The sequence below is a fragment of the Sphingomonadaceae bacterium OTU29LAMAA1 genome, from assembly GCA_024072375.1.
In the GTDB taxonomy this organism is placed as follows: domain Bacteria; phylum Pseudomonadota; class Alphaproteobacteria; order Sphingomonadales; family Sphingomonadaceae; genus Sphingomonas.
The window spans coordinates 1,277,672-1,393,014 of sequence record CP099617.1; the positions used below are offsets into that span (position 1 = coordinate 1,277,672).

Annotated in this window: 103 protein-coding genes, 2 tRNA genes, 1 pseudogene and 1 other annotated feature (2 of these 107 running past the window's edge); of the genes and pseudogenes, 46 read left to right on the plus strand and 60 right to left on the minus strand. The window is 66.4% G+C overall.

The features are described 5' to 3' along the window. From NF699_06385 to NF699_06520, 28 genes are all read right to left on the minus strand, one after another. Positions 1 to 189 carry the beginning of a hypothetical protein gene (locus NF699_06385; GenBank protein USU06284.1) on the minus strand. It extends 1,668 nt beyond the left edge of the window, so the window shows 189 of its 1,857 coding nt (coding positions 1-189); the start codon lies at positions 187 to 189; its stop codon lies beyond the left edge, outside the window. 38 nt (positions 190 to 227) lie between these two features. Further along, entirely contained in the window at positions 228 to 5,153 is a 4,926-nt protein-coding gene (locus NF699_06390; protein ID USU06285.1) for a hypothetical protein, read from the minus strand. After that, positions 5,150 to 10,279: a phage tail length tape measure family protein gene (locus NF699_06395; protein USU06286.1), complete on the minus strand. Its 5,130-nt coding sequence runs from the start codon at positions 10,277 to 10,279 to the stop codon at positions 5,150 to 5,152. Before NF699_06395 ends, NF699_06390 begins: the two co-directional genes overlap by 4 nt. A gap of 42 nt (positions 10,280 to 10,321) precedes the next feature. Beyond that, positions 10,322 to 10,744, minus strand: a complete 423-nt coding sequence (locus NF699_06400; protein USU06287.1) for a hypothetical protein — start codon at positions 10,742 to 10,744, stop codon at positions 10,322 to 10,324. Between the two features lie 8 nt (positions 10,745 to 10,752). Next, positions 10,753 to 11,199, minus strand: a complete 447-nt coding sequence (locus NF699_06405) for a hypothetical protein (protein ID USU06288.1) — start codon at positions 11,197 to 11,199, stop codon at positions 10,753 to 10,755. 110 nt (positions 11,200 to 11,309) lie between these two features. Continuing rightward, positions 11,310 to 11,759 carry a hypothetical protein gene (locus NF699_06410; protein USU06289.1) on the minus strand — a complete coding sequence of 150 codons (450 nt, stop codon included), beginning with the start codon at positions 11,757 to 11,759 and terminating at the stop codon, positions 11,310 to 11,312. A gap of 69 nt (positions 11,760 to 11,828) precedes the next feature. Then, the gene (locus NF699_06415) at positions 11,829 to 12,032 is read right to left on the minus strand and encodes a hypothetical protein (protein ID USU06290.1); all 204 of its coding nucleotides are present in this window, start codon (positions 12,030 to 12,032) and stop codon (positions 11,829 to 11,831) included. A gap of 11 nt (positions 12,033 to 12,043) precedes the next feature. After that, positions 12,044 to 12,445 carry a hypothetical protein gene (locus NF699_06420; protein ID USU06291.1) on the minus strand — a complete coding sequence of 134 codons (402 nt, stop codon included), beginning with the start codon at positions 12,443 to 12,445 and terminating at the stop codon, positions 12,044 to 12,046. Further along, positions 12,442 to 13,014 carry an HK97 gp10 family phage protein gene (locus tag NF699_06425; GenBank protein USU06292.1) on the minus strand — a complete coding sequence of 191 codons (573 nt, stop codon included), beginning with the start codon at positions 13,012 to 13,014 and terminating at the stop codon, positions 12,442 to 12,444. Before NF699_06425 ends, NF699_06420 begins: the two co-directional genes overlap by 4 nt. Beyond that, positions 13,014 to 13,364, minus strand: a complete 351-nt coding sequence (locus NF699_06430; GenBank protein USU06293.1) for a head-tail adaptor protein — start codon at positions 13,362 to 13,364, stop codon at positions 13,014 to 13,016. Before NF699_06430 ends, NF699_06425 begins: the two co-directional genes overlap by 1 nt. Beyond that, positions 13,364 to 13,912 (minus strand): hypothetical protein, encoded by a 549-nt coding sequence (locus NF699_06435; protein ID USU06294.1) that lies wholly within the window; start codon positions 13,910 to 13,912, stop codon positions 13,364 to 13,366. Before NF699_06435 ends, NF699_06430 begins: the two co-directional genes overlap by 1 nt. 4 nt (positions 13,913 to 13,916) lie before the next feature. Beyond that, the gene (locus NF699_06440) at positions 13,917 to 14,441 is read right to left on the minus strand and encodes a hypothetical protein (GenBank protein ID USU06295.1); all 525 of its coding nucleotides are present in this window, start codon (positions 14,439 to 14,441) and stop codon (positions 13,917 to 13,919) included. Between the two features lie 75 nt (positions 14,442 to 14,516). Continuing rightward, positions 14,517 to 14,942, minus strand: coding sequence for a hypothetical protein (locus tag NF699_06445; GenBank protein ID USU06296.1), 426 nt, complete (start codon positions 14,940 to 14,942; stop codon positions 14,517 to 14,519). A gap of 73 nt (positions 14,943 to 15,015) precedes the next feature. Continuing rightward, positions 15,016 to 16,455, minus strand: a complete 1,440-nt coding sequence (locus NF699_06450) for a phage major capsid protein (GenBank protein ID USU06297.1) — start codon at positions 16,453 to 16,455, stop codon at positions 15,016 to 15,018. 98 nt (positions 16,456 to 16,553) lie between these two features. Continuing rightward, positions 16,554 to 17,456: a S49 family peptidase gene (locus NF699_06455; protein ID USU06298.1), complete on the minus strand. Its 903-nt coding sequence runs from the start codon at positions 17,454 to 17,456 to the stop codon at positions 16,554 to 16,556. After that, positions 17,453 to 18,715: a phage portal protein gene (locus NF699_06460; GenBank protein ID USU06299.1), complete on the minus strand. Its 1,263-nt coding sequence runs from the start codon at positions 18,713 to 18,715 to the stop codon at positions 17,453 to 17,455. Before NF699_06460 ends, NF699_06455 begins: the two co-directional genes overlap by 4 nt. 61 nt (positions 18,716 to 18,776) lie before the next feature. Continuing rightward, the gene (locus NF699_06465; protein USU06300.1) at positions 18,777 to 20,519 is read right to left on the minus strand and encodes a terminase large subunit; all 1,743 of its coding nucleotides are present in this window, start codon (positions 20,517 to 20,519) and stop codon (positions 18,777 to 18,779) included. Position 20,520: 1 nt separating this feature from the next. Then, positions 20,521 to 21,144, minus strand: a complete 624-nt coding sequence (locus tag NF699_06470; GenBank protein USU06301.1) for a P27 family phage terminase small subunit — start codon at positions 21,142 to 21,144, stop codon at positions 20,521 to 20,523. 112 nt (positions 21,145 to 21,256) lie between these two features. Then, complete coding sequence (locus tag NF699_06475) at positions 21,257 to 21,643, minus strand: hypothetical protein (GenBank protein ID USU06302.1); 387 nt, start codon at positions 21,641 to 21,643, stop codon at positions 21,257 to 21,259. Positions 21,644 to 21,794: 151 nt separating this feature from the next. Beyond that, positions 21,795 to 22,313, minus strand: coding sequence for a DUF6362 family protein (locus tag NF699_06480; GenBank protein ID USU06303.1), 519 nt, complete (start codon positions 22,311 to 22,313; stop codon positions 21,795 to 21,797). Between the two features lie 312 nt (positions 22,314 to 22,625). Then, on the minus strand, positions 22,626 to 24,212 hold the full coding sequence (locus NF699_06485; GenBank protein ID USU06304.1) for a phage/plasmid primase, P4 family: 1,587 nt from the start codon (positions 24,210 to 24,212) through the stop codon (positions 22,626 to 22,628). A gap of 24 nt (positions 24,213 to 24,236) precedes the next feature. Continuing rightward, the gene (locus NF699_06490; protein ID USU06305.1) at positions 24,237 to 25,097 is read right to left on the minus strand and encodes a DUF2312 domain-containing protein; all 861 of its coding nucleotides are present in this window, start codon (positions 25,095 to 25,097) and stop codon (positions 24,237 to 24,239) included. Then, positions 25,094 to 26,245: a hypothetical protein gene (locus NF699_06495; protein USU06306.1), complete on the minus strand. Its 1,152-nt coding sequence runs from the start codon at positions 26,243 to 26,245 to the stop codon at positions 25,094 to 25,096. The genes NF699_06490 and NF699_06495 overlap by 4 nt, the downstream gene beginning before the upstream one ends. Positions 26,246 to 26,251: 6 nt before the next feature. Continuing rightward, entirely contained in the window at positions 26,252 to 26,884 is a 633-nt protein-coding gene (locus tag NF699_06500; GenBank protein USU06307.1) for a hypothetical protein, read from the minus strand. Continuing rightward, complete coding sequence (locus NF699_06505; GenBank protein USU06308.1) at positions 26,881 to 27,405, minus strand: hypothetical protein; 525 nt, start codon at positions 27,403 to 27,405, stop codon at positions 26,881 to 26,883. Before NF699_06505 ends, NF699_06500 begins: the two co-directional genes overlap by 4 nt. 21 nt (positions 27,406 to 27,426) lie before the next feature. Further along, entirely contained in the window at positions 27,427 to 27,708 is a 282-nt protein-coding gene (locus NF699_06510; protein ID USU06309.1) for a hypothetical protein, read from the minus strand. Then, on the minus strand, positions 27,705 to 28,166 hold the full coding sequence (locus tag NF699_06515; protein USU06310.1) for a hypothetical protein: 462 nt from the start codon (positions 28,164 to 28,166) through the stop codon (positions 27,705 to 27,707). Before NF699_06515 ends, NF699_06510 begins: the two co-directional genes overlap by 4 nt. A gap of 13 nt (positions 28,167 to 28,179) precedes the next feature. Beyond that, positions 28,180 to 28,473 (minus strand): hypothetical protein, encoded by a 294-nt coding sequence (locus NF699_06520; protein USU06311.1) that lies wholly within the window; start codon positions 28,471 to 28,473, stop codon positions 28,180 to 28,182. Positions 28,474 to 28,566: 93 nt separating this feature from the next. Here NF699_06520 and NF699_06525 point away from each other — a divergent pair, with 93 nt between their 5' ends. From NF699_06525 to NF699_06560, 8 genes are all read left to right on the plus strand, one after another. Further along, on the plus strand, positions 28,567 to 29,142 hold the full coding sequence (locus NF699_06525) for an XRE family transcriptional regulator (protein ID USU06312.1): 576 nt from the start codon (positions 28,567 to 28,569) through the stop codon (positions 29,140 to 29,142). Positions 29,143 to 29,517: 375 nt separating this feature from the next. Further along, positions 29,518 to 29,844 (plus strand): hypothetical protein, encoded by a 327-nt coding sequence (locus NF699_06530; GenBank protein USU06313.1) that lies wholly within the window; start codon positions 29,518 to 29,520, stop codon positions 29,842 to 29,844. Further along, positions 29,841 to 30,077, plus strand: a complete 237-nt coding sequence (locus tag NF699_06535; GenBank protein USU06314.1) for a hypothetical protein — start codon at positions 29,841 to 29,843, stop codon at positions 30,075 to 30,077. Before NF699_06530 ends, NF699_06535 begins: the two co-directional genes overlap by 4 nt. Continuing rightward, positions 30,074 to 30,256 carry a hypothetical protein gene (locus NF699_06540; protein ID USU06315.1) on the plus strand — a complete coding sequence of 61 codons (183 nt, stop codon included), beginning with the start codon at positions 30,074 to 30,076 and terminating at the stop codon, positions 30,254 to 30,256. The genes NF699_06535 and NF699_06540 overlap by 4 nt, the downstream gene beginning before the upstream one ends. 20 nt (positions 30,257 to 30,276) lie before the next feature. Further along, positions 30,277 to 30,735: a hypothetical protein gene (locus NF699_06545; protein USU06316.1), complete on the plus strand. Its 459-nt coding sequence runs from the start codon at positions 30,277 to 30,279 to the stop codon at positions 30,733 to 30,735. 2 nt (positions 30,736 to 30,737) lie between these two features. Further along, entirely contained in the window at positions 30,738 to 31,250 is a 513-nt protein-coding gene (locus NF699_06550) for a hypothetical protein (protein USU06317.1), read from the plus strand. Further along, entirely contained in the window at positions 31,244 to 31,702 is a 459-nt protein-coding gene (locus NF699_06555) for a hypothetical protein (GenBank protein USU06318.1), read from the plus strand. Before NF699_06550 ends, NF699_06555 begins: the two co-directional genes overlap by 7 nt. A 93-nt stretch (positions 31,703 to 31,795) precedes the next feature. Continuing rightward, complete coding sequence (locus tag NF699_06560; GenBank protein ID USU06319.1) at positions 31,796 to 33,415, plus strand: recombinase family protein; 1,620 nt, start codon at positions 31,796 to 31,798, stop codon at positions 33,413 to 33,415. Here the strand turns inward: NF699_06560 and NF699_06565 are convergent. From NF699_06565 to NF699_06600, 8 genes are all read right to left on the minus strand, one after another. Next, a tRNA-Gly gene (locus NF699_06565) sits at positions 33,381 to 33,454 on the minus strand. The genes NF699_06560 and NF699_06565 overlap by 35 nt on opposite strands. 58 nt (positions 33,455 to 33,512) lie before the next feature. Continuing rightward, positions 33,513 to 35,219 carry an N-acetylglucosamine-specific PTS transporter subunit IIBC gene (nagE, locus tag NF699_06570; protein ID USU06320.1) on the minus strand — a complete coding sequence of 569 codons (1,707 nt, stop codon included), beginning with the start codon at positions 35,217 to 35,219 and terminating at the stop codon, positions 33,513 to 33,515. Further along, entirely contained in the window at positions 35,216 to 37,702 is a 2,487-nt protein-coding gene (gene ptsP, locus NF699_06575) for a phosphoenolpyruvate--protein phosphotransferase (protein ID USU06321.1), read from the minus strand. The genes nagE and ptsP overlap by 4 nt, the downstream gene beginning before the upstream one ends. Before the next feature lie 92 nt (positions 37,703 to 37,794). After that, the gene (locus tag NF699_06580; GenBank protein USU06322.1) at positions 37,795 to 40,689 is read right to left on the minus strand and encodes a DUF4982 domain-containing protein; all 2,895 of its coding nucleotides are present in this window, start codon (positions 40,687 to 40,689) and stop codon (positions 37,795 to 37,797) included. Beyond that, on the minus strand, positions 40,686 to 41,822 hold the full coding sequence (gene nagA / locus NF699_06585; protein ID USU06323.1) for an N-acetylglucosamine-6-phosphate deacetylase: 1,137 nt from the start codon (positions 41,820 to 41,822) through the stop codon (positions 40,686 to 40,688). The genes NF699_06580 and nagA overlap by 4 nt, the downstream gene beginning before the upstream one ends. Further along, positions 41,819 to 42,823 (minus strand): SIS domain-containing protein, encoded by a 1,005-nt coding sequence (locus NF699_06590; protein ID USU07020.1) that lies wholly within the window; start codon positions 42,821 to 42,823, stop codon positions 41,819 to 41,821. The genes nagA and NF699_06590 overlap by 4 nt, the downstream gene beginning before the upstream one ends. Before the next feature lie 49 nt (positions 42,824 to 42,872). Further along, entirely contained in the window at positions 42,873 to 43,610 is a 738-nt protein-coding gene (locus NF699_06595; GenBank protein ID USU06324.1) for a GntR family transcriptional regulator, read from the minus strand. Positions 43,611 to 43,707: 97 nt separating this feature from the next. Continuing rightward, positions 43,708 to 44,460, minus strand: a complete 753-nt coding sequence (locus NF699_06600; protein USU06325.1) for a hypothetical protein — start codon at positions 44,458 to 44,460, stop codon at positions 43,708 to 43,710. Between the two features lie 295 nt (positions 44,461 to 44,755). On the opposite strand from NF699_06600, the gene NF699_06605 reads away from it, so the two are divergent. The 16 genes from NF699_06605 (at position 44,756) to NF699_06680 (ending at position 67,627) form a co-directional block, all read left to right on the plus strand. Further along, positions 44,756 to 47,539: a TonB-dependent receptor gene (locus NF699_06605; GenBank protein ID USU06326.1), complete on the plus strand. Its 2,784-nt coding sequence runs from the start codon at positions 44,756 to 44,758 to the stop codon at positions 47,537 to 47,539. Between the two features lie 177 nt (positions 47,540 to 47,716). Continuing rightward, positions 47,717 to 50,089, plus strand: coding sequence for a family 20 glycosylhydrolase (locus NF699_06610; GenBank protein USU06327.1), 2,373 nt, complete (start codon positions 47,717 to 47,719; stop codon positions 50,087 to 50,089). After that, positions 50,086 to 50,475, plus strand: a complete 390-nt coding sequence (locus NF699_06615; protein ID USU06328.1) for a hypothetical protein — start codon at positions 50,086 to 50,088, stop codon at positions 50,473 to 50,475. The genes NF699_06610 and NF699_06615 overlap by 4 nt, the downstream gene beginning before the upstream one ends. Beyond that, entirely contained in the window at positions 50,472 to 53,018 is a 2,547-nt protein-coding gene (locus NF699_06620) for a glycoside hydrolase family 2 protein (protein USU06329.1), read from the plus strand. Before NF699_06615 ends, NF699_06620 begins: the two co-directional genes overlap by 4 nt. 205 nt (positions 53,019 to 53,223) lie before the next feature. Then, on the plus strand, positions 53,224 to 55,770 hold the full coding sequence (locus NF699_06625; protein USU06330.1) for a glycoside hydrolase family 3 C-terminal domain-containing protein: 2,547 nt from the start codon (positions 53,224 to 53,226) through the stop codon (positions 55,768 to 55,770). Next, a complete protein-coding gene (locus NF699_06630; protein USU06331.1) occupies positions 55,767 to 57,242 on the plus strand; it encodes a glycoside hydrolase family 125 protein in 1,476 nt (491 codons plus the stop codon). The genes NF699_06625 and NF699_06630 overlap by 4 nt, the downstream gene beginning before the upstream one ends. After that, positions 57,239 to 59,548, plus strand: coding sequence for a GH92 family glycosyl hydrolase (locus tag NF699_06635; protein ID USU06332.1), 2,310 nt, complete (start codon positions 57,239 to 57,241; stop codon positions 59,546 to 59,548). The genes NF699_06630 and NF699_06635 overlap by 4 nt, the downstream gene beginning before the upstream one ends. Before the next feature lie 184 nt (positions 59,549 to 59,732). Then, the gene (locus NF699_06640) at positions 59,733 to 61,646 is read left to right on the plus strand and encodes an alpha-L-fucosidase (GenBank protein USU06333.1); all 1,914 of its coding nucleotides are present in this window, start codon (positions 59,733 to 59,735) and stop codon (positions 61,644 to 61,646) included. Positions 61,647 to 61,706: 60 nt separating this feature from the next. Then, positions 61,707 to 62,810: a YjgN family protein gene (locus NF699_06645; GenBank protein ID USU06334.1), complete on the plus strand. Its 1,104-nt coding sequence runs from the start codon at positions 61,707 to 61,709 to the stop codon at positions 62,808 to 62,810. Then, positions 62,785 to 63,849 carry a M48 family metallopeptidase gene (locus NF699_06650; protein ID USU06335.1) on the plus strand — a complete coding sequence of 355 codons (1,065 nt, stop codon included), beginning with the start codon at positions 62,785 to 62,787 and terminating at the stop codon, positions 63,847 to 63,849. Before NF699_06645 ends, NF699_06650 begins: the two co-directional genes overlap by 26 nt. A gap of 51 nt (positions 63,850 to 63,900) precedes the next feature. Continuing rightward, positions 63,901 to 64,623, plus strand: a complete 723-nt coding sequence (locus tag NF699_06655; GenBank protein USU06336.1) for an alpha/beta hydrolase — start codon at positions 63,901 to 63,903, stop codon at positions 64,621 to 64,623. Further along, positions 64,620 to 65,408 (plus strand): hypothetical protein, encoded by a 789-nt coding sequence (locus NF699_06660; protein USU06337.1) that lies wholly within the window; start codon positions 64,620 to 64,622, stop codon positions 65,406 to 65,408. Before NF699_06655 ends, NF699_06660 begins: the two co-directional genes overlap by 4 nt. Before the next feature lie 241 nt (positions 65,409 to 65,649). Further along, the gene (locus tag NF699_06665; GenBank protein ID USU06338.1) at positions 65,650 to 66,084 is read left to right on the plus strand and encodes a VOC family protein; all 435 of its coding nucleotides are present in this window, start codon (positions 65,650 to 65,652) and stop codon (positions 66,082 to 66,084) included. Beyond that, entirely contained in the window at positions 66,051 to 66,812 is a 762-nt protein-coding gene (gene gloB / locus NF699_06670) for a hydroxyacylglutathione hydrolase (GenBank protein USU06339.1), read from the plus strand. The genes NF699_06665 and gloB overlap by 34 nt, the downstream gene beginning before the upstream one ends. Before the next feature lie 31 nt (positions 66,813 to 66,843). After that, on the plus strand, positions 66,844 to 67,260 hold the full coding sequence (locus NF699_06675) for a hypothetical protein (protein USU06340.1): 417 nt from the start codon (positions 66,844 to 66,846) through the stop codon (positions 67,258 to 67,260). Between the two features lie 4 nt (positions 67,261 to 67,264). Further along, entirely contained in the window at positions 67,265 to 67,627 is a 363-nt protein-coding gene (locus NF699_06680; GenBank protein USU06341.1) for a hypothetical protein, read from the plus strand. Between the two features lie 18 nt (positions 67,628 to 67,645). Here NF699_06680 and hslU read toward each other — a convergent pair whose 3' ends face one another. The 4 genes from hslU to NF699_06700 all read right to left on the minus strand — a co-directional run bounded on the left by hslU (position 67,646) and on the right by NF699_06700 (position 70,733). Next, positions 67,646 to 68,938, minus strand: coding sequence for an ATP-dependent protease ATPase subunit HslU (gene hslU / locus NF699_06685; GenBank protein USU06342.1), 1,293 nt, complete (start codon positions 68,936 to 68,938; stop codon positions 67,646 to 67,648). A gap of 120 nt (positions 68,939 to 69,058) precedes the next feature. Beyond that, a complete protein-coding gene (gene hslV / locus NF699_06690; protein ID USU06343.1) occupies positions 69,059 to 69,604 on the minus strand; it encodes an ATP-dependent protease subunit HslV in 546 nt (181 codons plus the stop codon). A gap of 341 nt (positions 69,605 to 69,945) precedes the next feature. Then, positions 69,946 to 70,197 (minus strand): holin family protein, encoded by a 252-nt coding sequence (locus NF699_06695; protein ID USU06344.1) that lies wholly within the window; start codon positions 70,195 to 70,197, stop codon positions 69,946 to 69,948. Beyond that, entirely contained in the window at positions 70,194 to 70,733 is a 540-nt protein-coding gene (locus NF699_06700) for an N-acetylmuramidase (GenBank protein ID USU06345.1), read from the minus strand. Before NF699_06700 ends, NF699_06695 begins: the two co-directional genes overlap by 4 nt. A 177-nt stretch (positions 70,734 to 70,910) precedes the next feature. Next, positions 70,911 to 70,966 (plus strand) — a sequence feature (sul1 is cis-regulatory element that is thought to sense ions involved in sulfur or methionine metabolism; They are found in Alphaproteobacteria). 72 nt (positions 70,967 to 71,038) lie between these two features. On the opposite strand from NF699_06700, the gene NF699_06705 reads away from it, so the two are divergent. Next, complete coding sequence (locus tag NF699_06705; protein USU06346.1) at positions 71,039 to 72,508, plus strand: SulP family inorganic anion transporter; 1,470 nt, start codon at positions 71,039 to 71,041, stop codon at positions 72,506 to 72,508. 124 nt (positions 72,509 to 72,632) lie between these two features. Here the strand turns inward: NF699_06705 and sdhA are convergent, their stop codons facing one another. Genes sdhA through sdhC form a run of 3 tightly spaced genes read right to left on the minus strand, consistent with a single transcriptional unit; the run spans position 72,633 to position 75,246 of the window. Further along, positions 72,633 to 74,438 carry a succinate dehydrogenase flavoprotein subunit gene (sdhA, locus tag NF699_06710; GenBank protein ID USU06347.1) on the minus strand — a complete coding sequence of 602 codons (1,806 nt, stop codon included), beginning with the start codon at positions 74,436 to 74,438 and terminating at the stop codon, positions 72,633 to 72,635. Beyond that, positions 74,435 to 74,818 (minus strand): succinate dehydrogenase, hydrophobic membrane anchor protein, encoded by a 384-nt coding sequence (gene sdhD, locus NF699_06715; protein ID USU06348.1) that lies wholly within the window; start codon positions 74,816 to 74,818, stop codon positions 74,435 to 74,437. The genes sdhA and sdhD overlap by 4 nt, the downstream gene beginning before the upstream one ends. Further along, entirely contained in the window at positions 74,818 to 75,246 is a 429-nt protein-coding gene (gene sdhC / locus NF699_06720; GenBank protein ID USU06349.1) for a succinate dehydrogenase, cytochrome b556 subunit, read from the minus strand. The genes sdhD and sdhC overlap by 1 nt, the downstream gene beginning before the upstream one ends. A gap of 159 nt (positions 75,247 to 75,405) precedes the next feature. On the opposite strand from sdhC, the gene NF699_06725 reads away from it, so the two are divergent. The 4 genes from NF699_06725 to NF699_06740 all read left to right on the plus strand — a co-directional run bounded on the left by NF699_06725 (position 75,406) and on the right by NF699_06740 (position 79,889). Continuing rightward, positions 75,406 to 76,752 carry a methyl-accepting chemotaxis protein gene (locus NF699_06725; protein ID USU07021.1) on the plus strand — a complete coding sequence of 449 codons (1,347 nt, stop codon included), beginning with the start codon at positions 75,406 to 75,408 and terminating at the stop codon, positions 76,750 to 76,752. A 724-nt stretch (positions 76,753 to 77,476) separates the two neighbouring features. Continuing rightward, the gene (locus tag NF699_06730; protein ID USU07022.1) at positions 77,477 to 78,136 is read left to right on the plus strand and encodes a methyl-accepting chemotaxis protein; all 660 of its coding nucleotides are present in this window, start codon (positions 77,477 to 77,479) and stop codon (positions 78,134 to 78,136) included. A gap of 123 nt (positions 78,137 to 78,259) precedes the next feature. Continuing rightward, positions 78,260 to 78,955 (plus strand): SDR family oxidoreductase, encoded by a 696-nt coding sequence (locus tag NF699_06735; protein ID USU06350.1) that lies wholly within the window; start codon positions 78,260 to 78,262, stop codon positions 78,953 to 78,955. Beyond that, the gene (locus tag NF699_06740; protein USU06351.1) at positions 78,945 to 79,889 is read left to right on the plus strand and encodes a 50S ribosomal protein L11 methyltransferase; all 945 of its coding nucleotides are present in this window, start codon (positions 78,945 to 78,947) and stop codon (positions 79,887 to 79,889) included. The genes NF699_06735 and NF699_06740 overlap by 11 nt, the downstream gene beginning before the upstream one ends. Positions 79,890 to 79,951: 62 nt before the next feature. Here NF699_06740 and phhA read toward each other — a convergent pair whose 3' ends face one another. Further along, a complete protein-coding gene (gene phhA, locus NF699_06745; GenBank protein USU06352.1) occupies positions 79,952 to 80,824 on the minus strand; it encodes a phenylalanine 4-monooxygenase in 873 nt (290 codons plus the stop codon). A gap of 50 nt (positions 80,825 to 80,874) precedes the next feature. Here phhA and NF699_06750 point away from each other — a divergent pair, with 50 nt between their 5' ends. Together NF699_06750 and NF699_06755 are read left to right on the plus strand one after the other, a co-directional pair. Further along, positions 80,875 to 81,528, plus strand: a complete 654-nt coding sequence (locus NF699_06750; protein USU06353.1) for a TIGR02117 family protein — start codon at positions 80,875 to 80,877, stop codon at positions 81,526 to 81,528. Further along, positions 81,519 to 82,307: an alpha/beta hydrolase gene (locus NF699_06755; protein USU06354.1), complete on the plus strand. Its 789-nt coding sequence runs from the start codon at positions 81,519 to 81,521 to the stop codon at positions 82,305 to 82,307. The genes NF699_06750 and NF699_06755 overlap by 10 nt, the downstream gene beginning before the upstream one ends. Before the next feature lie 34 nt (positions 82,308 to 82,341). Here NF699_06755 and NF699_06760 read toward each other — a convergent pair whose 3' ends face one another. Then, positions 82,342 to 82,620: a hypothetical protein gene (locus tag NF699_06760; GenBank protein USU06355.1), complete on the minus strand. Its 279-nt coding sequence runs from the start codon at positions 82,618 to 82,620 to the stop codon at positions 82,342 to 82,344. Next, a complete protein-coding gene (locus NF699_06765; protein USU06356.1) occupies positions 82,621 to 83,595 on the minus strand; it encodes a glycerophosphodiester phosphodiesterase in 975 nt (324 codons plus the stop codon). 141 nt (positions 83,596 to 83,736) lie between these two features. Here NF699_06765 and NF699_06770 point away from each other — a divergent pair, with 141 nt between their 5' ends. From NF699_06770 to NF699_06795, 6 genes are all read left to right on the plus strand, one after another. Beyond that, positions 83,737 to 84,276 carry a 2Fe-2S iron-sulfur cluster-binding protein gene (locus tag NF699_06770; GenBank protein USU06357.1) on the plus strand — a complete coding sequence of 180 codons (540 nt, stop codon included), beginning with the start codon at positions 83,737 to 83,739 and terminating at the stop codon, positions 84,274 to 84,276. Further along, positions 84,273 to 85,253 (plus strand): xanthine dehydrogenase family protein subunit M, encoded by a 981-nt coding sequence (locus NF699_06775; GenBank protein ID USU06358.1) that lies wholly within the window; start codon positions 84,273 to 84,275, stop codon positions 85,251 to 85,253. The genes NF699_06770 and NF699_06775 overlap by 4 nt, the downstream gene beginning before the upstream one ends. A 3-nt stretch (positions 85,254 to 85,256) precedes the next feature. Then, complete coding sequence (locus tag NF699_06780) at positions 85,257 to 87,491, plus strand: xanthine dehydrogenase family protein molybdopterin-binding subunit (GenBank protein USU06359.1); 2,235 nt, start codon at positions 85,257 to 85,259, stop codon at positions 87,489 to 87,491. A gap of 244 nt (positions 87,492 to 87,735) precedes the next feature. Continuing rightward, the gene (locus NF699_06785) at positions 87,736 to 89,928 is read left to right on the plus strand and encodes a xanthine dehydrogenase family protein molybdopterin-binding subunit (protein USU06360.1); all 2,193 of its coding nucleotides are present in this window, start codon (positions 87,736 to 87,738) and stop codon (positions 89,926 to 89,928) included. 128 nt (positions 89,929 to 90,056) lie between these two features. Beyond that, on the plus strand, positions 90,057 to 90,980 hold the full coding sequence (locus NF699_06790; GenBank protein ID USU06361.1) for an XdhC family protein: 924 nt from the start codon (positions 90,057 to 90,059) through the stop codon (positions 90,978 to 90,980). Then, positions 90,967 to 91,581, plus strand: a complete 615-nt coding sequence (locus NF699_06795; protein ID USU06362.1) for a nucleotidyltransferase family protein — start codon at positions 90,967 to 90,969, stop codon at positions 91,579 to 91,581. The genes NF699_06790 and NF699_06795 overlap by 14 nt, the downstream gene beginning before the upstream one ends. 10 nt (positions 91,582 to 91,591) lie before the next feature. On the opposite strand, the gene NF699_06800 is transcribed toward NF699_06795, so the two are convergent. The 8 genes and pseudogenes from NF699_06800 to dapB form a co-directional block, all read right to left on the minus strand. Further along, the gene (locus tag NF699_06800) at positions 91,592 to 92,797 is read right to left on the minus strand and encodes an ABC transporter permease (protein ID USU06363.1); all 1,206 of its coding nucleotides are present in this window, start codon (positions 92,795 to 92,797) and stop codon (positions 91,592 to 91,594) included. A 146-nt stretch (positions 92,798 to 92,943) separates the two neighbouring features. Next, a pseudogene (locus tag NF699_06805) lies at positions 92,944 to 93,624 on the minus strand (ABC transporter ATP-binding protein). 113 nt (positions 93,625 to 93,737) lie between these two features. Continuing rightward, positions 93,738 to 95,120 carry an efflux RND transporter periplasmic adaptor subunit gene (locus NF699_06810; GenBank protein ID USU06364.1) on the minus strand — a complete coding sequence of 461 codons (1,383 nt, stop codon included), beginning with the start codon at positions 95,118 to 95,120 and terminating at the stop codon, positions 93,738 to 93,740. Then, positions 95,120 to 96,598: an efflux transporter outer membrane subunit gene (locus NF699_06815; protein USU06365.1), complete on the minus strand. Its 1,479-nt coding sequence runs from the start codon at positions 96,596 to 96,598 to the stop codon at positions 95,120 to 95,122. Before NF699_06815 ends, NF699_06810 begins: the two co-directional genes overlap by 1 nt. A 92-nt stretch (positions 96,599 to 96,690) precedes the next feature. Further along, positions 96,691 to 97,473, minus strand: a complete 783-nt coding sequence (locus tag NF699_06820) for an enoyl-CoA hydratase-related protein (GenBank protein USU06366.1) — start codon at positions 97,471 to 97,473, stop codon at positions 96,691 to 96,693. Positions 97,474 to 97,524: 51 nt separating this feature from the next. Next, a tRNA-Arg gene (locus NF699_06825) sits at positions 97,525 to 97,601 on the minus strand. A 45-nt stretch (positions 97,602 to 97,646) separates the two neighbouring features. Beyond that, positions 97,647 to 98,312 carry an endonuclease III gene (gene nth, locus NF699_06830; GenBank protein USU06367.1) on the minus strand — a complete coding sequence of 222 codons (666 nt, stop codon included), beginning with the start codon at positions 98,310 to 98,312 and terminating at the stop codon, positions 97,647 to 97,649. Positions 98,313 to 98,325: 13 nt separating this feature from the next. After that, positions 98,326 to 99,054 (minus strand): 4-hydroxy-tetrahydrodipicolinate reductase, encoded by a 729-nt coding sequence (gene dapB, locus NF699_06835; protein ID USU06368.1) that lies wholly within the window; start codon positions 99,052 to 99,054, stop codon positions 98,326 to 98,328. A gap of 164 nt (positions 99,055 to 99,218) precedes the next feature. On the opposite strand from dapB, the gene NF699_06840 reads away from it, so the two are divergent. Then, positions 99,219 to 99,923 carry an NAD-dependent deacylase gene (locus NF699_06840; GenBank protein ID USU06369.1) on the plus strand — a complete coding sequence of 235 codons (705 nt, stop codon included), beginning with the start codon at positions 99,219 to 99,221 and terminating at the stop codon, positions 99,921 to 99,923. 3 nt (positions 99,924 to 99,926) lie between these two features. Here the strand turns inward: NF699_06840 and era are convergent, their stop codons facing one another. From era to lepB, 3 genes are read right to left on the minus strand one after another with little or no spacing between them, the layout of a single operon-like run. Beyond that, positions 99,927 to 100,826 (minus strand): GTPase Era, encoded by a 900-nt coding sequence (gene era, locus NF699_06845; protein USU06370.1) that lies wholly within the window; start codon positions 100,824 to 100,826, stop codon positions 99,927 to 99,929. Between the two features lie 50 nt (positions 100,827 to 100,876). Further along, positions 100,877 to 101,587, minus strand: a complete 711-nt coding sequence (gene rnc / locus NF699_06850) for a ribonuclease III (GenBank protein USU06371.1) — start codon at positions 101,585 to 101,587, stop codon at positions 100,877 to 100,879. After that, positions 101,542 to 102,369, minus strand: coding sequence for a signal peptidase I (lepB, locus tag NF699_06855; protein USU06372.1), 828 nt, complete (start codon positions 102,367 to 102,369; stop codon positions 101,542 to 101,544). Before lepB ends, rnc begins: the two co-directional genes overlap by 46 nt. 128 nt (positions 102,370 to 102,497) lie before the next feature. Between lepB and pgi the strand changes: the two genes are divergently transcribed. Genes pgi through gorA form a run of 4 tightly spaced genes read left to right on the plus strand, consistent with a single transcriptional unit; the run spans position 102,498 to position 106,031 of the window. Further along, positions 102,498 to 103,988: a glucose-6-phosphate isomerase gene (gene pgi / locus NF699_06860; protein USU06373.1), complete on the plus strand. Its 1,491-nt coding sequence runs from the start codon at positions 102,498 to 102,500 to the stop codon at positions 103,986 to 103,988. 35 nt (positions 103,989 to 104,023) lie between these two features. Continuing rightward, entirely contained in the window at positions 104,024 to 104,407 is a 384-nt protein-coding gene (locus tag NF699_06865) for a DUF4174 domain-containing protein (GenBank protein USU06374.1), read from the plus strand. A gap of 53 nt (positions 104,408 to 104,460) precedes the next feature. Beyond that, positions 104,461 to 104,685, plus strand: a complete 225-nt coding sequence (locus NF699_06870; protein ID USU06375.1) for a hypothetical protein — start codon at positions 104,461 to 104,463, stop codon at positions 104,683 to 104,685. Continuing rightward, complete coding sequence (gene gorA / locus NF699_06875; GenBank protein USU06376.1) at positions 104,685 to 106,031, plus strand: glutathione-disulfide reductase; 1,347 nt, start codon at positions 104,685 to 104,687, stop codon at positions 106,029 to 106,031. The genes NF699_06870 and gorA overlap by 1 nt, the downstream gene beginning before the upstream one ends. Before the next feature lie 114 nt (positions 106,032 to 106,145). Here gorA and NF699_06880 read toward each other — a convergent pair whose 3' ends face one another. Continuing rightward, on the minus strand, positions 106,146 to 106,940 hold the full coding sequence (locus NF699_06880) for an enoyl-CoA hydratase/isomerase family protein (GenBank protein USU06377.1): 795 nt from the start codon (positions 106,938 to 106,940) through the stop codon (positions 106,146 to 106,148). Positions 106,941 to 107,310: 370 nt separating this feature from the next. Between NF699_06880 and NF699_06885 the strand changes: the two genes are divergently transcribed. From NF699_06885 to NF699_06900, 4 genes are all read left to right on the plus strand, one after another. Further along, positions 107,311 to 110,268, plus strand: coding sequence for a TonB-dependent receptor (locus tag NF699_06885; GenBank protein USU06378.1), 2,958 nt, complete (start codon positions 107,311 to 107,313; stop codon positions 110,266 to 110,268). Between the two features lie 76 nt (positions 110,269 to 110,344). Then, positions 110,345 to 111,763 (plus strand): Tat pathway signal protein, encoded by a 1,419-nt coding sequence (locus tag NF699_06890; protein USU06379.1) that lies wholly within the window; start codon positions 110,345 to 110,347, stop codon positions 111,761 to 111,763. Positions 111,764 to 111,831: 68 nt separating this feature from the next. After that, positions 111,832 to 113,028, plus strand: a complete 1,197-nt coding sequence (locus NF699_06895; protein ID USU06380.1) for an acetyl-CoA C-acyltransferase — start codon at positions 111,832 to 111,834, stop codon at positions 113,026 to 113,028. A gap of 85 nt (positions 113,029 to 113,113) precedes the next feature. Further along, the gene (locus NF699_06900; protein ID USU06381.1) at positions 113,114 to 113,536 is read left to right on the plus strand and encodes a hypothetical protein; all 423 of its coding nucleotides are present in this window, start codon (positions 113,114 to 113,116) and stop codon (positions 113,534 to 113,536) included. On the opposite strand, the gene NF699_06905 is transcribed toward NF699_06900, so the two are convergent. Continuing rightward, a complete protein-coding gene (locus NF699_06905; GenBank protein USU06382.1) occupies positions 113,493 to 114,857 on the minus strand; it encodes a 2-oxo acid dehydrogenase subunit E2 in 1,365 nt (454 codons plus the stop codon). The genes NF699_06900 and NF699_06905 overlap by 44 nt on opposite strands. After that, a protein-coding gene (locus NF699_06910) for an alpha-ketoacid dehydrogenase subunit beta (protein USU07023.1) crosses the window boundary here: on the minus strand, positions 114,857 to 115,343 show its end. 521 nt of this gene lie beyond the right edge of the window; the window shows 487 of its 1,008 coding nt (coding positions 522-1,008); the start codon falls outside the window, past its right edge; its stop codon occupies positions 114,857 to 114,859. The genes NF699_06905 and NF699_06910 overlap by 1 nt, the downstream gene beginning before the upstream one ends.

Below are 115,343 nucleotides of genomic sequence, written 5' to 3' on the forward strand. Positions count from 1 at the left end.
CGGCCCCTGATACGGCTCGGCGAGCGTCAGCTGGGTCGCCGATACGATCGCCGCGACCTCGTACGACCCCCGATCCGGTCCGATGAAGATCTCGCCGATCTTCACGTTCGAAACGAAGTCGGTGCCGGCGCCGATGACGGTGGCAGAGCCATTCGTCACCGCAACCGTGCCGTTGCGATACCATGCCATAATCTTGCTCCAGTAGAAGACGCATGCGCGTCAGGCGGTCAGGCGTTGACCCATTCGAAGATCGCCGAGCCGGTCCAGTCGGATGAGATGCCGCTGCTGGGCGGCCCGGTGCGGGTGCTGGTGACGATGATGTTGCCGAGGCCGGTGCCCGGGTTCGGGAACAGCTGGCCCGACAGGGCGAGCACGCCGTCCTCGATCGCGCCGGTGGCCGGGTCGATCGAGCACGGCGCTTCCGCGATCAGCTGCGGGCCTGAGCCGTAGTTGACGAAGAACGCGAGCCGCCACGTGCCGGCGACGCCCCCGCCACCGTTGGTCGCGGACGCGCTGGTGATCCGACCCGTAATCCGGAACCTGCCGTTCGGTGGGAAACCGGCGGACACGGTGGCGATCGTCGTGGTCGCGTTGCCGCTGCTCGACGTCGAGCCGTTCAACCCCACCTGCTTGATCCGGTTGGGACCGCTCACCGACGCCTCGATATTGGCACCGCCGATGTATGACTGACCATCAGCCGCCTGCGCCCAGCGGCTGTTGGCGATCGTCTCCTGCCCCAGCGGGATGGTGGCGAGACCGAACCACTCGGCGAGGTCGCTGTTCGCGCCAAATATGGCGCCGCCCCGCTTCTCATAGGCACCGGCGCGGAAGATGATGCGGCCGGTCCCCATCTTGAGGTCGGTGTTGATGAGGTTGAGGCTACCCGGCCCATCCTGCGATCCGATCAGCTTGTAGCCGACCAGGTTGCCGTTGATGTCGATCGCCATCGTACGGGTGCCGGTGATCTTGCCGGTCGCCTCGACGATCGCCTCGATCTTCTCCTCGATCGTCACCCCGTTGCCGTTGAGGCGTGCGGTCACCTGCCGGATTGCCTCCGCTCGCGCTTCGTTGTCGTTCGCCTGCACCCGGACAAGGTCGGTGACCCGCGCGTCGACATTGAAGATGCGCTGATTGTTGGCGCTGTCGCCGGCCTCCCGCGCGGCGTTCGCATCGGCGATGCCCTGCGCATTGAGGCTGTCGCCAGCGACGATCGCCCGACCGTTGCTGTCGAGGCCCGCCTGAAGGCGCTCCTCGCCAGCTGCCCGGCTTTGCTCGGCCGCGGCTGCAACCTCGACGGCCTTGGTCGTTATGGTGGCCCGTACCTCCGTCAGGGATTGCGCGCTGGCTTCCCGGTCGCTCGCCACTGCTTCACCCAGCGAGGTCAGTTCGGCGCGGGTTTTGGCAAGGCCGGTGGCGGGATCGTTCACCTTCGCTGTCAGCTGCCCGAGGTCGCGCGCCGTGCCGCCGTTCGCGTCGGCCGCCGTCTTTCGGTCGCGGGCGATCGTGGCGCCGGTGACTTGCTCACCCGTCACAGGATCGAGCAGCCGCGCATCCATCAGGTCGAGGCGCTGGACGACCACGCGGTTCTGCTCGGCGGTCAGTTCCGCCAGCGCGACGATCCGGGCGCTGGTGGCGCGCAAGCCCGTTGCCGCATCGTTGAAGGCCGCTTCCAGTGCATCCTGCCGGCTGGTGAAAGCTCGCTGTGCATCAGCAACTACCTTCGACGTGGTGACGATCGCCGCCTCGGCCGAGCCGATGCGGGCAAGCAGCACCTGCTGCATGACCGCTTGGGACAGCTGCCCTGCGACAAGCGTGGTCGTGAAGTCGGTCTGGATCTGCACCAGCTGCATCGCGCGGGTCTGGTTCGACACTTCCCCGGCCGCGAGCGTGCGCAGCAGCGCCTCGGCATCGTCCTCGTCGGCGCTGACCACCTGACGGATCGTCATCTGCGTGGCTGCGATCCCCCGGCCTGCGGCGATCGACGCGATGTCTAGCCGGCCGATCGACGCAGCCTGATCGTCCAGCGCCACCCCCTGCGCATCGATACGCTCGGTCAGGGCTGCATCGGCTTCGACCATCGCCCTGCGGTTGCTCACGACAGTCGCCAGCGTCGCAGCCAGCCCGGTGTTCGGATCGTACAGCTCGGCAGTGATCTGTTCGAACTGGTCGACGAACGCGGCGTCCCGATCGGCCGCAGCCTTCAGCCCAGCTACCAGCGCGGCCTGCGTCGCCGGCAGCCCGGTCACCGCATCGTTGACCACCGCATCGATGGTGTCGATCCGTTCGCCCAGCGCCTCGTCCGCATCGGCGCTGGCACGCTCGACGGCGTTGATCCGGACGCGGGTTGCCGCAAGGCCGGTGATCGGGTTGGCAAAGCCGACCTCCAGCGCGTTGAGCCGATCGCCGTAGGCGCCCGTCGTATCCGCCAGCACCTTCGACGTGGTGACGATCGCCGCCTCGGCTGCGCCCATGCGGGCAAGGATCGCCTGACTGGCAGCGGCCGATGCCGCCCGATCCGCGACCAGCGTGGTCGTGAACTCGGTCTGGATTTGGACCAGCTGCATCGCGCGCGCCTGCGCTGCCTGCTCCCCGTTCGCCAGCGCGCGCAACATGGCCTCGTCGCTGTCGTCGGCCGCACCGATGACCTGCCGGATCGTCATCTGCGTCGACGCGATCCCACCGGCCGCGTCGATCGAGGCGGTTCGGAGATCGCCGATTGCGGCGGACTGGTCGCCCAGCGTCACACCTTGCGCATCGATGCGCCGCGTCATGGCATTGTCGCGGGTGATGCTCGCCTGCGATTCGGCGAGCATCGTCGCCGTGGTCTGGTCGATCCGCACCGACAGCGCGGTGCGCGCCAAGGCCTCGGTCGTGAAGCCGTCAACCATCCGCGTCGACAGTTCCTGCCGCGCCTGGGCGATCTGCGTCACCTGATAACGGGCGGCGTCTTCGCCGGCCGCCAATGTCCGCAGCAGCGCGTCTGCCGTGTCCTCGGCAACGGCGCGTGCCTGCTGGACGGATACGACGAAGCCGGCGGTGTCCGGCAGCGACGTCAACGTCTGCTCGATCTCGCTGGTGCGCAGGCCGATCTGGTCGACGACGTCGGCATTCGCCTTCAGGGCGATCTGCCCCTTCATCGCGTCTACGTCGATCTCGGTAGCGCGGGTGCGCGTCGTCAGGGCGGTGAGTTCGGCGACCGAGGCCTTCAGGGTCACCGCCGCGTTGAGGCCGTCGATCCGGCTTTCCGCCTGCGTCAGACGGGCAATGATCGGCTCCAGCTCGGCGACCTGCGACGGGTCGAGCACCGCGAGTGCGATAAGCTCGTTGACCTGATTGACCGAAGCCTTGGTCGAAACGACGCTCTTCACCGCGTCGATCGCGATCTCGGCCGTCGACGTGCGATCCTTCAGCTGATCGACGGCGAAGATGCGGACCACACCGGTCGCCGGATCGACGACGATGCCGGCATCGCGCAGCACGTCGCGGGTGCGCGCGCTTTCCAGCAAGGTGCGCAGCAGCGCTTCCTCGATCCGGCCGACCGCCTCATCGGCCCCGCGCTGGGCGGCGGCCTGATCGGCGACGACACCGTCGAGCGCGTCCAGCGCTGGCGTCAGCCGCTGCTCGGCCAGCTTCAGTGCCGAGATCTCCGCTTCGGCCGGCGCCACCCGATCGACCAGCGCGCCGATCGCGACGTCGGCTTCGACGCGGGCATCCTTCAGCGCGGATATGTCGGTGGTGATCGGGTCGAGCCGCGCCTCGATCGATACGATCTTGTCAGTGGCCGCGACGATCTGTTGCGCCGGCCGACCACCAACAGCGTTCGTGTCCTTGGCGATATTATCACCCGTCACGTCCGCATTGTTCGCCGGCTTGGTGCCGTCGGGATCAGCGATATCACCCCAATTCACCCCGGCGCCGAGCGGCGCGACCTTTGCTGCGACGCTGAGCCCTTCGATCGAAAGAGCCAGCTTGCTGACCGTCTCGCCCACCTCGATCGAGAAATCTTTGAAAAAGCCGTAGATGGTCAGGCAATCCAGACCGGTCTGCCCGATCCAGAGCGACGGCCGCGCTCGCACTGCCGCAATCCGGTTCGCAACGACATCAAGCGAGGACGTGGCGATCAGCGCCTTGGCTGACATGCGCTTGGCGAACGCCCGCTGGACGATCGTCACCTCGCCGAAATCATCAACCTCCTTACGGCTGTAGTCGGTGATCCCGGCCGTGGGCGAAGCCTCTGTGATGCCGAGCGATACGAGGCGGCCGGCCAGCAGCGTACCCACAGATACACCGCCTGCGCCGGTGATCGTTACCCGGATCGCGGCGCCGCTACCGGGCAAGTCGAGGAACGTCAGCGCGCCACCGGCAATAGCCATCGTCCGATCGTAGCTGCCGCAGCGAACTCGCACGGCCGCGCCGACGACATCGAGCAGCGCCAAGCCCGTGCTGGCACCTGCGTTCAGTGTCACGTCGATTGAGCCGGCCGATCGGGTCACCGACCCGAGCGCCTGATCAAACATCGCCCAACGATTGGTAGGCCCCACGTCCAGCCACTTACCCGACGCCGCGGCCGGATCGTTGCCGAGATTACCGGCAACCATGCTCTCGTAGACACGGTGCGTCGTTGCGAGGATGACCCGCGCGCCGGCAGGATAGCTGATGCCGCTCGCCCAGCCGGGATGATCGACTTCGTCAACGTTGCTCGCGGCCAGCACCGCATCCGATACGTCGATCGGCTGCAATAGCTGGAGCGTTGACGGCAGGCCTTCCGGCGCTGGATCAAGGCCCGGATCAACGAAGGCCTCGCCATCCGCCAGCCCTTCGACGGTCAGCGTACAGTAGGCGAGCGGCGGCACCGCCAGATCAATGGCGAAATCCTTATAAAACCCGCGGAATGCCAGACTAGCGAACCGGTCATCGGCAACCCACATCGCTGGCGTCGCGCGCAGATCGGCGAGTCCTGCCTGAAGCACGTCGACGCTCTCGAACGGCACGCCCAGGCGCACAGACATGCGCCTCGCGAAGCCTCGTTCGACCACGGTTGTCACCCCGAAATCATCGGTGACCCGACGGCTATAGTCGATGATCCCGATCGTAGGCGAAGTCTCGGTCGTGCCGAGATAAACCGACGTGCCGCTATCGAGAACGATCCTCATGCGGCACTCGCTACGGCAATGGCCTCGCCACCGCTCGCTGCGGTGACATCCTCAAGCCGCCGTGCAGTTCGGCCGGTGTTCCCGGCCGTAGCGGCATGGCCGGCATTGTTGTCGAGACGCAGTTGTTCGATCTTGTCCGTTAACTCGCGAATGCGGTCTACCGTGTCAGCCGCGGCGGTGGGAGCCGGAACGACAGCTTTAGTGTTGGCCGTATCGAGGACCATGGCCGTCGTAGATACCGGTGCCGTCTTGGTGACGGCCCCGACGACCCCATAGGTTGCTTCTAGCGCCGCGGCCGTCTGCGCCTGCACGCGCGCCAGTTCCTGCCGACTGGTCGCCACGTCGGCCGCGGCCTTGAGCAACGCCTGACTGAGTGCTGGCAGGCTCTTGGCCGCGTCCAGATCACCACCACGCGCGGCCGCATTGGCAGCGTTGAACTGACCCATCAGCGAGGCGAAGCTGTTCCCCCCGCCCGCGTCGGTCAGCCCACGAATACGCTTCACCTCGTCAAGGATGCTGTCGCCAGCACTCGACCAAGCGTCGGCCAGTTCCTTCGCGGCCGCAGCGGCCGCCTGCGCGTCCTGCACCGCATAGATTTGCTCCTGAAGGCCACGGTTGCTGGCGTCGAGCTTGGCGAGTTCCAGCGCACGGAGGGCAGCGGTATCGCCGCGCAATTCGAGCAGCTGCCGCTCCAAATCCTGCCGCTCGGCTGCGACGTCGGCCGCGCTCTTGGCACCGGACAGGGCGGATTGCAGGCTAGCGAATGCAGGCGCCAGCTGGAGCAACGTCGCGTAAGTGGCCTGTCCGGAGGTCGTGGTGAGGTCCTGTGCCTCGACCAGCTGCCGGAAGCTCGCCAATGTGCCGGGCATGACCAGACCCACGCTCGCGAACACACGCTGCATCTGGGCAGCCTGCGCGGCCGACTGCTCGGCCTTGGTGTAGTAGCTGGCGAAGTAGGCATCGACGGCGCTGGTCAGATCGCCGACGCTGTCGAACTGGTCGGCCAGCCCAAGCTTAGCGTCGGTCGACATCGCCTGCGCGCTGTTGCCGAGCAGATCGAGCGAGGTCGACACCGCCTCCAGCGTCGAGCCGACCCGCACCAAAGTTTCGAATGCGCCCTCGCCTGCCTTCTGGAATCGCGCAATGCCGGGGAACGCCGCTTCGGCCATACCGTCGGCCGCTGCGCCGAAAACGGCCTCCAGCTTCTCCTGTATCTGGTTCCCGGTCAGCCCTTGCAGGTCGATCTTGCCGATGTTGACGACGAAGCCGTTCAACCGCGCCTCGACAGCGCTGGCCGCCTCGCCCAGCGGATCGGCCGCCTGAGCGATCGAGGTGGCGAAGCTGCGCAGGATCAGCCCGAACTGATTTTCGAGGCCCACGTCCGCGGCAGCATATTGCGTCGAGTATTTGGTGCTGGTCGTGATCCCGAACAGCTTCTTCTTTTTCTGAACGTCCGAATAGGTCGATGCGTCGAAGCCGCCGGACATGATATCGCCGATCGACTGAGCGCCGGCATAGAGGCCGCTGCCGACGAGGGTCGTCTTGGTGCCGAACAGCGAGGCCAGCGCCCCGCCGAACACCGGCACGATTGCCTTTAACACCGACCCGACAGCGTTCGTCTTGAAGCCTTCGGTGACCCCGACCGAGGCGTCGATATTGCCCGATCGCACCAACACCGATGCCAACCCGCCGATCTGATTGTCGATCGACCGAAGCGAGCCTGCCATTTCGCGGGCGAACACGCTGGTCACGGTGTCGACGTCGCGCAGCTGGTCGATCGACCGCTTGAGGCTTTCGCTTTTGGCATCGGCGTCGCCCAAGACGGTGCCGGTCCCGGTGTTCGACGCGGGCAGCGTGTTCTTGCTCGATCCGAAACCGCCCGCAATGCTGACGCCGATCGATGCCAGCGCCGCCACTGTGGCGGCGCCTGCGGCGATGTTGAGCGGGAACGGCAGGCTCTTGATGGCATTGACGACCGCTTCGGTCGCGCCGGCCGCGGTGCGCGCGACGCTGTTGGCGATCTTGCTGCCAGTCTCGATCGCGTCGGTAGCAATGGCGCGGGCGGAAAGCGCGAATTGCACCAGACGGAACGCCTTTTCGGCACCGGCCAGCATCTGATAGCCCGACGATCCTTCCTTGAAGAACCCCTTAGCCGCCGATGCCATGTCACCGAACGCTGCAACCTGCGCACCCGACGATGCGAGCGCGAACCGGGCATTTTCCCGGTCCCGACCCGCCTGTGACGTAGCCGCCTTCATTGCCGCCTCATGGGTCACGCGGGCGCGCTCCTGCTGCGCGCGATAGTCGGCGAAGATCGACGTCATGTCGCCCAGCGCACGGCCGGCGTCGCCGAAAGCGTCTGCCATGCCGCTCGCGGCCGACGAGACGTTCTGCGCGATCAGGTCCCAGCGATCGGCGTTGAAGGTCAGCGCATCGTTCAGATCGCGGGTCGCCGCAGCGGTGCGCTCGGTCTCGTCCGCGATCTGCACCTGCTGATCGACGTAACGCTGCCGCAGCGCCGGGTCGCGGAATTTGGCCTCCGCCTCCTGCGTCGCACGGATGGTCGCGAGGGCATGCACACGCTCGGCATCCGTAGCACCGACGAGACGCAGTTCCTCGCGGAGTTCGGCCAGGCGGTTGGCGCCACTGGTCATGTCCGTGTCGAACTGGCGGCGTTCCTCGGCAACGGCGAGCCGCTCGCGCTCCGCACGCTGATCGGCAAGCGCCTTGGTGGCGCGGGTCGCGCCGTCAACCAGCCCACGCTGCTGCGCCGCCTCGATAGCGGCGAGCAACGGCAGATCGGCGATCTGATCCTGAACGATCTGCGATGCCCGCTCGGCCGGCACCAACCCGGCCGACACCATGGCGTTGATCCGTTCCTGCGCGATGGCCTGATCCCGCACGCTGGCGGTCGCTTTTGCCGCGTCCGACACGCGCTCAGCTATTGCCAGCTGCACCTCACGCGACACGGCCGCCTCGACATCACCGCGTTGCTTGATGGCCCGGCTCTCGGCCTTGACGCGCGCCTCGGCCACGAGCGCCGCTGCGCCCGACACACCGTAGGCGTCCGCGAGGGCATAGAGGTTCCGAATTTGCGCCTCGATCGCCTGCGCATCGCGCGCGAGCGCCTCGGCGTGCCGATCAGGCTTGTCTTTCTTGTCGGTCCGGTCCTCGACGATCTTGTCGCGCTGCTTCTTCAACCGCTTTTCAGCACTGCCGATGATGTTCTTCTCGATGTCATCACCGACGCCCTTCATCCACGCCCGTGCGGCCTTGGTCTCGGCAGCGACATTCTTCCCGAAGGCCGCGCCAGCTTTCTGGCCCGCGCCGGCATAGGCGGCGACCGCAGCGTCGATGCCCGGCGTATCGATCTTCACCCGGTCGATCTGGCCGAACAGATCGGTGCCGATCAGCGCGTTGGCGCCTTTCGCCAGTGCATTGACGCGGTCGATCGCGCCATTGATCATCGCCTCGATCGCCACGACGGTGGACTTGGCCGACCGGCTGACGACGTCGCCGATCGCCGCAGGCAGCAGACCCCATACCTCTACGATGCCCTTGTAGCCCCCGACGAAGTACCCGTAGATGTCAGCAACGAACCCGGCGACCTGCTGAGCATCGTTCGGGCCGAACAAGTAATCGACCAGCTTCTTGCCCTTGCCCTTGGTTTCGAGCCGGTCGTTGAGCGTCTTCCAGATGCCGCCCATAACGTCACCTGCAGTGATGCTGACGTCTTTTAGCTCCTTCATTTCCTTTTTGGTCAGGCCGAGACCCTCCGCGTACTTCTTCATGTTCGCGGTCTTTTCGAGTTCCTTGTTCCAGCGGTAGAAGGCAACGCCGGCAACGGACGCCATGGCGATCAACGGTAGGCCAGCGACGATGAGGCCGCCGATCTGGCGCGCGAAGCCTTTCATGCCGCCCTCTGCACCCTGCGCGACCTGAACAATCTGGCCAATCTGGGTGCCGAAAATCTGCATCGGCGATGCGCCCGACATGGCCATGGTGGCGACGTCGTTCACCTGAAACGATAGCTGCTGCATGGTGTGACCAGCACGCTTGCTTGACCGTTCGGCCTCGTCATGCGCCGAAGCGGTCTGTCGCATACGCTGCGCGAGCACGTCCTGCTGCCTGATATACTCGGCCTGCGGCGTGACACCGGCATTGTAGAGGCGCGTCGACTCCGCGATCTCGGCATTCAACCGACTGGTCGCGGCATACAGCGGATCGGTCGATGCGCGCAGCCGCTCCAGCGACGCGACATCGGCCACCTGCGCGGCGTGGGATGCCTGCACCATGGCCGCGAGCCGGGCATGTTCGTCGGCATGCCGGCGCGCGGCAGCCGCGGCGAGGCTGGTGGCGCGGGCCTCATCCTCGGCCGCCTTCGCGGCAAGGGCGCTGAACGACGCGCCGGCATCCGTCGCGCGGGGCCGATCCTGCCCGTTGGTGCGATCGAGCGCCGCCTGCAAACGAGCGCGCTCCATCAGCTGGGCGTTGACCAGATCGAGCGCGCTCGCCTGTTCGCGGGCCGAAGCGGCTGCCGCGGCCATGTCGGCTGCCAGCCGATCTTCCGCTAATGCGGACTTAGCCGCAGAGAGGGTGCGAGCCGCGGACAGGAGATCGTCGGCCAACCCGTTCACGCCTAGATCGGTCGCTTTGAGTGCAAGCGCCTCGACCTTCATATCGCGCAGTTCCTCGCGCGTTTTTCCTACCGCTGCAGCCTCGCGGATCATCGCCGCGACAAGCTTATCGACCTCTTTCTCAGTCCGATTGATCTCGCGAGTGGTCGCGGCTGCTTCACGGGATGCCGAGGGGCCGAGGATCGACATGCCGGCGGTGCGGCCGACCTTTTGCGCCAACGCGTCGGCTGCAACGCCCGCGCCTGCCATGGCTGAGCCAACGGCCGTCAGATCGCGTGCAGCCGCGTCGGCGAACGCGGACACGCTCTTGCTGGCGCCGGCCAGCTTGACCATGCCCGACGTGCCGCCCTCGATCCGATTGGCGTTGGCGAGGATTTTACCCTCTGCCGAGTCCATCACGGCCAGCAGCTGTGCCACCTGACTGAAGGAATCGGTCGGATCGATGGTGAAATCGACACCTAGACCAGCACCGTCGTCATCGTCGAACATGGCGGCACTCCCTCGATTGACGGCCGTCGGGCCGGTTGATGGTCAACCGAGCAGCTTCATCAGCTCGGCTTCTTCGTTTTCACGCTCGCGTGCAGTCGGGACCGCGTGCCAAGGTGGCGGACAGGTCTCATCCTCCGCACGGCGCCCTTCGGCGACGTAGGCGGCGGACAGGCGACGCAGCAGCCGCGACTCCCATGGCTGGAGCGGCAAGGCGCACCGGGACGCCCAGGCATCGATTGCAAGCCAGCTGATCGGCCCGACACCCATCCCCATCGCCTCCGTCAGGCCGATCTCGATCAGCCAGTCGGTGATATGCGGCGCCGGGTTTGGCGGCATACGGGGTGCGATTTTTCGCCGCTTCATGTCGTCGATGCGGCTGAGCCGGGGGGCTTCCGTCTCAGCCTTGGCGCGCTTGGTGCCGGGTGGCGGCTTCGGTGTGGCATGGAGCCACGCCAGCTGCCGCACCCAGAGCGTCAGCCCGCGGTCGACGCGGCGCTGAAGTTTCCCCAGTCGCCGACGAACTTCGACACCTGCTTGGCGATGAAGCCCAGCCGCTGGTCGCTATAGACGGCGCGATACAGGTCCTCGCCGGTGAGCGATGGCGAGTCCTCGGCCGCACCATCCGGACGGTAGTCGAAATTCTCGAAGCTGACCGTGATCGACGCGAGGTCCTCCGCAACGGCCTTCGCACGCTCTTCGGGGGACGCGGCGACGACCTTGCCGTCGTTATCGTCCATGCGCTTGAGCGCGCGGGTGGACTGGCGCGATTCGACGACGCCATAGGCGGCGGAACCGGGGCCGTGGACGTGAATGCGGATCGGCTGCTTGCGCGCTGGATCGGCGAACAGCAGTTCGCCGCTGGCGCTCTTGAGGTGCAGGGCAGCGGTCGTAGCGACCGCCAGAGTGGCGATATTGAACATGGTGTGATCCTCGCGGGGGATGGCGCACCGACCCGCCCCGCTAACCCGCGACGAGCGGGGCGAGCCGATGCAAGAGAATGCCGGCGTCGCGGGCGCCGGGAGGGGGTGGATCAGGCGACGGGGTCGCGGACGATCTTGGTGCAGATTTCGACGGTGGGCGTCGCCATCATCACCGGGTCGGCGCCCTCGACGGTTTCCGGCCAGCCGAACACGCGGCCCTGAAAGTAACGCTTGGCGCCGCTCTGGTAGGTCACGCGAACCGAATACAGTGCGTTCGTCTCGTCGTCGGCCGCGGTACGGAACAGCATCTGTCCGACGTCGGCTTCGTCGAGCGCGAACTTGGGCTGGAGCGAGCCATAGTCGGCGCTGCCTTTCAGCTTCTGTTTCGGCCCTTTCAGCGGCTGGAACTCGGTTTTGACGAACGTCGCACCGATGGTGCCGATGCCTTCGCAGTTGCCGGCCTCGGTGTAGGTCAGGGCGGCGAAGCCCGCCTTGTCCTGCGTGGCGGGGGCGGCAACCGAAATTGCGATTGCCGAACCCGCTCCGGTCTGAAGAACCATGTGCGTACTCCTGTTCTATGAGCCGGTGTTGACCGGCGGGTCAGTCCTGTCGCGGGCAGGAAAGGGGGATCAGGCGGGCTTGCCGCCCTGAGTCTTGTTGCCCGACGCGGCAACGTCGGCCTTTTCAGCGTCCGGCTCGGCCGCACAGCCTGCGGCGATGTAATTCGCCTTGCCCGGTTCGGCCGTCACGTCCTCGCCTTGCTTGAACTGCTTTCCGATCCCGGCGTCGGTAAAATCGCGGGTGGCAATGATCTTCTTTTCGGTGGTCGACATCGTGGCACTCCTCACGCTGGCGCGTCGAAACTGACGCGGAAATCTTGGGTCTGTTCGAAACTGTTGCCGGGGCCGAGGACACTGGGACCGCGGCCGGCCGTACGAACCGACACGCGCAGGCAGCCGGCCAGATCGCCCGTCTTGCCGTGGCAGGCGGCCCGGATCGTGGCGATTGCCGCCTTGCGGTCGCGGACGCTTTCGGCGCGGACGGTCACGGCGATACGCTCGCTGCTGCGGATCAGCGCACCCACTTTCAGCGGCTGGCGATCGGTGCTGCTGACGGTGCGCAGCAGAACCGCCGTCAGCGCCACGCCGTCGGGAAGGCGATCCTCTTTCAGGCCGCCGCGAGCAGCAATGGCGACCATCGTCGGATCGGCCAGCAGCAGTTCGGTGACGATTCCCGTGCCGCTCACGTCTCGTCCCCTTCGTCGTTGCCGATGATGCCTGCGCGGCGAACCCGCGAGTTGATGTACGATTGCGCCGCGGCGACCGCTTCGGTCCGTTTGACATCGAGCGCCGGCCGCATGAACGGATGTGCCGTGGCGCCGGGATGATAGACCGACGGGCCAACCGCCTTGCCGTTGATGACAAGCGTCGCGTGCAGCGCGCTGTCGCCATCCTTGATCCGGCTGTTGACCCGACGGGTCGTGAGACCCTGCCGCTTGCCGTCATCGACGGTGATGAAGTGCGGGTCGGTCCCGTATTCCAGCCACCGCCCGACATAGGAACCCGGGCCATCCAGCAGCACGCGCGCGACGACCAGCCCCTCGCGCTTTTTCGACCGGACCTTCACCGCGTCGGCGATCAGCACCTTGGCGCCCCCGCCGACCTCCGCGAGACGTCCGCCGAGCAGCACTTTCGCTTCTCCGGCAATCACCTTCGCGCCGGTACGCGCGGCGCCGGGCAGGACCCGCTTGACGAGCTGCTGCGGCAGCTGTTCCATGCGACGACGCCAACCGGCACCGCCCCGTCGTTTGGCCATCAGGCCGAATTGCCCGCGGTTGAATAATCTTCGACCATGAACTCGATCCCGACCTTGGCGCCAAGTTCCGCGGGGCCGGCGACGATCTGCATCACCCGATCGCCCCGAACGAAACGCATGTCAGGCGTGATATCGGTCCGGTAACGCATGCGGACGCGTGCCGGGCGGGTGGCGATGTTTACACCCTCTGCCAGCTTTTCACTGCGGCTCGGCAGGACATCCTCGATATTCGCCCATACCTTGCGGACGAATTTCCAGCTGCCCGACCCCGCGCCGTCAGGCGCCGTGTCAGGCACCGGCGCCTCGACCGTGATACGCTTGTTGAGCGATCCCGCCGGCAGGACCGCCATCACGCGTAAAGCCGGTACGGCGTCACCAGATTGGTGACAGCCGCGGTGATGGCGACCGGCGCGTCGACGTCGCGATTGCGCATCGCATTGCCGACCATGAGCAGGACTGCGTCCCTGATCGGACCCGGCACCACACCATAGCCTGCGCGATACCGAACGGTCAGCGCGTCCTCGCGCACCAGCATGCCCGTCCAGACGGGCGTACCGGCCGAATAGAGGACGTCGCCGACCTGATCGTAATCGTCGACGTCGGCCTGCCGGCGCTGCCGGTCACCGCCAAGCCAGGACACCGCCTCGATCTCGATCACTGGCGGGCATGGCAGCTGCAATCGGTACGGATCATCGAAGGCCGAGAAATGGGCTTCCAGCACCTGTTCACCAAGGCAGCGACCCAGCCAGCCGTCAGGCCCGTCCAACTGTGCCGTCGCCGAGGCGATCATCGCCTCGACATCGTCGCGATCGTCGTCGTCACCATCCAATTTCAGCCGGGTGACCGCATCTTCGTAGGAGATGAACGGCACGGGAGGTGTAACGACGACGACACGCATCGTTTCAGCCCTCGTTGCGCTTTGCGTCGGCACGCTCGACGCGGGCGGCGCGGATGGCGGTGACGATGGCCCCCTTGAGCGTCTTGCCCGAAAGATCGACTTCTTCGTGTTCGGCGATCTTCTTCAGCTGGTCGACCGTCTGCTGATCGAGGTCGTCGGCATCGTCGCTCGCCCCGCCGCCTGACTGGCCGCTGCCCGAACCCTCGCCACGATCGTTGTCATCGGCCTCGATCGTAGCCCGACGTTCGCGATGGCTCTCGATACCGTCGCGCAGATCATCGTCGGAAGCCTTGGCGATCGTCTGCCGAGCGATGCCGAACGCGATATTTTCGAGATGCTCGCGGCTGAGCGTGCCGAGGGGCAGATCGCCAAGGCCGTCGAGCGGATCGACCTCTTCATCCCCGAGACAGCCGGCATTCGTCAGGCGCACCCGCTGCTTTTCGCTGGCGGGCATGAACGTGTCGCCGGGCATGAACCGCTTGCCGCTGGTCTCGTCGACCAGTTCGGCGGTTACTTGATAATGCTTCATGACGCTCTCCTGTGGCGACCGGCGGGGGCGTCAGACCCCGCCGGCACGGTGTCCGGGTCGATGGTGAGAGGCGGATCAGCCGGGCGGATTGGGCGTCGGGATGAAGCGACCGTCGCCCAGCAACGCCAGTGCAGCGATGGACGCCGCGGCATTATTGCCGGTCGGCGTGATCTTGAGCCGGACGTATTGCTTGGCGCCGGTGTAGCCGATCTTGCGCGCCTTGCCGTCCGCGCCCTGATCGAAGCTGGCGTTCGCGAGGCTGCCGGTCAGGTTGGCGACCGGAACCGCCGCGGCGTCGGACAGATCGGCCTTGTCGCCATGCTCGACGGTGACGGCGAACGTCGCGGCAGCAGCTGCCAGCGTCCCGATCAGGATCAGGAACGCGAGGCTCTCGTAGCCCGCCTTGTCGATGATCGTGGACGTCAGCGGTGTGTTGTCGGTGGTCGGCGCGGCCGGCGCGATGGCGACGACCGGGTGGATGATGTTGGAAAGGTCACGCATCGGTGATGATCCTCATGGTGTGAGGCTGGGGGGATGCGGGCGACGATCTGCCGCCCGCGCAGGACCGGTCAGATCAGGCCGGGACGTCGAGGGCGACGAACGGCGACACCTGATAGCCGTTCTCTTCCTCGATCGGCTTGGTCAGCCACGGCGTGCCGTCGACGTTCCAGAAGATCTTGATGACCGTCTTGTTGCTGGTGAACTTGACGTGTTCGGAAGCGGCGACGAACGGACCGGCGCCATCCTTGACCAGATAATAGTTCCAGTCGGCGAGCAGCAGATCGCCGCGGTTGCCGATGTTCGGTGCGCGGTTGTTCCAGCGAACCGGGTAGCCGAGCAAGGTGCCGGCGAAACCGGTCTTGGCTGCGCCCTCGGCGGTGCTGGCGACCCAGATGTAGTGACCGGCGGGATCGGTCATGGTGCGCAGCTGCGGCAGTACCGACTGCGGGATCGACCATACCGGTGAGGTATCGCCGCGCATCAGGCATACCGCCTCCATGGCGACCAAATCATCGTAGGTGACGCGGTTCGCCAGCTTGCGATTAACGAACTTCGTCGCACCGGCGTTGAGGGCGCCCAGCGGCTGACTGATGCCGTTGCCGCGCAGGAACGCCCAATCCTCGGCCGCGGCCACGCCGGCACGCATCTGGGTTTCGAGGAAGGTCGTCGCGCCCGACCAGTTGCGAAGCAGCTTGTCGGTGACGGTGATGAAACCGGCGATCTCATGCGGGGTGAGGGTGACTTCGCGCAGCTTCGCGTCGGTTTCCGGCTTCTCGTCGCCCTCGCCGATCCACTTGAAGGTCATACCGCCGAACTGGCTGCCGGGGCCGCTACCGGTCTGATCCAGCGCCCCCATGGTCAGCGCCGCGTCGGGCTGGTCACCGGCCGCGATGATCGTCGCGCGCGGGCGCACGAGGGCCGACTGCGGCGGCACGCTCATGATGGTATCGCGGAACTCGGTCGGGATCATGAAACCGCCCGACGGACCGTTGTCCATCCGCATTTCGGCGCTCATCTCGCCGGTCGCGTCCTCGGCGGTGCCGATATCCTCGACGAACGCGAGACGCTGATCGTTCGGGCGGAAGCGCACCGCCGACATGAATTCGCCGAGGCTCTCGAAGCTGGTGCGCGCCTCCGGGCCGCGCTGCGGACGCTGGCCACGAGCGAGCGAACCCGTGCTGGCGTCGAGCGAGGCATTCGCCGCGGCCACGTCGGCGACCCGATCGATACGGGTCTGCAAGCTGCCGGCCTCGACCTGAAGCGCGTCATAACGCGACGTCTCGTCGGCGGTCAGTTCGCGATCCTCGCCCTCGGCCGCATCGATCAGCGCCTGCATGGAGGCGATGGCGGTGGCGCGGCGGGTACGCAGCGCCGCCAGCGACGCTTGCGGATCGGGCCGATTACCGTGGCCGTCGGGCGCGCGCATGTAGCGGCCGCGCTGCCGCTCGATCGCGGACATGGGGCCGATCAGGACCGCGGCGGACGCTGCGGCCAGAAGCATGGTCTTGGACATGAATGTTCTGCCTTTGGTTTTGCAGGGTGCCGGACACGTTCGACCGCCGCCTGCGCCGGCGCGCAGACGGGGCTGTTTCCACCGCCGAAGCGGGCAGATCAGATCAGGGCGAGTGCCTGTGCGCGGCGGTTCCGCTCTGGCGCACCGCCCCGCGGCGCGTCAGGGCCGGCGCCGAAGCGTGCCAGCGTCTCGCGCATAGTGGCGATCCGGTCGGCCATGCCTTCCCGGACAGCCGCCGCGGCGCCGAGCATGCGCCCTTGACCAAAGCCGTCGCGAACTTTGGATGCGGCAACGCCGCGTCCGGCCGCGACCCGGTCGACGAACATGCCGTAATAATCGTCGATGCGGCTTTGCATGTAGGCGCGGGTATCGTCGCTGAGCGGACCGAGCAGGCCTTCGCCCTTGAACTTGCCGGCCGCGATGATCTCGCGCGCGATGCCCTCTTTTGCCATCGCCGCGGTTAGATCGTCATACGCGGTGCGTACACCGATCGCGCCAGCCTGCGACGACGGGGTCATCACGATTTCGTCGGCCGAGCAGCCGACCCAGTAGCCGGCGCTGGCAAGGTTGCCGTTCACCTGCACGATGATCGGCTTCTTACCCTTCACCGCAGCGACGGTTGCGGACGCTTCGTCAACGCCCAGCACGTTGCCGCCGGGCGTGTCAGCATCGACGATAATGGCCTTCACGCTGGCGTCATCGGCCATTTGATCGATCTGCGCCGCAAACGTCTCGGCCGTGGTGCCGCCGCTGGTCGAACTGTTCGGCACGATGCTCGCACGCGGCGAGATCACGCCACGTAACGGGACGATCGCGACGGCACCTTCGCGCCGGGCAACCGCCGCGGCGGTCTGCGGTGAGATACGTGCTTCGATTTCCTCGGCCGTAAACTTGATCCCTTCCGCCTGCATGGTGAGCAGGCCGACGATCGCGAGCAGCTTGGATTCCTCCATTGCCCAATATTCCGAAGCGAAGGCGGCGAGGATGTACGGATACTTCATTGCGCAGGCTCCGGAGGTCGCACGATGGGGTTCGGCTCGGGCGGGTTGATCGCGCGGCCGATCGGCTGGACGTTGTTGGACACGAAGCTGACGTCGCCATCGGCGCCGATGCCGTCCATGTCTTCGAGGCCGAGGACTTGGTTCACCGTCATGCCGAGTTCGAACATGCCTTTGTAGAAGGCGGCGCGGGCGGCCATGTCGCCGCGCAGCAGCGCCTTCATGTTGAAATGGACGTAGAGACCCCTTTCCCGCTCCGCTTCGGTGAACAGCTTCCAGTTCATCTCCTGCTCCCAGGCATCGACCCACGGGCCGATCGTCTGCTGCACGAAGCCGATCATCAGCTGCTCGACGCCGGTCCCCCAGCTGGTCGATTTCTCGTGGCTCTGGAGCAACACCAGCGGAACGTCGTAGATGCGCGCGACCTCTGCGATCTGGAACTCGCGGCTGCCGAGGAACTGCGCATCCTCTGGCGGGATCATCGTCTGGACGAACTTCATGCCCTCTTCGAGCACCTTCACCCGGTGCGCGTTGTCGAGGCCGCCCTGTTCCTGCAACCGCGCACCGGGATTGTCCGCCGCCACCTTCTCGCCGGGCCTGCCGCCCCTGCTGAGATTGCCCTGCGCGTTCGCGCTCAACCGGCCGGGGTGCATCAGGAACCCGCCGGATTTCGCGTCGTTGCCGAAGAACTTCGCGCCGAATTTCTCCATGGCGAGGCCCATGCCGATCGCCTGCCGGAACAGCGCGACTTGGCTCAAACCGACATAGCCGTCGCGGCTGAGGTCCATCACGTGCAGGACGTCGGCCTGATCCAGTTTGAAGCCGTTGCCGTCGATCGTCGTCCGGTATTTCAGCGCGTCGCCATCTCGCATCGGTGCGGTCGCATTCGGCAGCAGCGGCCACAGCCCGATCGCCTCGCCGCGGCCGTTGCGCTCGATCTCCTGATAGGCATTCCCCCACATGAGGGCGTGCGCCTGACTGGTCTTACGCAAGGTCCGCGAGGACATGAAGTCGTTCGGACGCAGGCCGATCCGCTGCGCCATTGGATGCTCGGTCACCGGCGAACTGCCGCTGCCGCTGGGGTTCTTCTGCCGGATCGACAGGGGAAAGTAGGCGAAGGGGTTCGAAATACGGTTGATGCAGGCGTAGACCGCCGGCAGCGTCACCGCAGAATAGTGGTTTACATCAACACCGGCGTCGGATTTGCCACCGCCGATCCAGCGCATCCAGCCGCCTTCACGCTGCCCACCATGCGCGCCCACGTCGCCAACTGATCGAGGCGGCCCGAACAGGGCGGCGCCAATGTCATGCCACCGCCCCATTCTAGACCTCTTGCAAATCGATTTCGAGCAAACCCCGGTCTTCGTAGACCGAGCCGGGGTCCTCATCGGCCGCCGTGGCGACCGCGAGGCACATGACGGCAGCAACGATGCCGTCAATCTTTTCCGCCGACCGCTTCTTGGCCGGCGAATAGTTCAGGTTTTCATCGAACCGCACGACGGCGTTTTTCGCCATCCAGCGTAACACCGGTTGGCCGCCGTGATCCATCTGGCCAGCGTAGACCATGCGTTCGAACGTCTTGGTTGGCTCGCCCAGCGACTGGATGCCTTGCCGAACAGATATCATCATATCCGGCTCGATGCCGTCCGCCTGAAGGTCGGCGACCAGCTTCATCGCATTCCACGGGTCGTAACCGAAGCCGAGGACTTCGAACTGTTCGAATGCGTCGAGCAGCCGGCGCCGGACATAGTTCTGGTCGACGAAATTGCCGGGTGTCGTCTCAATCGCGCCGGCAGCAAGCCACTTATCGTAGGGTACGCGGTCGGCGCGGACGCGCTCGGCCAGCGTATCTTCCGGCACCCAGAAGGCCGGGATGATCGTCCAGGCGGTTTCGTCGCCCTCCGGCGGAAACATCAGTAGCAAGGCGGTCACGTCGACGGTGGATGAGACGTCGGCCGCCGCATAACAGCGGCGCCCCTTCATCCGATCCCAAGCCGTGCGCCAAGCTTCCTTGCCGCTCTTGCAGGCGTCGTAGGCCTTCATGTTCAGCCAGCGAACGACAACATCCACCCACTGATTGAGATGGTAGCACTTGAAGTGCGCCTGCGCCCGCGGGTTGTCCTTTGCGATGGCCGCTTCGCGTCGCAGAAATTGTAACGTCGGTGACAGGCCAAGCGATGGGTTCGCCACCGCCCAGACTGCCTCGTCATCCCACGATGCATCCTCTGGCGCGGCGAACACGACGACCAGCGTCGTCGGGTCCGACACCCGGCCTTCGACGATCGCGAGGCTTTCGTCCCAGAGTTCGACGCCGGTGGCGTTCGTCTTCAGGCCGGCGGTCGACGCATAGAGTTCGATCGGCTGGAGACGCGCACCGGTGCCCTGCCGCAATGTGTTTTCCACGGTGCGGCTGCGCCACTCGTGCATTTCGTCGCCCGCGATCACGGTCGGCGATTTGCCGTGCTTGCCCTCTTCCGACCCGGTGATGACCTCGAACAGCGACGCCGACGGCTTGAGGTAGATCGATTTCTTGTGCGCTTGGCACTCCCGCGCAAGCTCGGGAGCCTGCGCGATCATCGACTTCATCTTGTTGAAGATCGTGAACGCCTGCTTTTCGTCGCGGGCGAACACGTAACCTTGACCCCCGACCACCGAATCTAGCGCCCAGAACAGGAGCGACAGGGCCGAGAGGAACTCGGACTTGCCGTTCTTGCGCGGCACCCACAGCAGCAGCCGCCGGAATATGCGAACATGCTCCTCGATCGGCAGGCCCGTATCGGGGTCGAGAACCTCGATCGGTGCCTTCCAGCCGACGAGCAGGCGGACGATGATCTCCTGCCATGGCACGAGCCGGAACGGCTTGCCCGCGAACCGATCCTCGGTCAGCCGGAACACCTGCGGCCAGAGGTCGACCACCGCATCTGCCTTGGCGTGGTCGAACCACGCGCCCGGCACCGCGGCCGCGCGATCCCAAGCGAGCCGCGCCCACTCGTAGATTGGCTCGTCCGCGTGGCGGATCAGCCACTGCGGCAGGTCCGCATCCCAGCCGCCCGTCTTGTCCGCCACCTCAGTTGGGTCGAAGCGGCGGCCTCGAATCCATGCGGCCGAGTGAACCGATCAACGAACTGGGAGCCTCCGGCTCCGCGGCCTTCGGCTGATCTGTCCGCGGCGTAGCGTGGTCGAACAGACCGGGGTTCTGTGCGGCGGCAACCGCCTGATCACGGAACAGGGAATACTCGTCGGACGGCGTCAGGCCGAAACGCTCCGACAGCTTCATCACCATGTCGAAGGCGCGGTCGCGGATCGATACGATCGGGCGCGTGCGCTCCATCATTCCACCGGCCACCGTCTTCACCTTTTGGGTGTGGCCATTCCGGGTCACGTCCTCATTCGCGACGACCCATTCGGCGAAGTAGACGCAGAACAGCGCAAACATCGGCCGGTGATGCGGCTGAAGCCGGTGCGTCGACCGCAGCCGGGGCGCCAGATCACGCCACACGGCGACGGCCGCGGCCGAGCCATGCTCGATGATCGCAGGTGCCGCCAGCGGATCACCGCCAACCGGCGGCTGCGCGAGCAGATCGGCGACGCGGTTGGCTTCGTCGATCCGCTTTTGCACCGCCGACTTGCGCCGGCCGGGGTTTCCCATGCTCGCTTGAAGGCCCGGAGCGTCGGGCTTGCGTCCACGCATCGCGCACCTCCCTTAAAAAAACATTCCCGCCAATTCCGCGCCGAAATTCATGCCGTTACGGAGCGGTCCAGAGGGCGACCCCCCCGAACTTTCGACCACCCCCCCTATCCGGTCAGGTCTGGACCGGCAGGCCGAGACGTCGCGCCAGCGCGGCCATGTCGCCACGCCCGCTGCGCTCCAGCCGTTGCTTCGGTCCGTCGTGGCAGGCCTTGCAGCTGCTGACCCACCATTCGGCAGCCCAGAACACCGCCCGATTGCCGCGATGCGGATGGTAGTGGTCGACCAGCGTCGCGGCCGTCACCATCGGGCGGCCGTCCCACGCACCGACCTCGCAATACCGGCACAGCGGATGCGCGATCAGATGCGCCTTGGCAGCACGCTGCCAGTCCGCATCATAGCCGCGCGCCGATGCCGAGCCTCGCTGTCGGTCGACCTCACGCCGGGCATCCGCACCATGGGTGCGACCGCGAGGACGAAACGTCGGCGGCCGGACCGGCATAGGCAGCGATCCAAAGCACGACGGGCGGCGAGACCGAAGTCGCGCCGCCCGTCGGGAGGTTCAGGGAGGATGTTCAACGGAACGTCGGGGGATGCACGTTTCGCCGAACGTATCGGTAATTAGGGCCACAGACCCCTAGAGACCGAATTGTTTATTTGACCCCTAGAGCATTCGAGGGGTTGACCGCCTCTAGGCGCGCAAACCCGCCATTTTCCTGCCGATCAAGCCGTTGTGCGATGCGCGTGATCGAACGGCTCCACCGCTTGGCAAGCGTGTCGGGATGGCCGCCCCACCCGATCTTGCGCGCGATACGACCCCACGGCAGCTGCGCCTCTTCATTGCGATGGAGGATTTGCAACACGACGCCGACCAGCCGACGGTGCGCCGGGTCGACCCACTCGACCCAACCGAGCGCCTCATTCATGCGATCGACCTCGGCGGTACGCAGGCCGGGCAGCTTCCCCACCGCATCGCGATCATAGTCGTCGCTGTCGATCTGGTAGAGTGCCCAACGGTCCTGCCGGCTGATCTGCCCCTGCTCATAGATCGCGCTGGCCTGCACGTCCCGCAGCCAACCCGCCTCCCGGTCGGGCATCCGCCACAGGAACCCCCAGGCCTCCACCAATCGCTCCACCACCCGATCAAAGGTCCAATCTGAAGTATTATCCATTTCTTCTCTCTTACGGATAGTCTGACAGTATAGGCATTATCGCGCATGCACATGCACATATATGGAAAGGTCTTTGCGCAGCTATCCGTACTGTCCGTACTATCCGTAACTCACGGTTTTCCGGGGGTTACGGGTACGGACGGTCTACGGACAGCCGGACAGTTGCTATCCGCTCATCATTCTATATTTCATCTTGACCTTCCCTCCCGTTTGCGCCTTGCGATCCGCCGCGCCTTCTAAGTACGGATAGTCTCGCTCAACTGTCCGTAGACTATCCGTTCCGTCGCCTGATCCGACGTGACCGGAGGTGCCTCACGGAATATCATCGAACGGGTCATAGCCGCCGTCGTCCGCCGTGAGGGGCGCGCTGGCACCGGTATCGCCGGCCGGGGTCAACGGCGCGTCGGTGGCCCGCAATCGGGCACCACGGCGCCGCTTCAGGCCCTTGCCGTCCTTCGGCCCCAGCAGGATTTGCCGGTCGCCCAGCGCGCGGCCGAACGCCGTGCTGTTCATCATGTCCCGATCGCCGACGCCCTCGGCCTCGCACCACGCCTTGTAGTCATTGTAGAGGGAGCTTGAGAGCGTCAGGACGTTCGGGTCCGAAATGTCGACGCGGCCAGCCATCCACTCGCCGAAAGGGTTTGCCGAACGGCGATACTCCTCGACGGCCTCGGCCACGGATTGCGGCTGCACGAGGCGTCCAACCTCCAGCCACTGGCGCAGGCCTTCCAGCATCCAGTTGAGAATGCCGGGACCTTCGGAGATCAAGCGCTGCTCGACGCCCTTGTCGATCGCGGTGCCCTTGAATTGGTGCGGGAACAGGATGATGACGATGCGCCGCCAGATGCCGTCGTCGTCACCCGAGATGCGCGGACGGCTGTTGCACTCCATGAACAGCTTGCCGCGCGCCTTAAACTCGAAGGCGTCGCCGTAGTTGGCACGCGCCTGAATTGGTGATCCGCCGGTGAATTGCTTGATGCGCTGCTCGTCTATCGCCGAACCGCGTTTCGGTTCCTGCGTACAGACCAGTCGCGTATCTCCGGCAAGCCGGACAAGATCGGGCGTGGCGTCTGCCCCCGATCGCTGCCCGGCTGCCATGAAGGTCTGCACATCGGCCGCGACGCCATAGCCGCCCATCAACTCGCGCAGGATGTTCATCGTGGTCGACTTGCCGTCGCCGCCCTTGCCCTGAAGCATGAACATGCATTGCTCGACCGTCAGTCCGGACAGCGCATAGCCGATCACCTGCTGAAAATAGGCCCGCACATCCGGGTCAGGCAGCACCGTGGCCAGATGCGCGAGCCACCCCGGCGCTTCCGCCTTCGGGTCGTAATCGCACGTCATGGCGCGCGTCAGATGGTCGGCCGGGTCGTGCGGTGCATCGACGATCCGCCAGCGTTCGCCCTGCGGCGCTTCCTTGTTCCGACGGAACCGAAGGGTGCGATTGGCGGTGTTGACGACCAGCAGATCGCTGTCGAAATCGTCCATTCGCCGGTTGAGTTCGTCGAGCGTTTGCGCCTGGGCGAGCATGGCCGTGGCTTTGCTGGCATTGCCGGTCTGCACCGCATGCTTGTGCAGGTTGATGACCCTGTCCTGCCGGCGCTCGGTCGTGCACCACTCGCCGAAGCGGGTTTTTAGTTCTTCGTCAGGCACCTCGGCCAGCGCGCCGATCTCGTCGCGAATGCCGCGCGCGACCTCGTGCGTCTTGAGCATCGCCAACCGCTGCCCGTCCTCGGCCGACCAGCGGTGGCCGTTGTAGGCGACCCAGCCCCATTCGCGGACGTGCACCAACTTGCCCCCGGCGTGCGCCACGAGGCGCTCCGCGTTGCCGAGGTCCGACAATTCGCGCCAGCATAGCGCCAGCGGATCGACCGTCACCATCAGGACGGCCCGCTTCACGACTTCCCCCACTGCCATGTTCCCTTACTGGATCGACGTCGCGCGACTGGCGGCGACCGATGCGAGTGTTTCCTGATATGCCTTCTCCTTCGCCGTCAGCTTCCGCCCCTTGGGAGGCGGCAGCGCGACGGGCGCGGGCAGTTCGATTGCAAAATCCGGGTCTTCGATGCTCAGCGCATGGCGGTAGACCGTCCGCGTGGCCTCACGTTCGAACCGCTTGTCGCGGTCAGCCGCCCGGTCGGCGATGCACCCCCGGATTTCGGAGGGCATCAAGCCGATATCCTTGGCAAATTTCATGACGTCACGAACGGTCTGATTGATATCGTCCCGATCCGCGAAAAGGCTCTCCAGCCGTTCCACGATTTGCTCAAGGTGTGAGGCTTTGCCGTCGGCCGACCTCGTCGGCTTGATTACACCCTGCGCCTCGGCAGCGGCCCGAACCGTCCTCCGCGCGCCATCCAGCCCTAGCGCGGCCACCAGCTGCGCCGCCAGTGCCGCCTGTTCAGGCCCGATCGTCAGTGGCGGCACCGTCACCGTCTCACGCGGAGCATCGCTAGGCGGGTTCGCAATGGCCGGCGCGTCATCGGCCGCCGGCACCGCGCTGCTCGGCCGGTCATACTTGCCGGCGTTTCGCTCCCATGCCGGCACATCAGGGGTCAGGACGACGCTCGACCCCGGCATGGTCGCCGAGGGAGGGCGCAACACCTCACGTCGGCCGATATGGTCGGGGCGGCTGACATAGCCCTCCCCTTCCATACGCTCGATCATGCGAGCCGCAGAATTGTAGCCAATGCGCAGCTGCCGCTGGAGCCAGCCGGTCGACGCCTTCTGATGCTCCAGCACCAATGCGGCCGCGCGCTGATACAACGCTTCATCATCGGTCATGCGGCCCTCCCCAGATCGTTGAAGTCCATGCCGGCGGGCGCGCGATAGGTACGCACCGGTGCCGCCCCGACCCGCCGCCACGCCTGCGCAGCTAGAGTCGCGCAAATTTCCGCGCGCTTGAGGCCGTCGATCCGCACTTTGTCGCGGAGACCCCGCCGCGCCAGCTGACACCGCATCGTCACCGGGCGCATGTCCGCATCGATCAGCAGGTGGACCTCGCCGGCATTGGCAATGGTGAAGGGCGGTGATTCAGGATCGCTCCGCAGATTCCACAGTGGCACCACACCTTCGTCGTCGCGCAGCGCTCGCCCTTGAAGGTTGTCCAGGCTGAGCAGCGCCAGCGGCCGGGCGGGCAATGGGAGGTCAGCCGCGTAGGACAGCACCGTCTCGACGCCCTCGCCTGCCACAGTAACCGGGGGGCCGACGCGATCGGTTTCGCCGAGAAAGCACGCAGCGCGCCGCGCCTGCCCCCACATCTTGCGCGACGGCCGCGGCTTCCCGTCCGGCAGCGTGCCAAACTCCGCTTTCCGTCGACCATCACGCGACAGGTAGGTCGCGTGGATGCCAACGATCGGGCCACTTTCGGACGTCCGAAGCGGCGCAATCATCGCGGGCGCATGGATCACGGCAAGCGGGCCGCGGTCGATCCGCCATGAGGCGGCCGGACAACGCGACATGAAGAACAGACGCTCGATCGCGCATGAAACGCGCGCGACCTCGATACCGCGGGCGGCGAGCCACGCTTCGACGATGGTGCCGGGTGCCGGCACCATGTTGTCGATGATGTGTGCGGCAACGATCCCGCTCTCGACGACTTCCGACGGCTGCTCGATCCGCTGCCGCCGCGGCCGCTCCTGCACCACGCGATCAGCGTCACCGGCCAGCACGCGAGCGGCAGCGACGCGATCGGCATGGCCGCCCAGTTCCAGTTCGAGCGCAACGGCGTCGCCTGTCTCCCCGCAGGAGAAACAATGCCAGATCGGTCCTTGCTCGTCGGCGAGGAAGGCATCGCCGCTCTGGCAGATCGGGCAGGTGCCGCGCGACCGCTTCGTGCCAGATTTGCGCAGCTTGGCACCATGCGCGCGTGCAACATCAGCTGGCGACACCTTCCGTGCGCGGTCAAACAGGCGTTCAGGTTCGAAGTTCATGGCAGATCAGGCGCACATCACCAGCAGGCCGCTGTCGATGTTGCCGCGCGCAACGTGGAACGTCAGCACGAGCACGTCGGGATTATCCTCCCAGCGCTGCCCTTCTGCTGTGTGCAGCAGCGACCATAGCTTCTCGTATGATCGTTCGGCATGGCGACCGCCGGGTTCTTCTATGCCGACCGCAGTAAGGCTGTGAGGCCAAATCCCCGGGACATAGTAGAACGGCGGGTCGGCGCTCTCCATCTCCACACCTTCTGCGGCCGCATCCTCTGCGGTGATCACCTGCAACGGCTCGATCCGTGTTGCGGTGATCGTTAGCGTAAGGCGCGACGCCCAGCGCGGCATGTGCATACCCTGCCGGTGCTTGCCCCACTTCCACTCGCCCAACGGGCAGTCGACAGGCTCTCCATCGGCAACATATGCGATGCGGGAAGCGTCCGTGGTGAACTGCCGTGGGGCGTAGTCGTCCATCCTTGCCCGACCGCGCCAATGCTCTCTCACGTACAGGCGGTCGCCGACGCTGCATCGCCGAAGCGGCGAGGAAGCAAGGCGTCGCGTTTGGGTTTTTCGACCGGCAAGCAGCGCCTGCACCATCGGCTTGGAGAAGATGATCGGACGATCGATAGCACCACTGGTCACAGCGGACCGCCCGGCGTCGCGCGTCCGCTGATCGTGCAGACCCTCCGCATGCCCGGCCCGTTATCCTCCATGCTGATCAACCTCGCGGCGCGCAGCAGCCGGATGCGATAGGCCACCTGCGCGGCCGTCAACTCGATCTGGCGACCAACTTCCGCGTTCGTGGGACAAGGGAGGCCGAGACGGACATGCCGACGCAGGATGCGCAGCACCGCCGCCTCTTCGGTTTCAGCCACCGAATCGACGACGATCGGCGTGGCAACCGCGCCGACCAGCATGGCGCGCTTCACCATGTACCATTCACGGTCGTTGTTCGGCCGACGACGATCGTGCAGCCGCACTTCGCCCTCGTTGAACAGTTCGCGGGCGCGCACCCACGCCGCGCGATCCCGCGGGGGCGACAGCCCCCAGGCATAAACCAGTTCTGCCCCGACATCGGCCGACGCGACCCAGTGTTCGACGTCGTCGACATCGATCGCATGCGCGACGGGTCGGAGTGCGGACGATCCCGCCAACTTAGCCATGATTCTTCCCCCGGTGCCGGCTTACGCGGCGTGCTGAATAGTGACGGCATCGAGCCACCGGCCGAGCGGCTCCTGACGCCAGTGGTGACGCTGGATGCCGCCCTGCGTCGCGCGAGCGACGTCAGCGACCAGTTCCTCTCCCGGCACAATTTCGCCGTTGACCAGCCGCTGGAGGGTGGTGACCGGGACCTGCATGCTGCGGCACGCGAGCGGCAGGCTGCCGCGATAGGCGGCAGTGATACGACGGGCGAGCAGGCGTGCGCCCTCGTTCGGCACCACGGCCGGCAGATGAAGCTTCATCATTTCGGGTTCCCTTCGGTTTGACGGGCGAGCGCCCGCATTTGAACGGCGACGCGGATCACGTCGTCCAACTGGCTGACGCACGCAGCCGCATCGCCCTCGCACCAGTGGCGATCGGCAAGCCCGGTGCAGACGGTGGCGGTCACCTCTGCGAATTCGCTATGAAGCCTCGACATGCTTGCCAGCAGGCTTTCGTCCGTTGCCGGCGCCTCGGGTTCGGCGACGAACGTGCCGCCCATCATTTGGCAAAGCAGCTGCGTCACGGGATGCGAACCGGCGACCCGTTCGAGGTCGGCCACTACGTCGATCGGCGCAAAGAAATCAGCTTCGGCGGCCGCAAGGGATCGGTAGCGTGCGATCGTCGGGCGGCTGACACGCGAGATATTCGCAGCATCGGCATCGTCGCCGACCAGCCGCACCAATTCGCCAAAAGCGATCTTGAGGCGCCGACCACGCGCCATGTCTGCGGGAGAGTTAAGCATCCACGCAACTCGCGCCTGAGCGGTGAGAACAAGCGTCCAAACTTCTCGGTGACGGGCTGCCGTCACCCGGCATAGGTAGCAGTGCGACGCCGTGCTGACTTGCCAGCGTTTCGACGTCTAGGTTGGGGAACTCTGCAATGGCGATGCGGCGCAGATGATTAAGCCGGGAATCGGTGACGCGCCGCGTCCGCATGTTATTCACGGTCGAGACCGGGGCGTGCATCAACTTGGCAACGACGGTCGTACCGCCCATCGCGTCGATCAGAGCTGCGGGAAACGTGTCCATGAAGCGTCACATGCTATAATAGCAACTCTGCCGCAAGCGAAATCATGCCACAGTAGCAATTGCTATAATGGTAGCCATACTGTTCATCGGCGCATGGCCTACGAAGCGATAAAAGAGCAGATGGAGGAAGCGGGACACCGCCAGTCCGCGCTTGCCAACCTCTTGGGGGTCAACCCCACGGCTATCTCGAAAGCGTTCTCGGGGAAGCGGCTATTTACGGCTGTGGAAATGGACAAAATACGAGCTTGGCTTGGGCCGTCGGTAGACGTCGGCGGCTCAGCAGTAGGCACGATCCCAGTGCTTTCTACGGTAGCAGCTGGCAATTGGCGGGAAGCCGCGACCAATAGCCGCAGCAAGATGTATAAGCCCGACCCGGCGATCCCGGATCGTGCAATCGCCTTTGATGTAGAAGGCGACTCGATGGACTTGTTCGTACCTGATGGTGGCCGGATCATATTCGACCCAGAGGATCGCGATCTGTGGCCGCGCCGCTTTTACGTCGTGCAGAACAGCGAGGGAGAAACGACTTTCAAGCGGTTCTTTGCGGACCCGGCAAGGCTTGAGCCTTGCTCGTCTAATCCTGTGCACAAACCTATCATACTAGGCGGTGACGAGCCTTTCATCATCGTAGGCCGTGTAATCTGGCAGGCCTCGCGAATGCCGGATTGAAGCGGCTGCGCTCAGCCTCCCACACGTCGTAGTCCATCCACTCGGCCGCAACCTCAATGCCCCCAGGCACGGTGACGTAGAAGGTCATCCACTCATCGTAGGAGCCGAGTTTCTGCGCCTCTAGATCTCGATAAACCTCACGGCGAGTGTCCCGCCACAGACCGCAAGGCTCACCGAAGCACGTCGCTCGATACCACTTCATCAATACGCTCGCCACGTCGACTCCACGATTCGATCTGCGGTTAAATGGAACGAAGGAAGAACAAACATCAATCCTGAAAACGCATAATGCTATAATAGCAATAAAAGCGTTGACGCTGCACATGCTATTATAGCAATACCCGTTTGGGCATCCCGCCCGGATGGGAGCACACCGTGCCGCTTTCACATCTCCCCAGCCGCAATCAGGCTAACGCGTCGCTCACGCGCTTCTACGAGCAGCTCGGCCATCGTCCGCCTGCATCGCGCTTCGATGCGACGCCGCGCCTGTCGGGACAGCCGACCCACGCACAACTAAGCAAGACGGTCCGCCGCTTGCGGAGGGCCGATCCGCTGCCGATCCGCCTTCGCATCGCACGGCGCCGGGTGCTCAGTGGCGCTGACAGGCTGTTCAACGCCACCTGCACGGTCACTGTCTTCGGTATCGTCGGTTACGTCATCCTGCCGGCGGCCTTCACGGCCGCGACGAGGTGGCAGTGGTGATCGGCGATACCGACCCCCGCACGATCGCTTCGCGTCTGTCTGTCGGGCAGCGACGCACGATCAAAGCGCTGGACCGCGACTTTTGCATCCTTGGCTGCGCCGAGGCCGCCGCCAAGCGGCTGGAGCGCAACGTCCCGGCTCGGCCCGCGCTGGTCATCAGTCGCCCGGGCATCGCCAGCCGCGAGTTCGCCCTCAACGCGCTCGGCGCTGCCGTGCAGGCGGTGCTGCCATGACAGCCCCGAAACGGTACGAGGCGCTGATTGATCGCCACGCCCCGCGCCGCAAGGAGATCGCCCGCCTCGACGCGCTCAGCCGCGAACGCGCACTGACCGATGACGAGAGCAGGCGGTTGGAGCAGCTGCTGTACCGCGAACGGTACGTCGAGTTTCGCCAAGAGCGGAGGGCCGCCTGATGAGCGCATCTTGCAAGCCCTTGGAACTCGCCACTCCGCTGCCGCCCTTCGTTCTGCCGACCCAGGCAGAGTATCGGGCGGCCGCGCGGATCGTGGACAGTCAGCCTGTGCTCGCCGCCTTTGCGTCGTGTGAATGGGATTGCCTCCATGACGACGGCCAAGTTTGGATTGCCGCCATCGTGCGCGAGGCGTTCGCTGAAGGCGCCCGGCATCCAAGGCCGATCCCCGGTGACATGATCGCCGATGTCTTTGGCTTCGTCGTCGACATGGCGAAGCGCTTCCGTCGGCGGACCAGTCGCCGGTTCCTCGGCATCCGCATCAACACCATGACGCGGACCGAGGCGATGGCCCATGCACTCGCGACCTACGATGCCACGCTCGACATGATCGGCGTTCCGTTCGGTCACCCAGATCACCAATGGGATCGCGCGACCGCGCACGAACTCGTCGACGTCGAACTTCAGCAGTGGGAGGCGTAACGATGGTCGAGGCTGGCTCCCCGATGTCGAACTGGCGCAAGCGGATGATCGCAGGCCTTGGCCCGGGCATTCGAGGACTGACCGCCTTTCGGCAGCAGCAGCGCATGAGCATGTACCAGTCGGGGCTGTCCGATGCCGCAATCGCTGCGCAGGAGGGCGTCACTAAAAACGCCATAGCGGCATGGCGGGCAAGGCGGCAGTTGCCCCCACACGACCACCACCTATCGCGCCTTACCCCCGCTGCCGAAGCACGCAGGCGATCGCTGTTTGCGACCGAAATGGGTGATCGGGAAGTTGCAAAGAAGCTGGGCAAGAGCCGAGGGGCCGTCCGCGACTGGCGCGTCAGTCGAGGTATACCACCCAAGGAAGTGCGACGGCGTACAGATGGCGAAATCGGCCTTATCTGTTCGATCAGCCTAGATGATCTTGGCAGCTTCGGCCGCTCGCGTTACGAGACAATCGCCGATAGCAGCTGGTCCAGCTGGCTAGAAGAGATGGGCGCCACCGTATGGTAGCTCCCCAATATGCCGCTCCTCAGCATCGCCACCTGTGCGCTCGCGCGGCGGTGACGCTGCTGCGCACGCGTGAGGAAGGCTATCCGGCTCGCATCGAGGCGCAGAAGATCACTGCGGACGATGCCGAGCGCGGCATCCACCTCGCACGGTGCATCGTCGAGCAGTGGCGCTGGATCATGGACAAGGCACGGCCGCCCTGCCCTGAGTTTAACGAACGCACCGATCGGTTCGGAGCGTACAACTTCGAACTCGCGGCCGAGATCACGCGCGCGGCCGAGCGGCAACTCGCCATCGCCAAGCGGAAGCCGGCCGACGAAGCCGCCGCGCAGCTGGCCGACCTGTTCGGGGCGCTGGCTTGGCACCAGCGGACGCATGCCGGCGCCGCGTGGATCGTCCACATCGTCGATGTCGAGCGATCGGCCGCCGGCAAGGCGCTCGCGAGAGCAGCATGAAGCACGACCCGATCTTTATTGAGTTCGTCCGCGCTCTTGCGCGCGCGCAGGCGAACCGGGACTATGACGAGCGCAGAGCCAAAGGAAACGACCGTGCGGACCGTCATCTACGCCCGCTTCAGCAGCCAGCTACAAAATAGCCGGTCGATAGACGATCAGGTCGCGGTGTGCCGTGACCGCGCCACCCGTGAGGGCTGGCCAATTGTCGACATTTTCACCGATTATGCTATCAGCGGTGCCGCCGGCATCGGCGAGGCCCAGCGCCCCGGCTTGGCGGCGTTGCTTACGGCTGTCGAGGGCGGCGGCATCGATCAGGTGCTCACTGAATCAACAGATCGCATCGCGCGTCATGAAGGCGACAGCTTCGCAATCCGCGAACGACTGGCCTATGTCGGCACCCGCCTCTTCACCTTGAGCGACGGCGAGGTGACGCAGCTTACCGGCACCATCAAGGGCCTCATGGATGCGCAGTTTCGCAAGGAACTGGGCGCAAAGATCAAACGTGGCCAGCGCGGCACCGTATCGGCGGGCCGCAGCCCCGCTGGCCTTGCCTATGGCTATCGCACCGCGAACAAAATCGATGCCAACGGCCGCCCGATCCGCGGACTGCGCGAGATCGATGAGGAACAGGCCTCGATCGTCAGCCGCATCTTTCGCGAGTTCGCGGAGGGCAAGAGCGCCCGCACCATCGCCGGCCGGCTCGCGGCTGAGGGCATCCCCGGCCCGCGCGGGTCACACTGGCGGGCGTCGACCATCCAGGGCGACGCCAAACGCGGCAACGGCATCCTGCTCAACCGGCTTTACGTTGGCGAAATCGTGCACAACCGGACCAGCAAGATCGTCGAGCCGATGACGCGCAAGGTTCGCATCCGAACCAACCCGCCGGCCGAGTGGCAGGTCGAGCAGGTGCCACATCTTCGCATTCTGGACGACTCCACATGGCACGCGGCGCAAGAACGCCGTGCATCGTATCAGGGCATTCGCCCGACAAAGTGCGTCCGCCCGCGCCGCATGCTGTCCGGGCTTGGCGTATGCGGCGTATGCGGCAGCAGCTGGATCGTCATCTCCGGCGAGAAATGGGGATGCGCCCGCTACACCAACGACGGCTCTTGCTCGAACAACAGGAAGGTCATGACCAGCACCTTCGAAGCGCGGGTGATCGCCGGGATGAGCGAGCAGATGCTCGATCCCGACGTCGTGGCCGTCTACGTGAAGGAATATCACGAGCATTACGCGCGACGCGCCAGCGATAACCGCCGGGAGCGCGCCAAGCTGGAGAAACGGCTGGCCGACGCCACAGTGAAGATCGATCGTCTGGTCGCCGCCATCGCCGCCGGGGCGGGCGAATTCGCCGAGATCAAGGATGCGATGCAGAAGGCTCGATCTGACCGGGAGGCGGCGGCAGAGCATCTCCAGGACATCGATGCCGATCCCGTTATCGCGCTGCACCCGACGATCGCGGCGGACTACCGCCGCAATGTCGACGACCTCAACGCCAAGCTCGCCGACCCCTATACCCGCGACGAAGCTATCCCGACGCTGCGCAAGATGATCGATCGGATCGTGCTGACGCCTGCCGAAACCGGCCGAGGTGTGGATATCGCTGTGGAGGGACGCCTCGCGGCGATGCTCGCGTTGTCAGGCGCTATGCTGCCTGCACGTGAACGTACTGTTGTGGTGGAGCGGGTGAAGGGAATCGAACCCTCGTCGTAAGCTTGGGAAGCTTCTGCTCTGCCATTGAGCTACACCCGCGTGGTCGCGGTGTCCGGCGGGTAAACGGAGCGGTGCGGGGATGCAAGGGGGTTGCGCGTCATGCCGGCATCAGCAGGTGCAGCGTATCATCCTTGACCCACACGGCGGCACGCAGGCCGGTCGCGAGCCGGTCGTCGTCCACCAGTGTGCGATCGGCGATCACGACGCGCAGCCGATCGCCGTGGCGGGTCGTCGCACCGATATTGCCGGCGCCTCCCAGAGCGTCGATCACGGCATCGGGTACGCTCGTCATCGTGGTCGCCGTAGTCGCCGGCGCCGCGGGGGGCATCGCGGGCGGCGCGGTGCCATCCGATGTCATCGCCGCCCGCATCTCCATCGCGAGACCGTCGGCGATCCCGCCCACGATCACCTGCACGGATGTTGCCGAAGGGCGCAGCACGCCGCGTGCGCCAAGCTGTCGCAATCGCGGCTCGTCGATCGCCTGGGCATCCACGACGGCAAGGCGCAATCGTGTGGTGCAGGCGTCGATCGCACGCAGATTGGCCGGCCCACCGAGTGCCGCGACGAAGGCGGCGGCTTTCGCATCGGCGGCGACGACCGGTGCCGGGGCGGCGGCGACGTCGAGCGCCTCGCGGCCGGGCGTCGGCAGATCGAAGCGCACGATCGCCCAGCGAAACAGGCCGTAATAGATCGCCGCATAGGTCGCGCCGATCGGGATCAGCATCAGCGGCCGGGTCGCCTTGCCGTAGTTCAGGACATAGTCGAACAGCCCAGCGGAAAAGCCGTAGCCGAGCTTCACGCCCAGCGCGTTCATCAGCGCCTCCGACACGCCGGTCAGCAGCGCGTGGATCGCGTACAGCACGGGCGCGAGGAACATGAAGCTGAACTCGATGGGTTCGGTCACCCCGGTCAGGAACGATGTCAGCGCGAGGCTGAACAGCATGCCGCCGACCGCCTTGCGACGATCGGGCGCGGCGGCGTGATACATGGCGAGGCAGGCGGCGGGCAGGCCGAACATCATGACGGGGAAGAATCCGCTCATGAAGCCGCCGGCGGTCGGATCGCCGGCGAAGAACCGCGTCAGATCTCCCGTCTTGCCCTGATAATCGCCGACAACGAAATAGGCGACGTTGTTGAGGATGTGATGCAGCCCGGTCACGAGCAGCAACCGGTTGAGCACGCCGAACGCGAACAGCCCGAAGCCACCGGCGGCGACCACGCCTGCGCTGAGCGCGTCCATGCCGGCGTTGATCGGTCCGTAACTGAGCCCGAGCACCAGCGCGATGGCAAGGCCGGCAACCCCGGCGATGATCGGCACGAACCGCCGCCCGCCGAAGAAGGCGAGATAATCGGGCAGCTTCAGTGTCGCGAACCGGTTGTAGAAGCCCCCCCCGACGAGGCCGGAGACGATGCCGACCGGCACCTCCAGCCGATCGATCGCCGCCGCCTTCCATGCCGTCGACACCCCCGCCACCAGCGATTGCGGGACATCGGCGAGGGTGGCGGCGGGTATATCAAGGAAGACTTGCGCACCGTTGATCGCGACGAGATAGCAGACGACGCCCGCCATCGCCGCTGCACCGTTGCCGTCGCGGGCGAAACCGGTCGCGACGCCCACCGCGAACAACAGGCCGAGGTTGGCGAACATCGCGTCCCCGGCTGCGCTGAGAAAGGCGATATCGAGCAGATCGGGCTGTCCCAGCCGGAGCAGCAGTCCGGCGATCGGCAGCACCGCGATCGGCAGCATCAGCGCCCGACCGAGCGGCTGGAGGAAGGTCATGGGCGACCAGCGCTGCATCGTCATCGGCCGATCTCCTGTGCAAACGTTCGGGCCAGCGTGCGGACCTCCGCGGCGGTCGCGGCGGCGAGAACGGCCGCGGCGTGATCCTCGGCATCGCACAGGCGCAGGGTGGCGATCAGCGCCCTGGTGGCGGGGATGCGAGCCGGCGGCACCGACAAGGTGCGGATGCCCAGCCCGATCAGGATTGGGACCGCCAGCGGGTCGGCCGCGAGGCCGCCGCAGACGCTGACGGGCACGCCGACGACCGACGCGCCGCGACAACAGTTCTGGATCAGCCGCAGCACGCCGGGGTGCAAACCGTCGATCCCGGCCGCGACCGCAGGATTGCCGCGATCCATCGCAAGGACATATTGCGTCAGGTCGTTGCTGCCGATCGACAGGAAATCGGCGTGGCGGGCGATCAGGTCCGCAGTGACTGCCGCCGCGGGGGTCTCGATCATCGCGCCCAGCGGCACGGGCCCGATCCCCATCTCGTCACGCAAACGGTCGAGCATCGTGCGTACCGCGATCATCTCGTCGATGTTGGCGACCATCGGCACCATGATCCGGCAGCGACCGATGTCCGGCACCGACAGGATCGCGCGCAGCTGCGTCTCGAGCACCTCCGGCCGGGCCAGCGCGACGCGGATGCCACGCAGGCCGAGCGCCGGATTTTCCTCGGCCGGGATCGCCAGATAGGGCGCAGGCTTGTCGCCGCCGATATCGAGCAAACGGATGACCATCGGCCGGTCCGGCAGCGCTGCAAGTATGGCACGATAGTCGGCCGCCTGTTCGTCCACGTTCGGAGCGGTCGCCCGCTCCAGAAACAGGAATTCGGTCCGCAGCAGCCCGCACCCTTCCGCGCCCGCCGTCGCCGCGCTTTCGGCATCGGCGATCGATCCCAGATTGGCGTAGACGGCGATCGATCCCCCCCCGGCCATCATCGCCGGCTGATCGCCCGCGGCGCGCGCCCGTGCTTCGGCGGCTTCCCGAAGCGCGATCGCCGCGCGTGCGATATCAAGGCGCTCCGCGGGTGGATCGATCATCAAGGTTCCGCCATCCGCATCGAGGATGAGCGTCGTTCCATCGGCCACGTCGTCGATGGCCGCGCCGAGCGCGACGACCATCGGCACGCCCATGCCTGCGGCGAGGATCGCGACGTGCGATGTCGGCCCACCCCCGGCCACGGCGAAGCCCGCTACCCGTCCAGCCTCGATCGTCGCGAGTTGCGACGGCAGCAGGTCGTCGGCCAGGACGATCGCGCCCTGCGGGATCGACAGCAACGCGGCCTTCGTACCCATGATCGCGTGCACCACGCGGAGCGCCACGTCGCGGATATCGTCGGCGCGCTCGACGATGCGGGCGTTGCCGGAGGCGCGCAGCTGGGCCGCCTGCGTTTCCGCAGCGGTCATGATCGCCGCTGCCGCAGACATGCCATCGGCAAGAGCGACATCGGCATGGGCGCGCAGGTCCGGATCGTCGAGGATCGCGCGATGCGCCGTCAGCACGCCGCCGAGCAGGCCGGCGGCGGAGGCTTCAGACAGCGTGGTCGATGCCGCCACCAAGCCGGCGGCAAGCCGATCCCGTTCGATGGCCACCCCCTCGCCGGACGTCGGCACATCGGGCGTGGCGACGCGCAGCCAGCACGCCGGTCCGATCGCGAGCCCGGGCGCCGCGGACACACCGGCCAATGCGCCTGCGTCGACGATCGCAGGCATGACCGGCGGGCGGGCGGCGACGGGCACGGCCTGCGGTGCAGCATCCGTATCGATGCGCAGCAATGCGACGATCGCTTCGATCGCCTGTCCGGCGCCGGCGCCGCGCGCCTCCAGTGTCACCGCGGCGCCGTGGGCGAGGCCCAGCGACAGCAAGCCGACGGGACTGGCTGCGGATGCGGAGCGGTCGCCATGGCGGACGGTCACCTCGGCACCGCTGGCGCGTACGGCGGCGACGATCCGCGCGGCGGGGCGAGCGTGCAGGCCATGCGCCAGCGCGACGATCGCGTCACGGACGATCATCTCGCCGGTCACGGCTTTCGCTTCCATGTCGCCGCGGCCGACCAGCCGGGCGACCGGCGCACCGATCGCGATCAATCCTTCGGGTGCCACATCGGTCAGCGCTGCCCCGCCCTCGATCAGGATGACCGGCGTCACCGCCGCCGTCGCAGTCCGTACGATCAGATCGAGATCGAAGCGGATCAGAGCCTCGCCGGCCCGTACACGCGCGCCCACGGCCACCAGCGGCGTGAACCCGCGGCCATTCATCGCTACGGTATCGATCCCGACGTGCAGCAGCAGCGAAACGCCGTCGCCGACATCCAGCGTCACCGCGTGACCCGCGGCATGCACGGTCAGTACGATTGCATCGCAGGGGGCATGCAGCGTATCGCCGGTCGGATCGATCGCCAGCCCGGGTCCCATCATGCCCCCGGCAAAGACGGGATCGGGCACCGCCGTCAGCGGCAGGACCCATCCCGCGAGCGGCGCCACCAGCTGTACGTCCGTCATTTGCCGCAGTCCCCCGGTCACCATCACGTCAGTCTATCGACCGCTCGATAGTATACAATACCTATTGCATACCATTTTAGGGCATTCGTCGATCAGCGCGTTATCGTGACCGGTCGGACGATCCCGGAAGGCTCGCCCGGCACTGGTTGCACGATCAGCACCAGCGTGCGCTCCCCGGCCGCGGCAGGCAACGCCGCCTCGATCGACCCGACCGCGGGCGCGCTCTTCGTTGCCAGCCGGCGCCCGTCGACCCACAGCTCTGCACGACCGGCGACCCCGGCGAACATGATCTTGCCGCCTTGCGCGGCGATCGCCCGCATCGGGGTGACCCGCGCGCGATAGACCTGCCAGCCTGCACCCGTTTCTGCCGGGGTGGCCGTACCGCTGCGGACGAAGGCCCAGCTGTTGTTGTCGCCATCCGCCGGTGCGAACGTCGCCTCCGGCCGGTTTGGCAGCAACGGCGATCGCCGCCATCCGTCGACGGCCTGCACCGCCACCGCCGTCGCAACCTGCGCTCGGGGCGGTCGGGCCGTACGATCGATGCGCAGCGTAGCGGGCGCCAGCCCCGCCGCGGTCGCTCGCAGCACGATCGTTGCGCGCGGGCCCGCAGCCGCCTGTACGATCGCCTGCGCCAGTCCGTTGAACAACGACCGGGCATCACCCTTTTCCGGCTCGTGGCTGTTGGGGTCGCTATTGCCGAGACCGATGATAGCGGCGCCCTGTACGGTGAAACGCACCGGCAAGTTGGCGGTCGGTACGTGCCGCCCGCGCGCATCGACTGCGTCGACCGTGACCGGCTGGACGTCCTCGCCATCGCCCGCCATCACGCGCCGTGCCGGCGTCAGCCGCAATGCCACCGGCGGACCCGCCGTTTCATGCCCTGCCCGCGCCACTTCGCGTCCGCCGCGATAGGCGATCGCCTCCAGCGTGCCCGGCGCGTACGGCACGGTGAAGCCGTTCCCCATCAACCGGTCGACCGCCGCATCGCCGACGATACGTCCGTTCAGTTTCAGGACGATCCGTTCCGCGTTGCTCGTTATCAGCACCGGCACCGCCTGCCCCTCCCGGCCCGGCCACGTCCAGTGCGGCGCGATGCCGACGACCGGCACGTCGTCGATCCAGCCTGCACGGTGGATGTCATACGCGGTCTTGCGGAACCCGCAAAGGTCGAGGATGCCGAAGAAGCTGGAGATGGTCGGCCACGCGTGCGGCGTCGGTTCGCCATGATAGTCGAACCCGGTCCATACGAACCCGCCCGCAACGAACGGCCGCTTCGCGATCTTTGCCCAGCCGTTGCGATGCGTCTCGCCCCAGCCGGCGGCATCATCGTCCATCGAGGATATGACATGCGTCGCGCTGTCGGTCCTGTATGCGCCGCGCGTCATGAACGCACTGGTATCTTCCGAACTGGTGATCGGCTTGCGGGGGTTGAGCGCGTGGAATTTGTCGTAGTCGCCCGGATAATAATTGAAGCCGACGACATCGACCACGCTCGATACGTTTTCCGGATTGAAGAACGACCCGTTCATCGCTGCGGTCACCGGCCGACCGTCGTCCAGCCGCTTCACCACCGCCGCCATCCGCCGCACCATCTGCACGCCTGCCGACGTTCCCTGCATCGGCTCTTCGTTGAAGACCGACCACAGGATCACGCTCGGGTGATTGCGGTCGCGCCGTACCAGCCATTCCAGTTGCGCCATATAATCGGGCGCGGGATTGAAGTTCCGGTTCTCGTCCATGACGAGGAACCCCATCCGGTCGCACAGGTCGAGGAATGCGGTGGCCGGTGCGTTGTGCGAACAGCGGATCGCGTTGCAGCCCAGCTCCTTCAGCCGTTCCAGCCGCCATTGCAGCAACGCATCCGGCACCGCCGCGCCCACCCCGGCATGGTCCAGATGGACGCACACGCCCTTCAGCTTCACCGGAAAACCGTTGACGAGCAGACCTTTGTCGGCGTCGAAGTGGATCGTACGGAACCCGACCTCCACCCGCCGCGCATCGACGCTTGCCCCATCCCGCTCCAGCGAAACCGCCACCGTATAGAGTGTCGGTATCTCGACCGACCAGCGCTTCGGCGCAGCGACCTCGATGGTCGCCCGCAACGTCGCCGTGTCCAGCGGTGGCACCACCACCGGCTCGCTGCGCACCGTCGCCACCGTCCGCCCGTCCGGATCGATCAGGCTGGCCACCGCGACCACACTGACCGCCGCAGCCTCGATCGAACGCGCGGTCACCGTCACCGGGACGAACCAACCGACATCGCTCACACGCGGATCGCAATGTACGCCATCGGTGACGATCGAGACCGGCGACCGTTTGGCGAGCCAGGCATGGCGGTACAGGCCCGCGCCTTCGTACCACCAGCCCTCCATCGCATCGGCATCGACGCGGATCGCGACGACGTTGGTCCGGTCGCCGAAGCGGGCAAAGGGAGTTATGTCGATGTAGACGCTGTTGTAGCCGGACCAATTGTGCGCAACGATACTGCCATTGACCCAGATGGTAGCGTTGGTCGCGATCCCGTCGAACTGCAGCTCGAGATATTTGCCGCGGGCCGCATCCTCGAGGCGAAAGGTGCGCCGATACCAGCCGATCCCGCGCGGTCGATAGCCTTGCGACGGATTGGCGCTTTCGACGAACGGCTGGAAACTCGCCCAGTCGTGCGGCAGCGTGACGCCCGGCCAGTCGCTGTCGTCATGGTCCATCGCCGCCGCACCACGCGCGTTGCCTGCCTTGGCCCGCAGATACGTTTCCTCGTGCGTTGTCGACGGCGGCACGATCACGTCGCCCTCGTGGAACAGCCAGCCGGTGTCGAAGCCGATCCGCGATGGATCGGTCACCGGCAGCGGATCGGGCAGCGCCTGCCCCGGTGCGGGCATCGGCAGCGCGCCGTAGGTGGAACCACTCGCCGCAAGCAGGGGGCCCGGCAACCCCAACGCCAGACCGGCACCGGCGGAACCCAGAAGCTGCCGCCGGTCGATCGTCATGCCTGTATTCCCCCGATACATGTCGCGACCGGGATCATCGCCGCGGTCAATCGCACCCAGTCCGCCCGCAGGCCGGCGGCGAGCGTGCCCCGCTCCGCCGCCAGCCCCAGATATTCGGCAGGATTGCCTGCCGCCATACGCGCCGCGACCGCCGGTTCGACGCCGAGCATCCCCATCGCGTTCGCCACCGCCGCCGCCATGTCGAGGTCCGATCCGGCCAGCGTGCCATCCTCGTAGGAACAGATGCCGTCGCGGACGCGGATCTGGCGGCCCTGCAGCACGAAGTCCTTGGTCTCCGCGCCCACCGACGACATCGCATCGGTGACCAGCATCATCCGATCGACCCCGCGCGCGCGCAGGGCGATGCGCAGCACCGCGGGCGCGACATGCACACCATCGACGATCAGCCCGCACCACGGCCGCGGATCGTCGAGCGCCGCACCGACCAGCCCCGGCGTCCGCTGCACCATCGGCGGCATCGCATTGAACAGATGGGTTATCCCCGACAGACCGGCATCGAACGCCGCCAATGCGGCGTCGTACGTCGCCTCGCTATGTCCGGCGCTCACCCGCACGCCCGCCCGCGCCAGCCGTGCGATATCGTCGAGATGCGCCAGCTCGGGTGCCAGCGTCACCATCACCACGCCGCGTCGCGGCCGGGCGAGCAACGCGACCATCGACTCGTCGAGCAGGCGGAAGCGGCCGGCATCGTGGATGCCCTTGCGCGCGACGTTCAGGAACGGCCCCTCGATATGCACGCCGACGACGCCCGGCACGCCCGCCGCGATCGCATCATCCACGGCGTCGAGCGCCAGCGCGATCCGGTCCGGCGAGTCGCTGATCAGCGTCGGCAACAGCGCCGTCGTGCCGTAGCGCGCATGCGCCGCGGTGATCGCCGCGATGCCGTCCACGCTGGTCTCGTCGTTGAACAGCACCCCGCCGCCGCCGTTGACCTGCGTATCGACGAAGCCGGGCATTACCCAGCCGCCCTCCAGATCGATCGCGTCGCCCGCATCCTCGTCCAGCGGCCGGATGCTCGCGATGCGCGAACCGGTGACGACGATCTCCGCGCCGCGCCACACCTCTCCGGCCACGACGACGTGACCGTTGGCGAACCGATGCGCCTCGCTCATAGCGTCCGTGTCACCTTCGCGAGGTGCGGCGGCGTGTCGGGGTCGAGCCCGCGCCGTCGCGACAAGGCTTCCGCAAGGCCATAGAAGCTCGCCAGCATCAGGATCGGCTGCACCGCCGGATGCGCCGTCAATGCCGGCAGCACCGCGCGATCGTCACCGGCATGCGCCGCGAGCACCGCGGCACCGCGCCCGGCAAAGGTATCGACCACCGCCATCACGTCGTCACCCGCCGCATCGCTGGTCGCGAGCGCCAGCACCGGAAAGCCTTCGCCGACGATGGCCATCGGTCCGTGCCGCACCTCGGCAGCGCTGAACGGCTCCGCCTGCACCTGGCACGTCTCCTTCAGCTTCAGCGCACATTCCTGCGCGACGCCGAAGCCATAGCCACGGCCGATCACGAACATCTGCGTCGCATCGGCGAGCGGTTCGACGCCGGCGCTCCAGTCGAGCATGACCGCTTCGTCCAGCTGCGCCGGCAATGCCTCGACCGCCGCCTGCAACGCCGCATCGCCCGACCATGCGGCCACGATCGCCGCCAGTCCGGCCATCGCCGCGATGCACGACTTGGTCGCCGCGACCGATCGCTCCGGCCCGGCGCTCAGCGCCAGCAGCGTGTCCGCCATATCGGCCAGCGGCGACGTCTCGTCGTTGACCAGCGCCACAACCTCGGCACCCGCCCTGGCATGTGCCTCGACCGTGGCGAGCAGGTCGGGGCTGCGGCCCGATTGCGAGATGGCGATGCACAGCGCCCGGCGGGTGGACACCGGGGCGTCGAACAGCGACACCACCGACGGCGCCGCGGAGGCCACCGGCACGCCGACCATCGTCTCGATCAGATATTTGCCATACATCGCCGCATGATCCGACGATCCGCGGGCGCAGGTGACGACCACGTCGGGCGCGCCGGCCCGCAGCCGCGCGCCAAGCGCGTGCAGCGCCGCGCCGTTCCGCTCCAGCAATCGCGCGACGGTGGCGCCCGCTTCCAGTGTCTCGGCACGCATCAGCGTGTCCGTCGTGGTCTCGATGGTCACTGGCCCCCCTTGGCGGTATTCAGGTATCGGCGAGCTCGGCCACGAAATCGTAGCTGTCGCCGCGGTAATAGGATCGGGTGAATTCGACCGCGCGCCCGTCGCGCAGGAAGCCGCGCCGCTCGATCAGCAAGCCCGGCGAACCCGGATCGACGCCGAGCATCCGCGCGTGATCTCCGCCGAACGGCACCGCGCGCAGACGCTGCAACGCACGTACCGGGCGATGCCCCGCATCGGTCAGCGCGGCGTAGAGCGAGGTATCGACCGCCTCCAGCGACGGCAGGCAGAAACCCGCGATCGTCGACAGCTCGAGCGCCATCGGCACCTCGTCGGCGAAGCGCAGCCGCTGGAACCGGTATACCGGCGCGCTCGGCGATAACGCCAGCGCCATCGATTCCTCGGGGCTGACCGTGCCCATGTTGCGCGAGATCCATGCGCTGCTCGGCACTCGGCCGCGTGCGATCATGTCCTCGGTGAACGACGACAGCTTACTGAAATTCTTCTCGACGCGGCCGGCAACGAAGGTGCCCGCGCCGCGACGCCGGGTCAGCAGACCCTCTTCGACCAGCCCCTCGATCGCCTTGCGCACGGTGATGCGCGACACGCCATAATCCACCGCGAGATCACGCTCGGCGGGAATCGCATCGCCGCGCGTGATCACCTCGCCACCGATCGCGTCGCGGATGAGCTGTTGCAGCTGCAAATAGAGCGGCGAGGGATTGTCGGTACGGAATCGCCCTACCCTGCTCACGAAACTCATCGTCGACTCCCTCGCCTGCCAGACGCATCGTTACCGGCAAGGTAACCGGTGCCACGCGCAGCAGAACAGCGCCAGTGGGGCCATGGGACACCACGCCCTACAATTGTCCTAGATTGGACTTGTCGTCAATCGCTCGCCGCAGCGCAGCGACGATCGCTTCGCTGGTCTGACGTGGCGCAGGACCAAAGCCGAGGGGATCGTCGCCGATATCATCGGGCGTCGTGCCGGCCGATCCGTGCACCGCCGTCACCCCGGTTGCCGCGATCAGATCGACGACGTTTCCCGGGCTGATTCCCGCTCCGGCCATGACGGTCAGGCGCCCATGCGCGCGCGCGACCATCTGCGCAATCGTCGCCGCCCCGGACGGCGCATCGCGTGCCCCGCCGGATGTCAGGATATGGTCGAAACCGAGATCCACCGCCTGCTCCACTGCCATCACGCGATCGTCGAGCACATCGATCGCCCGGTGCAGGGTCAGTGCGGGTCGCCTCTCACCGAGTGTGGCGATCCAGTCGCGCAGTGCATCGATGGCCAAGCTGCCATGGTCGGTGACGCCGAATACAAGCCCCTGCACGCCGGCGGCGACCAGCGCCCGCGCTTCCGCCGCCGCCATCGCCAGGTCATCGGCATCATAGTCGAAACCGCCCGGCCGGGGCCGCACCATCGCGCGCACCGGCACCCCCGCCGGCCTCGCCAGGTCGAGCACCGCTGCGACCAGACCGGCCGAAGGGGTCAGCCCCCCCAGCGCCAACGCCGAGCATAGTTCGAGTCGATCGCAACCTCCGGCGATGGCCGCCGCCGCACCTGCCGGTGATTCGACACAAATCTCGAGGGTAATCAGTCCGGGCATGATGGTTGCCTCAAAAAGGTTGGGCGCGGGGCAGACGAGTGATCCACACACCATCCGATCGCGAGAGGAGACTTACAAGACAGAAGCTTACCTCTCGCCCCCTTTGGTACTCATCAAAATACAATTATGACAATTTTTTTATAGGCCATTGGGCTTGCATTGGTTATACGTATGCACATTGGAGGATAAGCAGGAGCCGGATTACGGCCCGCGCCCTCCATCTGCCGCCGGCCTCGCGGCAGCTTCGGGTTGGGGGGAACATGCGACCGGGCATGTTCCGGAAAAGGAATGTCCTATGCGCCTGCGTCACGCGATCCTCGTCACCACCGCTCTGGCCGGTTTCGCCCGCGCCGCCCATGCGCAGGATGCCCCGACCACCACCGCGCCCAGTGGCAGCGACGCCGCCCAGGCCGATGCGGCGGGTGCGGACGGTGACATCGTCGTCACCGGTTATCGCGGATCCCTGCGCAACGCGATCAACGTCAAGCGTAACGCCAACGCAGTCGTCGATGTCATCACCGCGGAAGACGTCGGCAAGTTCCCCGATCGCAACGTCGCCGAATCGCTGTCGCACATCCCCGGCGTCAGCATCGACCGTCGCTTCGGCGAGGGCGAAAAGGTCGCCATTCTCGGCACCGACCCGGCGCTCAACCGCATGCTGCTCGACGGCCACGCGCTCGCCTCGGCCGACTGGGGCGGCAACGACAACGATCCGTCGAGCCGCACCTTCAACTATTCGCTGCTCGCGCCCGAGCTCGTCGACCGGCTGGAAGTCTACAAGTCGCCCGAACCGCGCATCGAGGAGGGCAGCATCGGCGGCACCGTCATCGTCCGCACGCGTCGGCCGCTCGACCTGCCGGCCAATTCGATATTCGCTTCCGGCGGTTATTCGTACAACGACCGATCGGACAAGGGGAACATCCGCGGCTCCGGCCTTTACAGCTGGAAGAACGCGGCCGAGACGTTCGGCATCCTCGCCGCCGTCACCTATGACAAGCAGAACCTGACCCGCGCCGGTGTCGAGTTCTTCGGCTACGACAATGCCGCACCGAATGCGAACGGCACCTATAACAGCCCCTTCGTCAACCGCGCCGCCAACGGCACGCTCAGCCTGAAGAGCCCGGGAGCGACGATCAACGGCGGCACGATCGCCGACCTGTACAGGGCGGCATCGCCGTTCGGCATCAACTACGCCTATTTCCAGCAGCAGCGCGAGCGCAAGAGCCTGTCGGGTACGGTGCAGTTCCGCCCGTCCAGCGACCTGACCTTCACGCTCAACGGTCTGCACATCGACGGCAATTACAACAACTACAGCCAGTCGATGTACACCATTCCCGGCGCATGGACCGGTGACAAGTTGCAATCGGCGACGATCAGCAACGGCGTCGTCACCGCCGCCAGCTTCGGCGCGGCGACCAGCCAGAGCGCGCAGCTCGACACGCTCGTGCGCCGTACCAAGCTGAAAACCGATAACATCAATCTGTTCGCCGACTGGGAAGGCGATAACGGCGCGAAGATCGGCTTCGCCGGCGGCTGGTCGAAAGCGACCGGCGGCCGCAACCCGGAATACCTTTTCAACGTGCAAACCAAGCTGCCGTTCAGCTACGCTTTCAGCAACAACAGCGCCGACGTGAACTTCACCGGCGATCTGACCAATCCGGCGAACTATTTCACCAACCCCAACAACAATCCGGCGCAGATCGAAGGGCGCCCGGTCATCGTTGCCGGGACGCAGCTGAATGCGGCGCAGATCGGCGGGCTCGATTACAGCGTCACCACCGACCGCGACATCTTCGGCAGTTACGATGCGACGATCCCGGTGAACTTCGGTCCCTTCAAGGAAATCCTGCTCGGCAGCCGCGTCACCGACCACGTCAACCGCATCGATGCGCGCGGCGTGAACACCTATCTGCAACGCTCGCTGACCGGTGCGCAACTCGGCGTCACCACGCTGGTCACCCCCGACGGGACGTTCAGCGGCAGCGGCGGCAACGGCAATGCGACCAAATACCTCAACCTGCCCGAACAGTCGGTCATCGACATTCTCGCGAACGCCATCAACAGCCCGTTGGTCAGCAAGGTCGGCGCGTCGACGAAGGTCAAGGAAACCGTCGCCGCCAGCTACGCGCAGGCGAATTTCGATCAGGGCGGCCTGCGCGGCAACATCGGCGGACGTCTGGTCTATACCCGCGACGTATCCAATTACGCGCTGTCTCTGACGACGATCGCCAACCCTAACCCGGTCCCCACGCCGACCCGCACGGTGACCGATTACCTGAAGTTCCTGCCGAGCGTGAACATCGCGTACGAGATCAGCCCACAGTTCGTCGTCCGCGGCGCCGTCGCCAAGGTGATCTCGCGGCCCCGCTATCAGGATCTTGCCGCATCGGTGTCGCAGAACGACGTGACTAACGATGCGGGCGGCGGCAACCCGAACCTGAAACCGTACGAATCGACCAATTACGAACTGACTGCGGAATGGTATCCGCGCGCCGGTTCGCTGGTCGCCGTCGAGCTGTTCCGCCGCGAGATCAGCAACTACATCATCAACACGATCGCGCCGGCGCAGCTGTTCAATTCGCTGCGAGCGCGCCTCGAAACCTACAACGTCTCGCAGCCGATCAACGGCGGCAAGGCGAAGGTCAACGGTGCGCTGATCTCCGCCCAGAGTGAAATCTGGGGCGGTTTCGGACTTCAGGCGAACTATACGTATCAGGACAGCACGACGTCCTCGGTCGATGCGACCGGCGCGACGCTCAACCTGCCCTATCTGTCGAAGCACAATGTCAATGTGATCCCGTACTTCGAGAGCGGGCCGTTCCAGGCGCGACTGAGCTACAATTACCGTACCGCCTATTTCCGTACGATCGGCCGTCTCAACTCGCGCGAGATGGTGGCACCGTACAGCCAGCTGGACGCATCCGCCTCGCTCAACCTGACGAAGGGCATCATCCTCAGCGTCAACGCGCAGAACCTGCTGGACGAGACGTATCTGCAGTACAACGCAACGAGGGATCGTCCGACCGCCTTCTACAAGAACGGCCGCACCTTCTCTGCGGCGCTATCGTTCCGGATGTAGGTTCGACGTTCACACACTTTGGTTCCCCGCAGAGCGCGCGCTCCCCTTGCGCGCTCCGGCCCTCGTCCCCGGCCGCTGCTCTGGCAGCGCCGGAGTCTTTTTTTTGTGCAGCCATAGACGGCGGTGGATCGCTGATCCAAGATACCTTCAATACCAAAACAGAACCAAGGGGCTGGCATGACGCGCACCGTCACACTCGGGACCATCATGGGGGGCGTGGCGCTCGCCCTGCTCCCGTCCGCCCCCGCGATCGCCCGGACCGAACCCAACCCCGCACAGGCGGCTCTTCCGCTCCTGCCCCTGCCGCAATCGATCGAGCGTACCACTGGTAGCTTCACCGTCCCGCAAGGCGCTGCCATCGTCGCGGCGGACGCGGGCGGAGCCGAGGCCGCCGCACTGCTCATCGCGCACGTCAAGGTGCAACGCGGCCTCACGCTCGTTCCCGGCAACACCGGCGCGATCCGCTTCGTTCGCGATGCCGCCATTACCGGCGACGAGGCCTACCGGCTCACGGTTACGCCGCAGGGGATCATCATAGCAGCGTCCGGGAACCGCGGCTTCGTCCATGGTGCGATGACACTGGCGCAATTGCTCAGCCCTGATGCGGCGTTCGGCAAGCCGGTCCTGGTGCCGGGGCTCTCCATCACCGACGCGCCGCGCTTCGCCTGGCGCGGGCTGATGATCGATCCCGCGCGGCATTTCCTCCCCATGCCGGCCCTCCGCGCGATCGTCGACCAGATGGCGTCGGTGAAGCTGAACACACTCCATCTGCACCTGACCGACGATCAGGGCTGGCGGGTCGAGATCAAGAAATACCCGAAGCTCACAGAAATCGGCGGCTGGCGCCTGCCGCCATGGACCGGCGGCGCGCAACCAACGCAGAAGGTCGGCGGCTTCTACACCCAGGCCGAATTGAAGCAGCTCGTTTCCTACGCCGGCGCACGCGGCATCACCATCGTTCCCGAGGTCGACCTGCCCGGCCATGCGCAGGCGCTGGTCGCCGCCTATCCCGAACTCGGCATCCTCGGTGATCGGCCGGCGGTGAGCAACAACTGGGGCATCATGCCCTATCTGTTCAATCCGGGGCCGAAGGGCATCGCCTTCGTCAAGGACGTGCTCGACGAGCTGATGGCGATCTTCCCCGGCACCTACATCCATCTCGGGGGCGATGAGGCGGTGAAGGACCAGTGGCAGCGCAGCCCGCAGGTGCAGGCGCAGATGAACGCGCTGGGCATCAAGGACGAGAACGGCCTGCAAAGCTGGATGATCGACCAGTTCGGCACCTATCTTCAGTCGAAGGGGCGTCGCCTGATCGGTTGGGACGAAATCCTGGAGGGTGGCCTGCCCGCCTCCGCCTCGGTCATGTCGTGGCGCGGCGAACAGGGTGCGGTCGACGCCGCCAAGCAAGGCCACGATGTCGTCCTGTCGCCCGGCAATCCCTTGTATCTGAACGGCCTGCAAAGCCGCCGCGGCGACGAACCGCCCGGTCGGCTCGACGTGGTGACGCTGGAGCAGGTCTACGCCTACGACCCACTGCCCGCGGCGATCCCGGCGGACAAGGCGCATCATGTGCTCGGCGCGCAGGCGAACCTGTGGAGCGAGTACATCGTCACGCCCGATCAGCTGCAGCACCTGATCTTCCCGCGCGCCGGTGCGGTGGCGGAGATCACGTGGTCGGCGAAGGCCGGCGTGGCGAAGGGAACGCGCGACTTCGCCGGCTTCCTGCCGCGCATCCAGCGTCAGGCGGATCGCTGGACGCGGGGCGGCATGCATGTCGCCGACAGCGCCTTTGCGGTCGATTTCGCGATCGACGGCACGCGCGGCGATGCGCTGCGGCGGAACAGCGTACCGCTCAAGCTGACGACGCAGGCATCCTATGGTACGATCCGCTACACCACCGACGGCAGCGCGCCGACGGTCCGGTCGACGCCCTATATCCGGCCACTCGCGCTGAAGCCGGGGACGATGGTGAAGGCGGTCGCGTTCGATGCGACGGGTCTGGCGACCGCCGCTCCCCGCAGCTTCGACACCGGTCGCGCCGCCCTGCTGGCGCGCACGAGTTCGGACATGACCGCCTGCCCGGGCGGGACGCTAGGGCTGCGCGTGCCGATGACATCTAACGCGGAGGCGAACGCACCGGTCTTCAACGTCAATCTGTTCGATACCTGCACCCTCTATCCGGATGCGCCGCTCGACGTGGCGCGCGGCTATAGCGTCGACGTCGTTCGCCTCGCCCGCCATTACGGCCTCGCTCACGAGGCCCGCATGGTCCGGGAGCATTACAACGTGTCCGACCACGGCGAACTTCTCGTTCAGGTCGGCTGCATCGCCGCCGCCAAGGCGCTGGCGGCCGGAGATAAGACCGCGCATCCGGTCGCGGTCGGGGCATTCCCGCTGCCCGACCCCCGCACCGCCCCGCAGCGGTTCAGCTTCAGCGGCAAGCTGCCGAAAATGGCCGGCGATCAAGACGTGTGCTTCCAGTTCACCTCGCCGGCAGCCGATCCGTTCTACACCGTCGCACAGGTGCAATTGACGGAAGCCGTGCGATGACCGGCCGCCTGCGTACGAGCGCCGTGCTGCTGCTGCTCACCGCCTCCCCCCTCGCCGCGCGCGACACGATCCCGCTCGACGGGGGCTGGCAGGTGCGCATCGACCCCGCCGATACCGCCGCGACAAAGGCTCACCCGCGTGAGGCGAAGTGGTTTACGGCGCAGGTGCCCGGCAGCGTCCAGCAGGACCTGATCAGGGCGAAGCGCGTGCCCGATCCGTTCATCGGCACCAACGAAGGCGCGATCCAATGGGCGGGCCTGTCGGCATGGCAGTTCCGCAAGACGCTGACCGTCACGCGGGCGATGCTGGCCCACCGGTTCACCTCGCCGGCAGCCGATCCGTTCTACACCGTCGCACAGGTGCAATTGACGGAAGCCGTGCGATGACCGGCCGCCTGCGTACGAGCGCCGTGCTGCTGCTCACCGCCTCCCCCCTCGCCGCGCGCGACACGATCCCGCTCGACGGGGGCTGGCAGGTCCGCATCGACCCCGCCGATACCGCCGCGACAAAGGCTCACCCGCGTGAGGCGAAGTGGTTTACGGCGCAGGTGCCCGGCAGCGTCCAGCAGGACCTGATCCGGGCGAAGCGCGTGCCCAATCCGTTCATCGGCACCAACGAAGGCGCGATCCAATGGGCGGGCCTGTCGGCATGGCAGTTCCGCAAGACGCTGACCGTCACGCGGGCGATGCTGGCCCACCGGCATCTGGACCTCGTATTCGACGGCCTCGACACCTTCGCAACGGTCACCGTCAACGGCCGGCCGCTGCTGAAGGCGGATAACGCCCATCGTCGCTGGCGCGCCGATGCGAAGGCGCTGCTGCGCGAGGGACGCAACGAGGTGCTGGTCGGCATCGCCTCGCCGATCAGGACGCTCCAGCCGATGGTGCTGAAGGAGAAGAACCCGCTCCCCGGCGAGTATGACAGCGCGTACGGTGACGAGCCGAAGGGGGTGCAGACCAGCCCCTATATCCGAAAACCCAAATACCAATATGGTTGGGACTGGGGTCCCCGCATCGTCACCAGCGGTATCTGGCGCCCCGCGCGGCTGGAAGCATGGGACGCCGCCCGTCTGGATCACGTCCACATCGCGCAGGACGCGCTGAACGACGCGGAGGCTCGCCTGACCGCGCATGCCACGATCGTCGCCAATGTCGCAGGGACGGTTACGCTTACCGCCACGGTCACCGCGCCCGACGGCACCCGCCAGTCGATCGAGCGCAGCGTCACGCTCGCCCCCGGCAGCAACCCGGTCACCATCCCGCTGACCATCGCCCGCCCGCAACGCTGGCAACCGGTCGGCTATGGCGCACAGCCGCTCTACACCGTCGCCACCACGCTGGACGGCGACACGCAGACGCGCACGATCGGCCTGCGGACCGTCAGCCTCGACCGCAAGGATGGCGCGTTCGGCCTGATCGTCAACGGCATTCCGATCTTCGCCAAGGGCGCGAACGTCATTCCGTTCGACAGCTTCCCCGCCCGCGTCGATCCCGCCGAGCCGGAGAGCCTGCTGAAGGCCGCGCGCGACGCCAACATGAACATGGTCCGCATCTGGGGCGGCGGCTATTACCTCGACGACGCCTTCTACGCCGCTGCCGACCGCATGGGGGTGATGGTGTGGCAGGACTTCATGTTCGGCGGATCGGTGACGCCCCCCGACGCCGCCTTCCGCGCCAGCGTGGCGGCGGAAGCGGACGAACAGGTCGCGCGGCTGGGCGATCATCCCTCGATCGTGATCTGGGCCGGCAACAACGAAGTGCTGTCCGGCTGGGAAAACTGGTCCGATCGCAAGGCGTTCAAGACCGCGGTCGGCCCCAACGAGCAGGAGCGCATCGGTACGGGCATGGCGGTGTTGTTCGACCGCGTCCTGCGCGGCGCGGTCACCGCCAACAGTCCGGGCACGCCCTACATGCCCGGATCGCCGTCGACCGACTACGAGGCACCGACCGACACCGATGCCAACGGCGACCGCCATTTCTGGGACGTCTGGTCGGGCAGCAAGCCGGTCGAGAATTATCTCGACAGCTGTCCGCGCTTCATGAGCGAATACGGCTTCCAGTCGATGCCGACGATGGCCACCATCCGTGGTTTCGCCGGAAAGGGCGCGCTCGATCCCGACAGCCCAGTGATGAAGGCGCATCAGAAATTCCTGGCCGGCGAAGGCAATGCCCGCCTGCGCCTGTACCTCGACCAGCGGCTGCGCCCGGCGAAGGGTTTCGCCGACTTCGTCTATCTGACGCAGGTCAATCAGGCGCAGGCGATCGGCCTCGCCGCGCGTCACCACCGCGCCTGCCGCCCGGTGACGATGGGCTCGCTGTTCTGGCAGTTGAACGACGTCTGGCCATCGATCAGCTGGTCGAGCATCGACCATCTCGGTCAATGGAAGCTGCTGCAATATGAGGCGAAGCGTGCCTTCGCCCCACAGGCGATCGTCGCCGAGCATCGCGGCGATGCGACCCGCGTCGTGCTGGTGTCCGACGCCACCACGCCCATCGCAGCCAAATGGCGCATCACCGTCCGCGACATGACCGGCGCGACGCTCGGCACGAGAGAGGCGGACGTCACCCTCGCTCCGCTCAGCGCGGCAACGGTCGCCACGATCCCCGACGCCGACCTGTTCGGATCGGCCGATCCGGCGAAGAGCTATGCCGTCGCCGAACTGCTGATCGACGACCGCTCGATCAGCCGGGCCATGATCGAGCGTTTGCTGCCCAAGGACATGGCGTATCCCGATCCTGCCCTCACCCTCCGCCGCAGCGGCGACAAGGCCACGATCACCGCAAAGAACCTCGCCCGCGCGGTGATGATCGACATGGGCGACCAGCCGGGACAGGCGAGCGACAGCGGCTTCGACCTGCTGCCGGGCGAGAGCGTCACGGTGACGCTAACCGGCAAGCAGATGCCGATCTTGCGGACGCTGGCGCGATGATCCTCCAGCGCCAGCCTGCCTCAGCCTGCGGCGGCTTTGGTCTCCTCCACGCTGGCAGACGGACCGGTCCGATCCGGCAAGCCCTCTGTTCTTCTCTCCGCGCCTCCGCGCCTTCTTGCGAACACATCTTCCCTTTTCGCGTCGTCGCGTCTTCGCGTGACGCCGCCCTTCTTCCAAGCACCACGCCAGAACAGGGACCGACCGCATGATCCCCGCCCTCCTCCTGCTCGCGCAGGCAGCAGATCCGGTCACCGCCGCGATCGCCGCGATGTCGCCCGAGCAGAAGGCCGCGCAGCTGCAAAGCACCGCGCCCGCGGACGCGCAGGCCGGCCTGCCTGCCTACGACTGGTGGAACGAAGGGCTGCACGGCCTCGCCCGCAACGGCCACGCCACCGTATTCCCGCAGGCGATCGGCCTCGCCGCGACGTGGGATGTCGACCTGATCGAGCGCGTCGGTACGGTCGTCTCGACCGAGGCGCGTGCGAAATTCAACGCACAGCCCGCCGGCGCCGACCGCCGTATCTATCAGGGCCTCACCATCTGGTCGCCCAACATCAACATCTTCCGTGATCCGCGCTGGGGCCGCGGGCAGGAAACCTATGGCGAGGACCCGTATCTCACAGGCAAGCTCGGCGTCGCGTTCGTCCAGGGCCTGCAAGGTCCCGACCCGCTGCATCCGCGCGTCATCGCCACCCCCAAGCACCTCGCCGTCCACAGCGGCCCGGAAGCCGGTCGCGACGGCTTCGACGTCGATCCAAGCCCCCGCGATCTGGAGGCGACCTACCTCCCCGCGTTCCGCCGTGTCGTGACCGAGGGCAAGGCGCTGTCGCTGATGTGCGCCTACAACAGCATCCACGGCGTCCCCGCCTGCGCGTCGTCCGCGCTGATGAACGATCGCATCCGCGGCGCGTGGGGCTTCACCGGCTTTACCGTGTCGGATTGCGACGCGGTGTCGAACATTCACGCCTTTCACCATTACACCCTCGATGCCGCCGGTGCCGCCGCCGCCGGGATCAAGGGCGGCACCGACCTCAATTGCGGCACCGCCTATGCCGCCCTGCCGCAGGCGCTGGCCAAGGGCCTGGTCAGCCAGACCGAGGTCGACACCGCGCTCACCCGCGCGTTGCGCGCGCGGCAAGCGCTCGGCATCGCGTTCGGCGCGACCAGCCCGTGGTCGCGGATCAAGGCCGCGGAGGTCGCCACCCCCGCGCATCGCGCCACCGCGCTGGAGGCCGGTCGAAAATCGATTGTCCTGCTCCAGAACAACGCCGGTCGCCTGCCGCTGAAGCCGGGCGCGCGGATCGCGGTGATCGGCGCCGATGCCGATGATCTCGGCGTGCTGCAGGGCAATTACCACGGCACCGCAAGGAACCCCGTCACCCCGCTCGACGGCATCCGCGCGCGCTTCGGCCCTGCCAACGTGACCTATGCGCAAGGGTCGCTGCTCGCCGACGGAGCGGCGGTCGTCGTGCCAGAGACCGCGCTGCGCAGCGACGGCAAGCCCGGCCTTCGCGGCACCTACACCGCGAACGGCGCACCGCTCGTCCGTCAGGACCGGCGCATCGACCTCGATCTCAACCGTGCCCCGCCCGCGCCCGGTTTTCCCGCCACCGGCTACACCGCGCACTGGACGGGCGAGTTCGCCCCCCCCGGTCCCGGTCGGTACCGCCTGATCCTCGACCAGTCGCCATGCTGGAAGGATTGCACCGTTCACGATCGCGCGCGCCTGACACTCGGCGGCAAGGTGCTGCACGACGGCGACCTGCCGAAAGGGCGCGTCGAGCTGATGGTCGACAGCGACGGCAGCCCGCAGGCCATCGACCTGCGACTGGAACACCGGTCCGAGGACGAAAGCTTCCGCCTGCTCTGGATTCCGCCTGCCGAACCTTTGCTTGCGCAGGCGGTCGCCGCCGCGAACGCTGCCGATGTCGCGGTCGTCGTCGCCGGCCTCTCCCCCGATCTCGAGGGCGAGGCCTTGTCGGTACAGGTTCCCGGCTTCGTCGGCGGCGATCGCACCGACATCGCCCTGCCGCTGCCGCAGCAGCGCCTGCTCGACGCGCTGAAGGCTACGGGCAAGCCGATCGTGCTGGTCCTGACCAGCGGCAGCGCGGTGTCGGTCGATCCTGCATCCGCCGACGCGATCCTCGCCAACTGGTACTCGGGCGAAAGCGGCGGCGCCGCGCTTGCCGACGTGCTGTCGGGCGTCGTCAACCCCGCCGGTCGCCTGCCGGTGACGCTGTACAAGGCGACCACCGACCTGCCCGCCTTCGTCGATTACGGGATGAAGGAGCGGACTTATCGCTATTTCACCGGCACGCCATTGTGGGGGTTCGGCCACGGCCTGAGCTACACCAGCTTCACCTACGCACAACCACGCGGGGCCACGAGCGTCCCGGCTGGTGCGAACCTGACGGTGGAGACGACGCTCACCAACACCGGGTCGCGCGACGGCGAAGAGGTGGTGCAGGCCTATCTCGTGCCCCCCGCGCCCGCCGGACGTCCCGGTTTCACCGACCCGGTGCTGCAACGCCAGCTTGTCGGCTTCCAGCGTATCGCGGTGAAGCGTGGTCGGTCGGCGAAGGTCGCCTTCACCCTCGATCCGCGCAGCATGAGCATCGTCGATCGCGACGGCCGACGCCACGTCGTGCCCGGCGCATACCGGCTGTACGTCGGCGGTGGTCAGCCCGGCGATGGCGCCGGCCAGTGGTTCGATTTCGCCGTGACGGGCGCGGATATGGAGTTGCCGAAGTGAGTCGCCGATCCGACCCGCTGTTCCAACGCACGCAGGAACACGCCACGCCCCTCGACCGCCGCCACTTCCTCGCCGCCACCGCCGCGCTTGCGGCATCGGCGGCGACCCCCGCGTTCGCCGCACCGCGACTCCCCACGAAGCGTCCTGCCCCCGCAGACCGCCGCTTCACCAGCCCGGCGGTCGAACGCGAACTCGCGCGCGTCTCGTCGCAGATCGGCGATCCGAAGCTCCGCTGGATGTTCGGCAATTGCTACCCGAACACGCTCGACACCACCGTCAAACTGACGACGCTGAACGGCCAGCCCGACGCCTTCGTCATCACCGGCGACATTCCCTGCCTGTGGCTGCGCGATTCCTCGGCACAGGTGAAGCCTTACCTTCACCTCGCAAAGGACGCGCCGGAGCTGCGCCGCCTGTTCCACGGCCTGATCGCGCGCCAGTCACGCTGCATCCTGATCGATCCCTACGCCAACGCCTTCATGGAAGACCCGACGGCGAAGTCGAACCTCGAATGGTCGCAGGCGGACGAGACGCTGATGAAGCCGGGTGTCGCCGAGCGGAAGTGGGAGATCGATTCCCTCTGCTATCCGATGCGCCTGGCCCACGGATACTGGCGGGCGACGGGCGACGCGACACCGTTCGACGGGACATGGGCGCAGGCCGCACGCGCCAGCATCGCCACCTTCCGCGAACAACAGCGGAAAAACGGCCCCGGCCCCTACAGCTTCCGCCGCACCGCCAACCAGCCGACCGAAACACTGCTGTGGGGTCACGGCGCACCGACGAGACCGGTCGGCCTGATCCATTCCGGCTTCCGACCCTCGGACGATGCCTGCCTCTATCCCTTCCTGATCCCCAGCAACCTGTTCGCCGTCACCGCCCTGCGCGAACTCGCGATCGTCGCCGGCGAAGCCCGCAAGGACGCCGCACTCGCGCAGCAGGCGATCGACCTTGCCGCAGAGGTCGACGCGGCGCTGAGGCAATATGGCACGATGCGCCTGCGCGATGGCCGCGAGGTCTGGGCCTATGAGGTCGACGGCTTCGGCAACGCGCTGTTCATGGACGACGCCAATGTGCCCAGCCTCTCCGGCCTCGCCTATCTCGGCTGCGTCGCCCCCGCCGACCCGCTGTGGCAGCGCACGCAGGCCGCAGCGTGGAGCGACGCCAATCCGTATTTCTTCAAGGGCACGGCCGGTGAGGGCATCGGCGGACCCCATGTGGGCCTTGGCCAGATCTGGCCGATGTCGCTGACCATCCGCGCGCTGTCGTCGTCCGACGATGCGACGATCCGCGCCTGCCTGAAGACGCTGCGCGATACCGATGGCGGCACGGGGTTCATCCACGAAAGTTTCGATCAGGACGATCCCGCGAAGTTCACGCGGGCATGGTTCGCCTGGGCCAACGGCCTGTTCGGCGAACTGATCGTCCATCTTGCCCGCACCCGCCCCGCTTTGCTGAAGGCGACGCTATGATCTCCCGCCGTACCCTGCTCGCCGGCACGGCCGCCGTCGGCCTGCCGCTTCCCGCCTTCGCCGCGACGCCGGCACCAGCCAAGCCCAATCTGTTCATCGGCACCGGCGGGCACGGCCACACCTACCCCGGCGCGACGCTGCCGTCCGGCATGGTGCAGCTGTCCCCGGACACCGACGTCGAGCGCTGGGACGCCTGTTCAGGCTATCATCGTACCGACACCTCGATCATGGGGTTCAGCCACACCCATCTGTCCGGCACCGGCATCGGCGACATGCTCGACGTGCTGGTGGTGCCGACCCGCGGCCCGGTCCAGTTGCTCCCCGGCCCGCTCGACAATCCCGACGCCGGTTACCGGCAGCGCTTCAGCGCGGAGTTCGCCGAGCCCGGCTATTACCGCGTCGCGCTGGAAAGCGGCGTCCGCGCCGAACTGACCGTCACGGAGCGCACCGGCTATCACCGCTACACCTTCGCCAGGGGCGCAGGGCATATCCTGATCGACCTGTCGCACCTGATCCTCGACAAGACCGACCAGTCGCCGCTGATCACCGATGCCAGCCTGACGCTCGATCGGGACGGCACGCTGACCGGCAGCCGCACCGTCCACCGCTGGGCGAAGGGCCGCCGCATCCACTTCGCGATGCAATTGTCCCGCCAGCCAGATCGCGTGGCCTTCTACGGCGACGAGGATGCGGAACAGCCGGCGGGGACGCGCGGCGTGAAGGGCAATCGGGTGAAGGTCGTCCTGCACTATGACGACGCGGGCGCCGCACCGGTCCTGATCCGTTGCGGCATTTCCGCCGTCGATGTCGCCGGCGCGCGCGCGAACCTCGCCGCCGAGGCGACGACCTGGGACTTCGACGCCGTCCGCCGCGCCGCGCAACGCCGCTGGACACAGGAACTGGGGGCGATTTCGGTCGAGGGCGGCACGGAGGACCAGCGCACGATCCTGTCCTCCGCGCTCTACCACGCACTGCTCGCCCCGACGCTCTTCTCCGACATCGACGGGCGCTACGTCGGGCTGGACAGACAGATTCATAATGTGCCGAAGGGCGACGCCGCCTATAGCAGCCTGTCCCTGTGGGACACGTACCGCGCGCTTCACCCGCTGCTGACGATCGTCGCGCCCGCCAAGGCGCAAAGCATCGTCGCGGACATCATCCGTCAGACGCAGCAGAGCCCCTATGGCCCGCCGGTCTGGCCGCTCCAAGGTGTGGAGACCGGCACGATGATCGGCTGGCACGACGTCTCCGTCCTCGCCGAGGCGCAGGCGAAGGGCATCCGCGCCGACTATGCCGCGGCGTGGCCCGGTATCGCGAAACGCTCGTTCGACTTCACCGCACCCGACCTCGACAACAGCAAGGGCCGCGACCTGTACGACGCGATGGGCTACGTCCCGGCGGACAAGTGGTTCGAAAGCGTCAGCCGGACGCAGGAATATGCCTATGACGACTGGGCCTCGGCCCACCTCGCCCGCGCCGCCGGCAGGACCGCGGAGGCCGACCGCCTGCTCAAGCGATCGGGCAATTGGCGCAACGTCATCGACGGCAAGGCGGGCTTCGCCAAGCCGAAATTTGCCAACGGCCAATGGTGGACGCCCTACGACCCGATCCAGCTCGGCCATATGCCCAAGCCGTGGTGGCGCGATTATACCGAGGCGAACGGATGGCAGGCCACTTTCCTCAACCAGCACGACGTCTATGGCCTGATCGCGCACATGGGCGGCGATGCGGCGTTCGAAGGGCGGCTGGATGCGCTATTCACGGCGCCCTCAACGCTGCCGGACAACGCCCCGCCGGACATCAGCGGCCTCGTCGGACAGTACGCCCACGGCAACGAGCCCAACCACCACGTCGCCTATCTCTACGCCTACACCGGCGCGGCGTGGAAGACGCAGGCGATGATCCGGCGGCTATGCACCGAGATGTACAAAAACGACCCCGACGGCATCATAGGCAACGACGATTGCGGCCAGATGAGCGCGTGGTTCGTGTTGTCGTCGCTCGGCTTCTACCCGGTCGATCCGGTCGAGGCGGTGTACGTCTTCGGATCACCGCTGTTCGAGCGCGCGACGATCACGCTGCCGGCGGGCAAACGGCTGGTGATCGACGCCCCCGGCAATCGGCCCGATACGCCATACGTGCGCAGCGTCCTGCGCAACGGCCGCCCGTGGACGAAGAACTGGATCAGCCACGCCGACCTGATGCAGGGCGGCACGCTGACCTTCACGGTGAGCGCGACACCGGTGAAGAGCTACGGCGCGGCGAAGCCGGATCGTCCGCCGTCGCGTGGGCGCGGGGCGACGTGAGTCCGCTTCGACCCACCGAGCGGCTCCTGCCCTCACCCTTCCGGCGCTGCGCGCCTCCCTCCCTCTCCCATCGGGAGAGGGAAAAGACGCAGAAGGCGGCGCAGGGTGAGGACAGGAGCGAACGGCTTATGATCCTTCCGTTATCCGTCCCGAGCCGCGGCCGGGACAACATGTGGACAATCCAATGATCGCCCTCACCCGCCGCACCCTGATCGCTTCAGGCGTCGCCTCAGGTCTCGCAGCCGGCGCACACCCCGCCATCGCCGCCACCACCGCAGCCCCCAAACCGTGGGGCGCCACCCCCTCCGCCCGCCAGCTCGCCTGGCACATGCGCGAACGCTACGCCTTCATCCATTTCTCGATCAACACCTTCACCGACCGCGAATGGGGCTACGGCGACGAGAGCCCGACGCTGTTCAACCCCACCGACTTCTCCGCCGACCAGATCGTCGCCGCGGCGAAGGCCGGCGGCATGACCGGCATCGTCCTCACCGCGAAGCATCACGACGGCTTCTGCCTCTGGCCGACGCAGCTCACCGAGCACTGCATCCGCAACAGCCCCTACAAACAGGGCAAGGGCGACATCGTCCGCGAGATGGAACAGGCCGCCCGCCGCGCTGGTCTCGCCTTCGGCCTCTACCTGTCGCCCTGGGATCGCAACCACCCGGAATACGGCCGCCCCGCCTACATCGATTACTACCGCAAGCAGATCGTCGAACTCTGCACGCGCTACGGCGAATTGTTCGAATTCTGGTTCGACGGCGCGAACGGCGGCGACGGCTATTATGGAGGCGCGCGCGAGACGCGCACCATCGACGCGCCGAAATATTACGACTGGCCCTCGATCATCGCGCTCGTCCACCAGCATCAGCCGATGGCGTGCACCTTCGATCCTTTGGGTGCCGACATCCGCTGGGTCGGGAACGAGGACGGCGTGGCCGGCGATCCGTGCTGGCCGACGATGCCGGATCACTCCTATGTCCAGTCGGAGGGCAATAGCGGCGTCCGCGGCGCGCCCTTGTGGTGGCCGGCCGAAACCAACACCTCGATCCGCCCCGGCTGGTTCTACCACCCTGACGAGGATGCGAAGGTGAAAAGCCCCGCCCGGCTGATCCGCTTCTTCGACGAATCGGTCGCGCGCGGCACCAACATGCACCTCAACCTGCCGCCCGACCGGCGCGGCCGCATCCCCGACCACGACGTCGCTGTGCTGAAGAGCTTCGGCGACGCCATTACGGCAAGCTTCGCGAGCGATCTGGCCAAAGGCGCGGTCGCCAGCGCCACCGCCACCCGGGGCGCGGCCTTCGCACCCGCCAAAGTGCTCGACGGCAACCGCGAGACCTATTGGTCGACACCGGACCGCGAGAACACCCCGACGCTGACGCTCGACCTGCCGCCGAACCGCCGCTTCGACCTGATCCGCTTGCGCGAATACCTGCCGCTCGGAGTCCGCGTCACCCGCTTTGCGGTCGAGGCGGAAGTCGCGGGTCGCTGGCAGCGGCTCGCGACGAAGGAGTGCATCGGTGCGCAGCGGATCATCCGTCTTGATACGCCGATCGCCGCGCGCCGCGTCCAGCTGGTGATCCTCGACGCACCCGCTTGCCCGGCGATCAGCGAATTCGCCCTCTTCCTCGGCGTCGCGCCGGTGCCAGTCGCCGCTCCGCGCAGCAACGACGCCGCGATCCTCTCGCCTCGCGACTGGACGGTCGTGACCGCAAGCGCGCCCGGTGCCGAGGTGCTGTTGGACGGCGACGGTTCGTCGATATGGAGCCAGCCGGCGCCCACCGCGACGCCGGCCAGCGTCACGCTCGACCTCGGCAAGGCGCAGATCGTCGCCGGCTTCAGCCTCACCCCCTGGCGTCATCCCGACCGGCAGAGCGCCCCGCCGCGCGACTATCGCGCCGAAACCAGTATCGACGGCAGGTCCTGGAGCCCTGCGGCAGAAGGCGAGTTCCAGAACATCGCCTACGCTCTTGCAACACAGCGCATTCCATTCACTACGCCGCGATCGCTGCGGTATCTTCGCCTGACCTTCCCGGCCACGGCGATCCCGGCTGCAAAGCTTGCCATCGCCGATGTCGGAGCCTTCGCTCGTTAACCCATATTTGGATTGACCCCGCCCCCCTGCTCGGCTCCACTGCCGCGCAGGGGGATAGCGATGACAGACGATCAGGCAGAGGGCGCGCGCGCGTTCCGCTTCACCGGCACGTGGCAGGACTATGCGCCGATCGCATTCACCAACCTGCTGCTGACGATCGTCACACTCGGCATCTACACCTTCTGGGCCCGCGCGCGGACACGGCGGTATCTATGGAGTCGTACGCGCTTCATCGACGACCGACTGGAATGGACGGGCACCGGGCTGGAACTGTTCATCGGCTACGTCATCGCGTTCTTCCTGTTCATCGTGCCGTTCGGCGTCATCAATCTCGTCCTGCAGGGCGTCATGATGCGCGGGCATCAGGGCGCGGCAGGGCTGATGGTCTTCGTCATCTATCTCGCCATCCTCTTTCTGTTCGGCGTCGCCCGCTTCCGCGCGCTCCGCTACCGGCTCAGCCGCACGTTCTGGCACGGCATCCGCGGTGGCAGCGACCGGCAGGGCGTCGCCTATGGCTGGAGCTACTTCTGGAAGACGCTGCTGTCGTTCATCACCGTGTACCTGATGACGCCCTGGTCGATGGCGCGGCTGTGGAACGAGCGCTGGAACGCGATGAGCTTCGGCTCACTGCCGTTTCGCGCACAGGCGCGCTGGCAGCCGGTGTTCGGTCGCTTCCTGCTGTTCTACGTCGCACCGGTTGTGCTGGCGATCGGTGTGGGCGTGCTGTTCGCCGTTATGATGGGGGCGGGTATGGCATCCGGGATGCGCGCCGACACCCCGCCGACCACGGGGATGATCGTGACAATCGTGATCGCGGCCATCGCCTTCTACGTCTTCTTCTTCGGCGTCCTCGGTCTGGTCGCGATGATCTTCTATGCCGCCTTCTTCCGCGAGGCGATCGGCGCGACATCGCTCGGCAAGCTCGAATTCGGCTTCGGCGCGTCGACCAAAGACTGGATCCTGCTCTATCTCGGCAACGTCGGGCTGGTGATCGTCACGCTCGGCATCGGCGCGATTTTCATTCCCTATCGCAACTGGGCGTTCTTCATTCGCCACATGGCCGCCTATGGCGAGGTCGAGGTCGATACCCTCGGTCAGTCGCGCACCCGCGAACCGGGTCAGGGCGAGGGACTCCTCGATGCCTTCGATGTCGGTGCCTTCTGAATTGAGCGTCCCGGTCTGGCATTATGACGGCACCACCGCGGTGCGGCGGCAGGTATCGCTCGTCGCGAACGACGACGGCTTTTGGCTCGATGGCGAGCATCATGCCTTCGCCGACCTGACGCCGGGGGACGGCGACGGCGCTGCGACGACCTTCGGGCTGCAAGGGCGCCCCGGCTGGCGGATCGGTTTCGAAGGTCCGGTGCCAGCGGATATCGCCGCGCGTTTGCCCGGCGTCCATCGCTACGGGCGTTGGGTCGACCGGCTCGGCCTGTGGCGCGCGGCGGCGATCTTCGCCGTGGTCGCCGCCGTCGCCGTGTTGCTCGTGCTGCGCACCCCGGCACTCGTCGCGCGGATGATCCCCGCGTCCGTCGAACAGCGGATCGGCGAGGTGATGGAGGGCGATTTCGGCCGCAAGGGGTGCGAGGATCCCGCCGGTCGCGCCGCGCTGGCAACGCTCGTGCGCCGCATCGATCCCGATGGCGACCGGATCGACGTCCACGTCGTCAAGCTGCCGATGGTCAATGCGGTCACCCTGCCGGGCGGACGCATCGTGATCTTCGACGGGTTGCTGCAATCGGCGGCGTCGCCGGACGAGGTCGCCGGCGTGATCGGTCACGAGATCGGCCACGTCCGCCACCGTGACGTGATGGAAGCACTGCTGCGCCAGATGGGGCTGGCCGCGCTGCTGGGCGGGATGGAGGGGCATGTCGGCGCCTACACTAACGCCATGTTCGCTACTGCCTACTCCCGCGATGCGGAGCGCCGCGCCGATGGCGATGCGATCCGCCTGCTGTCGGCCGCACGCCTGTCGCCGCTACCGACCGCAGCGTTCTTCGATCGGCTCGGCAAGGGTTCCGGCCATGCCGAGCGGATGTTCGCCTATCTGGCCAGCCATCCGGTTTCGACCGACCGCGCGAAGCGGTTCCGGAGCAGCATCGCGTCGGGCGCAGCCTACACCCCCGCGCTCGGTGCGCGGCAATGGTCCGACCTCCGCGGCATCTGCAAGGGGGAGACGGACCGCATCGAATGGCGTTTCTGACGCATGGATGATGCCCTCCACATCCTTGGATCCATTGGCTAAGGGTTATCCATGACCGACACCCCCCGCCCCCGCCTCGCCTATCATCAGACACCGGGCACCGGTCCGACGATCGTCTTCCTGCCCGGATATGCGTCCGATATGAACGGCACAAAGGCGCTGGCGCTGGAAGCATGGGCGCGCGAGACCGGCCGTGGCTTCGTCCGGTTTGACTACGGCGGCTGCGGGCATAGCGAAGGCGTATTCGAGGAGCAGACGCTCACCGGCTGGCGCGACGACGTGCTGGCGATGCTCGATCAGGTCGCGACCGGGCCGGTGGTGCTGGTCGGATCGTCGCTGGGCGGCTGGCTGATGTTGCTCGCTGCCAAGGCCCGCCCCGATCGCGTCGTCGGTCTCGTCGGCATCGCCCCCGCGCCCGATTTCACGGACTGGGGCTTTTCGACCGAGGACAAGATGGCGATCCTGACCGAGGGCCGGCTGGAACGCCCCAATCCCTACGGGCCCGAGCCGACGGTCTACACCCGCGCCTTCTTCCAGTCGGGCGAGGCGAGCCGCGTAATGTTCGGCACGATCCCGATCGATGGTCCCGTGCGGCTGGTACAGGGCCAGGCGGACCCGGACGTGCCGTGGCATCGGACCGTGCGGCTCGGCGAGATGCTTCGTTCAGCCGATGTGCAGACGCTGTTGATCAAGGACGGCGATCATCGCCTGTCGCGCGACATCGATATCGCGCTGATCGTCCGGGCGACCGAGGATGTGCTGAACCGCCTATGATCCTGCTTCTCGCCGCCGCACTTCAGGTCGCCGCACCCGCAGCAAAGCCGACCGATCCGCGCGAGGCGCGCTTCGACCGGTGCGTGGAACTGGCGAATACCGATCCTGCCGCCGCGCGCGCGGAGGCCGTTCGCTGGGGTGCGCTGGGCGGCGGCTGGTTCGCCCGGCAATGCGCAGGCTTGGCCTATACGAAGGACGGCAATTTCCCCGCCGCCTCCAGCGAGTTCGAGGCTGCCGCGAAGGCAGCCGAACTGGGCCATGACCGCCGCGCCGCCAATTACTGGGCGCAGGCCGGTAACGCGCGGCTCGCGGCCGGCGATATTCCCGGCGCGCGCTCGGCGCTCGACACCGCATTGGTCGCCGGTACGTTGCAGGGATTCGCGCTGGGTGAGGCACAGCTGGACCACGCCCGCGTCATGGTCGCCGCGAACGAGCCGGAGGCGGCACGGCGCGACATCGACCTCGCCCTTGCCACCGCCGGCGACGATCCGCTCGCGTGGCTGCTGTCGGCAACGCTGGCCCGCCGGGACGGTGATATCGTGCGGGCGAAGAAGGACGTGACGGAGGCGCTGAAGCGGTCGCCGGACGACGCCTCCGTCCAGCTTGAGGCGGGCAACGTCGCAGCGCTCGCGCGGGACGAGGCAGGTGCGCGGGCGGCCTGGGCGGAAGCCGCGCGACTGGCGCCGCAATCCCCCGCTGGCAAAAGCGCCCGCGCAGCCCTGGCGCAGTTCGTCGATGCGACTCCAACCCCCGCACCGGCGCCCGCGCCCGCAAAGGAGCGCTGAAGAACCTCCTCCTAAATATCCTCCCGGTTGGAGGCCGTGGAAGAGTAAGGCGCGAGGGTGCGGCGGGGCTAGCAGCGGCGTATCCACCCCGGCAGTGAGCAAGCGGCATCGTTACCGAATGCATCGAAGTCGACGCCAGCAACCGCCCGGATTTGATCTCCGGCGGATGAAGCCGGGACACGTGCTGGCACATCGTGCGTTGTCGTCCTACGCTTTACCGACAGGCTGTCAGGGACTTTGCATGCACTATCTCCACACCATGATCCGCGTCACCGATCCCGACGCGACCATCCGCTTCTTCGAACTGCTGGGCCTGAAAGAAGTCCGCCGGATGGAAAACGAAAAGGGCCGCTTCACGCTCATCTTCCTGGCGGCGGACGAGGACATGAACGGTCCCGGCGAACGCGCCCGTGCCGAGGTGGAACTGACCTACAATTGGGACGCCGAGGACTATGCCGGCGGCCGCAATTTCGGCCACCTCGCCTATCGCGTGGACAATATCTACGACACCTGCCAGCGGCTGATGGACGGCGGCGTCACGATCAACCGGCCGCCGCGCGACGGGCACATGGCGTTCGTGAAGACCCCCGACGGTATTTCGATCGAGCTGCTGCAAAAGGGCGAGCTGGAACCGGCCGAGCCATGGCTGTCGATGCCGAACACCGGAACCTGGTGATGGCGATCGAGATCGTCCGGGTGCCCGTGCTGACCGACAATTATGCCTGGCTGATCCACGATCCCGGCAGCGACGAAACCGTGGCGGTCGATCCCGGAGAAGCCGCGCCGGTGCAGGCGACGGCGGCGCAGCGGGGCTGGACGATAGGACAGGTGTGGACCACGCACTGGCACCCCGATCACACGGGTGGCAACGTCGCCCTCCAGGCTGCCGGCGCGCGGATTACCGGCCCTGCCGCCGAAGCCGACAGGATCCCCACGTTGGACGAGACGGTTGGCGAAGGCGACGTGGTGCGGATCGGCACCGAAGTCGCCCATGTTCTGCATGTGCCCGGCCATACCGCCGGCCACATCGCGTTCCACCTGCCCGATATCGGCGCGATCTTCACCGGCGACACGCTGTTCGCCATGGGCTGCGGTCGTCTGTTCGAGGGGACGCCGGCGGAGATGTTCGCCAATATGCAGCGTTACGCGAGGTTACCCGACGATACGCAAGTCTATTGCGGGCATGAATATACACAGGCGAACGGCCGCTTCGCCCTTGCGATCGAACCGGACAACGCTGCGCTGGCCGCAAGGATGACGGATGTCGATGCGATGCGCGAACTCGGCGAACCGACCATCCCGACGACGATCGGACTGGAGCGGGCAACCAATCCGTTCCTGCGGGCATTGACGCCGGAAGAACTCGGCGATCTGCGTCGGCGCAAGGACGAGTTTCGCGGCTGAACCGTATCCCCGCCGCGCGAAGGAGAGAATGATGACCATCAGACCATGGCTCGCCACCGCAATCGCGATTGCCCTCGCCAGCTGCGCACAGACGCCGAAGGAGCGGTTCGCCGCACAGCAGGCGGATGCAGCCGCCGCGGCGAAGCTCGAACAGGCGCTGGCGGGACTGACGCCGGGTCCGTCCAACAACTGCCTGCCGCGCTATCCGACGACGCAGGTACAGGCTTATGGCCCGACCCTCGTCTACACCGTCAGCCGCGGATTGAAGTTTCGCACCGATACCGCGGGCGGGTGCGAACGCGTCGGCCGCGGTGACATCCTCATCACGCGCCTGACCACGGGCCAGCTTTGCCGCGGCGATATTGGCACCACGGTCGACAGCGTCTCGCGCATTCTGACCGGTAGCTGCTCGTTCGGTCCGTTCGTCCGCTACAGCAAGGGGTCGTGACACCATGAGGACGCCGCTTCTGATCGCCGCCCTTGCGATGCCACTGCTGGCCGCCAAATCCGATCCGCTGGCGGGGCGCGTGGCGGGACCGGCGGCGCGCTGCATCAGCGTGTCCCAGACCAACGGTCCGTCGATCATCGACCGTAACACGATCCTGTATACCGAGGGCGCGGGAAACCGCGTGTGGAAGACGGGGCCGGTCGGGGCCTGTCCCTCGCTCGAACCGCTCAACACGCTCATCGTCGAGATCTATGGCGGTCAGTTATGCCGCAACGATCGCTTCCGCGTGCTGACGGCGGGGACAAGCATTCCCTCGGCCTATTGCCGCTTCACCGAATTCACGCCGTACACTAAGGTGAAGAAATAGCGCGCGGCAGGCCGTGCGTCACAGCACGAACCGGCTCAAATCCGTGTTCCGTGCGATCCCCGCCAGCTGCCGATCGACATAGGCGGCATCCACGATCACCGGCTCGGACCGGTCCTCGGCATCGAAACTGACGTCCTCCAGCAGCTTTTCCATGACCGTCTGCAAACGGCGCGCGCCGATGTTCTCGACCTGCCCGTTCACCTCCGCCGCGATCCGCGCGATCGCCGCGATACCATCGTCAGTGAAGCTCACTACGGCCCCCTCGGTCGCCAGCAGCGCCTTGTATTGCGCCGGCAAAGAGGCCTTGGTGTCCGACAGGATCGCGATGAAATCCTCCTCGGTCAGCCCCTTCAACTCTACCCGGATCGGCAGGCGGCCCTGCAACTCGGGCAGCAGATCGGACGGCTTGGCGACGTGGAACGCGCCGCTGGCGATGAACAGGATATGGTCCGTCTTCATCGGCCCATATTTCGTCGCCACCGTAGTCCCCTCGATTAACGGCAGCAGGTCGCGCTGCACGCCTTCGCGACTGACCGATCCGCCGCGCACGTCGCTGACCGCGATTTTGTCGATCTCGTCGAGGAAGACGATACCATTCGCTTCTGCGTCCGCCAGCGCGGTCCGGCTCACCTCGTCCTGGTCGAGCCGCTTGTCGGCCTCTTCCTCGACCAGCTTGTCCCACGCTGCGCGCACGCTGATCTTGCGACGCTTCAGCTGCTGGCCGCCGCCGAACGACTTCATCATTTCGCCGAGGTTGATCATCTGCGGTGCGCCGCCCGGCACCTCGAACGGCATGGCGGGGGCCTGTTCCAGCTCGATCTCGATCTCGGTCTGGTCGAGGTGGCCGTCGGCGAAGCGCTGCTTGAAGCTCTCGCGCGTCGCCTGGCTGCTGTCCTTGCCGACCAGAGCGTCGAGCAGGCGCTTCATCGCCGCCTCTTCCGCCTTGTCCTTCACCGCGACGCGGCGGCGTTCCTTTTCCAGCCGGATCGCTTCCTCGACGAGGTCGCGGGCGATCTGTTCTACGTCGCGGCCGACATAGCCGACCTCGGTGAACTTGGTCGCCTCGACCTTCACGAACGGCGCATCGGCCAATTTGGCGAGCCGGCGGCTGATCTCGGTCTTGCCGCAGCCCGTCGGCCCGATCATCAGGATGTTCTTGGGCGTCACTTCGTCGCGCAGATCGGCGGAAAGCTGCTGCCGCCGCCAGCGATTGCGCATCGCCACCGCAACGGCCCGCTTGGCATCGCGCTGGCCGATGATGTGGGCGTCGAGGGCGGCGACGATCGCCTTGGGAGTGAGATTCTGGTTCATGGGTTTCTTCTTGCCCCTTCTCTTCAGAGGAGGGGTAGGGGGTGGAGGACTCATGGGCGGCAGCCGTTTTGGACAGGCCCCACCCCAACCCCTCCCCTGAAGGAGAGGGGCTTTCCGGCGTTACGTGTCGCTGTCCATCAGCTCGATCGTCGTGCGATCGTTGGTGTAGACGCAGACTTCGGCAGCGATCGCCATCGCCTTGCGGCATACGGTCTCGGCATCCGCCTCGTAATCGACCAGCGCGCGGGCGGCGGCGAGCGCGTAATTGCCGCCAGATCCGATCGCGGCGACGCCATTCTCCGGCTCCAGCACGTCGCCGTTGCCGGTCAGGATCAACGTCACGTCCTTGTCGGCGACGATCATCATCGCCTCCAGATTGCGGAGGAATTTGTCGGTGCGCCAGTCCTTCGCCAGCTCGACCGCGGCACGCATCAGCTTGCCCTGATGGCGCTCCAGCTTCGCCTCGAGCCGCTCGAACAGCGTGAAGGCGTCGGCGGTCGCTCCGGCGAACCCGCCGATGACCTGTCCGTCCGCGCCGAGGCGTCGAACCTTCTTGGCATTGGGCTTCATCACGGTCTGGCCCATCGAAACCTGGCCGTCGCCGATGACGACGACCTTGCCGTTGCGCCTGACCGACAAAATGGTGGTGCCATGCCAGACCGGCATGGAATGTGGATCGTTCCCGCTCATGATGCGCGATGTAGGGTGGCGGAGGGTGGGGTGCAAAGGGGCGGGGTGAAGAAGGGGTCGTTCTCGCGGAGACGCCAAGCCGCGAAGAGGAAGAAGGTTGGTTCACGCGGAGACGCGGAGACGCGGAGACGCGGAGATCGAGATTGGCTGCGGCGCAGCCCTTCAACGCCGAAGCGGCTGCTCAGAGACGTACAGCCTGCGGCGCATCCTCTCTGCGTCTCCGCGTCTCCGCGCAAAAACCACCTTCTCAACTTCTTCTCCGCGCCTCCGCGTCTCCGCGTGAATCAACCTTCTTCACGTCCTCGCGTGAACAAGCTCTACAGCTCCACTCCCCGCGCCTTCCCCCAGGCCCGGGCGGCGGTGTATCCCAGATACCCGGTCCCGAAGAGCGCGTACAATGGCTCCGGGATCGCCGACAGATACGCCCCCATTCCCCGCGCCATCGCCGCAGCCGTCGCCGGACTGACGGCTGCGATGACGCCGATCGGGATGGACCAGAGCAGCAGCGCATACATTACGTAGAGGAATGCCGGGCGTGCGCGACTGACCCAGGGGTCCCGCGGCGTCATGCGATCCGCTCCGCGAGCCAGCCATACAGGAAGGCTTCGTTTGCCGGGCGACGTTCGGTAAGCGAGAGGTAGCGTTCGCCCTGCAACGCATCGATCGCCTTGACGAGAACCCGCTCGCCCGGCGTACCACGACGGATCAGGAAGGCATCCAGCGCGGCAAGCGTATGCGAACCGACCATCTGATCCACCGTCAGGTCCGCAAAATCGCTCGCCCCCCGGTTGAGCGCGTTGAGTGCGCGCTGGAGAAAACCGGTGGCCACCGCCGTTCCCATGTTGACGCCGGTATCGAACATCTCGGCGGCGAGCGCGGGAGCCCGCAGCGCGATCCGGTCGAAGCGCGGCGTGCGCCAATAAACCGTTTCATAGATTGCGGCGGCGACCGGCCGGGGCAGATCGCGGATCGCGCCGTGATAGCCATTGGCGCGCGCGACCGCCGTGGTTATGCCCCATCGCGTGGCCCCGCCCCGATCGGCGGGGTGATCGACATACCCCCCTTCGCGAGCGATGATCTGGTCGACAAGCGCGGCGATGGTCATGATGCGGCTCCCCTGCTGTGCAGGTCGGGGGATCATGGCATTTCCAAATAGGACAGCGAATTTTTTCGACGCCCGTCGCGTGGTTACGGATCAACGGGTTGCGTCGACGACGGGACTGTCCGCGTCCAACAGGCATGTTGCGCCCCGGCATGAGGCGCGGTATCGGGGCGCTATTCGCAAGGACCCGGTGCAAATCCGGGTGGCTATTCCGGCCGCCGATCCGCCGGACAACATGATACCGCACGCAACATCATCCCATCGCCATGACGCGATGCCGGTTCGTGCGGTCCATGCGGATTTTCTCCATGACCCTGTCCCTCTCCCGCTATCGTGCCGAATGGTACAGCGGTGCCGCCAATGCGCGCCGCGACGTGCTCGCCGGTATGGTCGGCACGTTCGCGCTAATCCCCGAAGTCATCGCCTTCTCCTTCGTCGCCGGCATCGATCCCGAAGTCGGCCTGTTCGCCTCGTTCGTCATCGGCATCGTCATCGCGGTGTTCGGCGGGCGGCCCGCGATGATTTCCGGCGCGGCCGGGTCGGTCGCACTGGTGGCGGCGGCGCTCGTTCATAGCCATGGCCTGTCCTATTTGCTCGGCGCGACGATCCTGGCGGGCGTGTTCCAGATCGTGTTCGGGCTGCTCAAGCTCGACGTGCTGATGCGCTTCGTCTCCAAGTCGGTGCGAACGGGCTTCGTCAACGCGCTGGCGATCCTGATCTTTTCGGCGCAGGTGCCGCAGATGCTGGGCGTCAGCTGGCACACCTATGCGATGATCGGGCTGGGCCTCGCGATCATCTACCTCCTGCCCCGCATCACGACCGCGATCCCCTCGCCGCTGATCTGCATCGTCGTGCTGACCGCGATCAGCATCGCCTTTCCGATGCCGTTGCATACCGTCGCCGACCTCGGGCGATTGCCGGCGTCGTTGCCGCACTTCGCTTTGCCCGCCCTGCCGGTCGAGTGGCGCACCCTCGGCATCATCGCGCCCTATGCGCTGGCGATGGCCGCGGTCGGCCTGCTCGAATCCCTCATGACCGCCAAGGTCGTCGACGAACTGACCGAGAGCAACAGCGACAAGGCGCAGGAATGCACCGGCCTTGGCCTCGCCAACGTCGCGGCGGGGATTTTCGGCGGCATCGCCGGCTGCGGCATGATCGGGCAGACCGTCGGCAACGTCCGCTATGGCGGGCGCGGGCGGCTGTCGACGCTGGTGGCGGGCGTCTTCCTGCTGGTGGTGATGGTGCCGCTACGCCCGTGGGTGGCGCAGGTGCCGGTCGCGGCGCTGGTCGCGATCATGATCATGGTATCGGCCAGCACCTTCGCCTGGGGGTCGCTACGCGATCTCGGCCGGCATCCCAAGGTGTCGGGGCTGGTGATGCTGGCGACCGTCGCGGTGACGGTGGCGACGCACGACCTGTCGATGGGCGTCGCGGTCGGCGTGCTGATGAGCGGCGTGTTCTTCGCGTTCAAGGTGACGCGGATGATGGACGTGACGGTGGGCTACGATGCCGCGACCGACACGCGAACGTACGACGTATCGGGGCAGGTGTTCTTCGCGAGTGCCGAGATCTTCGCGGACCGGTTCGACCTGCGCGACGATGCGGCACGGGTGCGGATCGACCTGACCGCGGCGCATTTGTGGGACATCACCGCAGTGGCCGCGCTGGAGGACGTTGTCTCCAAGCTGCGCGCGCATGGCATCGCCGTGGAGGTCGTCGGCCTGAACGCCGCGAGCAGCGTGCTGGTCGACCGCCATGCACCGCTGGTGCTGGGCTAAACACAAAAAAAAGCCCCTCCTCTTCAGAGGAGGGGTTGGGGTGGAGGAGTCATCGAGGGCTCACTCGGTGAGACATCACCCAACCCAACCCCTCCCCTGAAGGGGAGGGGCTCTCAGAAGAGGATCAGTACACCCGCTTCTTCGGCTTGATGTACTCCACATCATCCGTGAGCGTGTAGTCGTGGACCGGGCGATAATCGATGGCGGTCGCACCACCCACGCCGCCCCAGCCGGTGAAGGTCGTGATCGTGTGCTTCATCCAGCCGGCGTCGTCGCGATCCGGATGATCCTCGTTCACATGCGCGCCGCGCGATTCCTTGCGGTTCGCCGCCGAATCGATCGTCACCACCGCCTGCGCGACCAGATTGTCGAGCTCCAGCGTCTCGATCAGATCGGTGTTCCAGATCAGGCTGCGGTCGTTGACCTGCACGTCCGCCATCTTCTTGTAGATGCCCGACATCAGCGACTGGCCCTCGGTCAGCAGCGCGTTGTCGCGGAACACGGCGCAATGCTTCTGCATCGTCCGCTGCATCTCGCCACGGATTTCCGCGGTGGGGATGCTGCCTGACGCGTTGCGGAACTTGTCGAGGCGGGTCAGCGATAGCTCTTCCGACCCCTTGGGCAGCGGGTTATGCGTACCGTTGGGCTTGCAGATGTCGGCGATACGCTTGCCGGTCGCGCGACCGAACACCACGAGATCGATCAGCGAGTTCGAGCCGAGACGGTTTGCACCGTGGACGGAAACGCAGGCCGCCTCACCCACCGCGAACAGGCCCGGCACCACCGTGTCGGGGTTGCCATTGACGAGGTTGACGACCTCGCCGTGGAAGTTCGTCGGGATGCCGCCCATGTTGTAATGCACCGTCGGCGTGACCGGCAGCGGCTGGCGGGTCAGGTCAACACCCGCGAAGATCTTGCCGGTCTCGGTGATGCCCGGCAGCCGCTCGTGCAGCACCTTGGGATCGATATGGTCGAGGTGCAGGAAGATGTGGTCGCCGTTCTTGCCGACGCCGCGGCCTTCGCGCATTTCCATCGCCATCGACCGCGATACGACGTCGCGCGACGCGAGATCCTTCGCCGACGGGGCATAGCGCTCCATGAAGCGCTCGCCCTCGGAATTGGTCAGGTAACCGCCCTCGCCGCGCGCGCCCTCGGTGATGAGGACGCCTGCGCCGTAGATGCCGGTCGGGTGGAACTGGACGAACTCCATGTCCTGCAACGGCAGGCCGGCTCGCAGCACCATGCCGCCGCCGTCACCGGTGCAGGTGTGCGCCGAGGTCGCCGAGAAGTAGCAACGACCATAGCCGCCCGTCGCCAGCACGGTGTTGTGGCTGCGGAAGCGATGGATCGAACCATCCTCCATGCACAACGCCACGACGCCACGGCACTGGCCGTTCTCCATGATGAGATCGAGCGCAAAATATTCGACGTAGAAGTCGGCATCGTAGCGCAGCGACTGCTGGTACAATGTGTGCAGCATCGCATGGCCGGTACGGTCGGCGGCGGCACAGGTGCGCTGCGCGGGGGGACCTTCGCCCATGTTCTGCATCATGCCGCCGAACGGGCGCTGGTAGATGCGGCCCTCGTCCGTGCGGCTAAACGGCATGCCGGCATGCTCCAGCTCGTACACCGCGGCGGGTGCCTCGCGGACCATATATTCGATCGCGTCCTGGTCGCCGAGCCAGTCGGACCCCTTGACGGTGTCGAACATGTGCCAGGTCCAGTGATCCGGACCCATGTTGCCGAGCGATGCGGCGATGCCGCCCTGCGCCGCGACGGTGTGGCTGCGGGTCGGGAACACCTTGGTGATGCAGGCGGTCTTCAGCCCGTTCTGCGCGCATTCCATCACCGCGCGAAGGCCGGAGCCACCCGCGCCGACGACGACGGCATCATACGTGTGGTCGATGATCTTGTAAGCAGGGGCGCTCATGCGGCGGCTCCGAAGGCGACCTTGAGGATCGCGAAGATGGCAATCGCGGCGGTCGCGACGGTGAAGAAGTTGAGCAGCAGCATCGCGGCGACCCGCTTCTCGTCATGCTGGTAATCCTCGATCACCACCTGCAAACCCAGCCGGAAGTGATAGAAGACCGACACGATCAGCAGGATCATCGGAATCGCCGCCCAGCTGTTGCGCAACCAGCTGTGGACCGCTTCGTAATCGTACCCGGGCATGCGCGCGACGGCGAAGACGAACCAGAGCGTCAGGAACAGGTTCGACCCCGCGGTGACGCGCTGGCGCCACCAGTGATGCGCGCCTTCCTTGGCGCTACCGAGGCCGCGGACGCGGCCGATGCTGGTGCCTGAACCCATTACTTCATCCCCAGATAAAGCCAGAACGCCGCGGTCAGGACGAACCCGCCAGCGATCACGATCAGGCTGAACATCTTGTTGCGCTTCAGTTCGAATGCCGCGCCCGCATCCATGACGAGGTGGCGGACGCCGTTCAGCATGTGCGTGAAGAACGCATAGGTCATGCCGACGCCGACCAGCCAGCCGAGTACGTTCAGGTTGCCGGCATCGGTGGTGAACACGTCGCGGAACGTCGCATAGGCCTCCGCCCCCGCTGCGATCGCGGCCAGCCACCACACGAGCAGCACCGTGCCGACCGTCGCCATGCCGGACCCGGTCGCACGATGGAGGATGGACACCAGCATATGCGGCCCCCAGCTGTAGTGGAGCTTCAGGAAGCCCGAAAAGAGATGCGGGCTGCGCGGACGCGCCGGATTACGGGATGCCATGAACGGTCCTCGGGCAAAATCGAATGCATTGCCTATTAGGCCTGCCTTGCTGCGATGCAACCCATCGGCGCCACTCTAACTCCCCATTAACCACCCAGCGTTAGAACCGGCGACACAAACGTACGTCAATCGCCGGAGCCGCCCTTGTCCGACATCGCAATGCCACCGCCGGCCAGTATCGCCGCCGCGATCGACCTGAAGAGCCGCATCAAGGCTTTCGACGGAGGCGAGAACACGCTCGTCGAGCGCGCCGCCGAGCTGTGGACGATCATCGAACCCGATGCGGGCGACATCGTCGAGGCCTATTGGGCGCATTGGCGCCACGCCAATCCCGGTGCCGCCGAATGGACCCCGCTGGAGAACGAACGTCGCGTCACCGCCGGCGTCACGTATCTGCGCAACCGCTTCTGCCAGCTCGACGGCCGGCTGTGGGTCGAGTCGCTGGAGCGGGCGGTCGCCTCGGCATATCGTGCCGGTGTCTCGACGATGGAGGTACTGGCGATGTCCTGCGCCAGCGACCGCGCCGCGCTGAAGGCATTGCGCGCCCGCCTGCCCATCGATGATGCGCGCCAGCACGCGCTGACCGACGCGCTGATGCGGCTGTTCGGAATGGAAACCGAGCTGACCGTCGAATTGTTCGCCGGCTTTGCCGATTATAACGCCCGCATCGCCCGCGAACGCCTTGCATCCGAGTTTCGCGAGGGCATCGCGACCGCGGTCGAAACCGCGACCGATGAGGGTCATGCCTTGCGCGAGCAGGCCGAACGCAGCTCCGGCTCGGCGCGCGGCATGCTGGGCAAGGCGAGCGAAGTCGCTGCCGCCGCCGAACAATCCGCCGTCGCGATGCGCGAGGCCGCACAGACCGCCGCAGGCCTGATCCGCGCCATCGAGGACGCCCGTACCGAAGTGGAAGCCGCCGCCGAGATCGCCAGTCGCGCGAGCGTGCAGGCGACCAACGCGGTCGGCATGTCCGAGGCGTTGAGCGACCATGCCAAGTCGATCGAATCGATCCTGGGCCTGATCCGCGACATCGCCGGCCAGACCAATCTGCTGGCACTCAATGCGACGATCGAGGCGGCGCGCGCCGGCGACGCCGGTCGCGGCTTCGCCGTGGTGGCACAGGAGGTGAAGAGCCTCGCCAACCAGACCGCCCGTGCCACCGACGATATCGCCGCCAAGATCGCCTCGATCCAGTCGGCGACGCGATCGACCGTCGAGACCAACGCCAGCATCAAGACGACGGTGACCGAGGTACAGGAAAGCGCCGACCGCATCCGCTATGCGATGGAGGCGCAGGCGCAGACCGTCACCGCGATCACCGCAGCGGTCGACGAGACCGCCCTCGCCGCCGATTCGATGTCGAGCACGATCGCCGCGATCCGCGAGGATACCGAAACGGTCGCGGCCGAGATCGACAGCGTCGGCCGCGGTTTCGACCGGCTCGACGGACGATTGAACACCCTCAAGAACAGCGCCGGCGAATTCGTCGCAAAGGTCGCTGCGTGAGGACGGAGAGGATGACTGAATGGCACGCGCGTTGCTGTCGGAAACCGTAACGCCGGCGCGGCGCACGATCGTCGAGCACCTGGGCGAGTATGACTGGGACGGATTGATCGCGGAAGCCTGCCGCGACATCTGCACGCTGCTGGACGGAGAGGATTATCGCCAGATCGCCGATCGATTCTGGCGGCATTACCTCTCTTTGCCCGCGACCCGGCATATTCGCCATGTCTTCACGGCCGAGCGGCTGGAACGTCGCGTGCGCGAAAGCGCCCGTTATGCCTTCCTCAAATACAGTGCGCCGTTCGACGAGGCATGGGTGCGGGTCGCGATCCAGCATGCCGAACAGTCGATGCAATCCGGCGTGCCCCTGCCGACGCTGCAGGCGGCGCTGGCGCAATCGCACAGCTTCACCTTGGCGACGCTGGAGCAGCGTTGCGTCGGCGATACCCCGCGACTGATCCGGCTTTGCGACGCCGTACAGCGTACCGCGCTCGTCGAATCGGACCTGATGACCGGCCATCTCGCCACGTTGCAGGCCGAAGCGGCCCGACAGGAACGCCAGACGCGGTCCGCGGCGTTCCGCGAGAGCATCGCCACATCGATCGAAGGCGCGGCGACGCTCGGCGCGCGCATCCGCGTGCAGGCCAACGCCGCCTCCGCCTCGACCCGCGAGGTGCTGGGCAAGGCGAGCGAGGTCGCTGCCGCCGCCGAACAGTCCGCCGTCGCGATGCGCGAGGCGGCACAGACCGCCGCCGGGCTGATCCGTGCGATCGAGGACGCCCGGACCGAAGTCGATTCGGCCGCCGCCATCGCGCTGCGCGCCAGCGGCCATGCAGGCGACGCGGTGCGCGCGAGCGAAATGCTCAGCGATCACGCCCAGTCGATCGAATCGATCCTGGGCCTGATCCGGGCGATCGCCGGCCAGACCAACCTGCTGGCGCTGAACGCGACGATCGAGGCGGCACGCGCAGGCGACGCCGGCCGCGGGTTCGCCGTCGTCGCGCAGGAGGTGAAGAGCCTCGCCAACCAGACCGCCCGCGCCACCGACGACATCGCCGCCAAGATCGCCGCGATCCAGCATGCGACCCGCACGACCGTGGCGACCAACGCGAGTATCGAGGCGACCGTCGCCGAGGTACAGGAGAGTGCCGACCGCATCCGATTTGCGATGGAGGCGCAGGCCCACACCGTCACCGCGATTACTGCCGCCGTCGACCAGACCGCGCTGGCGGCGGACTCGATGTCGCATACGATCGATGCGATCCGGGCTGATACGCAGGCGGTGGCAGGCGAGATCGACAGTCTGGGCGCCGGCTTTGGCGAGGTGGGCGACCGGCTGGGCCAGTTGCGGGCATCGGCGGACAGCTTCTCGGCGAGCGTGGGCTAACCTCGATCCGCATCCGCAACGGGGAGTGGCGCGGCGAAGTTTTGAAAAAGGAGCTTCCTCCCCTCGGCAAGCCGGGGAGGATTCAGGTTGGCGCCGGCGGTGCCCCGGCTTAATGCCGCCGCCATGTCCATGCTCCTTACCGGATCGAGCCGCGGCATCGGCGCGGCGATCTTCGAAACGCTCACCGGCGCCGGCGCTGCCGTCATCGGCCACGGCACCCGTAGCGGCATCCCCGCCGATTTCGCCGACCCCGCCGCACCGCTGGCACTGTGGAAGGCCGCGCTCGATCAGGCAGGCGGAACGATCGATGTGCTGATCAACAACGCCGGCGTGTTCGAGGCCAATCCCCTCGACCGCGAGCATGACGACTGGGTCGCGGACTGGGAGCGGACGATGCGGATCAACCTGACCGCTTCCGCCGAACTCTGCCGCCTTGCCGTCCGCCACTGGCAGGAGCGCGGCACAGGCGGGCGTATCGTCAACATCGCCAGCCGCGCCGCCTATCGTGGCGACAGCCCCGCGCATTGGCATTACGCCGCCGCCAAGGCCGGCATGGTCGCGATGACCAAGACGATCGCACGCGGCTATGCGAAGGATGGAATCCTCGCCTTCGCGATCTGCCCCGGCTTCACGATGACCGGCATGGCCGACGATTACCTCGCCAGCCGCGGCGGCGACAAGTTGCTCGCCGACATCCCGCTCGGCAAGGTCGCCGATCCGCAGGAAGTGGCCGCGGTCGCCCGGTTCTGTGCGCTCGACGCGCCGGCATCGATGACGGGTGCGGTGCTCGACGTGAACGGCGCCAGCTATGTCCGCTGAATCGTGGAAGGTCACCCTGCCCTGCACCCGTGCCGAGGCGGAGGCGATCGACAGCGCGTCAGACCTTGCGATCGAGGCCGTGCTGATGACGACGGAGGAGGTCGAGGACGACGTCGAACGGTGGCGGCTCGATGCCTATATGGAGCATGAGCCCGATGCGACGATGCTCGCGCACCTCCATGCGCTGGTGCCAAGCGCCTCTGCCAACGATCCCGTCGTCGTGCGGCTTGCCGACGAGGATTGGGTCACGCTGAGCCAGTCCGGCCTCGAACCTATTCGGGAGGGACGCTTCGTGGTCCACACCAGTGCGCATCCGGCGGATGTGCCGGCAAGCGGCCGCGCTTTCCTGATCGAGGCGGGACAGGCGTTCGGCACCGGTCACCACGGCACGACCAGCGGCTGCCTGGCGATGCTCGACGCGCTGGAGGTGGCTGGCGCGCGTTTCGCCAAGGTGATCGACGTCGGCACCGGCACCGGCCTGCTCGCCTTCGCCGCGGTCGATCTCTGGCCGCAGGCGCAGGTGGTCGCCACCGATATCGATCCGGTTGCGGTGGACGTGACGCGCGAGAATGCCGCCTTGAACGCCATCGAGGACGTCGACCTGTTCGTCGCGGACGGCGCACGTCATCCGGACATCGATGCGCAGGCCCCTTTCGACCTCGTCATCGCCAACATCCTCGCTGGCCCGCTGGTGTCGATGGCGCCCGAACTCGCAGCGATCGCCGATGCGGGTGCGACGATCTTGCTCGCCGGCCTGCTGGAAACGCAGCGCGAGACGGTGGTCGCCGCCTATGCGGCCTGCGGCTGCACGCTGGACGCGATCGATCGCCGCGGCGACTGGACCGTCCTGCGCCTCACCGCCGGGGCGGAGCGATACGTCCCGACCGCGCCGTTCGATCCCAACGGCCGCGACGGCTGGGCGCTGGATCTGTAAGCCCACACCGGCCGATGGTCGTCATTCCCGCGCGGTCGGGAATGACGATCGTGAGGCGAACATTACCCCCGCGCCTTCATCCGCGCATACCGCTGCGTCCCGTGCGTCATGACCTCGTCGCCCGCGACGATCGCCGCGACCGGAATATCGTCCTGCGCCTTCAACTGCTCGTACAACGGGGCGAAATCGGTTTCGACCGTTACCCGCAACAATTCGTCGAAGCTCGGGATCACGAAGTAATTCTGCTGGAAATCGTCGATCCGGTATTCGGTCCGCATCACCCGCGCGATGTCGAACCCGATCCGGTTGGGGCTGGGATCGTCGAGCGCGAACTGGCTTTCGGCATAGCTCGACACGATGCCCGAACCATAGATCTTCAGCCCGTCGCCTTCGCGGATCAGGCCGAATTCGACGGTGTACCAGTACAGCCGCCCCAGATATTTCAGCGCATCCAGCCCCAGCGCGCGCTGACCGCCACGGCCATAGGCTTCCAGATAATCTGCGAACACCGGGTCGGCGAGCATCGGCACATGGCCGAAGACGTCGTGGAACACGTCGGGTTCCTGCAAGTAATCGAGCTGGTCGGGCCGCCGGATGAAGTTGCCCGCGACGAAGCGCCGGTTGGCCATGTGATCGAAGAACACGTCGTCCGGCACCAGCCCCGGCACCGCCACAACCTGCCACCCGGTCAGCTTCATCAGCCGTTCGGACAGCTCGGCGAAATCGGGAATGCCCGGCTTCGACAGCTTGAGCACATCCAGCCCGCGCAGATACGCCTCCGATGCGCGCCCCGGAAGCAGTTGGGATTGACGCGCGAACAGGGTATCCCAGGTCGCATGATCCTCGGCGCTGTAATGCTGCCAGTCCTGATCGATCGTCCAGTCGGTCGCGGCACCGTTGGGGGGCGTATCGAGAGCGTGCGATTCATCTGCCATGACCAGGGCCTAGCATAAGGTTTCGAATGATACCAAGTCGTGTTCCCGCCATGATCCTGCACCGCTGGCTGGGCCGCGCGGCGATGCTGCTGGCGCTGCTGCTTGGCGGATACGGGACCGCGGGGCTGATCGGCGGCGCGATCCCGGCGAACGCGGGTTGGCGGCCACCGGCGCAGGGCGTGCGCATCTACGTCGAATCAAATGGAATCCACGTCGGCATCGTCGTGCCCAAGGTTGCTGGCGGCATCGACTGGCGCGGCCTGGCGCCGGGAGCAGACCTCGCGGACCGGCGTTATGCCGGTTATGACCATCTCGCGATCGGCTGGGGCGAGCGCGCCTTCTTCCTCGACACGGCTACCTGGGCGGACTTGCGCCCACGCACCGTCCTCACCGCCGCACGCGGCAGCGATGCGACGCTCTTGCACGTCGAGCACGTCCCCGCGCCCCGACTGGCCGGTAACGTGCGCAGCATCGTATTGCGTCCGGCCGAATACCGCCGCCTCGCGGCATACATCCGGGCCAGCTTCGCGCCCTCGCGCGAGCGGCATCGGGGTTACGGCGCCAACGACGCCTTTTACGCTGGCACCGGCCATTACGACGCGATCCACACCTGCAACGCATGGGTCGGCGATGCACTGCGTCAGGCCGGCATACGCGTCGGTCGCTGGACCCCGTTTCCGGTGACGGTGCTCGGATGGTTCTAGCCCGATTGCAGGCCGGCCTCGCCCGGTGGCAGGACCGGACGCCGCCGCACGCGCGGATCGGCACCGGCTTCCTGGCGCCGCCACCACCGCCCAAGGCGTTGGCGGCAAGCGAAGTCCCGCGCGTCGCATGGATGCTGGCGACCCGCTGGCGTCATGCCGCCGCGCTGGCGGCGGTGCCGCAGGGGCGCGGCGGCGCGGTGATGATCCTGCCCGGGCTGTTCGACGCCGACGGGTCCAGCATCGTGCTGCGCCGCTTCCTCACCGGCATCGGCTATCGTGCGGAAGGCTGGGGTCTGGGCCGCAACCTCGGCATCAAGAGCGTCGGTATCGATGCCGAACGCCTGATCGCCCGGGTCGAGGCGCTGTACGCGCTGGCAGGCCCCGTCACGCTGGTCGGCGTCAGTCTGGGCGGCATCATGGCGCGGCTCGTCGCCCACCGCCGGCCGGAACTGGTCGCGCGGGTGGTGACGGTCAGCTCGCCCTACGCCGGCAGCGGCCGCGCCACCAACGTGTGGCGCGCATTCGAATGGGCGACCGGCGAGCGCGTCGACGACCCTGCCGTGATCGCCCGCAGCGAAGCGATCGCCGCGCCGCTCCCCGTTCCCTGCACCGCGATCTGGAGCCCGCGCGACGGCTTCGTCAACGGCTTCATCTGCCATGATCCGAGCGCACGGGCGGTCGAGGTGAACAGCGGCCATCTCGGCGTGCATATCCACCCCGAGGTGCTGATCGCGGTGGCGGCGGCGCTGGCGGACGATGCGGTGGTGCAGGACCGGTAGGGACGGCTCCGTCGCTCGCCCTCCAGGCCGCAGATCAATACCCCGCGCGATACCCCGAATATTCGCACGCGCGGCGGTCGTCGGGATGCTGGCGGCACTGCTTCGCCGCCTCCTTGCGCTCGCGGCCTTCCTTCGCCTCCTGCTTGCGCATCTTGCGGCCGTAGTTCCGGTCCGCCTCCTCCTGGCTCGTCGTCGTCCAGTCGACCGCCTTGCCCGCGACCTGGAACGGCGCCTTCACGATCGAGGCGGCGGTGCTGATGCAGCCGCCCGTGGCGAGCAGCAGGGGAAGACACACGAGGGGAGCGATACGCATTTACCGATGATCCTTTACCGCACGGCGGGTTTCCACGCCTGTTAGCGGGTAATCCGTGAAGAATCCGTCGATTCCAAGGCGCAGCGCGGACGCGATCTCGGCTGCGATATCGCCGTGTGCCCCCGGCGCCTCGCCGCGACGAAACCGGGACGGCAGAAAGGTATTTTCGGCACGATACGTCCACGGGTGCACCCGCAGCCCCGCCGCATGCGCGTCCGAAACCAGCGTCGTCGGCGCGTCGCCCGACCAGAGCTGCGCCTTGTCCGGCCCCAGCCCGTAGGCATAGGTCGCGATCTGACGCAGCCCGGCCGGCGTCAGCATCGCAGCATAGGACGACGCCGCACCGTCCGCCGGCCCACCCTGCCCCGCCACGAGCTGGATCAGCCGCACCGTCGTCAGCGCATGGATCCGCTTCAGGTTCGCCACCTCGAACGACTGGATGAAGACCGGCGCGTCGGCGCTGTCCCATCCCGCCGCCTTCAGCTGGTCGACCAGCAGGCCGTCGGTGGGATGGCCGATCCGCGCGAAATACGTCGGGTGCTTGGTCTCGGGATAGATGCCGACGTGCCGCCGCCTCGCCAGCGCGTTGATCTCGGCCAGCGTCGGCACTTCGAATTGCCCGTCATATCGGGTGTTGTCGGCACGCAATTGCGGCAGGCGCTCCTTCGCCCGCAACGTCTTCAGCTCGGCCAGCGTGAAGTCCTCCACGAACCAGTCGGTCAGCACCTGCCCGTCGATCGTCTTCGTCGTGCGGCGCGAGGCGAACTCCGGATGCGCCGCAACGTCGGTCGTGCCGCCGATCGCATTCTCGTGCCGCGCGACCAGCACGTCGTCCCTGGTCGGCACCAGATCGGGCTCGATGAAGTCCGCGCCCTGATCGATCGCCAGTTCATAGGCGGCCAGCGTATGTTCGGGTCGCGACCCGCTCGCGCCACGATGGGCGATGACGATCGGGGCGGACAGGGGCGCGGTCATTGCGCGATCCTGCCCGTGTCCGGCGGTCGACGCCAGCACCCCGGCAGTGAGAGCGATTCGCAAAGCGGAAACCATCATGGCCAGACGCGTTAGGGCCACGATCCTACACGGGTGAGACACCCGAACTCTGCGAGGCGGCGCATGCATTTCACCATCAACGGCCAACCTTACGAAGCCGAACCCGATATCCGCACCTCGCTGCTCGATCTGTGCCGCGAACATCTCGGCCTGACGGGCAGCAAGAAGGGGTGCGATCACGGCCAGTGCGGCGCGTGCACGATGCTGGTGAACGGTCGCCGGATCAATTCCTGCCTCAGCCTCGCGGTGATGCATCAGGACGACGAGATCACGACGATTGAGGGCCTCGGCACGCCCGACAACCTGCATTCGCTGCAATCCGCCTTCGTCCGGCATGACGGCTATCAATGCGGCTATTGCACCCCCGGCCAGATCTGCTCCGCGGTGGGCATGCTCGACGAGGTGCGGAAAGGCTGGGCGAGCCATGTGTCGAGCGACCTCGACGCGCCGAAGTTCGACGATGGCGAGATCAGCGAACGGATGAGCGGCAATCTGTGCCGTTGCGCCGCCTATCCGAACATCGTCGATGCGATCCGGGAGGTCGCGGAGGCCGAGGGCGTCGTCGATATCGCCCTTCGCCACAAGGTGGAGGCAGGGGCATGAAGACCTTCACCTACGCCAAGGCGGATAGCGCCGACACCGCCGTGCGTGACGCCCATGTCTCCGGCGCGAAATATATCGCCGGCGGCACCAACCTGCTCGACCTGATGAAATTGCAGGTCGAGACGCCGGAAAAACTGGTCGACATCAGCCGGCTTCCGCTGGGTGAGATTGAGGAACGCGAGGACGGCGGGCTGACGATCGGCGCGCTGGTGCCGAATTCCGACCTCGCTGCCGATCCGCGCGTCATCGAAAAATACGAGGTGCTGAGCCGTGCGCTGCTCGCCGGCGCGTCGGGACAGTTGCGCAACAAGGCCTCGACCGGCGGCAACCTGCTCCAGCGGACACGCTGCTACTACTTCTACGACACCGCCACGCCCTGCAACAAGCGCGAGCCCGGCACCGGCTGTTCGGCGATCGGCGGCTTCAACCGCGTGCTGGCGGTGCTCGGCACGTCGGAACATTGCATCGCGACGCACCCGAGCGACATGGCGGTGGCGATGCGCGCGCTCGATGCGACGATCATCACGCAAACGTTCGATGGCGATAAGCGCCGCATCTCGATCCACGACTTCTACCGTCTGCCCGGCGACACGCCCAATATCGAGACTGTGCTGCAACCGGGCGAACTGATCACCCATGTCGAGCTGCCCGCCCCGCCAAAGGGGAAGCAGGTATACCGCAAGGTCCGTGACCGCGCCTCCTACGCCTTCGCGCTCGTCTCGATCGCCGGCGTGGTCGGCGTCGAGGATGGCAAGATCGCCACCGCGGCCCTCGCCTTCGGCGGCCTCGCCCACATGCCGTGGCGTAACCCGGCGGTAGAGGCGGCGCTCATCGGTCAGGCGCCCTCGGACGCGGTGTTCGACGCCGCCGCCGACATCCTGCTGGCGGACGCCCGGGGCTATGGCTCGAACGACTTCAAGATCCCGCTCGCGCGGCGGGTCCTGATCGCCACCCTGCGCGATCTGACGGGAGAATAAGGCATGTTCGGCTTCGGCAGCGGCGACACTAACTCGCTCACCATGAACAAGAGCCACCCGGAAAGCCTGCTCGACACGTCGGCGCAGGACATCATCGGCAAGCCGATCGACCGGATCGACGGCCCCAAGAAGGTGTCGGGCAAGGCGACCTATGCCGCGGAATACGCGCTCGATAACGTCGCCTACGGCTTCCTCGTCCGCGCCACCGTCGGTTCGGGCAAGATCAAGACGCTCGATGCGGAGCGGGCCAGGGCGATGCCGGGCGTCATCGACGTCATCACCGATTACGCCAGCTTCATCCGCAATCCCCAGCAGGGCGGCGAAACGACCGCACCGACGCAAGGGGTCGAGACCGTCGCCTATCACGGCGAGATCATCGCGATCGTCATCGCCGAAAGCTACGAGGTCGCCCGCGACGCCGCGATGCAGGTGAAGGTCGACTACGAACCCGGCGAAGGCCGCTACAGCTTCCTCGCCCACCGCGAAGAAGCGGAAAAGCCCAAGCCGCAGCAGATCCCGCCGCACCACAGCCAGGGCGACATCGACAAGGCGATGGCGGAGGCGACGCACACGATCGACGTCACCTACACCACCCCCAGCCAGAACTCCGCCGCCATGGAACCGCACGGCAGCCTCGCGGTATGGGAAGACGGCGCGCTGACGCTGTACGGTGCATACCAGATGCCCGCGTCGGACAAGCAACAGCTCGCCAAGGCGCTCGGCGTGTCGGCGAGCAAGGTGCGCATCGTCGCGGCTTATGTCGGTGGCGGCTTCGGATCGAAGCTCGGTATCGCCCCCGAAAGCGTCGCGGCGGCGATCGCCGCCAAGCGCCTGAACCGGCCCGTGAAGGCCGTGATGGCGCGCCAACAGGTGTTCGACGCCACCGTCCGCCGCTCGAACACCGAACAGCGCATGCGTTTGGGAGCCGACGCCAACGGCAAGCTCAGCGCGATCGGCCATGAGACGATCACGTCGAACCTGCCGGGCGAGGATTTCTTCGAACCGGCCGGCATGGCGACGCACTTCCTCTACGAGGGCGAGAACCGCCTGATCACCCACGACATCGTCCGCCTCGACTGGCTGCTGTCGGGATCGATGCGTGCACCCGGAGAGGCGGTCGGCCTGATCGCGCTCGAAGGCGCGATGGACGAACTCGCTGAGGTGATCGGCATCGACCCGATCGAACTGCGCAAGCGCAACGAGCCGGCGGTCGATCCCGAAAAGAACATTCCCTATTCGTCGCGCTCGCTGATCCCCTGCCTCGACGCCGGCGCGGCGAAGTTCGGGTGGCGCAACCGCAAGCCTGCCGGCACCGATCGTCGCGGCGACTGGTTGTACGGCATCGGCGTCGCCTCAGCGGCCCGCTCGAACATGCTCCAGAAATCCGCCGCCAAGGTGTCGATCGATGGTCAGGGCAAGGCGATCGTCGAGACCGACATGACCGATATCGGCACCGGCACCTATACCATCCTTGGCCAGATCACCGCCGAGATCCTGGGCTTGCCGATCGAGGACGTCACCGTCCACCTCGGCGATACCGATGCGCCGGCGGGAGCGGGGTCGGGCGGGTCGTGGGGCGCGGCCTCGTCCGGCTCGTCGGTCTATCTCGCGTGCGAAGCGCTGCGCAAGAAGATCGCCAGGGCGATGGACGTGGATGAGGCCGGCATGACGCTGAAGGACGGCCTCGTCATCGCCGAGAACCGCAGCGTGCCGTTGCGCGAACTGGTCGGCAAGGGCATGGAAGCGACCGGCGAAATCACCGGCGGCCATCAGGAAAAGACGTTCAATCAGGCGAGCTACGGCGCGCATTTCTGCGAAGTCGCGGTCAACGCCGTCACCGGCGAGGTCCGCGTCAAGCGCATGCTCGGCGTCTTCACCGCCGGTCGCATCCTCAACGAAAAGACCGCACGGTCGCAATGCCTCGGTGGCCTGACCTTCGGCATCGGTGCGGCGCTGTCGGAAGAACTGGTCCACGATCCGCGCAACGGCAAGGTGGTGAACCGCGACCTCGCCGAATACCACATCCCGGTGAACGCGGACGTGCCGCAGCTGGAGGTCGAATTCCTGTTCGAACGCGATATCCAGGCCAACCCGCTTCACGCCAAGGGGCTCGGGGAACTGGGCATCTGCGGCGCCGCGGCGGCGGTCGGCAACGCGATCTACAACGCCACCGGCGTACGGGTGCGCGATTATCCGCTGACGCTCGACAAGCTGCTGGACGGTTTGCCGGCCATCTGACCTCTGCTCACAGGTGTGCGATCAGATTGCCCACATCCTCCGTCACCCCGGACTCGTTCCGGGGTCCACGGTGCGGCAAGGGAAGGACTGGAGGCTCCAGCGTTTCCGCTGCCGTACGGTGGACCCCGGAACAAGCCGGTGTTGACGACACATTTCTGACAAGCCGCGAGAGGCACGATCTTTGCCCGACGCCTGCACCATCCTACATTAGCCGTACCCCGCTCCGGGCAAGGACCAGATGCGCATGACCGACATGATGATGGACCGGGCGCACCGCCCCGCCGGCCTCGCGCGCGCGACGCAGAACCTGCTCGGCCAACCGATCCCCCGCGTCGAGGGGCCGGCCAAGGTCACCGGCACCGCTACCTACGCCTATGAAGCCGCACCCGACGGCACCGCCTACGCCGCCATCGTCGGCACCCCCATCGGCAGCGGGCGCGTGACCCGCATCGATACGTCCGCAGCCGAAGCCCTGTCGGGCGTCATCGCGATCATCCACGACGATCCCCGCATCGTCTCCGGCGGCAGCAACTCGCAGGCGCAGGCGCACAGCGATACCGACACCATCTTTCACTATGGCCAGCCCGTCGCGATCGTCGTTGCCGAGGATCAGGTGATTGCCCGCGAAGCCGCCGGACTGGTCGTCGTCCACACCGAACCCGGCCAGAACCGCTTCGATCGCGACGCACAACCGGTGCAGACCGATCACGGCATCGGCTTCCTTCCCGCGATCGACATCGGCGATCTCGACTCGGCGCTTGCCGATGCCGAGGTTACGCTCGACCAGAGCTACACCACCCCGGTCCATTTTCCCGCCGCGCTCGAACCGCACGCCAGTACGGTGTCGTGGGATGCCGGCAAGCTCACCGTCCGCACCAGCAATCAGGTGATCGGCTCCGCCAGCGGCACGATCGCCACCGCCCTAGGGATCGACAAGAGCAATGTCCGGGTCCTCGCCCCCTTCGTCGGCGGCGGCTTCGGCGGCAAGACCGGCGTCGGGCCGGAGGTGATCCTCGCCGCGATCGCCGCCGACCGGATCGGTCGCCCGGTCAAGGTCGCCCTGCCCCGCGCGCAGACGGCCTATCTCGTCCACCACCGCTCCGCGACGACGCAGCGGGTCCGCATCGGCGCCGACCGCAAGGGCCGCATCACCGCGTTCGCGCACGAAGGGGTCGCCGCGCAAAACGACGATGCCAGCTTCCTCGAACCCATCCCGTTCGGCTCGCTACCGCTCTATGCCGGCGCGAACCGCCGCTTCCGCACCGACCTGATCCGCCTCGATCTGCCCGCCACCGGCGCGGTGCGGGCGCCGGGCGAGGCGATCGGCACCTTCGCGGTCGAAAGCGCGATGGACGAGCTGGCAGAACGGCTCGATATCGATCCCGTCGAATTGCGGCGCATCAACGAACCCACCGTCGATCCGGTCAACGGCAAGCCCTTCTCCACCCGTCGCCTGCTCGACTGCTACGACGAGGGCGCTCGCTGCTTCGGCTGGGATGTCCGCGAAAAGCGCCGCGATGGCGAATGGCTGATCGGCCACGGCATGGCGGCTGCATTGCGCGGCAACTTCACCGTCAATGCGCAGGCGCGCGTGCGTCTGGACACCGAAGGTCGTGCGGTGGTCGAATGCGACATGACCGACATCGGCACCGGCACCTACACCATCCTCGCGCAGACAGCGGGAGAGATGCTCGGCCTGCCGGTCACATCGGTCGACGTCCGCATCGGCGACAGCGACCTGCCCGCCAGCGCCGGTTCCGGCGGGTCGTTCGGGGCGGGCAGCGCCTGTTCGGCGACGGTGCTGGCGTGCGAGGACATCATCACCGAACTCGCCCGCCGGATGAACGCCGCGCCCGAAGACCTGACGTTGCACGATGGCTGCGTCACCGCCGGCGGCCGCAGCGTCGCGCTCGCCGACCTGATTCGCGGCGACCCGATCGTCGCCACCGGCAAGACCGGTCCCGGCGCGGAAACCAAACGTACCAGCCAGGCGAGCCACGGCGCCCATTTCGTCGAGGTCGCGGTCAACGCCGTCACCGGCGAGGTCCGCGTCCGCCGCATGCTCGGCGTGTTCGACATCGGCCGCGTGCTGAATGCGAAGACCGCCGCGAACCAGCTGATCGGCGGCATGGTCTGGGGCCTGTCCTACGCACTCGGAGAGGAGGCGGTGGTCGACACCCGCAACGGCCATTTCGCCAACCCGGACTTCGGCGAATACCACGTCGCCGTCCATGCCGACGTGCCGAAGATCGAGGTGCATTTCATCGAGGAGATCGACGACAGCGCCAATCCGGTGGGAGCGAAGGGCGTCGGCGAACTCGGTATCTCGGGAGCCGGCGCGGCGGTGGCCAACGCGATCTACGATGCGTGCGGGGTACGCGTGCGCGACTTCCCGGTAACGCTGGACAAGCTGCTGGCGGGATTGCCGAACCCCTGAATCATTCCTCCCGTGCCAGAGGGAGACAAGCAACGAACGTGGTCGCTCGCGGAACCGCCCCCTCCACCATTCGCTACGCGAACGGTCCCCCTGCCTCGCTTCACGAGGGAGGACCTGGAAAGAAGAACATGGCCGAAAACGATTCCGTCCTCACCGCCGCCCGCAACTGGCGGAACGAACCCCTCGCCCTCGCGACGGTCGTCTCCACCTGGGGCTCGGCCCCCCGCCCGCGCGGCAGCCACATGCTCGTCCACGCCGACGGGCGGTTCGAAGGCTCCGTCTCCGGCGGCTGCGTCGAAAGCGACATCCTTCAGACCGCCGCGGACGTCATCGCCGGCGCGCCGTTCCAGCTCAGGAACTACGGCGTCGCCGATGCCGCGGCATGGGAAGTCGGCCTGCCCTGCGGCGGTGAGATCGCGGTGATGGTGCAGCCGGTGTCCGCGGCAGGCTTCGATCCCGAACTGTTCGATCGCATCGCCGAAGCACGCGACCACGGTCAGGCGCTCACCGTCACCACCGATCTCGCCACCGGCCACAGCGACCTGCGTCCGGTCGAAACGGGCGAGGTGTTCGTCAACCGCTACGACCCGCCGCGCCGGTTGCTGATCGTCGGCGCGGTCCAGATCGCGCAGGCGCTCGCTGCGCTGGCCACCACGCTCGGCATCGACACGACCGTCATCGACCCGCGCGCGCGCTTCCTCACCGAAGAGCGCTTTCCCGGCGTCACCCTCGACGACCGCTGGCCGGACGAGGCGATCGAGGCGCTGAAGCCCGGCCCCTCCACCGCCGTCGTCACGCTCAGCCACGATATCAAGATCGACGATCCCGCGCTGATCGCCGCGCTCGCCTTCAACGCCCCCTATGTCGGCGCGCTCGGCAGCCGCCGCAGCCACGCCGCCCGCCGCGAACGCCTCGCCGCCGCAGGGCTGTCGGCGGTTCAGATCGACCGCATCGACGCGCCGGTCGGCATCGATATCGGCGCGATCGGTCCATCGGAGATCGCGCTGTCGATCGCCGCCGCGATGGTGGGAGCGTTCCATGATCGCCGCTGAGGATTGCGTCCTCGTCCTCCTTGCCGCCGGCCGTTCGCTCCGCATGGGTGACGTCGGCAGCAAGCTGGACGAGCCGTTCCTCGGTCGCCCGCTCGGCCTGCACGTCGCGGTGGCGCTGGAGGACATACCCTTCATGGAGCGCGTCGCGGTCGTCGGTCAGGCGGATTGCGATTACGCCGCGCACGGCTTTACCATCGTCCGCAACGACGACCCTGGTCTCGGGATGGGCCGATCGGTTGCGCTCGGTGTGGACTGCGCCCGCGCACGCGGGGCGAAGGCGGTGGTCGTCGCCCTTGCCGACATGCCGCGCGTCACCGCCAGCCACATCTATACGTTGCTGGATGCCGCAGATGGCGAGGACGCCGTCGTCGCCTCCAGCGACGGCCGTTCCCCCAAGCCCCCGGCCGTGTTCGGCCGCGCGCGGTTCGACACGCTGCTGACGCTGGAGGGCGATGCCGGCGCCCGCGACATGGTCCGCGCCGGCAAGCACGTCGTGACGAACCCCGCGGAACTGATCGACGTCGACACGCCGGAGGAACTGGAGCGGTTGCGGGCGCTGGTGAACGCACCGGAGGCGTATACCCGGCGCCGTCACACCTGAAGGCGTTTCCCTATTCGTGTCGCAACGCGTCGATCGGGTTCAGTGCCGCCGCCCGCCGCGCCGGGAAATAGCCGAACACCACGCCGATCACCGCCGATATCGCAAACGCGATCAGGTTGATCTGCAGGTCGAACGTCCATGGCACCTGCATCAACGGCGACAGCGCCAGGATAACCCCCTGCGCGATGATCAGCCCGATCACGCCGCCCAGGCATGACAGCGCCACCGCCTCGACCAGAAACTGCAATAGCACCTCGCGCGCGACCGCGCCGATCGCCAGCCGGATGCCGATCTCGCGCGTCCGTTCGGTCACCGACACCAGCATGATGTTCATGATGCCGATGCCGCCGACGACCAGACTGATCGCCGCCACCGCCGCGACGATGCGGGTCAGCAGCGTGGTCGTGCCGGTCAGCGTGTCGGAGATCTGCTTGGTGTCGAAGATGTTGAAATCGTCGTCGCGCGCGCCCGTCAGATGCCGCCGCTCGCGCAGCAGATCGGTGATCGCCGCCTGCACGTTGCTCGTCTGGTAATCGGTGTCGACGCCGACCAGCATCAGGCGCACGTCGCGGTTACCGGTGAAGCGCCGCTGCACCGTCTTGATCGGCATCACCACGACATCGTCCTGATCGCCGAAGCCGCCTTGCCCGCGTGTCGTCAGCGCACCGATCACGTCGCAGCTGATATTGCCCAGCCGGATACGCGCGCCGACCGGATCGGCCCCGCGAAACAGGTTCTGGCGCACGGTATTGCCGATCAGGCACACGGCCTTCCCCGCCTCCTGCTCCGCCGGCGTCCAGTATCGCCCCAGCGCCAGCGGCCACGGCTGCACCGTCAGGAACGCGCTGGTCGTGCCGTTGATCGAGGTCGACCAGTTGGCGCCCTCGTAGATCGCCGTCGCCGAAGCGCTCGCCTGCGGCGCGACCGCAGTGACGCCCGCGACCTGCTGCGCGATCGCCTCGACGTCCTCCGGCTTGAAATTCGGCGGCTGCGGCCCGCCGCCACCACGACCGAAGCCCTGACCCGGCCGGATCTGGAGAATGTTGCTGCCGAGTGCGCTGATCTGCTGCTGCACCGCCGCCGTCGTCGCCTTGCCCAGCGTCACCATCGTGACGACCGCGCCGACGCCGATGACGATGCCCAGAATGGTGAGGAACGACCGCAACAGATGCCGCCGGATCGACCGCAACGCGAGGATGAGCGTGGTCCCGAGCATCAGGAAAGCCCCTCCTCTTCAGAGGAGGGGTTGGGGGTGGTGGGCGTCTCACCGAGACCAGCGCCAGATGACCCGGCAACCCCAACCCCTCCGTCGGAGAGAAGTGGCTTTTCCGGCTCCGGCATCTGACCCGGCCGATGCTGCGCCTCGATCCGCTCGACCAGCCCGTCCTTGAAGTGGATAACCGTCCGCGCGAACGCCGCCATGTCGGGCTCGTGCGTCACCATCAGCACGGTAATGTTGCTGTTCTGGTTGAGGTCGGTCAGCAATTCCATGATCTCGACGGACCGTTCGGAATCGAGGTTGCCGGTCGGCTCGTCCGCCAGCAGCACGTCGGGCTGCGTCACGATCGCTCGCGCGATGGCGACGCGCTGTTGCTGCCCGCCCGACAATTCGGCCGGGGTGTGATCCCACCAGCGATCCAGCCCGACCTTCGCCAGCGCCGCCATGCCCAGTTCCCGCCGGGCCTTCTTGTCCTCGCCGCGATACAGCAGCGGCAGCTCGACGTTCTCCAGCGCGCTGGTCCGGCTGAGCAGGTTGAACCCCTGAAACACGAAACCGAGATACCGTCGCCGCAGCAACGCACGCTGGTCGCGATCGAGCGTCTCGACGTGATGCCCGCGGAACAGGAACGTTCCCCCCGACGGCACGTCGAGACAGCCGAGGATGTTCATCGTCGTCGACTTGCCCGACCCCGATGGCCCCATGACCGCGACGAAATCGCCCGCCTGGATATCGAGGTCGACGCCCTTCAGCGCCTGGAACTGCGTCGCGCCCATCCCGTACACCTTGGTGACGTTGCGCATCGTGATGAGCGGCTCAGGCATGCCGGTGCTCCGGCGCACGCCGGCGCCCACGACCAGACAGACGGTCGGCCTGCATGTCCCGCAGCCGTGGACTCCTGCCTACGCCGGAGGCCATGGGCACAAGGTCGACTGGCTTACTGCCCACCGGCCGCACCCTGCCGCCGCTGACCGCCGGCTCCGCTCCGCCGCGCTCCCGCCGCGCCGTCGCTGCCGCTCGACAGCTGGCCGGTGATCACCTGTTGCCCCGGCTTCAGGTTGCCGCCCAGCACTTCGGTCATCGTCCCGTTGCTGTCGCCGGTGACGACCTGCACCGGCTGCGGCTTGCCTTCGGCATCCTTGACGTACACCGTCTGGCTCGCCCCGCGCGCCAGCTTGGCGGTTCGCTCGGGCCGGTCGCGGCGCGGACGGAAGGTCAGCGATCCGGCGATGCCGCCGCTCGATGCGCCCGCACCGGCAGCGGTCGGCTTGAACCGCAACGCCGCATTGGGCACCAGCAACACGTTCTGCCGGTCCGACGTGACGATGTCCGCGGTCGCGGTCATTCCCGGTCGCAATTGCAGCGATGGATTGGCGACGGTCAGGTCGGCGGCATAGCTCACCACCTGCCCGGTCGTCGCGGTCGTGGTCGTGGTGGAGGTCGAACTCGCCGAGCTGACCGTCAGGTTCGAACCCAGATCGACCCGCGTGATCTCCGCCGGGAACGTCCGCCCGGGAAAAGCGTCGACGGTGAAATTCGCCTTCTGCCCGACCTTGACCTCGCCGACGTCGGCCTCGTCGATCGCGACCTCCAGCTTCATCTTGCTGAGGTCCTCGGCGATCACGAACAGCGTCGGCGTGTTGAACGACGCCGCGACGGTCGCGCCCGGATCGATCTGACGCGCCAGAACGACACCGTTGACGGGCGAGCGGATGATCGCCCGCGCCCGCTGCGTCTGGCTCTGCGCCAGCGCCGCCTGCGATGCGGTGACGTTGGCCTGTGCGACCCGCAACGCCGCGACGCTGCGCTGGTAGTTCGCCCGGCCCGTCTGCAACTCGGTTCCCGACGGAACGCGGCCACCGGACAGCTTGAACACTTCTTCCAGCCGCGCCAGCTGCGCGCGGCTTTCGCCGACGGTCGCCTGCGCCTGATTCACCTGCGCCTGATTGGCCGCGATCTGCGCCTGTTGCTGGCGGATCTGATCCTCGATCTGTTCGGGATCGATCAACGCCAGCGGCTGGCCCGCCGTAACGCGGTCGTTGACGTCGACCACCACCTTGGTGACCAGCCCGGACAGCTGCGACCCCACCGTCACCTGGTTGGTCGGCGCCAGCTTGCCGGTCGCCGACACGGTCACCGTCAGATTGCCGCGCTCGGCCGCCTGCGTCGAGAAACCAGCCTCCGCCTTCGGCCCGAAACAGCTCTTCAGCAGCAACGCGAGCAGGATGACGCCGATCGCGACGAACACCCATTTCAGGTAGCGCCGCCATACCGGAACCGGCTTTACGCCCAGGAAATCGTCGATCTGTTCGTCGGCCATCAGCGGGTCTCGCCCTCGGGAGTTGGGGTTGCGCCGCGATCGGGCGCTTCGGGGATGACGCTCGCGTCCCAGCCACCGCCGAGCGCATTGTACAGCGCGATCAGCGCGGTCGCCTGATCCGACCGCGCCTGCACGAGGCCGTTCTGCGCGGACAGCAGCGCCGCCTCCTGCTGGTTGAGCGTCGTGAAATCGGTCAGGCCGCTGCGATACTGGCTGCGCGCGAGGATCGCCGACGCGCTGGCGGCGTCATAGGCGATGCGGAATTGAGTCTCGCGCTGCCGCGCCGTGTCGAGCGCGACGATGGCGTTCTCGACATCCTCCAGCGCCGTCAGCACCGTACCGCGATAGGTGGCGAGTGCGGCGTCGGTCGCCGCCTCGCTCGCGCGGACCTGACTGCGCAGCCGCCCGCCGTTGAAGATCGCCTGCGTCAACCCGGCGAACAGGCCGCCGGTGATCGCATCGCCGATGTTGCCGATACTGGTCGCATTGGTGTTGATGTTGCCGGTGATCGCCAGCGCCGGATACAGCCGCGCCTTGGCGACGCCGATCTGCGCCGTCGCCGCGGCGAGCGCCCGCTCGGCCGAACGCACGTCGGGACGCCGGCGCAACGTATCCGCCGGGATACCGACGCCGACCGTCGCCGGCCCCTTCGGGATCGGCTTCGCCGCCGCCAGCGCGCCGCGCAGCGCACCTGGCGCCTGCCCGGTCAGTACGCCCAGCCGCGCAACCGACGCGGCATATTGCTGTTCGATCTGGGGGACGGTCGCGGCCGTTTGCGCCCGTTGGCTGCGTGCCTGTTCGACATCGACCGAGGATACCAGCCCGGCCTGCACGCGAAAGCCGGCGATCTCCAGATTGTCGTCCTGTATCCCCAGACTGGCGCGCGCATTGGCGAGCTGCGCCTGATAGGCACGCGCCAGCACGTAATTGCGCGCGACCTCGCTCTCGACGGTCAGCAGCACCGTCGCATAATCGAACCCGCTCGCCTCGTATTGCGCCCGGCTGGCCTCGACCGTGCGACGGATCTCACCGAACAGTCCGACCTGGTAGCTGGCGGACAGACCGGCGGAAAAGCTGTTGGTGCCGCCCCCGCCCGTGTCGACCACCGTACCGTCCGGCAGCGTGAACGAACGCCCGCCGCCACGCAGATTTTCGTTGCGCTGATAGCCCGCCGAACCCGACAGCGTCGGCAGCAGCGACGCCCGGTTCTGCACCAGCGCCTCGCGCGCCTGCCGCAATCGTGCGATCGCCTGCGCGATATCGGGATTGGCGAGCCGCGATTGTTCGACCAGCTGACCGAGCACGGGGTCGTCGAAGTTCGACCACCAGCGCGTCAGATCCTCCGGGCTTTGCTGTGCCGGCACCGAATAGCCGTCCGGCACGCCGAGATCGGCGGCGCTGTTCGGGCGATAATCGGGACCGACGGTGCAACCGGCCAGCGCCGCGGTGGCGAAAAGAAGGGCAGGAACACGGACCATAGCCTATCATGTGCTGAGCACACCGCGCGCCGTCCAGCGATTTTATGTCGCAATTTGTCTCTTGGTCATGTCAGCGCCGACACATACCGCTTCTATCGCCCCGTGAAGGCCGGCTTCCGCTTCTGAAGGAACGCCATACCGCCCTCCAGCGAATCCGCCGATGCGCGTGCCGTCCGCTGCGCTTCCGCCTCCGCCAGCAACGCCGTCGGATAGTCGCTGTCCAGCGCCCGGCCCAGGGCCTGCCGCATCAGCCCGAGCGCGACCGTCGGCCCTGCCGCCAGCCGGGTCGCCAACGCCAGTGCTTCCGTATCGAGCGCGTCGTCCGCGACGACCTTGTGGATCATCCCCCACTCCAGCGCCTTCGCCGCCGGAACCCGCTCGCCGAGCATCATCATCTCGGCGGCCCGCGCGCGTCCGATCAGCCGCGGCAGCATCCAGGACGCGCCGCCATCGGGCACCAACCCGATATTGACGAAGGCCTGCAAAAAATAGGCCTCCGCACTAGCCACACAAAAATCCACCGCCAGTGACAGCGAGCAGCCGATTCCCGCCGCCGGGCCACGCACTGCGCTGACCACCGGGACGCCCAGTTCGGCTATGGCGGTGATCGTCGGATTATAATGCTGCGTGAGTGCGGCATACGTCGTCTCGCCCGGATCGTCGCTGCCCAGCGCGCCGCCGCCGACGTCCGCCCCCGAACAGAACGCCCGCCCCGCCCCCGCGATCAACACCGCGCGCGCGCCGTCCAGATTATCGAGAGCGGCCCGTAGTTCGTCGAACATGGCCGGCGGCGCCGCATTCAGCCGCTCGGGCCGGTTCAGCGTCAGCACCAGAACGTCGCCACGCGCCTCGGCCAGAATGTGCCGGTAGGTCATCAGACTCACCCCCGCTGTGCGCAGCGCGCCATGGTCGGGACTGCGATGATGTGGTGCACCCGACTGGATTCGAACCAGTGGCCTCTGCCTTCGGAGGGCAGCGCTCTATCCAGCTGAGCTACGGGTGCCTGGAGACGGCGCGTAGCAAAGGGTCGCACGCTACGCCAGTGGGATTATGCTACCGCATCTGCCGCAACGGACTTCGGTGGCGGCGTCTTCGGTTTGTACACACACAGGTCGGCGACGATACAACGCCAACATTCCGGCCGCCGCGCCTTGCAGACGTAACGCCCGTGCAGGATCAGCCAGTGATGCGCGTGAAGGCGAAAGGGCTGCGGCGTTGCTTTGTCGAGCGTCGTCTCGACGGCTAGCGGCGTCTTGCCGCGGGCAAGACCGGTACGGTTGCCGACGCGGAAGATATGTGTGTCCACGGCAAACGTCTCCGCACCGAACGCGACGTTCATCACGACGTTCGCCGTCTTGCGCCCTACGCCGGGCAGCCGTTCCAGCGCGGCACGATTCGCCGGAACCGCGCTGTCATGTTCCGCGATCAGCGCTTCCGACAAGGCAATGACGTTCTTCGCCTTGGTATTGAACAGCCCGATCGTCCGGATGTGCTGCTTCAGCGCGTCAAGCCCGAGCGCCACCATCTGCTCCGGTGTCTCCACCTTCGGGAACAGCGCGCGCGTCGCCTTGTTGACGCCGGCATCGGTCGCCTGCGCCGACAGCACCACGGCGACGAGCAACTGATAGGCATTGTTCGATTCGAGTTCGGTTTCCGGGTGCGGATTGGCCTCCGCCAGCCGCCGGTAGAGCTCGAAGACGTCGGCCTTCTTCACAGGTCCGTTGCCTTCACAGGCCCAGCACGTCGCCCATGCGGTAACGCCCTGCCGGCTGCCGCGCGATCCACATCGCGGCGCGTACGGCCCCCTTGGCGAAGATGCTGCGATCCTGCGCCAGATGCGCCAGCTCGATCCGCTCTCCCTCGCTGGCGAACACGACATTATGGTCGCCGATCACCGATCCGCCGCGCACCGAGGCCATACCGATCGTTCCCTCGGTCCGAGCGCCGGTCAGCCCGGCGCGGCCATCGACGCGCAGTTCGGACAGAGTCGTCCCCCGCCCTGCCGCCGCCGCTTCACCCAGCAGGATCGCGGTGCCGGACGGCGCATCCACCTTGTGCCGGTGGTGGCTCTCGACGATCTCGATATCCCAATCGGTGCCGAGCTTCGCCGCGGCGTCGCGAACCAGCTGCGCCAGCAGCGTCACCCCGAGCGAGGTGTTGCCGGTCTGGAGCACCGCGATATCCGCCGCTGCCGCATCGATTGCGGCATGCTGTGCCTGTGTCAGCCCGGTGGTGCCGATCACCAGCGGTGTACCCGCGGCGCGCGCGATAGCGAGATGCGCCTCAAGCGCCGACGGTGTCGAGAAATCGACCAGTACGTCCGCCACCCGCGCGAGCGCCGCAGGATCACCGCCCGCATCGACGCCGCCGGCCAGCCTCGCCCCCTCTGCCGCGATCTGTTCGGCGATGGCACGCCCCATGCGACCGCTGCTGCCGTAGATGCCGATCGCGGTCATGCGCGTCCTCCGACACGGCAGGAAACGGACAAGCGCTGGCGGGAGAACATCATGGGCGGCTTGTGGCATAAAGCATGCGCCGGGGACAGGCAGCGCGCGCAAGGTCCGCCAAACGTGGTGCCTTTTCCGCTGTACCGATACGGGATGGCAGCTACGCTGTACCGATGAATAGCGTCCGCAATATCGTCGTCCTGACCGGAGCAGGCATCTCCGCCGAATCCGGTATCGCCACCTTTCGGGGGCCGGGCGGGATGTGGGAGGGCCATCGCGTCGAGGACGTGTGTACGCCAGAGGCGCTGGCGCACGACCCGGCGCTGGTACACCGGTTTTACGATCTCCGTCGGGCGGCGCTGGCGACCGTCGAACCGAACGCGGCACATCATGCGCTGGCACGGCTCGACCGGGAATGGCGCGGCGAGTTGCTGATCGTCACGCAGAACGTCGACGACCTGCACGAGAGGGCAGGTACGCGCCGTCTGCTGCACATGCACGGGGCGCTGCAATCGGCGCTGTGCGCGGCATGCGAAGAACGCCGGCACTGGATGGATGCGCTGCCCGTCGGGTCGCGCTGCGATGCGTGCGGCGCAGCGGCGTTACGGCCCGATATCGTGTTCTTCGGCGAAATGCCCTATCGGATGGAGCGGATCGAAACGGCACTGGCGCAGGCCGACCTGTTCGTATCGATCGGCACGTCGGGTGCGGTCTACCCCGCGGCGGGATTCGTCCAGCTGGCGGATGCCTGCGGCGCCGATACGCTGGAGCTGAACCTAGAACGGTCGGCGGGCAGCGATAGCTTTGCCGAAACGCGCCTCGGGCGAGCCGGCGAGCTGGTGCCGGAATGGGTCGAGGCGGTGCTCGGCGCCGCCTGACGCCTATTCCACCCAGTCGAGCCCCAGATCCTTGTAGACGTCGCGATCCTCGTCCCAGCCGGGCTTGACCTTGACGTGCAGGTAGAGGTGGACCGGCCGGCCCATGATGCCCGCCAGCTCCGTCCGCGCGCGCGCACCGATCTCCTTGATACGGCTGCCGCCCTTGCCGAGTACGATCGCACGCTGCGTCGGGCGCTCGACGAGGATCTGCTGGTGGATCTCGACCGATCCGTCCTCGCGTTCGCTATACTTCTCGGTTTCCACCGTGCTTGCGTACGGCAGCTCGGCATGCAGTTGAAGATACAGCTGCTCGCGCGTCACCTCCGACGCCAGCGCGCGCTCGGTCGCGTCGGACACCTGATCCTCGGGATAATGCCATGGTCCCGTCGGCATCGCCGCGGCGAGTGCGGACTTCAGCTCTGGCAGGCCGTCGCCGGTCTGAGCCGAGACGAACCACGTATCGGCGAAGTGCATCAGCGCATTCAGCTTCTCTGCGTGGAGCAGCAGCTTCGGCTTGTCCGCGACGTCGACCTTGTTGAGGATCAAGATCTTCGGCTCGGGGCGATCCTTCAGCGCCCCGGCGATCGCGGTGACCTTGGACCCGATGCCGCCCTTGCCGTCAACGACGAGCGCGATCATGTCCGCGCCCTCGGTGCCGCTCCACGCGGCCGACACCATTGCGCGGTCGAGCCGACGCTGCGGTTCGAAGATACCGGGCGTGTCGACCAGCAGGATTTGCGCATCCCCCTCGATCGCGACGCCGAGCAGCTTGGTCCGCGTCGTCTGCGCCTTGGGGCTGACGATCGCGACCTTCTGTCCGACGAGCGCGTTCACCAGCGTGGACTTGCCGGCGTTGGGTGCACCGACGACGGCGACAAGGCCGCAATGTTGATTTTGGGTCATGGTCGCTTCTTTGGGGGGCTTGGGAGTGGAGGGCAAGGCGAGCGCTTCGCTCATCCGGTCAGCTTCGCCAGCAGCGCCTTCGCTGCCGCGGTTTCCGCTACCTGCTTGTTCGCGCCCTCGGCCGTCGCGTCGGCAAAGGTACCGATCCTGACCTGTACCTTGAACCGCGGAGCATGATGCGGCCCGCTACGGTCGATCACGAAATATTCCGGGGTGCGCCGGCCCGCCGCGGCGGCCCATTCCTGCAGGGCGGATTTCGGATGCTGCGGCGCCTTGTGGCCGCTCTGGACACGGGCACCCCAGGCCTTGCGGACGAAGCTGCGCGCGCCATCCAGGCCGGTTTCGCGATACCAGGCGCCGATCAGCGCTTCCATCACGTCACCCAGGATATTGTCGCTTTCATATGCGCCATCGTCGCGAGCCTGCTTGCCGAGGCGCAGGTAGGCTCGCACGCCCATCTCCCGCGCCACGTCGGCGCAGACCGCACCGGTGACCAGAGCATTGAGCCGCTTGGACAATTGACCCTCGGGCTCGGTGGGGAACAGCTCCCACAGCCATTCCGCCATGACGAGGCCGAGCACACGGTCGCCAAGGAATTCCAGCCGCTCGTAATTCTCGGCCGCCTGACTGCCATGCGTCAGCGCCCGTTCGTAGGGTTTCAGGTCGGCAGGCTTGCGACCGAACGTCGCGCTCAGCCAACCGGACAGATCGCTGCTCAGAAGCCCTCTCCCACGCGGCTCCAGCGAGCGGCGGTGAACCAACTGAACGGGTTGATCCACGACGCATTGCCGTCGGTGGAGAAGAAGGTCACGACCGCCTTGCCCTCGATCCGCTCCATCGGGATGTAACCCATGCCGATCGGCGCCGGGAAACGGCTGTCGGCGCTGTCGTCGCGGTTGTCGCCCATCAGGAACACGTTGCCGGCGGGTACGGTGTACAGGCCGGTGTCGTCGGCCTGCGGAATATCCGCCTGATCAAGCACCATATAGCTTTTGCCATTGGGCAAGGTCTCGCGAAACCGGGGATAGCGGCAGACGGGAGCACCGGCGGCATCGACGTCCTGGAAGCTCGCACCGCATTTTTCGGCGTCGAAATTGCCGGTCAACGGCAGGACGAAATCCGCGACGCGCTGCTTGGGAATGGCTTTCCCGTTCAGGATCACCTGACCGCGGCGCACCTGGATCGTATCGCCCGGCAGGCCGATGACGCGTTTTATCACGTCGTGATCGTCCGGCTCGGGCGACCGGAACACGACGACATCGCCGCGGGTCGGGTCACGGCCCAGAATGCGCCCGGGGATCAGTGGTACGCCATAGGGCAGCGACCAGCGCGAGTAGCCATAGTTCCACTTGGTGACGAACAGATAGTCGCCGATCAACAGTCGCGGCAGCATCGATTCCGAGGGGATCGAAAAGGGCGCGAAGATGAAGCTGCGCAAGATCAGCACCGCCAGCGCGAGCTTCACCAGGAAGCGCATCGTCTCGTTAAGTTCGGAGCGCTGCGGTTTCGGTTCGGCAGCGGCTATCGCGGGGGTCTCGTCCATAGATGCGGAGCCTTAGCGCTCCCTGCGCGTCCTGAGTAGTCGTTCCGCGCGGACCGACAGGACTTGTCCTGTAACACAGGTTCGATACGGAGCTGTCACGAACACCCCCTCCCCGAAGGATGGATATAATGAGCGACTGGACCGCGATCGAAGCCCTGCCCTCCCCGAAGCTCACCGAGCTGTTCGATCAGGACGGCGAGCGGCTGTCGAAGTTCAGCCTTGACGTGGCCGGCATCCATTTCGACTGGTCGAAGACGCATCTGACCACCGAGGCGGTAGATGCCTTCGCTGCGCTCGCCAGGGTGCAGGATCTGGCTGGCAAGCGCGATGCGATGTTTGGTGGCGAGCATGTCAACGTTACCGAGGACCGCCCGGTCGAACACACCGCCGAGCGCGGCGAAGGCAATGCCGAGAGTGTCGCGCGCGCTCGCAAGTTCCATGAACGGATGCGCTCGCTGATCGACGCAATCGAAGGCGGCGCGCTCGGCGACATCCGCCACGTGCTGCACATCGGTATCGGCGGATCGGCGCTAGGGCCGCATCTGCTGATCGACGCATTGGGGCGCGAGGATGCGCGTTACGACGTGGCGATCGTCTCCAACGTGGACGGTGTCGCGCTGGAGGATGCGATCAAGGATTTCGATCCTGCTGCGACGCTGCTGGTGCTCGCCTCCAAGACCTTCACCACCAAGGAAACGCTGCTCAATGCCCAGTCGGCGCTGCAGTGGATGACCGAACATGGCGTCGAGGACCCGTACGGCAAGGTCATCGCGCTGACCGCCGCTCCGGACAAGGCGATGGAATGGGGCGTTGACGAAACCCGCATCCTGCCGTTCGGCGAGGGGGTCGGCGGGCGCTATTCGCTCTGGTCGTCGATCGGCTTCCCCGCGGCGATCGGCCTCGGCTGGGGCGCGTTCGAGGAATTGCTGGAAGGCGCGGCGGAAATGGACCGCCATTTCCGCCTGACCGCGCTGCATGAGAATGCGCCGGCGCTCGCCGCCTTCGCCGACCTTTATTATACGCAGGTTCGCCACGCCGAGACGCGCGCGCCCTTCGCCTATGATGAACGGCTGCGCCTGCTGCCGAGTTACCTCCAGCAACTCGAGATGGAGTCGAACGGCAAGGGCGTGAAGATCGACGGCACGCCGGTCGGTCGGCTGACCGCGGCGATCACCTGGGGCGGCGTCGGCACCGACGCGCAACATGCTGTGTTCCAGCTGCTGCATCAGGGGACGCATCTGGTCCCGGTCGAGTTCATCGCAGTGATCGAACCGGGCGATACGCTGGCCGAGGATCACCACCGTGAATTGCTCATCAATGCCTTCGCGCAGGGCGCCGCGCTGATGAAGGGCAAGCAGGTCGACGACCCCGCGCGCAGCTATTCGGGCGATCGGCCGTCGTCGACGCTGCTGCTCGATGTGCTCGACCCTCGGACGCTCGGCGCATTGATCGCCTTCTACGAGCATCGCGTGTTCGTGAACGGCGTGCTGCTGGGAATCAATTCGTTTGATCAGTTCGGCGTCGAGCTGGGCAAGGAAATGGCCAAGGCCGCGGACAAGGGCGGACAATCGTTCGACCCCTCCACCGAGGATCTGATTCGCCGCGCCGGTCTGGATTGATGGCGTCGATCGGGATCCTCGTGCGTTGAGCGACGATGATCCCGATCCTGCTCGCCGCGGCGCTGGCCGCGCCATCGACGGTCGCCGACATGCGATGGCAGAAACGTGTGCTGCTACTAGCTGCGCCGACACCCGACGATCCCGGCATCGCAGCCCAACGGCAGGCGCTGGTCGGTTGGGATGCTGAGGCACTGGAACGGGATCTTGCCATCGTGACGGTGATCGGCGACCGCGTCTTTGGGTCGACCGATCCAGGGCCGAACTTGCGCGCGCGATATCGGATACCGGCAGGCCGGTTCGTTGCGATCCTGATCGGCAAGGATGGCGGCGAAAAGATGCGCGCGGCGAAGCCCATCGCGCCGCAGGTATTGGCGGAGGCAATCGATGCGATGCCGATGTGGCGCGCGGGACAGCACTGATTGCAGATCCGTCGGATGTTCGACTATGAGTATTGCCGCGGCGGAAGATACACATGCGGATCGACATCAACGATTGGCGAGTGACCGATGCCGCAGCCCGCAATGATCGCCACTTGCGCAGTCAAGGCATCACGGTCGGCAAATCGATCGATAAGCTGATCGCCAAACGCTGCATTATCGACCGACCGCCCCTACTTTACAGTGTTCGGGACTTCGATCCCGTCATTCAGCATCTCGGCCCGCGGTCGGCGATGGACCTTGCTAGCGGAGTGAATTGATGGCCGACTATGATTACGATCTCTTCGTCATTGGAGCAGGGTCGGGCGGCACCCGGGCGAGCCGCGTCGCCGCTGCGCATGGCGCTAGAGTAGCCGTGGCGGAGGAATATCGCGTCGGTGGCACCTGCGTGATCCGGGGCTGCGTGCCGAAGAAGCTGCTGATCTACGGTGCCCATTTCGCCGAAGATCTGAAGGATGCAAAGCGCTTCGGCTGGCAGGTGCCGGACCAGTGCGACTTCGACTGGAAGACGCTGCGTGACAACGTGCTGGAAGAGGTCGACCGGATCAACGGCGCCTACACCCAGACGCTGGAGAACCACGGCGTCGAGATCATCCACCAGCGCGCGACGATCACCGGTCCGCACAGCGTCCGGTTGGCGGATGGGACGGAAAAGACGGCGGAGCGTATCCTCGTCGCGGTCGGCGCGCGGCCGGCCGTCCCGCCATGTTCCGGCGCCGAACACGGCATCACCAGCAACGAAGCGTTCCATCTCGACGCCCTTCCGAAGCGGGTACTGATCGCCGGTGCCGGGTATATCGCCAACGAATTCGCCGGCATCTTTCACCAGCTCGGCGCACACGTCATCATCATGAACCGGACGCAGGACATCCTGCGCGGTTACGACCTGTCGATCCGCGATCGCCTGCTCCAGATCAGCATGATGAAGGGATTGGAATTCAAGTTCGATGCGAATTTCGAAGGCATCGACAAGGGTGAGGACGGGTGCCTCACGGTCCGTATGTCCGGCCATGAGCCGGTGACGGTGGACATGGTGATGTTCGCAACCGGCCGCGTGCCGAACACCGAGGATCTCGGACTGGAAGATGCCGGCGTGACGCTGGAAAAGGGCGCGATCGTCGTCGACGAGCATAACCGTTCCAACATCGACAGCATCTTCGCGATCGGCGATGTCACCAATCGCATCCAGCTGACGCCGATCGCGATCCGGGAGGGGCAGGCGTTCGCCGACACCTATTATGGCAACAAGCCGACGGTCGTCGATTACGCCAACATCCCGTCTGCGGTCTTCAGCCATCCGCCGCTCGCCGGCGTCGGCATGACCGAGAGCGAGGCCAAGCAGAAGCTGGGGTCGGTCAGCGTCTATTCCTCGGACTTCCGGCCGATGAAGAACGTGCTGGCCGGCCGCAACGAACGGGCGCTCTACAAGATGGTGTGCGATGGCGAGACGGGACGGATCGTCGGCCTCCACATGATCGGACCCGACGTACCGGAAATCCTGCAAGCCGCAGCGATCGCGGTGAAGGCCGGCCTGACCAAGGCGCAGTTCGACGAGACGGTCGCGCTCCACCCGACGATGGCGGAAGAACTCGTGTTGATGAAGTAAGCTTCGCCACACGACCGTCGGGCAAGCCAAGCAACCCGGGACGCCGTAAGGCGCTCCGGGTGACGACATCGGCGTTGACGGTGAGGTGGCTCGACGACCGCCGACGATCGTTTCTCAGGCTCCGACGAAGCGCCCGGGGCGGCGTTCGTTCACCGCCCTCACCCCTTCGGCGAAGTCTCCGGTCTTCTGCAGCCACGCCTGTTCCGCCAGCTCGTGATCGGTCTGACGCTGCACCAGATCGAACAGATCGCCGCGCATCGTCGCGCGGGTCGATCGGACCGCGAGCGGCGCACCGGCGGCAATCTCCTGGGCCAACGCCAGCGCCTCGGCGCGCAGGCGATCGGCGGACGCCAGCACGTCGACCAGCCCCCATTCCGCCGCCTGCTCGCCTTTGATCCGTCGCGCGGTCAGGTTCATCAGCAACGCGCGCTGGCGTCCGACGACCCGCTCCAGCACCGCCGAAATACCGAAGCCGGGATGGAAACCCAGCGCCACGAAATTGGCGACGAAGCGCGCTTCGGGCGCAGCGACGCGGAAATCGGCGACGAGCGCGAGACCCAGCCCCGCTCCCACCGCAGCCCCCTGCACCGCAGCGACTACCGGCGTCTGCACGGCGTACAATCGTGCCGCCGCCACATAGAACGGGTTACGGCTGCCGGCAGGTTGATCTTCGGCCACCGGATTGTCGCGCGCCAGATCGGCACCGGCGCAAAAGATCCGGCCATCCGACTGGAGTACGATCGCGCGCACGTCCGGATCGGCATCCGCGGCAGAGAATGCCGCCCCGATCGCCTCGATCGTCGCGAGATCGGCGAAATTGTGGGGTGGCCGCGCAAAGGTCACGATTGCGACATGGCCGTCCCGAACGACCTGGATGGACGGTGCTGAAGCGGATGGGGCGTTGCTCATCGTGACATTGTGCCGTGTCGCGGATGCACATGCCAGCCATCAAGCGTCGAAAGCACCGTTGCAGCAATATCACGGTCGTGGACAGAAGTGGCTCCGGTTCGGAACCGTAATGGTTTTCGCCGTATTGAACTGGTGTTGTCGGACACTCCACCATAAGGGAGCGGCCCTTCGACACGATAGAGGCGGACCACCGCCCGATCACACCATGGGACGGAGCGTCTTGCTCCACTCCGGGGAGGGATGAACAGGGCGCGGTGGCCGGCACCATCGCTTCCCCGACGGCCGGACGGGATATCGGCCGCAGCTCCTTTCCCCGGTCGCAGGATAACAGCTGCATTCGCCGCCGGGCGGATCGCGCAGGGGAACAGACATGAAGACCACCACGATCGTGGCGCTGCGCGCCGCACTTGCCACCACCACCGTCCTTGGCGGCATCGCGATGACCGCGCCGGTCGCGGCGCAGACCACGACCGCGCAGGTACGCGGTCAGGTTCGCGGCGCGGATGGCGCGCCCGTCGGGGCCGCAACGGTGACCGCCGTCAGCACCGCGACCAATCAGACCTTCCGCGCGACCAGTGACGCGAACGGCAGCTATACGCTGAACGGCCTGCGTCCGGGCGAATACCGCATCACGATCGCGGGTGCCGACGGGTCGGTGTTCGAGCGCGTTGTGGTGGTCGGCGTCGGCCAGTCCGCCACACTCGATGCCACGCTCGGCGCTGCACAGACCGAGACGACGACGGTACCCGGCGGAACCACAGCGGGCGATAACGGCGAGATCGTGGTCACCGGCAGCCGTCTGGTCGAGACGCGTACCAGCGAAGTCGCGACCAACGTCAGCCAGACGCAGATCCGCACGCTGCCGCAGACCGATCGCAACTTCCTGTCGTTCGCCGCGCTGGCTCCCGGCGTCCGCTACAACGACAGCGAAACCGACAAGGGCTTCAGCTCGGGCGCATCGACGGCCAGCCAGGTCAACGTGTTCGTCGACGGCATCAGTCTGAAGAACAAGCTCCGCGAGGGCGGCGTCGCCGGTCAGCAGAACAGTCGCGGCAATCCGTTCGGCCAGCTTGCCGTGCAGGAATTCCGTGTTCTGACCCAGAACTACAAGGCGGAATACGAGCAGGCCGGCGCGGCAGTCATCACCTCGGTGACCAAGTCGGGCACAAACGAATTCCATGGCGAGGTCTTCGGCCAATACACCGACAAGAAGCTGAGCGAGAAGGCCTTCCTCGACAAGCTCAACAACCGTCCCGAACCCGCGTTCGAGCGCAAGCAATACGGCATCGCGCTGGGCGGCCCGATCATCAAGGACAAGCTGTTCTTCTTCGGCACGTACGAAGGCAACGATCAGGATCGTGCCTTCAACGTCGCCTCGACCGCCTCGGCGACGCAGCGGGCGGACTTCGAACGGATCAGCGGACGTCGCCTGAACGAATTTGAAGGCGCGTTCGTCAGCCCGTTCCGCGGCGACTTCTACTTCGGCAAGCTGACCTTCACGCCGGATTCGAACCAGGTGTTCGACCTGTCGTACAGCCGTCGCTCGGAAACCGATATTCAGGGCTTCGGTGGTAACACCTCGTTCTCGGCGGCTGAGAACAAGATCAATACAGTCGATACCTATCTGTTCAAATGGACGTACACCGGCGATAACTTCGTCAACGAAGTCAACGTCAACTATCTCAACTACAAGTTCAGCCCGACCTCGTTGAACCCCGACCTGCCACAGTTCGACTACCAGGGCATCATCGTGTTCGGCGGCAAGGATTCGACCCGCCGCGAAGTCCAGCAGAGCTACACCCTCCGTGACGACGTGACGTGGACCGCGATCGACGGTCACACGATCAAGGTCGGCGGTCGCGTCGAGGTGACCGACATCGAATTCAACAACCAGTCGTTCATCCAGCCGCGCTACACCTTCACCACGGCCGGCGCGAACACGCCGAACGACCTTACCGACGACACCAACATCTCATTCCCGGCCGAAGCACGCCTTGGCCTGGGCAACGGCCGCATCTTCGGTGCGAACACCCAGCTCGGCTTCTATGCCCAGGACGATTGGGACGTCACCGATCGACTCCAGTTGAACGTCGGTGTCCGCTACGATTACGAAACGAACGGCTTCAACAATCATTACGTCACACCCGGCCGGGCCGCGGCGGCGTTGCGCTCGTTGCCCAGCACGTTCTACTTCAATCCCGAGGATTACATCACGGACGGCAACGATCGTTCGCCGTTCAAATGGGCATTCGCGCCGCGCTTTGGCTTTTCGTGGGACATCAACGACGACCAGAGCACCGTCATCTTCGGCGGCGCGGGCCGGTACTATGATCGCAACAACTTCAACAACACCGTCGACGAACTCAGCCGGACGATCAATCCGATCGGCCTGTTCCGCTTCTCGGCGACCGGCCTGCCGCGCAACGGCCAGCCGACGGTCCCGTGGAACCCGTCTTACCTGACCCGTGACGGTCTGCTGGCACTGGCGGCGACTTCGACACAGGGCCTGCCGGAACTGTTTGCGGTCAAGAACGACGCCAAGCCTCCGGTCAACGACCAGTTCAGCCTCGGCGTCCGCCAGAAGGTCGGTGTATTCCAGGCATCGGTGACCGCGTCCTACCAGCGCGGCCGCAACGGCTATACCAACCTGTTTGCGACCCGTCAGAACAACGGTCTGGGCGGTTGCTGCAACACAGCCAGCGCGATCCGCAACGGCTATGCCAACGTCATCGTCGGCTATGACGGCCTCGATACCCGGTACAAGGCGATCTACTTCACGCTCGACAAGAACTACACGCAGGCGAGCGGCTGGGGCGTCAACATCGCCTACACGCTGGGCAAGGCCGAGAAGAACGGCGGCGATCTGTTCAGCCTCGATGGTCTGACGCCGGACGGCTACGGCTGGCGCAACAGCCCGGGCGACGAACGTCACCGGGTCGTGCTGTCGTCGATCATCGACCTGCCGCTGAACTTCCAGTTCTCGACCCTGACGACGCTGGGTTCGGGTTCGGCGTATAACGTTACCGACGGAACGCGCGGCACGGATAGCGGTGCCGCTCTGCCGACCACCTTCTATCCGATCAAGAACTGCATCAAGGGCCTGTTCGCTTTCTGCGAAGTAAACCTGACCTTGGCCAACAAGACCAAGATCTTCGGCAACCACGAAGTGGAGCTGGCGCTCGACGTCCTTAACGCCTTCAACAATAAGAACTTCAGCGGATTCGATGGCTTCTTCAGCGCAAGCGATCCGCTGATCCGCACAGAGATCGGCACCAGCACGATCACCCTGCCCCGGCGCCTTCAGCTGCGCGCCGGATATCGCTTCTGACCTGCACGGGCGGCCTTTTCCCAAAGGTCGCCCGCTCCTTTCCGGTTCTGCGTAACAACATGAGGCGTTTGCGCCGATGATCGACAGACGACACCTTCTCGGCACCGGCGGGCTGGCGCTCGCCGGGGTGGTGGGCGGTTGCGCCACAACGCGAGCGCCCTCTCCTGCGTCGGCCAACGCGCCACTCGATCTGATTGCCGATCTTCAGGAACGCAGCTTCCGCTTCTTCTGGGACACCACCGATCCCGCCACAGGGTGGGCGCCCGATCGCTGGCCTACCCCCAGCTTCTCCTCGATCGCCGCGGTCGGGTTCGCGCTCACCGCCTATCCGGTTGGCGTGGTCAACGGCTGGATCACCCGCGAACAGGCCCGCGCCCGCACCCTCGCCACGCTGGAATGGTTCGCCGCCGCACCTCAGGGGTCGGGTGCCGACGATGCCAGTGGCCACAAGGGCTTCTTCTATCACTTCCTGGGCGTGACCAAGGGGTTGCGCTTCGCGCGTGCCGAACTGTCGACGATCGATACCGCGCTGCTGATCGCCGGGGTTTTGTTTGCGGGAACGTGGTTCGACGATCGCACCGATCCTGCCGAGGCGCGGATCAGGACACTTGCCGACCAATTGTATGTCGCGATCGACTGGACGTGGATCGTCCCGCGGCCGCCGTTCCTCTCGATGGGCTGGCACCCGGAAAGCGGCTTCATCCCTTCCGACTGGAATATCTATAATGAGGGGATGCTGATGTACCTCCTCGCGATCGCATCGCCGACGCACCCGCTGCCGCCCGCAACATGGGGTGCGCTGACGCAGCGTTTCGAAGCGGCGTGGACCGATCGCTGGGGCGAACCGTACCTGCATTATCCCCCCCTGTTCGTGCATCAGTACAGCCACGTCTGGATAGATTTCCGCGGCATCCAGGATCCCTTCATCAAGTCGAAGGGTATCGATTATTTCGAGAACAGCCGCCGCGCGGTGCGCAACCAGCGCGCCTATGGCATCGCCAATCCCGGCGGCTGGGTCGGCTATGACAAGGATTGCTGGGGCTGGACCGCATGCGACGGCCCCGGAGATTTCAAGCTGACGCTACGTGGCCGTCAGCGTCAATTCTTCAGCTATTCCGAACGGGGTCCGGGCACGCGCGACGACGGTACGATCGCGCCGACCGCCGCCGCCGGGTCGATCGCTTTCGAACCGGAGCTGGCCGCCACCTGTCTCCGCACGATGCACCAGCGTTACGGCGAAGGAATCTACGGCAAATACGGTTTCCTCGATTCGTTCAATCCGACGCTGACCGACGCGAACGCACCGTTGAAACACGGGCAAATCGTGACTGGCACTGGCTGGGTCGACAAGGATTATCTGGGAATCGATCAGGGTCCGATCGTCGCGATGATCGAGAACCAGCGGACCGGCCTGATCTGGAAGACGATGCAGCGCAATCCGCATCTGCGCCGCGGACTCGAGCGGGCAGGCTTTCGTGGCGGCTGGCTGGGATAACACCTCTTCCAACATTGCGGACCGCCGCCTAGAGAGGATGCATACCCGATCCTCGAAGGGCCTGCATCATGCGTGAAGCTGCGATCGTCTCCACCGCCCGCACCGCCATCGGAAAAGCGTATCGCGGCGCCTTCAATGCGACCGAAGCGCCGGTCCTGGCCGGCCATGTGATGAACGCCGCGGTCGAACGGGCGGGGATAGACCCGGCGCGGATCGACGACATCTTCTGGGGCGTCGGCAATCAATGGGGCACGACCGGCGGCAATGCCGGAAGGATGGCGGTGTTCGCCGCAGGCCTGCCGCAAAGCGTGCCGGCGTTCACGCTCGATCGCAAATGCGGGTCGGGCCTCACCTCCGTGGCATTGGCGGCGCGCACCATTATGTGCGGCGAGGCGGATGTCGCGCTCGCCGGAGGCATGGAATCGATCAGCCATACCGTGACGAAGGACGCGGCCCGCTACGTCAACCGTAGCGTTGTCGACCGGGAACCCGCCGCGTACATCCCGATGATTGAAACGGCCGAGATCGTCGCGCAACGCTACGGGATCACGCGCGCCGCTCAGGACGAATATGCCGCGATGAGCCAGCAACGCGCCGCCGCCGGACTGGCCCGCGGCGCCTTTTTCGAAGAGATCGTGCCGATCACGGTCGAGCGCGCGCTGTTCGACAAGGGTGGCAATCGCACCGGCAGCGAGACGATCACCGTGTCTGCCGACGAAGGCATCCGCGCGGATACGACTGTTGAGGGGCTTGCCGGGTTGAAGACGGTATGGGCCGGCGGTGACTTCACCGGTCCCGGCACCAGCGTCACTGCCGGCAATGCCAGTCAGTTATCCGACGGCGCGTCTGCGCAATTGCTGATGGACCGCGCGACGGCCGAGGCAGAAGGCAAGGATATCCTCGGCATCTACCGCGGCTTCCAGTCCGCGGGCTGCGGTCCGGACGAAATGGGCATCGGCCCCGTCTTCGCCGTACCGAAGCTCCTCGATCGCGCCGGACTGTCGGTGGCGGACATCGGCCTGTGGGAACTCAACGAGGCGTTCGCATCGCAATGCCTGTATTGCCGCGATACGCTGGGGATCGATCCCGACCGCTATAATGTCAACGGCGGTGCGATCGCGGTGGGGCATCCGTTTGGCATGACCGGCAGCCGCCTGATAGGCCATGCCCTGATCGAGGGCCGCAAGCGTGGCGTTCGCTATGTTGTGGTGACGATGTGCACGGCAGGGGGCATGGGAGCGGCCGGGCTGTTCGAGATCGTCTGACGCTGGATGGCGTTTATCGATACCAGCAACGGCGTGGTGTGCCCGTTTTGGACATTGTTCATATTGCTGAGGTAAGGTTCTCCTCATGCGGAGAACACAACGATTAGCCGCGATCATCGCGACCCTGTATTTCGCGGGTCCGGCCGACGCCGGGCCGGATCTGGAGCGTGATCGTATGTATGCAGCGACGGGTGCACGGCAACAGGCGTATTTCGTCGAACGGCTGAAGCGACTGGCCGCCGCCATCGACCGAAGCAGGGGACGCGGAGCCATCGCGCGCGCACCGGCTATGTTCATGCGTCAGGACCTGGATCGCGTCTGGCAGGAACTGAACAGGATACTCGCGCTCGACGGGCGGCTGCGCGCGCAGCAATATGCGAGCTGCGCCGCGATGCTATCCCGAATCGAACGCCGCCTGATCGAGGCCGGGTCGCAACGCGGCACGGCCCCGATCGCTACCGGCGTCAGTCGGCGAACAGCAGGACCGGCGTCTCCAGCTGCTTCTTGAGCGCCTGAACATAGCTGGCCGCGTCCCAGCCGTCGACAACGCGGTGGTCGCAACTGATCGACAGGTTCATCAGCTTCGCGCGCCGGATCTCGTCGCCCCGCCCCGTAAATACCGGGCGTTCCACGATCTTGTTGGGGCCGATGATGGCAACTTCCGGGCGGTTGATGACCGGAGTCGTCGCGATACCGCCGAGCGGTCCCAGAGATGTCACGGTGATCGTACCGTTTCCGAGTTCGTCCGGCTTCAGCTTGTTCGCACGCGCAGCCTCGGCCAGGCGGGTGATCTCGGTCGCGAGTTGCCAGACGTTCTTGTCCTGCGCATCGCGGATCACCGGCACGGTCAGCCCGGCGTCCGTCTGCGCCGCCATGCCGAGGTGGACGCGGCCCGATCGCGTGACCATGCCGGCCTCGTCGTCGTAGCGCGCATTGAGCATCGGGAATTCGGGCAACGTGCGGCAAATCGCGACGATCAGCAGCGGCAGCATCGTCAGCTTCGGGCGTTGGCCACGGTGATCGTTCAGGTCGGCGCGCATCGCCTCCAGCGCGGTGACGTCGATTTCATCGACGTACGTGAAGTGCGGGATGTAGCGCTTCGACGCCGCCATGTTCTCCGCGATGCGACGGCGCATGCCGATGACGCGAACCTGCTCATCGGGGCGCGCGCGCGACGCACCGGGGGACTGATAGCCCTGCCCGGCATTGTAACGCAGATACGCGTCGAGATCGGCGTGGCGCACGCGGTCGACGTCGGTCTTCACCTGGGCAAGGTCGATACCGAGGTCCTTTGCCCGCGCGCGGACTGCGGGCGATGCGAGGACATGCTCCCTCTCCCCTTGTGGCAGAGGGAGGGGGCCGCCAACGGCGGAGGAAGGGTGAGGGGGACTTTGATGGGCGGGCTCGCTTGCGCCACTCCCCCTCAGCTTCCCACTCGACTGCGCCGGGAGAGCCCCTTGCTCTGCCACAAGGGGAGAGGAGATTTTAGCCTCTTCGACCCCTGGGTTCTCCGCCTCATACTGCTGGGCGACCTCGGCCTGCTCCGGGCTGGGCGGCGCAACCACCACGTCGCCATCCTCGTCCGCCGCATCGGTTTCGATGACCACCAGCGCGGCACCGATCGCAACCTGATCGCCGACCTCGCCCGCCAGTTCCACGACTACGCCCGATACCGGCGACTCCATCTCGACCGTCGCCTTGTCCGTCATCATGTCGGCGATGTTCTGGTCTTCCTCGACGCGGTCGCCGATCGCGACGTGCCATGCGACGATCTCGGCCTCGGCGATGCCTTCGCCGATGTCGGGCAGCTTGAAGGTGAAGCGAGCCATTATGCGTCCTTCATGATCTTCTTGAGGGCCTGGCCGATGCGGACCGGCCCCGGAAAATATGCCCATTCCAGGCTGTGTGGATACGGCGTGTCATAGCCGGTGACGCGCTCGATCGGCGCTTCGAGGTGATAGAAGCAGCGCTCCTGCACCAACGCCGACAGCTCCGCGCCGAAACCGCTGGTGCGCGTCGCCTCGTGCACGATCATGCAGCGACCGGTCTTCTTTACCGACGCCTCGATCGTCTCGATATCGAGCGGCACGAGCGTGCGAAGGTCGACGATCTCGGCGTCAACGCCATGCTCGGCCATCACCGCGGTGCAGACGTGCACCATCGTGCCGTAGCAGAGCACGGTCAGCGCCTCGCCCTCTCGCACCACCGCCGCCTTGCCGAGCGGAACCTTGTAGTAACCGGTCGGTACCGCACCGGCGTCATGCTTCGACCAATTCTCGGCCGGCTTGTCCCAATAGCCGTTGAACGGGCCGTTG

Coding starts and splice junctions, on each gene's coding strand:
- NF699_06390 (USU06285.1), bottom strand. CDS start 5,153: ATGAGGATCGTTCTCGATAGCGGCACGTCGGTTTATCTCGGCACGACC.
- NF699_06395 (USU06286.1), bottom strand. CDS start 10,279: ATGTTCGACGATGACGACGGTGCTGGTCTAGGTGTCGATTTCACCATC.
- NF699_06405 (USU06288.1), bottom strand. CDS start 11,199: ATGTTCAATATCGCCACTCTGGCGGTCGCTACGACCGCTGCCCTGCAC.
- NF699_06410 (USU06289.1), bottom strand. CDS start 11,759: ATGGTTCTTCAGACCGGAGCGGGTTCGGCAATCGCAATTTCGGTTGCC.
- NF699_06415 (USU06290.1), bottom strand. CDS start 12,032: ATGTCGACCACCGAAAAGAAGATCATTGCCACCCGCGATTTTACCGAC.
- NF699_06425 (USU06292.1), bottom strand. CDS start 13,014: ATGGCCAAACGACGGGGCGGTGCCGGTTGGCGTCGTCGCATGGAACAG.
- NF699_06430 (USU06293.1), bottom strand. CDS start 13,364: ATGGCGGTCCTGCCGGCGGGATCGCTCAACAAGCGTATCACGGTCGAG.
- NF699_06435 (USU06294.1), bottom strand. CDS start 13,912: ATGCGTGTCGTCGTCGTTACACCTCCCGTGCCGTTCATCTCCTACGAA.
- NF699_06440 (USU06295.1), bottom strand. CDS start 14,441: ATGAAGCATTATCAAGTAACCGCCGAACTGGTCGACGAGACCAGCGGC.
- NF699_06445 (USU06296.1), bottom strand. CDS start 14,942: ATGCGTGACCTTTCCAACATCATCCACCCGGTCGTCGCCATCGCGCCG.
- NF699_06450 (USU06297.1), bottom strand. CDS start 16,455: ATGTCCAAGACCATGCTTCTGGCCGCAGCGTCCGCCGCGGTCCTGATC.
- NF699_06455 (USU06298.1), bottom strand. CDS start 17,456: ATGAAGTATCCGTACATCCTCGCCGCCTTCGCTTCGGAATATTGGGCA.
- NF699_06470 (USU06301.1), bottom strand. CDS start 21,144: ATGCGTGGACGCAAGCCCGACGCTCCGGGCCTTCAAGCGAGCATGGGA.
- NF699_06475 (USU06302.1), bottom strand. CDS start 21,643: ATGCCGGTCCGGCCGCCGACGTTTCGTCCTCGCGGTCGCACCCATGGT.
- NF699_06480 (USU06303.1), bottom strand. CDS start 22,313: ATGGATAATACTTCAGATTGGACCTTTGATCGGGTGGTGGAGCGATTG.
- NF699_06490 (USU06305.1), bottom strand. CDS start 25,097: ATGACCGATGATGAAGCGTTGTATCAGCGCGCGGCCGCATTGGTGCTG.
- NF699_06495 (USU06306.1), bottom strand. CDS start 26,245: ATGAACTTCGAACCTGAACGCCTGTTTGACCGCGCACGGAAGGTGTCG.
- NF699_06505 (USU06308.1), bottom strand. CDS start 27,405: ATGGCTAAGTTGGCGGGATCGTCCGCACTCCGACCCGTCGCGCATGCG.
- NF699_06510 (USU06309.1), bottom strand. CDS start 27,708: ATGATGAAGCTTCATCTGCCGGCCGTGGTGCCGAACGAGGGCGCACGC.
- NF699_06515 (USU06310.1), bottom strand. CDS start 28,166: ATGGCGCGTGGTCGGCGCCTCAAGATCGCTTTTGGCGAATTGGTGCGG.
- NF699_06520 (USU06311.1), bottom strand. CDS start 28,473: ATGGACACGTTTCCCGCAGCTCTGATCGACGCGATGGGCGGTACGACC.
- NF699_06525 (USU06312.1), top strand. CDS start 28,567: ATGGCCTACGAAGCGATAAAAGAGCAGATGGAGGAAGCGGGACACCGC.
- NF699_06540 (USU06315.1), top strand. CDS start 30,074: ATGACAGCCCCGAAACGGTACGAGGCGCTGATTGATCGCCACGCCCCG.
- NF699_06550 (USU06317.1), top strand. CDS start 30,738: ATGGTCGAGGCTGGCTCCCCGATGTCGAACTGGCGCAAGCGGATGATC.
- NF699_06555 (USU06318.1), top strand. CDS start 31,244: ATGGTAGCTCCCCAATATGCCGCTCCTCAGCATCGCCACCTGTGCGCT.
- nagE (USU06320.1), bottom strand. CDS start 35,219: ATGACGATGCAGCGCTGGTCGCCCATGACCTTCCTCCAGCCGCTCGGT.
- ptsP (USU06321.1), bottom strand. CDS start 37,702: ATGACGGACGTACAGCTGGTGGCGCCGCTCGCGGGATGGGTCCTGCCG.
- NF699_06580 (USU06322.1), bottom strand. CDS start 40,689: ATGACGATCGACCGGCGGCAGCTTCTGGGTTCCGCCGGTGCCGGTCTG.
- nagA (USU06323.1), bottom strand. CDS start 41,822: ATGAGCGAGGCGCATCGGTTCGCCAACGGTCACGTCGTCGTGGCCGGA.
- NF699_06590 (USU07020.1), bottom strand. CDS start 42,823: ATGCGTGCCGAGACACTGGAAGCGGGCGCCACCGTCGCGCGATTGCTG.
- NF699_06595 (USU06324.1), bottom strand. CDS start 43,610: ATGAGTTTCGTGAGCAGGGTAGGGCGATTCCGTACCGACAATCCCTCG.
- NF699_06600 (USU06325.1), bottom strand. CDS start 44,460: ATGCCCGGACTGATTACCCTCGAGATTTGTGTCGAATCACCGGCAGGT.
- NF699_06605 (USU06326.1), top strand. CDS start 44,756: ATGCGCCTGCGTCACGCGATCCTCGTCACCACCGCTCTGGCCGGTTTC.
- NF699_06610 (USU06327.1), top strand. CDS start 47,717: ATGACGCGCACCGTCACACTCGGGACCATCATGGGGGGCGTGGCGCTC.
- NF699_06615 (USU06328.1), top strand. CDS start 50,086: ATGACCGGCCGCCTGCGTACGAGCGCCGTGCTGCTGCTGCTCACCGCC.
- NF699_06620 (USU06329.1), top strand. CDS start 50,472: ATGACCGGCCGCCTGCGTACGAGCGCCGTGCTGCTGCTCACCGCCTCC.
- NF699_06625 (USU06330.1), top strand. CDS start 53,224: ATGATCCCCGCCCTCCTCCTGCTCGCGCAGGCAGCAGATCCGGTCACC.
- NF699_06635 (USU06332.1), top strand. CDS start 57,239: ATGATCTCCCGCCGTACCCTGCTCGCCGGCACGGCCGCCGTCGGCCTG.
- NF699_06640 (USU06333.1), top strand. CDS start 59,733: ATGATCGCCCTCACCCGCCGCACCCTGATCGCTTCAGGCGTCGCCTCA.
- NF699_06645 (USU06334.1), top strand. CDS start 61,707: ATGACAGACGATCAGGCAGAGGGCGCGCGCGCGTTCCGCTTCACCGGC.
- NF699_06650 (USU06335.1), top strand. CDS start 62,785: ATGCCTTCGATGTCGGTGCCTTCTGAATTGAGCGTCCCGGTCTGGCAT.
- NF699_06655 (USU06336.1), top strand. CDS start 63,901: ATGACCGACACCCCCCGCCCCCGCCTCGCCTATCATCAGACACCGGGC.
- NF699_06660 (USU06337.1), top strand. CDS start 64,620: ATGATCCTGCTTCTCGCCGCCGCACTTCAGGTCGCCGCACCCGCAGCA.
- NF699_06665 (USU06338.1), top strand. CDS start 65,650: ATGCACTATCTCCACACCATGATCCGCGTCACCGATCCCGACGCGACC.
- gloB (USU06339.1), top strand. CDS start 66,051: ATGGCTGTCGATGCCGAACACCGGAACCTGGTGATGGCGATCGAGATC.
- NF699_06675 (USU06340.1), top strand. CDS start 66,844: ATGACCATCAGACCATGGCTCGCCACCGCAATCGCGATTGCCCTCGCC.
- NF699_06680 (USU06341.1), top strand. CDS start 67,265: ATGAGGACGCCGCTTCTGATCGCCGCCCTTGCGATGCCACTGCTGGCC.
- hslU (USU06342.1), bottom strand. CDS start 68,938: ATGAACCAGAATCTCACTCCCAAGGCGATCGTCGCCGCCCTCGACGCC.
- hslV (USU06343.1), bottom strand. CDS start 69,604: ATGCCGGTCTGGCATGGCACCACCATTTTGTCGGTCAGGCGCAACGGC.
- NF699_06695 (USU06344.1), bottom strand. CDS start 70,197: ATGACGCCGCGGGACCCCTGGGTCAGTCGCGCACGCCCGGCATTCCTC.
- NF699_06700 (USU06345.1), bottom strand. CDS start 70,733: ATGACCATCGCCGCGCTTGTCGACCAGATCATCGCTCGCGAAGGGGGG.
- NF699_06705 (USU06346.1), top strand. CDS start 71,039: ATGACCCTGTCCCTCTCCCGCTATCGTGCCGAATGGTACAGCGGTGCC.
- sdhA (USU06347.1), bottom strand. CDS start 74,438: ATGAGCGCCCCTGCTTACAAGATCATCGACCACACGTATGATGCCGTC.
- sdhD (USU06348.1), bottom strand. CDS start 74,818: ATGGGTTCAGGCACCAGCATCGGCCGCGTCCGCGGCCTCGGTAGCGCC.
- sdhC (USU06349.1), bottom strand. CDS start 75,246: ATGGCATCCCGTAATCCGGCGCGTCCGCGCAGCCCGCATCTCTTTTCG.
- NF699_06725 (USU07021.1), top strand. CDS start 75,406: ATGCCACCGCCGGCCAGTATCGCCGCCGCGATCGACCTGAAGAGCCGC.
- NF699_06730 (USU07022.1), top strand. CDS start 77,477: ATGCGCGAGGCGGCACAGACCGCCGCCGGGCTGATCCGTGCGATCGAG.
- NF699_06735 (USU06350.1), top strand. CDS start 78,260: ATGTCCATGCTCCTTACCGGATCGAGCCGCGGCATCGGCGCGGCGATC.
- NF699_06740 (USU06351.1), top strand. CDS start 78,945: ATGTCCGCTGAATCGTGGAAGGTCACCCTGCCCTGCACCCGTGCCGAG.
- phhA (USU06352.1), bottom strand. CDS start 80,824: ATGGCAGATGAATCGCACGCTCTCGATACGCCCCCCAACGGTGCCGCG.
- NF699_06750 (USU06353.1), top strand. CDS start 80,875: ATGATCCTGCACCGCTGGCTGGGCCGCGCGGCGATGCTGCTGGCGCTG.
- NF699_06755 (USU06354.1), top strand. CDS start 81,519: ATGGTTCTAGCCCGATTGCAGGCCGGCCTCGCCCGGTGGCAGGACCGG.
- NF699_06760 (USU06355.1), bottom strand. CDS start 82,620: ATGCGTATCGCTCCCCTCGTGTGTCTTCCCCTGCTGCTCGCCACGGGC.
- NF699_06765 (USU06356.1), bottom strand. CDS start 83,595: ATGACCGCGCCCCTGTCCGCCCCGATCGTCATCGCCCATCGTGGCGCG.
- NF699_06770 (USU06357.1), top strand. CDS start 83,737: ATGCATTTCACCATCAACGGCCAACCTTACGAAGCCGAACCCGATATC.
- NF699_06775 (USU06358.1), top strand. CDS start 84,273: ATGAAGACCTTCACCTACGCCAAGGCGGATAGCGCCGACACCGCCGTG.
- NF699_06780 (USU06359.1), top strand. CDS start 85,257: ATGTTCGGCTTCGGCAGCGGCGACACTAACTCGCTCACCATGAACAAG.
- NF699_06785 (USU06360.1), top strand. CDS start 87,736: ATGACCGACATGATGATGGACCGGGCGCACCGCCCCGCCGGCCTCGCG.
- NF699_06790 (USU06361.1), top strand. CDS start 90,057: ATGGCCGAAAACGATTCCGTCCTCACCGCCGCCCGCAACTGGCGGAAC.
- NF699_06795 (USU06362.1), top strand. CDS start 90,967: ATGATCGCCGCTGAGGATTGCGTCCTCGTCCTCCTTGCCGCCGGCCGT.
- NF699_06800 (USU06363.1), bottom strand. CDS start 92,797: ATGCTCGGGACCACGCTCATCCTCGCGTTGCGGTCGATCCGGCGGCAT.
- NF699_06810 (USU06364.1), bottom strand. CDS start 95,120: ATGGCCGACGAACAGATCGACGATTTCCTGGGCGTAAAGCCGGTTCCG.
- NF699_06815 (USU06365.1), bottom strand. CDS start 96,598: ATGGTCCGTGTTCCTGCCCTTCTTTTCGCCACCGCGGCGCTGGCCGGT.
- NF699_06820 (USU06366.1), bottom strand. CDS start 97,473: ATGACCTACCGGCACATTCTGGCCGAGGCGCGTGGCGACGTTCTGGTG.
- dapB (USU06368.1), bottom strand. CDS start 99,054: ATGACCGCGATCGGCATCTACGGCAGCAGCGGTCGCATGGGGCGTGCC.
- NF699_06840 (USU06369.1), top strand. CDS start 99,219: ATGAATAGCGTCCGCAATATCGTCGTCCTGACCGGAGCAGGCATCTCC.
- era (USU06370.1), bottom strand. CDS start 100,826: ATGACCCAAAATCAACATTGCGGCCTTGTCGCCGTCGTCGGTGCACCC.
- lepB (USU06372.1), bottom strand. CDS start 102,369: ATGGACGAGACCCCCGCGATAGCCGCTGCCGAACCGAAACCGCAGCGC.
- pgi (USU06373.1), top strand. CDS start 102,498: ATGAGCGACTGGACCGCGATCGAAGCCCTGCCCTCCCCGAAGCTCACC.
- NF699_06865 (USU06374.1), top strand. CDS start 104,024: ATGATCCCGATCCTGCTCGCCGCGGCGCTGGCCGCGCCATCGACGGTC.
- NF699_06870 (USU06375.1), top strand. CDS start 104,461: ATGCGGATCGACATCAACGATTGGCGAGTGACCGATGCCGCAGCCCGC.
- gorA (USU06376.1), top strand. CDS start 104,685: ATGGCCGACTATGATTACGATCTCTTCGTCATTGGAGCAGGGTCGGGC.
- NF699_06880 (USU06377.1), bottom strand. CDS start 106,940: ATGAGCAACGCCCCATCCGCTTCAGCACCGTCCATCCAGGTCGTTCGG.
- NF699_06885 (USU06378.1), top strand. CDS start 107,311: ATGAAGACCACCACGATCGTGGCGCTGCGCGCCGCACTTGCCACCACC.
- NF699_06890 (USU06379.1), top strand. CDS start 110,345: ATGATCGACAGACGACACCTTCTCGGCACCGGCGGGCTGGCGCTCGCC.
- NF699_06895 (USU06380.1), top strand. CDS start 111,832: ATGCGTGAAGCTGCGATCGTCTCCACCGCCCGCACCGCCATCGGAAAA.
- NF699_06900 (USU06381.1), top strand. CDS start 113,114: ATGCGGAGAACACAACGATTAGCCGCGATCATCGCGACCCTGTATTTC.
- NF699_06905 (USU06382.1), bottom strand. CDS start 114,857: ATGGCTCGCTTCACCTTCAAGCTGCCCGACATCGGCGAAGGCATCGCC.